Annotated in this window: 77 protein-coding genes (1 of these 77 running past the window's edge); 42 read left to right on the forward strand and 35 right to left on the reverse strand. The window is 68.0% G+C overall.

Translation table 11 applies throughout. From position 1 onward, the window contains the following. Positions 1-1,485: flavin-containing monooxygenase (locus NRB20_RS30425; RefSeq protein WP_153414868.1), on the reverse strand; the 1,485-nt coding region annotated here is incomplete at its 3' end. Positions 1,486-1,844: 359 nt separating this feature from the next. On the opposite strand from NRB20_RS30425, the gene NRB20_RS30430 reads away from it, so the two are divergent. Together NRB20_RS30430 and NRB20_RS30435 are read left to right on the forward strand one after the other, a co-directional pair. After that, the gene (locus NRB20_RS30430; protein ID WP_153414869.1) at positions 1,845-3,479 is read left to right on the forward strand and encodes a long-chain fatty acid--CoA ligase; all 1,635 of its coding nucleotides are present in this window, start codon (positions 1,845-1,847) and stop codon (positions 3,477-3,479) included. A gap of 12 nt (positions 3,480-3,491) precedes the next feature. Continuing rightward, positions 3,492-5,111: an acyl-CoA synthetase gene (locus NRB20_RS30435; protein WP_153414870.1), complete on the forward strand. Its 1,620-nt coding sequence runs from the start codon at positions 3,492-3,494 to the stop codon at positions 5,109-5,111. Positions 5,112-5,219: 108 nt separating this feature from the next. Here NRB20_RS30435 and NRB20_RS30440 read toward each other — a convergent pair whose 3' ends face one another. Both NRB20_RS30440 and NRB20_RS30445 read right to left on the reverse strand, forming a co-directional pair. Further along, positions 5,220-5,612 (reverse strand): SCO5389 family protein, encoded by a 393-nt coding sequence (locus tag NRB20_RS30440; protein WP_153414871.1) that lies wholly within the window; start codon positions 5,610-5,612, stop codon positions 5,220-5,222. 58 nt (positions 5,613-5,670) lie between these two features. After that, positions 5,671-6,714: a nitronate monooxygenase gene (locus NRB20_RS30445; protein ID WP_319945597.1), complete on the reverse strand. Its 1,044-nt coding sequence runs from the start codon at positions 6,712-6,714 to the stop codon at positions 5,671-5,673. A gap of 308 nt (positions 6,715-7,022) precedes the next feature. Here NRB20_RS30445 and NRB20_RS30450 point away from each other — a divergent pair, with 308 nt between their 5' ends. From NRB20_RS30450 to NRB20_RS30500, 6 genes are all read left to right on the forward strand, one after another. Continuing rightward, positions 7,023-7,427 (forward strand): hypothetical protein, encoded by a 405-nt coding sequence (locus NRB20_RS30450; protein WP_153414872.1) that lies wholly within the window; start codon positions 7,023-7,025, stop codon positions 7,425-7,427. A gap of 2 nt (positions 7,428-7,429) precedes the next feature. Further along, positions 7,430-8,458: a helix-turn-helix transcriptional regulator gene (locus tag NRB20_RS30455; RefSeq protein WP_319945598.1), complete on the forward strand. Its 1,029-nt coding sequence runs from the start codon at positions 7,430-7,432 to the stop codon at positions 8,456-8,458. 317 nt (positions 8,459-8,775) lie between these two features. Then, positions 8,776-13,884 carry an AMP-binding protein gene (locus tag NRB20_RS30460; protein WP_153414873.1) on the forward strand — a complete coding sequence of 1,703 codons (5,109 nt, stop codon included), beginning with the start codon at positions 8,776-8,778 and terminating at the stop codon, positions 13,882-13,884. A gap of 230 nt (positions 13,885-14,114) precedes the next feature. Further along, a complete protein-coding gene (locus NRB20_RS38575) occupies positions 14,115-29,171 on the forward strand; it encodes an amino acid adenylation domain-containing protein (protein ID WP_406603898.1) in 15,057 nt (5,018 codons plus the stop codon). Between the two features lie 257 nt (positions 29,172-29,428). Beyond that, positions 29,429-30,424, forward strand: coding sequence for an alpha/beta hydrolase (locus NRB20_RS30495; RefSeq protein ID WP_227834039.1), 996 nt, complete (start codon positions 29,429-29,431; stop codon positions 30,422-30,424). A 271-nt stretch (positions 30,425-30,695) separates the two neighbouring features. Continuing rightward, entirely contained in the window at positions 30,696-31,946 is a 1,251-nt protein-coding gene (locus NRB20_RS30500; RefSeq protein WP_319945600.1) for an Nramp family divalent metal transporter, read from the forward strand. On the opposite strand, the gene NRB20_RS30505 is transcribed toward NRB20_RS30500, so the two are convergent. The 3 genes from NRB20_RS30505 to NRB20_RS30515 all read right to left on the reverse strand — a co-directional run bounded on the left by NRB20_RS30505 (position 31,943) and on the right by NRB20_RS30515 (position 34,667). Beyond that, positions 31,943-32,794, reverse strand: a complete 852-nt coding sequence (locus NRB20_RS30505; protein WP_153414875.1) for an ABC transporter permease — start codon at positions 32,792-32,794, stop codon at positions 31,943-31,945. The genes NRB20_RS30500 and NRB20_RS30505 overlap by 4 nt on opposite strands. Positions 32,795-32,865: 71 nt before the next feature. Further along, entirely contained in the window at positions 32,866-33,678 is an 813-nt protein-coding gene (locus tag NRB20_RS30510; protein WP_319945601.1) for an ABC transporter permease, read from the reverse strand. After that, positions 33,675-34,667 carry an ATP-binding cassette domain-containing protein gene (locus NRB20_RS30515; protein ID WP_153414876.1) on the reverse strand — a complete coding sequence of 331 codons (993 nt, stop codon included), beginning with the start codon at positions 34,665-34,667 and terminating at the stop codon, positions 33,675-33,677. Before NRB20_RS30515 ends, NRB20_RS30510 begins: the two co-directional genes overlap by 4 nt. A 402-nt stretch (positions 34,668-35,069) precedes the next feature. Here NRB20_RS30515 and NRB20_RS30520 point away from each other — a divergent pair, with 402 nt between their 5' ends. Next, positions 35,070-36,584 carry an aldehyde dehydrogenase family protein gene (locus NRB20_RS30520; RefSeq protein WP_153414877.1) on the forward strand — a complete coding sequence of 505 codons (1,515 nt, stop codon included), beginning with the start codon at positions 35,070-35,072 and terminating at the stop codon, positions 36,582-36,584. Between the two features lie 6 nt (positions 36,585-36,590). Here the strand turns inward: NRB20_RS30520 and NRB20_RS30525 are convergent, their stop codons facing one another. Next, the gene (locus tag NRB20_RS30525) at positions 36,591-37,811 is read right to left on the reverse strand and encodes a TetR/AcrR family transcriptional regulator (RefSeq protein WP_153414878.1); all 1,221 of its coding nucleotides are present in this window, start codon (positions 37,809-37,811) and stop codon (positions 36,591-36,593) included. 133 nt (positions 37,812-37,944) lie between these two features. On the opposite strand from NRB20_RS30525, the gene NRB20_RS30530 reads away from it, so the two are divergent. Then, positions 37,945-38,748, forward strand: a complete 804-nt coding sequence (locus tag NRB20_RS30530; RefSeq protein WP_153414879.1) for an enoyl-CoA hydratase-related protein — start codon at positions 37,945-37,947, stop codon at positions 38,746-38,748. Between the two features lie 174 nt (positions 38,749-38,922). Beyond that, positions 38,923-39,951, forward strand: a complete 1,029-nt coding sequence (locus tag NRB20_RS30535) for an SDR family oxidoreductase (protein WP_153414880.1) — start codon at positions 38,923-38,925, stop codon at positions 39,949-39,951. Between the two features lie 17 nt (positions 39,952-39,968). Here the strand turns inward: NRB20_RS30535 and NRB20_RS30540 are convergent, their stop codons facing one another. After that, entirely contained in the window at positions 39,969-41,186 is a 1,218-nt protein-coding gene (locus NRB20_RS30540) for a lycopene cyclase family protein (RefSeq protein ID WP_153414881.1), read from the reverse strand. Between the two features lie 69 nt (positions 41,187-41,255). After that, positions 41,256-41,999, reverse strand: coding sequence for an SDR family NAD(P)-dependent oxidoreductase (locus NRB20_RS30545; protein WP_319945602.1), 744 nt, complete (start codon positions 41,997-41,999; stop codon positions 41,256-41,258). A gap of 463 nt (positions 42,000-42,462) precedes the next feature. Here NRB20_RS30545 and NRB20_RS30550 point away from each other — a divergent pair, with 463 nt between their 5' ends. Further along, positions 42,463-42,951: a hypothetical protein gene (locus NRB20_RS30550; protein ID WP_153414883.1), complete on the forward strand. Its 489-nt coding sequence runs from the start codon at positions 42,463-42,465 to the stop codon at positions 42,949-42,951. A gap of 7 nt (positions 42,952-42,958) precedes the next feature. On the opposite strand, the gene NRB20_RS30555 is transcribed toward NRB20_RS30550, so the two are convergent. Next, on the reverse strand, positions 42,959-43,435 hold the full coding sequence (locus NRB20_RS30555; RefSeq protein WP_153414884.1) for a hotdog fold domain-containing protein: 477 nt from the start codon (positions 43,433-43,435) through the stop codon (positions 42,959-42,961). A gap of 100 nt (positions 43,436-43,535) precedes the next feature. Between NRB20_RS30555 and NRB20_RS30560 the strand changes: the two genes are divergently transcribed. The 17 genes from NRB20_RS30560 to NRB20_RS30640 all read left to right on the forward strand — a co-directional run bounded on the left by NRB20_RS30560 (position 43,536) and on the right by NRB20_RS30640 (position 55,321). Continuing rightward, positions 43,536-43,946, forward strand: a complete 411-nt coding sequence (locus tag NRB20_RS30560) for a hypothetical protein (protein ID WP_153414885.1) — start codon at positions 43,536-43,538, stop codon at positions 43,944-43,946. 109 nt (positions 43,947-44,055) lie between these two features. Next, positions 44,056-45,885 carry a hypothetical protein gene (locus NRB20_RS30565; protein WP_153414886.1) on the forward strand — a complete coding sequence of 610 codons (1,830 nt, stop codon included), beginning with the start codon at positions 44,056-44,058 and terminating at the stop codon, positions 45,883-45,885. Beyond that, on the forward strand, positions 45,882-46,313 hold the full coding sequence (locus NRB20_RS30570) for a FixH family protein (RefSeq protein ID WP_153414887.1): 432 nt from the start codon (positions 45,882-45,884) through the stop codon (positions 46,311-46,313). Before NRB20_RS30565 ends, NRB20_RS30570 begins: the two co-directional genes overlap by 4 nt. A gap of 127 nt (positions 46,314-46,440) precedes the next feature. Continuing rightward, on the forward strand, positions 46,441-47,610 hold the full coding sequence (locus NRB20_RS30575) for a hypothetical protein (protein WP_153414888.1): 1,170 nt from the start codon (positions 46,441-46,443) through the stop codon (positions 47,608-47,610). A 53-nt stretch (positions 47,611-47,663) separates the two neighbouring features. Beyond that, positions 47,664-48,185, forward strand: coding sequence for a hypothetical protein (locus NRB20_RS30580; RefSeq protein WP_406603899.1), 522 nt, complete (start codon positions 47,664-47,666; stop codon positions 48,183-48,185). A 425-nt stretch (positions 48,186-48,610) separates the two neighbouring features. Next, entirely contained in the window at positions 48,611-48,916 is a 306-nt protein-coding gene (rpsJ, locus tag NRB20_RS30585; protein WP_003938093.1) for a 30S ribosomal protein S10, read from the forward strand. A gap of 14 nt (positions 48,917-48,930) precedes the next feature. After that, positions 48,931-49,596: a 50S ribosomal protein L3 gene (rplC, locus tag NRB20_RS30590; RefSeq protein WP_153414889.1), complete on the forward strand. Its 666-nt coding sequence runs from the start codon at positions 48,931-48,933 to the stop codon at positions 49,594-49,596. Further along, the gene (gene rplD / locus NRB20_RS30595; protein ID WP_153414890.1) at positions 49,593-50,279 is read left to right on the forward strand and encodes a 50S ribosomal protein L4; all 687 of its coding nucleotides are present in this window, start codon (positions 49,593-49,595) and stop codon (positions 50,277-50,279) included. Before rplC ends, rplD begins: the two co-directional genes overlap by 4 nt. Next, positions 50,276-50,581 (forward strand): 50S ribosomal protein L23, encoded by a 306-nt coding sequence (gene rplW, locus NRB20_RS30600; protein WP_319945603.1) that lies wholly within the window; start codon positions 50,276-50,278, stop codon positions 50,579-50,581. Before rplD ends, rplW begins: the two co-directional genes overlap by 4 nt. A 33-nt stretch (positions 50,582-50,614) precedes the next feature. Further along, positions 50,615-51,445, forward strand: a complete 831-nt coding sequence (gene rplB, locus NRB20_RS30605) for a 50S ribosomal protein L2 (protein ID WP_153414891.1) — start codon at positions 50,615-50,617, stop codon at positions 51,443-51,445. Positions 51,446-51,459: 14 nt separating this feature from the next. After that, positions 51,460-51,741 (forward strand): 30S ribosomal protein S19, encoded by a 282-nt coding sequence (gene rpsS, locus NRB20_RS30610; RefSeq protein ID WP_025347177.1) that lies wholly within the window; start codon positions 51,460-51,462, stop codon positions 51,739-51,741. Beyond that, positions 51,738-52,148, forward strand: coding sequence for a 50S ribosomal protein L22 (gene rplV, locus NRB20_RS30615; protein ID WP_153414892.1), 411 nt, complete (start codon positions 51,738-51,740; stop codon positions 52,146-52,148). Before rpsS ends, rplV begins: the two co-directional genes overlap by 4 nt. Next, complete coding sequence (rpsC, locus tag NRB20_RS30620) at positions 52,149-52,949, forward strand: 30S ribosomal protein S3 (RefSeq protein ID WP_153414893.1); 801 nt, start codon at positions 52,149-52,151, stop codon at positions 52,947-52,949. It begins immediately after the preceding gene. A gap of 3 nt (positions 52,950-52,952) precedes the next feature. Next, the gene (rplP, locus tag NRB20_RS30625; RefSeq protein ID WP_040818442.1) at positions 52,953-53,369 is read left to right on the forward strand and encodes a 50S ribosomal protein L16; all 417 of its coding nucleotides are present in this window, start codon (positions 52,953-52,955) and stop codon (positions 53,367-53,369) included. Then, positions 53,366-53,605 (forward strand): 50S ribosomal protein L29, encoded by a 240-nt coding sequence (gene rpmC / locus NRB20_RS30630; RefSeq protein WP_040818715.1) that lies wholly within the window; start codon positions 53,366-53,368, stop codon positions 53,603-53,605. Before rplP ends, rpmC begins: the two co-directional genes overlap by 4 nt. Then, complete coding sequence (gene rpsQ, locus NRB20_RS30635) at positions 53,602-53,898, forward strand: 30S ribosomal protein S17 (protein ID WP_153414894.1); 297 nt, start codon at positions 53,602-53,604, stop codon at positions 53,896-53,898. The genes rpmC and rpsQ overlap by 4 nt, the downstream gene beginning before the upstream one ends. Positions 53,899-54,217: 319 nt before the next feature. Then, on the forward strand, positions 54,218-55,321 hold the full coding sequence (locus NRB20_RS30640) for a DUF6585 family protein (RefSeq protein WP_194290064.1): 1,104 nt from the start codon (positions 54,218-54,220) through the stop codon (positions 55,319-55,321). Between the two features lie 46 nt (positions 55,322-55,367). Here NRB20_RS30640 and NRB20_RS30645 read toward each other — a convergent pair whose 3' ends face one another. From NRB20_RS30645 to NRB20_RS30655, 4 genes are all read right to left on the reverse strand, one after another. Then, entirely contained in the window at positions 55,368-56,600 is a 1,233-nt protein-coding gene (locus tag NRB20_RS30645; RefSeq protein WP_153414895.1) for an acyltransferase, read from the reverse strand. 182 nt (positions 56,601-56,782) lie between these two features. Next, entirely contained in the window at positions 56,783-57,463 is a 681-nt protein-coding gene (locus NRB20_RS37740) for an SGNH/GDSL hydrolase family protein (RefSeq protein ID WP_194290065.1), read from the reverse strand. 118 nt (positions 57,464-57,581) lie between these two features. Then, on the reverse strand, positions 57,582-59,678 hold the full coding sequence (locus NRB20_RS37745; RefSeq protein WP_194290066.1) for a hypothetical protein: 2,097 nt from the start codon (positions 59,676-59,678) through the stop codon (positions 57,582-57,584). A gap of 182 nt (positions 59,679-59,860) precedes the next feature. After that, on the reverse strand, positions 59,861-60,640 hold the full coding sequence (locus NRB20_RS30655) for a CPBP family intramembrane glutamic endopeptidase (RefSeq protein WP_153414897.1): 780 nt from the start codon (positions 60,638-60,640) through the stop codon (positions 59,861-59,863). Between the two features lie 230 nt (positions 60,641-60,870). Here NRB20_RS30655 and NRB20_RS30660 point away from each other — a divergent pair, with 230 nt between their 5' ends. Further along, positions 60,871-61,326, forward strand: a complete 456-nt coding sequence (locus NRB20_RS30660) for an EXLDI protein (RefSeq protein ID WP_194290067.1) — start codon at positions 60,871-60,873, stop codon at positions 61,324-61,326. Between the two features lie 10 nt (positions 61,327-61,336). On the opposite strand, the gene NRB20_RS30665 is transcribed toward NRB20_RS30660, so the two are convergent. The 15 genes from NRB20_RS30665 to NRB20_RS30735 form a co-directional block, all read right to left on the reverse strand. Beyond that, the gene (locus NRB20_RS30665; RefSeq protein WP_153414899.1) at positions 61,337-62,296 is read right to left on the reverse strand and encodes a pseudouridine synthase; all 960 of its coding nucleotides are present in this window, start codon (positions 62,294-62,296) and stop codon (positions 61,337-61,339) included. A 36-nt stretch (positions 62,297-62,332) separates the two neighbouring features. Next, entirely contained in the window at positions 62,333-63,289 is a 957-nt protein-coding gene (locus tag NRB20_RS30670) for a TIGR03560 family F420-dependent LLM class oxidoreductase (protein WP_153414900.1), read from the reverse strand. A 50-nt stretch (positions 63,290-63,339) separates the two neighbouring features. Beyond that, entirely contained in the window at positions 63,340-64,707 is a 1,368-nt protein-coding gene (locus tag NRB20_RS30675) for an ABC transporter permease (protein ID WP_264766401.1), read from the reverse strand. A 167-nt stretch (positions 64,708-64,874) separates the two neighbouring features. Continuing rightward, on the reverse strand, positions 64,875-65,669 hold the full coding sequence (locus tag NRB20_RS30680; RefSeq protein ID WP_153414902.1) for an ABC transporter permease: 795 nt from the start codon (positions 65,667-65,669) through the stop codon (positions 64,875-64,877). Beyond that, the gene (locus tag NRB20_RS30685; protein ID WP_153414903.1) at positions 65,666-66,436 is read right to left on the reverse strand and encodes an ABC transporter permease; all 771 of its coding nucleotides are present in this window, start codon (positions 66,434-66,436) and stop codon (positions 65,666-65,668) included. Before NRB20_RS30685 ends, NRB20_RS30680 begins: the two co-directional genes overlap by 4 nt. Next, positions 66,433-67,452 carry an ATP-binding cassette domain-containing protein gene (locus tag NRB20_RS30690; RefSeq protein WP_153414962.1) on the reverse strand — a complete coding sequence of 340 codons (1,020 nt, stop codon included), beginning with the start codon at positions 67,450-67,452 and terminating at the stop codon, positions 66,433-66,435. Before NRB20_RS30690 ends, NRB20_RS30685 begins: the two co-directional genes overlap by 4 nt. Positions 67,453-67,589: 137 nt before the next feature. After that, positions 67,590-73,769: a condensation domain-containing protein gene (locus NRB20_RS30695; RefSeq protein WP_153414904.1), complete on the reverse strand. Its 6,180-nt coding sequence runs from the start codon at positions 73,767-73,769 to the stop codon at positions 67,590-67,592. Beyond that, a complete protein-coding gene (locus NRB20_RS30700) occupies positions 73,766-83,014 on the reverse strand; it encodes a non-ribosomal peptide synthetase/type I polyketide synthase (protein WP_153414905.1) in 9,249 nt (3,082 codons plus the stop codon). Before NRB20_RS30700 ends, NRB20_RS30695 begins: the two co-directional genes overlap by 4 nt. Beyond that, the gene (locus NRB20_RS30705) at positions 83,011-88,425 is read right to left on the reverse strand and encodes a non-ribosomal peptide synthetase (protein WP_153414906.1); all 5,415 of its coding nucleotides are present in this window, start codon (positions 88,423-88,425) and stop codon (positions 83,011-83,013) included. Before NRB20_RS30705 ends, NRB20_RS30700 begins: the two co-directional genes overlap by 4 nt. After that, on the reverse strand, positions 88,422-88,670 hold the full coding sequence (locus tag NRB20_RS30710) for a phosphopantetheine-binding protein (RefSeq protein WP_153414907.1): 249 nt from the start codon (positions 88,668-88,670) through the stop codon (positions 88,422-88,424). Before NRB20_RS30710 ends, NRB20_RS30705 begins: the two co-directional genes overlap by 4 nt. Positions 88,671-88,722: 52 nt before the next feature. Beyond that, the gene (locus NRB20_RS30715) at positions 88,723-89,499 is read right to left on the reverse strand and encodes a YqcI/YcgG family protein (RefSeq protein ID WP_153414908.1); all 777 of its coding nucleotides are present in this window, start codon (positions 89,497-89,499) and stop codon (positions 88,723-88,725) included. Continuing rightward, entirely contained in the window at positions 89,499-90,914 is a 1,416-nt protein-coding gene (locus NRB20_RS30720; RefSeq protein WP_153414909.1) for a cupin domain-containing protein, read from the reverse strand. Before NRB20_RS30720 ends, NRB20_RS30715 begins: the two co-directional genes overlap by 1 nt. A gap of 224 nt (positions 90,915-91,138) precedes the next feature. Then, on the reverse strand, positions 91,139-92,158 hold the full coding sequence (locus NRB20_RS30725) for an ABC transporter substrate-binding protein (RefSeq protein ID WP_153414910.1): 1,020 nt from the start codon (positions 92,156-92,158) through the stop codon (positions 91,139-91,141). A 138-nt stretch (positions 92,159-92,296) separates the two neighbouring features. Beyond that, the gene (locus NRB20_RS30730; protein ID WP_153414911.1) at positions 92,297-94,060 is read right to left on the reverse strand and encodes an ABC transporter ATP-binding protein; all 1,764 of its coding nucleotides are present in this window, start codon (positions 94,058-94,060) and stop codon (positions 92,297-92,299) included. Next, on the reverse strand, positions 94,057-95,871 hold the full coding sequence (locus tag NRB20_RS30735) for an ABC transporter ATP-binding protein (RefSeq protein WP_153414912.1): 1,815 nt from the start codon (positions 95,869-95,871) through the stop codon (positions 94,057-94,059). Before NRB20_RS30735 ends, NRB20_RS30730 begins: the two co-directional genes overlap by 4 nt. Positions 95,872-96,014: 143 nt before the next feature. On the opposite strand from NRB20_RS30735, the gene NRB20_RS30740 reads away from it, so the two are divergent. Then, a complete protein-coding gene (locus tag NRB20_RS30740) occupies positions 96,015-96,710 on the forward strand; it encodes a siderophore-interacting protein (protein WP_153414913.1) in 696 nt (231 codons plus the stop codon). A 224-nt stretch (positions 96,711-96,934) separates the two neighbouring features. Here the strand turns inward: NRB20_RS30740 and NRB20_RS30745 are convergent, their stop codons facing one another. The 3 genes from NRB20_RS30745 to NRB20_RS30755 are packed head-to-tail and all read right to left on the reverse strand — an operon-like array spanning position 96,935 to position 99,899. Then, a complete protein-coding gene (locus NRB20_RS30745; protein WP_319945605.1) occupies positions 96,935-97,756 on the reverse strand; it encodes an ABC transporter ATP-binding protein in 822 nt (273 codons plus the stop codon). Beyond that, a complete protein-coding gene (locus tag NRB20_RS30750; RefSeq protein ID WP_319945606.1) occupies positions 97,753-98,835 on the reverse strand; it encodes a FecCD family ABC transporter permease in 1,083 nt (360 codons plus the stop codon). Before NRB20_RS30750 ends, NRB20_RS30745 begins: the two co-directional genes overlap by 4 nt. Then, positions 98,832-99,899 carry a FecCD family ABC transporter permease gene (locus NRB20_RS30755; RefSeq protein ID WP_319945607.1) on the reverse strand — a complete coding sequence of 356 codons (1,068 nt, stop codon included), beginning with the start codon at positions 99,897-99,899 and terminating at the stop codon, positions 98,832-98,834. The genes NRB20_RS30750 and NRB20_RS30755 overlap by 4 nt, the downstream gene beginning before the upstream one ends. A gap of 121 nt (positions 99,900-100,020) precedes the next feature. Between NRB20_RS30755 and NRB20_RS30760 the strand changes: the two genes are divergently transcribed. From NRB20_RS30760 to secA2, 9 genes are all read left to right on the forward strand, one after another. Then, positions 100,021-100,710 (forward strand): GntR family transcriptional regulator, encoded by a 690-nt coding sequence (locus NRB20_RS30760; protein ID WP_153414914.1) that lies wholly within the window; start codon positions 100,021-100,023, stop codon positions 100,708-100,710. Continuing rightward, entirely contained in the window at positions 100,707-101,492 is a 786-nt protein-coding gene (locus NRB20_RS30765; protein ID WP_153414915.1) for a LamB/YcsF family protein, read from the forward strand. Before NRB20_RS30760 ends, NRB20_RS30765 begins: the two co-directional genes overlap by 4 nt. After that, complete coding sequence (locus tag NRB20_RS30770) at positions 101,489-102,130, forward strand: 5-oxoprolinase subunit B family protein (RefSeq protein ID WP_153414916.1); 642 nt, start codon at positions 101,489-101,491, stop codon at positions 102,128-102,130. Before NRB20_RS30765 ends, NRB20_RS30770 begins: the two co-directional genes overlap by 4 nt. Then, a complete protein-coding gene (locus NRB20_RS30775; protein ID WP_227834032.1) occupies positions 102,130-103,044 on the forward strand; it encodes a 5-oxoprolinase subunit C family protein in 915 nt (304 codons plus the stop codon). Before NRB20_RS30770 ends, NRB20_RS30775 begins: the two co-directional genes overlap by 1 nt. 172 nt (positions 103,045-103,216) lie before the next feature. Continuing rightward, the gene (locus tag NRB20_RS30780) at positions 103,217-104,521 is read left to right on the forward strand and encodes an MFS transporter (RefSeq protein ID WP_153414917.1); all 1,305 of its coding nucleotides are present in this window, start codon (positions 103,217-103,219) and stop codon (positions 104,519-104,521) included. Next, positions 104,518-105,294, forward strand: a complete 777-nt coding sequence (locus NRB20_RS30785) for a D-glutamate cyclase family protein (protein WP_319945608.1) — start codon at positions 104,518-104,520, stop codon at positions 105,292-105,294. Before NRB20_RS30780 ends, NRB20_RS30785 begins: the two co-directional genes overlap by 4 nt. 126 nt (positions 105,295-105,420) lie before the next feature. Then, positions 105,421-105,867: a VOC family protein gene (locus tag NRB20_RS30790; protein WP_153414918.1), complete on the forward strand. Its 447-nt coding sequence runs from the start codon at positions 105,421-105,423 to the stop codon at positions 105,865-105,867. A gap of 5 nt (positions 105,868-105,872) precedes the next feature. Next, a complete protein-coding gene (locus tag NRB20_RS30795; RefSeq protein ID WP_153414919.1) occupies positions 105,873-106,526 on the forward strand; it encodes a helix-turn-helix domain-containing protein in 654 nt (217 codons plus the stop codon). A gap of 208 nt (positions 106,527-106,734) precedes the next feature. Further along, positions 106,735-109,092 (forward strand): accessory Sec system translocase SecA2, encoded by a 2,358-nt coding sequence (gene secA2 / locus NRB20_RS30800; protein ID WP_319945609.1) that lies wholly within the window; start codon positions 106,735-106,737, stop codon positions 109,090-109,092. Here secA2 and NRB20_RS30805 read toward each other — a convergent pair whose 3' ends face one another. Next, positions 109,093-109,791, reverse strand: a complete 699-nt coding sequence (locus NRB20_RS30805) for a siderophore-interacting protein (protein WP_153414921.1) — start codon at positions 109,789-109,791, stop codon at positions 109,093-109,095. A 314-nt stretch (positions 109,792-110,105) separates the two neighbouring features. Between NRB20_RS30805 and NRB20_RS30810 the strand changes: the two genes are divergently transcribed. After that, positions 110,106-112,217 carry an amylo-alpha-1,6-glucosidase gene (locus NRB20_RS30810; protein ID WP_153414922.1) on the forward strand — a complete coding sequence of 704 codons (2,112 nt, stop codon included), beginning with the start codon at positions 110,106-110,108 and terminating at the stop codon, positions 112,215-112,217. Positions 112,218-112,230: 13 nt separating this feature from the next. Here NRB20_RS30810 and NRB20_RS30815 read toward each other — a convergent pair whose 3' ends face one another. Together NRB20_RS30815 and NRB20_RS30820 are read right to left on the reverse strand one after the other, a co-directional pair. Further along, positions 112,231-112,875, reverse strand: coding sequence for a YbaB/EbfC family nucleoid-associated protein (locus tag NRB20_RS30815; protein WP_227834033.1), 645 nt, complete (start codon positions 112,873-112,875; stop codon positions 112,231-112,233). A 17-nt stretch (positions 112,876-112,892) separates the two neighbouring features. After that, complete coding sequence (locus NRB20_RS30820; protein ID WP_153414923.1) at positions 112,893-113,201, reverse strand: WXG100 family type VII secretion target; 309 nt, start codon at positions 113,199-113,201, stop codon at positions 112,893-112,895. Between the two features lie 241 nt (positions 113,202-113,442). Here NRB20_RS30820 and NRB20_RS30825 point away from each other — a divergent pair, with 241 nt between their 5' ends. Continuing rightward, positions 113,443-115,343 carry the 5' portion of a WXG100-like domain-containing protein gene (locus tag NRB20_RS30825; protein WP_153414924.1) on the forward strand. Its footprint extends 3,136 nt past the window's final position, so only the first 1,901 of its 5,037 coding nucleotides appear in the window; it begins with the start codon at positions 113,443-113,445; its stop codon lies beyond the right edge, outside the window.

Here is a 115,343-nt window from a genome sequence, read left to right on the forward strand (position 1 = left end):
GGGGTGTGGGGGGGGGGAGGGGGTGGGGGCGGTGGATTCGGCGTAGTCGTCGGGGGTGAATTTTCTTGTCTTCCAACGGAAGAGGATGGTGGCGCCGGGCCAGTTGTTGGTGATGCGGCCGGAGGCGTTGCGGTACCAGCTGGAGCAGAAGTTCCAGGGGGTGTCCTTCAGGCGGCGTTGGAGCCAGGCGTCCCAGGATTGTTCGACGGTGGGGAGGGCCGAGAGGAAGTGGCCGGGGCGGGGGGAGAGGTATTGGACGACCTGGCGGATGTAGCGGGCCTGGGATTCGAGCATGTAGATGATCGAACCGGCGCCGACGTTGGTGTTCGGGCCGTACATCAGGAACAGGTTGGGGAAGTCGGGGACCGACATGCCCAGGTAGGCGCGGGCGCCCTCGGGGTTCCAGACGTCGGCGAGTTTGCGGCCCGCGCGGCCGTAGATGTTCATGGGGGCGAGGAATTCGGTGCCCTTGAAGCCGGTGCCGTAGATGATGACGTCGACCTCGTGCTCGACGCCGTCGGCGGTGCGGATACCGGTCGGGGTGACCGCCTCGATGGCGGTGGTCTCCACGGTGACGTTGGGCTGGCTCAACGCCGGGAAGTACTCGTTGGAGAACAGGCCGCGCTTACATCCGGCGGCGTAGTCTGGAGTGAGCTTGGCGCGCAGCTCCGGATCCGAAACAGCTTGTGCGCGATGACGATCCGCGATTCCGATCACGGGGCGCTTGATGCCGGGGATATCGGTCAACGCGAGCGCCATCACCTCGAAGAACAACCAGATCGAGAACCGCTCGGCCCACCGGCTCGGCGGAAAATAGCGGAACAGCGCGTGATGGAACGCGGTGTACTCGGTGTCGAACTTCGGCAGCACCCAGGCGGCCGACCGCTGGAACAGCGTCAGGTGCGCGGTCTCGGGCTGAATCGCCGGAATGTATTGGATCGCACTGGCTCCCGTGCCGATGCACGCGATCCGCTTACCTGCGAGATCGACGTCGTGATCCCATTCGGCGGAGTGGAACGCGGCGCCGGTGAAGGTGTCGATGCCCGGAATATTGGGCAGCGCCGGACGCGACAGCTGGCCGACCGCGGGGATCAGCACGTCCGCGGTGAGGGTGTCGCCGTCGGCGGTGCGCACCTGCCAAACACCTTGGTGCTCATCGAATTCCGCGTCGGTGACCTCGGTGCCGAACCGGACCTTCTCGGGCAGACCGTATTTCGTCGCCACTCCGCGCATGTACGCGTGGATGTCGGCCTGGTGCGAAAAGCGCCGGGGCCAATCGGATTTCGGCTCGAACGACCACGAGTACAGCGGCGAGGGCACATCGCAGGCGGCGTTGGGGTAGGTGTTCTCCCGCCACACGCCGCCCAGATCGGCGGCCTTCTCCAGGATCGTGAAATTGTCCAGGCCGTTGCGCTGTAGCTCGAGCGCCATGCCGAGCCCGGCGAATCCGGCTCCGATGATGAGGATGGTCGGCGTGCGGGTCATGACACGAGATTATGTGGTCGGACCGGGTTTCCTAGGGGAACGACGGACATTCGATCAATATTTTCGGCCAATCTTGACGGGGTGGATGCCGCCGATTCACCGAGTGTTGCCCGCCACGCCGGGCTCGGCATCGATCCGGGTGTCAATTCTGAAACCGATCCGGTCGGTATGCGTCGCGTCGCGCGTGGTCCCGGATGCCCGGCCGAGCTGCGGAGTTGATCATGATTCAAGTATTTCCCCTGCTCCAGCGGCGTGTTGCAGGTTGGTCTGGCTTCAGTCGACTCAATAACGATGACGCCCGGTATCAGCTATCCTCGCGGCAGGTGTGACCTCGTTCACGGTTGAAGGAGTGGCGTTCGATGTTGAGCACGATGCAGGACGAGCAGCTATCGCTGGCGACACTGTTGCGGTATGCGCAGAGTTTCCAGGGCGACGCGACGATCTCGACGTGGACGGGTACCGGGCTGCGCACGACCACCTACCGGGAGATGGGCGCCGACGCGGCGCGGCTGGCGCACGCCTTGCGCGCGCTGGGTATCGAGCAGGGCGACCGGGTCGCCACCTTCATGTGGAACAACACCGAGCACATGGTCGTCTACGCGGCCGTCCCGGCGATGGGCGCGGTCCTGCACGCGCTGAACATCCGGCTGTTCCCCGAACAACTGGTCTACGTGGCCAACCACGCCGAGGATCAGGTGGTGATCGTCGACGGCTCGCTGCTGCCGATGTTCGCGAAGTATCTGCCGCAGCTGCGCACGGTCCGGCACGTCATCGTGGTCAACGGCGATCCGGCCGAACTCACCGCACCCGAGGGCGTGCAGGTGCACTCCTGGACCGAACTGCTTGCCGCGCAACCGGATACGTACGACTACCCGATTCTGGACGAGCACGCCCCCGCCGGCATGTGCTACACCTCCGGCACCACCGGCGACCCCAAGGGTGTGGTCTACTCGCACCGCTCCAACTGGCTGCACGCCATGCAGGTGATCTCGCCGAACAGCATGGGCTTCAACGGAAACGACCTGGTACTGGCCATCGTGCCGCTGTTCCACGCCAACGCCTGGGGGATGCCGTACGCGGCCATGATGGTCGGCGCGAGCCTGCTGATGCCCGACCGCTTCCTGCAACCCGGCCCGCTGCTGGAGATGATGGCGGTGGCCAAGCCGACGTTCGCCGCCGCCGTGCCGACCATCTGGGGCGGTGTGCTGGCCGCGCTCGAGGCGCATCCGCAGGACATCTCGCATCTGCACACCTGCGCGGTCGGCGGTTCGGCACTGCCGCCGTCGATGATGCGTGCCTTCCAGGAGAAGCACGGCGTGAAGTTGTTGCACGCCTGGGGAATGACCGAGACCTCACCGCTGGGCAGTATCGCGCATCCGCCGAAAGGCGCTGTGGGAGACGAGGAATGGGCTTATCGCGCCACGCAGGGACGGTTCCCCGCGTCGGTGCGGGCGCGGATCGTCGGCGACGACGGCAGCGTGCTGCCCGACGACGGAAAAGCCGTGGGCGAGTTGGAGGTTCGCGGTCCGTGGATCACCGCGTCGTACTATTCGCCCGACGGCGGCGAGGTCGACGCGAGCAAATTCGACGACGGCTGGTTGCGCACCGGCGACGTCGGGCACATCAGCCCGAACGGCTACCTGACGCTGGTCGACCGCTCCAAGGACGTCATCAAATCCGGTGGCGAATGGATCTCCTCGGTGGATCTGGAGAACGCGATGATGGGTCATCCGGCGGTCGCGGAGGCCTCGGTGATCGGCGTTCCCGACGAGAAATGGGACGAGCGCCCGCTGGTCGCGATCGTGCTCAAGGAGGGCAGCACCGCCGAACCCGCCGAATTGCAGGGCTATCTGGCCGACAAGTTCGCCAAATGGCAACTGCCCGAGCATTGGACGTTCATCGATGAGATTCCCAAGACCAGCGTCGGCAAGTTCGACAAGAAGCGGTTGCGGGCCAGATATGCCGACGGGGATCTGAAAGTTGTCACGCTGTAGGGGATTTCGTCGATGACGCTGGGACTGCTGCGCACCCTGGGAGTGCGGGCCTGGACCGAGCTGGAATATCTGCGACTGTGCGTGGGCAGCGGCGTCGTCGGGATCGATGCACCCGCGACGCTGCTGTCCGCGGGCAACGCGCTGCTCAAATACGGCGTTCTGCCTGCGGCACTGAGCCTTTCGGCGGCGCGCTACGGCGAGCGGAACGCGGTGATCGACGACCTCGGCGCGCTGAGCTACCGCGAGCTCGACGACCGGTCGAACCGGCTGGCCAATCAGTGGCGGGTGCGCGGGTTGCGCGGCGGTGAGGGCGTGGCGATTCTGGCGCGCAATCATCGCGGACTGCTGGACGCGGTGTTCGCCGCCGCCAAGTGCGGGGCGCGAATCATCTTGTTGAACACCGACTTCGGCGGTCCGCAGCTGCGGGATGTGGCGTTGCGCGAGGGTGTGGATCTGCTCGTCTACGACGAGGAGTACGAATCCATCCTGGGGTCGCTGAGTCCGCGTCGCGGGGCGTATCGCGCGTGGTCCGACACCCGCGCCGCCAGTGATCTCGAATCGCTCATCGCCGCGGGATCACCCGACGCGCCGCCCACGCCCGGAACGAATTCGACCATCGTGCTGCTGACCAGCGGCACCACCGGGACGCCCAAGGGTGCGCCGCGTCCGGAAACGCGCTCGCTAGAACCGCTCGGCGCGATCCTGAGCCGGGTGCCGTTCCGCACCCGCGAGGTCACCGAATGTCCTGCGCCGCTGTTCCATACGCTCGGTTTCGCGATGGCGATGTTGGCCGTCGGCTTCGGGTCGACGCTGGTGATCCGGCGACGTTTCGAGGCGGACCGGGTGCTCGAGAGTATGGCCCGGCATCACGCGACCACGTTGATCGCGGTGCCGGTGATGCTGGCCCGGCTGACCGAACTGGATCCGTCGGCGTTCGCGCGAAAAGACCTGTCCGCCTTGCGAATCGTCTTCGTCGCGGGGTCGCAGCTGGGTGCGGATCTGTGCCGCCGGGCGACCGGGATCTTCGGGCCGGTGGTCTACAACCTGTACGGATCCACCGAGGTCGCCTACGCGACCGTCGCCACGCCGCGCGACCTGGCGGCCGAACCCGGATGCGTGGGTAAACCGGTGCTCGGCGCGGTGGTGAAGATCCTCGACGACGCCGGGCGGGAGGTGCCGCGCGGGGAGACCGGACGCATCTTCGTGGGCAACGCGATCCAGTTCGAGGGGTACACCGGCGGTGGCGGCAAGGAACGCGTGCGCGGGTTGATGTCCTCCGGTGACGTCGGCCACTTCGATTGCGCGGGAAGACTTTTCATCGACGGCCGGGACGACGACATGATCATCTCCGGCGGGGAGAACGTCTTCCCGGGCGAGGTGGAGGAACTCCTCAACACGCACGACGCCATTCGGGAGGCCGCGGTGATCGGTGTCCCCGACGACGCGTTCGGCGCGCGGCTCAAGGCGTTCGTGGTGATCGATCCGAAGGCGGAACTCACCGAGGACGAGGTGAAATCCCATGTGCGGGCGAGTCTTGCGCGCTACAAGGTGCCCCGCGAGGTGGTCTTCCTCACGGAGTTGCCGCGCAATCCCACCGGCAAGGTGCTCAAGCGAGTCTTGCAGGAGCTCTGAGGTTTTCGGCACGGCAGCCCGGCGGTGCGGAAAGCCGGTGCGGGCGGAAGGGGTTCGCCCGCACCGGAATCCGATCCGGATCAGCGGTGCCGGATCAACAGCGCCGGATCAGCAGTTGCGCAGCTCGGGGCTCTGATTCAGCAGCTGGGCGCGGGTGGAGATGAACGTGCTGTAGGTGTCGCCCCCGACCGCGGCGATCGGGAATGCCGCGACGCGGTGGCAGTTCTGGAAGGCCAGCTTGACGCCGAAGTGCCGCTCCAGGCCGCCGCGAATGGAATCCGAGGCCATGGCGCGCAGCAGCTGCCCGCGCGCGGTCTCGTCCGGTGGCGGGGTCCGGTTGTCGGCGAATTCCGCTGTGCCGGAACGCAGATCGGCGGCAACTCGGCTGACCACCTCGTAGGCGTAGGGCAGTGAGTTGCGGACACATTCGACGAATTCCTCGTCGGAGACCTCGCCGCGTTCGGCTTGTTCGAGCAGTGCGGTTGGTACGTCGAGTGACATGACGCTCTCCTCCTGGGGTGGCGGATGATGCGCCTACGAGTCTAAACGAAAAAGGTTGTCAATAACACTGGATTCTTCGCGAAAGTGCTTTTTCCAGAGCTGATTTCGTCTCGGCGGACAGGCGGCGCACCAGGTCGGCGGCGGGTTCCCGGCTGGTCAGGGTGTGTGCCTGGCCCGCCCACAGGTTGACGGCGTCGGCGGAGCCCGAGGCGCGGGCCGCGGCGCGCAGTGGGCCGGTGGCGTAATGGATTTCGGGGTAGGCGACCGGTGCGTCGGGGTGCTCGAGCAGGAAGCGGTTGCGCAGGCCGCGGGCGCGGCGGCCGGTGAAGGCGCGGGTGAGCATGGTCGGGATGTCCAGGGCCAGCGCGTCGCGGTGCACCCGCGCGGTACCGGCCTCCGGGCAGTCCAGGAAGGCGGTGCCGAGTTGGGCCGCGGCCGCCCCCGCGGCGAGTGCGGCCGCCACGCCCGCGCCGGTGGCGATGCCGCCCGCGGCGACGATCGGCAGATCCACGGCGGCGGTGAGCAATTGGACCAGTGCCAGGGTGGTGAGCGGGTCGGCGACGTCGTCCTCGGCGCGATCGGCGAAGGTGCCGCGATGCCCGCCCGCCTCGGCGCCCTGGGCCACCAGGACGTCGGCCCCGGCGTCGCGGGCGATGCGGGCCTCCGCGACCGAGGTGATGGTCACCCAGATCTCGGATCCGGCCGCGTGCAGGCGTTCGATCTCCGCGGCGGACGGGCAGCCGAAGGTGAACGAGACCAGCGGGACCGGGTCGGCGGTGAGCCGTTCGAGTTTCGCGGACCAGTCGTCCGGATCGAAGCGGGCCTCGCCGAGCGGGAAGTCGCGGGCGAGTTCGGCCAGATATCCGGCGTAGCGGTCCGCGGGGGTCGCGGCGCCGGGGACGAACAGGTTCACCCCGAACGGTCCGGGGTCCAGGGCGCGGGTGGCGGCGAGGCGTTCGGCGGTGGCGGCGACGGTGAGATATCCGGCGGCCAGTACGCCCAGGCCGCCCGCGCGCGAGACCGCCGCGGTCAGTTCGGGAGTGGACGGCCCACCGGCCATCGGAGCCAGCACGATCGGGGTTCGGAGCTCGTCGATGATCACTCTCACAGTGTGCTCGCAGGGTCGTCGCGTGGGTGGTGATCGCGCTCTCACCTGCGTTTATTCCGAGAAAGGTTGCGAAAAGGTCACGACGGAGTACAGTTTTCGTCACACCGATGCCGAATCGTTACCGAATTGCAGGTTTCGACCCTCGGGAGCTTTCCGGCATCCACAACCGAAGTGAATCGACGCTAGGACGAACCTTGCCGCAGCACCGGGAGACATCCAGTTCCGTATCGGTCAGGGACCTGCTCGGAGATGGCGTCGCGAGTCGCTCGACCCGGCACCGGGCCGAACCGCGCCACGATCGGATGCGGTTGGCGGCCGGTACCGCCGTCGCGACCGGCGCGTTGATCGCCGTCGCCGCACCGCTCGCGCAGGCCGCCCCGATTCCGGGCGTGCACACGGCCAACAGCGCCGACACCATCGCGCTCAAACCGGCCGTCGCGCCGGCCCCCGAGGTCGCGCAGGTGCAGGCGGGCGTTCCACTCGAGGTCGCGCCCACCCCGGCCGCCGCACCGGTTGCCGCGCCCGTCCCCGCGGCCGCGCCCGCGCCGTTCGGGTTGCGGAATCTGCCGCCCGAGGTGGCCGGGCCGCTGTCGCACGCCGAGCTGGTGATCAAGAATTTGCAGCAGCAGGAGGTCATGCCGCAGGCGCCCTACCTGGCCGGTAAAGGTGTCGTGTTACAGACGCAATCGTGGGGGGCGGGGCACTAGCCGTGAGCGCCGCGGGTCGCACGCGGCCACGTCTCGCCGTCGTCGGTGGCGGTCAGGCCGATGTGCACGAACTGTTCGATACCGGATCCCTCTACGGGCGTACCTACGCCACTCTCGTCCAGCATCCGCGCGCCACGCTCACCGAACTGGCCGCGCATCTGGAATGCCCACCGGAACTGGTGCAGGCCACCCTCGATCGGTTGTGCGAGGTGCAGGCCGTGGTCCGGCTCGACGCCGGGGGCCGGGCGGTGTGGGACGCCCACGCGCCCGAGGCCCTGTCCGAGGCCGAGGCGCGTCGCCGACAGCAGGACACCGCGCGGATGCACGCCGCCGCGGCCCGGCTCGGCGAGACCTTCCGATCGGTGCGGCGCTCGGGCCGTGGCGACGGCGTCATCGTGCCGATGTACGAAACCCGGGAGATCATCGCGGAATTCGAGGATCTGCATCGGTGCGCGCGCAAGAACGTGCGGCTGATCGAACGCGGGCCGTATGTCTGCGACGCGGAACGTTCCGAGCGGTTGTTCGAGCTGAAATCCGCGCGGCTGGCCGCCGGGGTTCGTTATCAACTGCTGTATCAGGACACCATCTATCAGGATCCGGACCGGCTGCGGCACGCGCTGGCCGTCACCGCCGCCGGGGCCCAGGCCCGCACCCTGCCCGATCCGCCGCTCAAGCTGATCGTCGCCGACGGTGAGCGGGCCACGATCGTGCTGCACAACGACGAGCGTCGGGGCGACCCGATGGGCCTGCGGATCGGTCCCTCGCCGACCCTGGACCTGATGATGCGCACCTTCGACGTGCTGTGGTCCCTGTCGGCCCCCATCTCGGTGAATCCGAGCGAGCCGCTGGACGAGCGTGATCGCGCGATCCTGACGCTGATGGGGTTGGGCGCTACCGACGACACCATCGCCCGCAGGTTGGGGATGTCGCGCCGCACGGTCGTCCGGCGGACCGCGAGCCTGCTCGAACGTCTCGGTGCGAGTACGCGTTTCCAGGCGGGAGTGCAGGCGATTCGCCGCGGTTGGTTGTGAGCTGTGGTGCCCGTGGCGTTGGATGTCATGCGTCACGGGCGGCACCATGGCCCGCACGGTGGGTATGTCCGGCGCAAGGTCGTGTGGCAGGCAGTTGATTCGGAGCGACCGTGCGGGTGTGCCCGGTGCGTTGGCCGTGGTTCGCCGGGTGGTCGGTGTGCGTGCAGGGGTTTCGGCGCGGTCGATTGTCACCGCGGTGGTTCGGTGCGGGTCGGTCGTGTGATTCGGGACAGGCACGTTCTGCGTCGGTAACGCCGAGATCCGTAGCGGTATATGCTTTCTCGGACCTGCCGACCGCGAGAGGTGACAGCGCTCGAATGCATACAGCTCGTCGTACCGCCCGGGGAAATCGCCGTCGGCGATCGGGTAATCCGCTGTTCGGTCAATTGCTCACCGCGGCAGTGGAATCGGCTGCCGACGCGGTGTCGATCCGGGCGTATGCGAACGGTGCGCCGGATGGTGTGCGGGAGCTGAGTTACCGGGAGTTCGACGAGGAGTCCTCGCGGCTGGCCCGGGAGCTGATCGCGCGCGGCGTCGGGGCCGGGGACGTGGTGGCGGTGGGGATGCACCGCTCGATCGAATCGGTGCTGGCGGTCTGGGCGATCGCCAAGACCGGTGCGGCCTGCGCGCCGGTGGATCCGGGCCGCCCGGCCGACGAACTCGCGCGCGGTCTCGCCGAATCCGGTGCGGCCCTTGGCTTGACGAGCAGCGGATACCGCGCCGACCTCGGCGACGGCATCGAATGGCTGGAACTCGACGATCCGCACACCGATGCGCGGATCGCCGCTTGGGCCGCGCATCCGATCTCCTACACCGACCGGGTGCGCCCGCTCACCGAGCAGCATCCGGCCTATCTCGTGCGGTCCGCGGGCGCGAGCGTCGTGGTCACCCACACCGGCCTGGCCACCGTGGTCAACGCGATGCGCGAACAGCTCGGGGTGGACGGGGAGGCGCGTCTCGCCCAGTTGGGCGCGCCGGATTCGGACCTCGCGGTGCTGGAACTGCTGCTGACCTTCTCCTCGGGCGCGATGCTGGTGCTGGCTCCGCCGGAGCCCTCCGGCGCCGAACTCGCGGATCTGCTGCGGCGCGAACGGATTACGCATCTGCTGATCAGCTCGGCGGTATTCGACGCGGTGGATCCGGCGGGTCTGGACGAACTCGAGGCCGTCGCGGTGATCGGCGCCCGGTTCGATCCGGAGACGATCGGTCGGTGGACCAGCGAGCGGCGCGCGGTGCACACCGCGTACGGGCTGCCCGAGACGACGATGCTGGACACCGTCGGCGGGCCCGTGCAGCCGGGCGAGGACGTGACGATCGGTGCGCCGATCATGGGAATCGGTGCGTTCGTGCTGGATTCGCGGTTGCGGCCGGTGCCCGCCGGTATGGTCGGCGAGCTGTATCTGTCCGGACCGGTGCTCGCGCAAGGGTATTCGGGTCGTCCGGGGACGACCGCGAGCCGGTTCGTGGCCAGCCTGTTCGGGGCGGAGACCGGGCAGCCCGGCCTGCGGCTGTTCCGGACCGGGGATCTGGTGCGGCGCAACGACTCCGACGGTTCCATCGAATTCGTCGCGCATCTGCCCGAACCGGCGTCCGCGTTGCGCGGGCCCATCGCATCGGCGCTGCTGGAGCGAGCCGTCGCGGATACCTTCGGCGCGCTGCTGAGTTCCGCCGACGCCGCACCCCGTCCGATCGAGGCCACCGACGACTTCTTCGAACTGGGCGGCGACGTACCGCTGGCCGGGGTGGCCGCCGCGCGGATCGGCGCCGCGCTGGGGCTGTGGATACCGGGCCGGTTCGTCTTCGAGGCGCGTACGGTCGCCGGTCTGGCCGAGCGGATCGCGCGGCATGTGGACGCGGTGACCGCGCGCGAGTTGCGGCCCATGCCGCGCCCCGAGCGGATCCCGATGTCCTATGTGCAGCAACGGATCTGGTCCCGCAACCGGTTCGATCCGACCAGTCCGACCGACAACATTCCGGTGGCGTTGCGGCTGGGCGGCCGATTGGACATCGACGCGCTGCGGGCCGCGGTCCGGGATCTGGTGGTGCGGCACGAGGTGTTGCGCACCGTGTTTCCCGAATTCCGGGGCACGGGTTATCAACTCGTGCTGCCGACCGCCGATCCCCGTGCCACGCCGGAGGTTCCGGTCGTGCGGGCCGCGGAGGACGAGCTACTCGGCCTGGTGTCCGAAACCGTCGGCGCAGGCTTCGATGTGACGGCCGAATCGCCGATCCGGCTGCGGGTGCTCAGCTCCGGCGACACCGATCACGTGCTGGTGTGTGTGCTGCATCGCATTGCGGCGGACAGCTTTTCGACCGGACCGCTGACCCGCGACCTGATGACCGCCTATCGTGACCGTGCCCGGGGCGCGCAACCGCAGTGGCCGCCGCTCGAGGTCCAGTACGCCGATTACGCACTCTGGCAGCGCGAAGTGCTCGGCGCCGAGGACGATCCGGATTCGATTCCGGCACAGCAGATCGAGTTCTGGCGCACGGAACTGTCCGGGCTGCACGAGCAGGCCGAACTACCCGCGGATCAGCCGCGTCCGCCGATCGCCTCCCAGCGTGGCGCGACACTGGAATTCGAGCTCGACCCGCGGGTGCACGCCGTGCTGAACCGGGTGGCGCACGAGCACGGCGCGACCCTGTTCACCGTTCTGCACGTGATGCTGGCGATCCTGCTGGCCCGCCTGTCCGGTAATCGGGACATCGCGATCGCCGCCCCGGTCACCGGTCGCGGCGCGGTGGCGTTGGACGAGGTCGTCGGTATTTTCGCGAATATCCTTGTGCTGCGGGCGAATATCGCGCCCGGTGCCGGATTCGCCGAACTGCTGACCACGGTGCGGGACGCGGATCTGGCGGCGCTGGCGAACGCCGATGTGCCGTTCGAGCAGCTGGCCGAGGAGTTGGATCCGGTGCGGTCCGCCGCGCGGCATCCGCTGTGCCAGGTCGCGTTGACGTTGCGGAACACTGCCCGGACCCGTCCGGAACTGCCCGGCCTGACCGTCGAGGATATCGAATTCGACACCGCGCGCGCCGAATTCGATCTGCTGCTGACGATGACCGAACGTCTCGACGAATACGGCGTCGCGCAGGGGATGACGGCCCGGTTCACCTATGCCACGGACCTTTTCGACGACGCCACCGTCCGGGACTTCGCGCATCGCTTCGGCCGGGTGATCGACGCCGTCACCGCCGACGACCGCGTGATCGTCGGCGATATCGACGTGCTGATGCCGGGTGAGCGCGAACTCGTACTGCGCGAATGGAATACGGCCGGGGTGACGGTGCCCCCGCTGACGCTGGTGGATCTGATCAGCGAGCGGGCGCGGGAACGTCCGGGCGCGATCGCGGTCCGGGCCGGTGAGGTCGCGGTGGGGTTCGGCGAGTTGATGCGGCGGGCGAACCGGGTGGCGCGCGCGTTGATCGCGCGCGGGGTCGGGCCGGAGTCGCTGGTTGCCGTTGCGGTCGAACGGAATACGGATCTGCCGGTGGCGCTACTGGGGGTGCTGCTGTCCGGGGGCGGGTATGTGTCCATCGATCCGCAACGGTTCGAGGCGGCGCAGATCGGGCCGGACACGCTCGGGCCGGTGCTCGCCGATACCGCGCCGGTATGCCTGCTGACCACCGGTGATGCGCAGAAACTATTGCCGCGCAACGATATTGCCGTCGTACTGTTGGAAGAGACCGAGCGCTTCCCCGACGAGCCGGTGGCCGACGCCGATCGAATCTCCCCGCTGCGGCCGGAGAACACGGCCTATCTGATGCACTCCGCGCACGTGTCCGGGCTCGTGAGCGTCACCCACCGCAACGTGCTCGAGCTGTTCGGCAATGCCCGCCCGCTGTTCGACATCGTCGAAACCGATGTGTGGGCGCTGAGTCATTCCTGCGCGATCGATCTGTCGGTGTGGGAGTTGTGGTGCGCGCTGGCCACCGGTGCGGCGGTCGTGGTGATCGACCAGCCGACGTCGCAGTCTCCGGAGTTGTTCCGGGAGTTGCTGATTCGTGAGCAGGTGACGGTGCTGCAACTGGTGCCGTCCGAATTCGACGGGCTGGTCGAGGCCGATCGCGCGGCCGACGGCAGTGAACTCAGCGGTGCGGCCCGGCTCGCGCTGCGCTACGTGGTGTCGGCGGGGCACGAGTTGGATCCGCGGTCGGTGCGGCGCTGGTACGAGCGGCACACCTCGGAGGCGCCGCAGCTGGTGACCATGTACGGACTCACCGAGACCGCGGCGCACGTGACGTTCCTGATGGTGGACGAACATCTCGCGGACGATCCGGTGAGCGCGATCGGGCGGGCGCTGCCGGGATCGTCCGGTTTCGTACTGGACGAGCGGTTGCATCCGGCCCCGATGGGGGTGGCGGCGGAGATGTATCTCGCGGGCGGGCAGCTGGCCCGTGGCTATGCGGGCCGGCCGGGGCCGACCGCGTCGCGGTTCGTGGCGAATCCGTTCGGGGAACCGGGATCTCGGATGTATCGCACGGGTGACACCGGGCGGTGGATCGGGTTCGGCGGTGAGGCCGTCCTCGAATATGCCGGGCGCAGAGAGCCTTTCGGGGGCAATGCGCAGGTGTTCTCGGTTGTGGACGATGCCATCACCGAATCCGTGCGCAAGGCGGCGACCACAGGTGGGCCCGCGCTGACGCAGGCGCTGGCGGCCGTCGTCGAGGACGATCCGGACGCGCCCGCGCTGGTATCCGGCCCGCACGAGGTGTCCTTCGCCGAACTCGACGCGCGGTCCTCGCGCCTGGCGCGGGTGCTGATCGATCGCGACTGTGGTCCGGGCGTGGGTGTCGCGGTGCGGTTCGAGCGCGGGATCGATGCGGTGGTGGCCGTGTGGGCGGTGCTGAAAGTCGGTGCGGCAGTGGTCTTCACCTCGGACGACGCGCCGGAGCCGGGGGTGACGGTCGGGTTGACCGCGGTGCCGATGTGGGATTCCCGGATCGACTGGGTGGCGCTGGCCGATCCGGATGTGATCGCCGAGGTCGAGAGCCGGTCCGTGCGTCCGGTGACGTATGCCGACCGGACGCGCGCGCTGCGGGGCACCGATCCGGCGTTCGTCACCGCGGACACCATTCTCGGTTACGACGAATTGGCCGCGGCCGTGGACCGATTGCGGGCCGGCACCGAATTGGATATCGAATCGCGCACCTTCCATCTGGGTGTGGCGCAGTCTTCGGCGGCGTTCCTGGAGATCGTCGCGGCGGGGGTGGCGGGTGCGGCGATGGTGTTCACGGAGAACGCGGATGCCGTCGGGCTCGCCGAGGAATGGGTGACGCATCTGTTCACCGATGTGCGCAGGCTCGCATTGCTGGATACGGCGCCGCTGGAGGATGTGCGCGCCGTCGTCCTGGAGCAGGGACCGGTCCCGGCGGGAGGCTTCGGGGCCGGTGTGGCGTTCATGGTGCTCGACGAGTTGATCCGGTGAATTCCGGCCCACCGGGTGACCATCGGGGCTCCGTACTCCACAATGGTCTGGTTCCGCGGGCGGCCACCCTCCGCCCCGGCATATCCGTACGACGGTGAATTCGGCCGCCGTCGTACTCGATCGATCGAGGGTGGCGTCGCGAGCGGCGCATGAGCAGCAACAGGCAGGGTGTGAGGCAACGTGCTTCGGGTGTTCGGACGGCGCAACGTGACCCGGCAAGGGAATCCGGCATGAGTCGCCCAACCCGTCCCCGGCCGTCGCGGAGCCGCAGGACCCGTGTGATCACGTTGCCGCAGCTGATGTCGACCGCGGTGGAGGCCGATCCGGACGGGATCGCGATCGTGCTCGCGGATTCGGACGGCACGCTCGCGGAGTTGACCTATGCCGAGTTGGACGAGCGGTCCACGCGCCTGGCGCGACTGTTGATCGCGCGCGGAATCGGTCCGGAAGACCTGGTCGCCGTGGCGTTTCCGCGTTCGCTCGAAGCGGTGATCGCGCTGTGGGCGGTGGCCAAGTCCGGTGCCGGATTCGTGCCCGTGGATCCGGACGATCCGGCGCAGCGCATCGCGCACATCGTCGTGGATTCCGGGGTGGCGCTGGGGCTGACCGTGGCCGCGATTCGTCCGGCGCTGCCCGGTACGACGCCCTGGCTGACCGTCGACACCGCCGCGGTCGCCGTGGAACTGGAGGAATTCGCCGCCGACCCGGTCACCTACGCGGACCGGTTGCGGCCGTTGCGCGCGGAACATCCCGCGTACGTGGTGTACACGGTCGACGCGATCGGGGCGCCGCACGGCGTCATGGTGACGCAGGCCGGGTTGTCGGTGCTGTCCGAGGCGCAGCGGGCGCGTCATCAGGCCGACGGCGATTCGCGGACACTGGCGTTCGCCGCGCCCTCGGACGACGCGTCGGTGCTGGAACTGCTGCTCGCCGTGGGCGGTGCGGCGACGATGGTGGTGGCCGCGCCGACCGTGCGCGGCGGTGCCGAGCTGGCTCCGCTGCTGCTGCGCGAGGACGTCACGCACGCGTATCTGCCGTCCGAGGTGCTGGAATCGATCGATCCGGCCGAACTGGACGAACTGCGCGTGGTGATCTGCGCGAGCCGGACGTATCCGCCGGAGCTGGTGGATCGGTGGACGCAGCCGATCGGCGCGGGGCCGTTCGGTGCCGGGGTGCGGCGCTTCCTGCACGGGTACGGGGCCGCGGAGACCACCGTGCTGACCAATGTCGGCGCGCCGGATTCGGCGGCCGAGTCCCGGGGTATCGGTGCGCCCAATCCCGGGATCACCGAATACGTTCTGGACGAACGGCTTTCGCCGGTTCCGGACGGGGAAATCGGGGAGCTGTACGTCGCGGGTGCGCAGTTGGCGCGCGGATATCTGCGGCGGCCCGCGCGGACCGCGGCGCATTTCGTGGCGAATCCGTTCCTCGGTGGGCCCGAGGGGGCCGGGTTGTCGGGGGGTGATTCGAGGCTGTTCCGTACCGGGGATCTGGTGCGGCGTGCGGCTGATGGGGGTGTGGAGTATCTCGGGCCTGCTACGCCGGTGGTTTCGGCGGGGGTCATGCCTGGGGTGCGGAGTCAGGTTTTCGGTGGGGGTGGTGCGGAAAGTGTTGCCGCAGAGGTGATTTCCGGGGCGGGATCGGATGCTGCGGCGGTGAGTGGGGTGCCGTCTGCTGGGCCGGGTGCGCGGTTCGAGAGTGCCTCGGGAGCCGAACTGTCTGGTGCTGCGATTGAGCGGTCGTCGGAGGATTCGTCCGTTGGGCGGAGTTCGTTGCCGCGGCGTGGAGGTGTGGTTCGGGATAGTGAGGGGCTTTCTGGTGCGGAGTCGGCCGGGATGCCTTCTGCTGGAGCGGAACGGTCGGCAGCGGGCTCGTCTGTCGGGCGGGATTCGTTGCCGCAGCGGGACGTGGTTCGGGCCGGTGAGGGGCTTTCTGGTGCGGAGTCGGCCGGGATGCCTTCTGCTGGAGCGGAACGGTCGGCGGCGGGCTCGTCTGTCGGGCGGGATTCGTTGCCGCAGCGGCGGAATGTGATTCGGGATGGTGAGAGTGCTTCCGGGGCGGGGGCGGCTGAGCCGTCCGATGGCGTGGTGATGGGGCAGGCTTCGGGGAACGCGGACATCGGGTGGGGGTCGCGGCGTGGGGACGAGGTGCAGGTCGGTGAGGACGCGGGGGTGGGGTCGACTGCGTTGCCGTTCGGTGAGGTGGGGAGCGATCGTGCACTCGCGGTGGAGGATTCGTCTGTCGGTGGGGCTTCCCGGGGGGAGCGGCTGGCGGTGGATCTTGTTTCGGGGGCGGAGTCTGTCGACAGCTCGGTGGGGGAGTCCGGAGTTGCGGTTGTTCCGTTGACGGCCATGGTGCGGCCTGCGGTGACGGTGGCGTTCGAGGATGGGGAGTTCGCGGGGGTGCCGTTGTCGGCGGCGCAGGAGCGGATGTGGGGGATCAATCGGGCGGATGCGGAGACGGTGGCGCACAACGTGTGTTTCGCCGTGCGGATCAGCGGGCAGATGCGGGTGGAGGCGCTGCAGGTCGCGGTGGTGGACGTCATCGAGCGGCACGAGATGTTGCGGACGGTCTATCCGGTGGCGGACGGCGTCGGATATCAGGTGGTGCTGCCGCTGGATCGGGTGCTCGCGGACCTGACGCCCGAACCGCTCGAGGAATCCGAAATCGAGGACTGGCTGGGCGAATACGCGCGCATCGCCTTCGATGTGACCACCGAGATCCCCGCGCGGATCGGTGTCGCCCAGATCGCCGAGGACGAGCACGTCGTCGTGGTGGTGGCGCATCGGATCGCCGCGGACGAGGCCAGCGTGACACCGTTCCTGCGGGATCTCGCGGTGGCGCTGATGGGTCGGCGCAACCGGGCCAAACCGGCGTGGTCGCCGCTGTCGGTGCAGTACGCCGACTACGCGTTGTGGCAGCGGGCGGTGCTCGGCGATGCGGCACAACAGGATTCGGTGGCGTCGCGGGAAATCGCCTACTGGCGAACGGCTCTGGACGGAGTCGTGTCCGGGCCGGACCTGCCGGCGGACCGGCCGCGCCGGGCGCTGCCCTCGGGACGTGGTGCGGCATACGGCTTCTCGGTGGATCGCTCGGTGCACGCCGGACTCGTCGGACTTGCCGAGGCTGCCGGTGGCACGCTGTTCACCGCGCTGCACGCGGCATTCGCGGCGCTGCTCGGACGGCTCTCGGGTGCGAGCGATATCGTCATCGGCACCTCGACCCCCGGCCGTACTGTGCGTGAACTCGACAGTGCGATAGGGCTTTTCGAGAATCCTCTGGTGTTGCGTGCCCGGCTCGATCCGACCGCGTCCTTCACCGATCTGTTGGCGGCGGTCACCCGGGACGATCTGGCCGCATTCGGCCATGCCGAGTTGCCGTTCGGGATGCTGGCCCGGGCGTTGGGAGAATCCGCGCGGGCGTATCCGTCGTGGTTGCGGGTCGCGCTGACGGTCCGGGAACAGCAGCTCGCGCATGTGAGTCTGCCCCGATTGTCCGCTACCGCAGTGGAATTCGACAGCGGGGTCGCCGAATTCGAGCTGCGGCTGAACGTGTTCCCGCGCGAGCGGGACGGTGCGCCCGACGGGTTGTCGGCCACGTTCACCTATGCCACGGATCTGTTCGACGAGATCACCGTCGCCGGATTCGCCGAACGTCTGGTGCTGCTGCTCGAGGCGGTCACGGCCGATCCACGACGTCCGGTCGGGGATGTCGAGCTGTTGCAGCCCGATGAGCGGATGCGAATCCTGGGGGACTGGAACAACACTCGGTACGCGGTCGAACCCGGACTGCTGCTGGACGGGTACCGGCGCGCGGTGCGGGAGCATCCGGACGCGATCGCGGTCTCGGACGCCGAGAGCGAACTGACCTATGCCGAGTTCGATGCGCGGGTGAATCAGCTTGCGCGCCTGCTGATCTCGCGTGGTGTCGAGCCGGAGACCCGGGTGGTGCTGGCGATCGCGCCGACGCTGGATCTGCTGATCGGCATGTACGCGATCGTGACCGCCGGCGGTGCGTACGTGCCGGTCGATCCGGAACATCCGGCCGAGCGGATCGGGTACATCCTCGAGACCGTGCGACCGGTCTGCGTGGTGACCACCGTCGCGGATTCGGTTCCGGTGCCGCACGATACGCAGGTGCTGCGCCTGGACACGATGGATCTGAGCGGATTCGATCCGAGTCCGGTGCGGGCCGAGGAACTGACGCGCCCGCTGCGTCCGGGGCATCCGGCCTACGTCATCTTCACCTCCGGGTCCACCGGGCGGCCCAAGGGGGTCGTGGTCTCGCACGCGGCCATCGATCACCAGCTCGCCTGGATGCTCGCGGCCTATCCGCTGGCGAGCGACGACGTGTATCTCCAGAAGACCCCGCCGACGTACGACGCCTCGCTGTGGGGATACTTCCTGCCGCTGCGGGCCGGGGCGCGGTTGCGGCTGGCCGCGGCGGATCGGTCCGATCCGCTGTATCTCGCGGAATCCATTATCGCGCACGGTGTTACGGTCACCGACTTCGTGCCCTCGCAGCTCGCGGCGTTCGCCGATCGCACCGCGCCGGGGATCTGCCCGACGCTGCGGGAGATCTTCGTGATCGGTGAGGTGCTGCCCGCGCGGACCGTCACGGCGTTCGCGCGGATCAGTGATGCGCGCGTGCACAATCTGTACGGTCCGACCGAGGCCGCAGTCTCGGTGACGTACTGGCCCGCGGGCAGTGCGGACGGGACGAATGTGCCGATCGGGTTGCCGCAGTGGAACACTCGCGTCTACGTGCTGGACGATCGGTTGCGTCCGGTGCCGGTGGGTGTGCCGGGTGAGCTGTATCTGGCGGGGGCGGCGCTGGCGCGCGGCTATGTCGGCCACCCCGGGCTGACCGCGGATCGGTTCGTGGCCGATCCGTTCTCCGAGCGCGATGCCGGCGGCCGGATGTACCGCACCGGCGATCTGGTCGTGTGGCGGGAGAGTTCGGGTGAGTTGCCCGCCCGCCTGGATTTCCTGGGCCGCACCGACTTTCAGATCAATATCGGTGGCCGCCGGATCGAACCAGGCGAGATCGAAGCCGCGCTGCTCGCGCAATCCTCGGTCGGCGACGCGGTGGTGGTGGCGTGCAACGGACGGCTCGTCGCCTATGTCGCGCCGCGCTCCGAGAAGCGGATCGTCACCGAGCGGGTGGCCGCCTCGCTGGCGGAAGTCCTTCCGGAGGAACTCATTCCGGACGTCGTCGTACCGATGGACGCGCTACCGCGCACGGCCGCAGGCAAACTCGATCGCCGCGCACTTCCGGACCCCTCGCTCGGTGTCGAGACATCGTCGTCGCTGAAGGTTGTGCGGGTCGAGTCGCTCGAACCGCCGCGCAAGCCCGAACCTGTTGTGCCCGAACAGATCTCCGCTCAGCCCGAGCCCGACCCCGCGGCGGAGTCCGGGTGGCTGTCCAAGCAGTGGAAGCTCGGGCCGTTGACGGAGGCGTCGGCCGGGAGTGATGCGGTGGAGTCCGCTGTTCGCGCGGAACTTCCGCGACGGGCGCGGGGGGAGTCGCTGGAGCGTTCCGAGGTCGACGAGTCCTCCGCGCAGCCTGACTCCGAAGTGCCAATTGCCTCGGATAGTCCTGCACTGGAAGAGGATTCGAGCACGTCCACGCTGCAATCCGAGTCCGATCACGAGACGAGTTCGCAGGCCGGTTGGTCGCCACGTGTGGTGCCCGCCGCACAGTCCGACACCGACGCCCCTGTGGCAGAGTCGGATTCGCGTTCGGAGTCCGGCCTGCCGCGCCGCGCGACAGGTTGGTCCCCCCGCCTGGTGTCATCGCAGGAATCGGAGACCACCCCTGCGCCCTCCGATTCGCCGCGTCCCGACGCTCTTCGGTTGCCACGTCGTGCCGCCGGTTGGACGCCGCCGCCGACGTCTTCGGAAGGATCCGGGGACACGGGTGGCGTTCCTGCGGTGGCGGATTCGGTGAGTTCCGATTCTGATCGGTCGTCGGCGGCGGTTTCGTCGGTCTCCGGGCTTGTGGGTGATACCCCTGCGGAGGCCGATTCGTTGCGTTCGGATTCCGGGCGGTTGCCTCGTCGGGCCGCTGGTTGGTCGCCGCGGCAGTCCGGGGCTTCCGGTGATGTGTCTTCGGAGTCGGATTCGTCGCGTGCGGACTCTGTTCGCTTGCCACGTCGTGCGGCCGGTTGGTCGCCGCAGGAGGTCGAGGTCGCGAATGATGCTCCTGCGGGGGCTGATTCGCTGAGTTCCGGTTCTGATCGGTCGTCGGATGAGGCTGCGGGGACGGTTTCGTCGGGTGATGTTCTCGCTGAGGCTGATTCGTTGCGTTCGGACTCCGGCCTCTTGCCTCGCAGGGTTACCGATTGGTCGCCGCAGTCCGAGGTTGCGGGTGATGTTGCGGCGGAGTCGGATTCGCTGAGCTCCGCGTCGGGCCGTTTGCCGCGTCGGGGTGGAGGGATGCCACAGGAGTCCGGGACCTCGGGGGATGAGGTTTCCGAATCCGAATCCTCGAGTCTTGAACCTGGTCGTTTGCCGCGTAGGGCTCGACAATCGTCGCTCGAGTCCGGGATCTCAGGGGATGAGGTTTCCGAATCCGATTCGTCGAGTTCTGAACTCGGTCGTTTGCCGCGTCGGGCGGCTGGGCGGTCGGCGCAGGAGTCCGAGGTCGCGGGGGATCGGGCTGCGGAGTTGGATTCGTCGGGGTCCGGGTTCGGGCTGGTAGCGCGTCGTGGGAGTGAGGATGTGCCTGCGGCCGCGGATGATGTTGTGGCGGAGTCTGTTTCGCGTTCGGTGGCCGGGCGGTTGCCGCGTCGGGCGGCCGGGTGGCGGCCGCGGGGGGAGACGTCGGGGAGTGTTGACGGGCGGGGCGAGGCGGATTCGGCGTCGCGTTCGGAGGCTTCGGGGCTGGAATCGAATCCGGTTGAGTCCGTGCGTGGGCAGGAGTCTGTGCCCGAGGTGACGGCTGCGGGGCAGGGCTCGGATGGGTTGCGGTCCGGGTTGTCTTCGTTGCGGGCCGGGTTCGATCGTGGGTTGCGGTCCGGGGGTGGGGTCTCGGTTTCCGGGGACGAGTCTGCGGCGGAGCGGTTCGCGGAGTCGTCGGGGGAGCAGACGGGTCTTCCTGTGCGGGACGGTGGGGCGGCGGAGCCTGCACCGAAGTGGTTGTCGGACAACGACTCTCAGGCCGCGATGGACACGACGCTGTTGCCGCTGCGGTCGGAGCCGTCGGAGTCGGACGTTGTCGGGGAATCGGATACGTTCGACGCCGAGGGACGGGTGGACGCCGAGACGGTGCCGCTGTCGCCCGCGCAGGAGTGGTTGTGGGCGCTGAATCAGGTGGAAGACGGTGCGGGCGGGCATGTTCCGGCTGCGTATCACCTGCCGTTCGCGTTGCGGCTGGCCGGAAGTCTGGACGTGGAGTCGCTGGGGGCGGCGCTCGATGACGTGATCGCTCGGCACGAGGTGCTGCGCACGGTGTATCCGGCTGCGGGAGAGTCGGATTCGGCCGGTTCGGCGGAATCTGTTGCGGTGCAACAGGTGTTGCCCGCCGAGGCGCGACGGGCGTTGACGGCTCGGCGTATCGCCGGTGCCGAGGTCGCGGCGGCGGTGCGGGAGCTGGCTGCCGCACGGTTCGATGTGACCACCGACCTGCCGCTGCGGGCGCAGTTGTTCGAAATCTCCGATCTGGCACCGGGTTCGCGGCGGGAGTACGTGCTCGCCGTGGTCGTGCACCGCATCGCGGCGGACGGCTCCGCGCTCGGCCCGATCGTCGCCGATCTGATGGCGGCGTACGTGGCGCGGACCGCGAACCATTCGCCGCGATGGGCACCGCTGTCGGCGCAATACGCGGATTACGTGCGCTGGCAGCGATCCATGCTCGGCTCGCAGTCCGATCCGGAATCGGTTGCCGCACAGCAGATCAGCTACTGGCGTGACGAACTCGCGGGACTGCCCGAGGTGCTCGAGCTGCCCGGTGGCCGCCCGCGACCGGCCGTGGCGTCGATGGTCGGCGCGTGGACCGGTGTGCACATCGATGCCGCCACCCACACCGCCCTGTTGGAACTCGCGCATACCCATGCGACGACCCTGTTCACCGTCCTGCACACCGCCGTCGCGGCCTTCCTGGCCCGCCTGTCCGACGGCGACGACATCGCGATCGGAACGTCGGTCCCGGGTCGGGCTGCGGGCGAATTCGAGGATCTGATCGGGACATTCGTCAACACGGTCGTCCTGCGCACCCGCCTGGATCCCGCGGAGTCGTTCAGCGACTTGCTGATTCGCCAGCGGGACCGGCACGAGCAGGCGTTCGCACACGCGGACCTGCCGTTCCCGACCCTGGTCGAGGCACTCGGCACCGATCGATCCACGGCCCACAACCCGCTGTTCCAGGTAGGTGTCTCGGTGCAGGCCCCCGCCCGCACCACGGTGGACCTCCCCGGCCTGACGGTCGAGAACATCGACCTCGATCCGGAAACCTCCCCGGTAGACCTGAATTTCACCGCCACCGAAACCTACGACTCCGACGGCACCCCCTCCGGTATCGAAGGCCGAATCACCTACGCCACCGACCTTTTCGCCCCCACCGCAGCCGACACCCTGGTCACCGACCTGACCACTCTCTTGACCACCTTGGTCACCGACCCCACCCACCCCCTCGGCTCCCTCGGCATCGGCACCCCCACCCGTCCGACCGAACCCGGCGACCCGGACGCCGCCGCGAATCCCCCCGAACCTTCTGCTGCCCAGCCGATCTCGGCCGCTCCGGAAGACCTCCCACTGCCCTCGTTGGCTCGACGCCACGAAACCACCACTCCCGCAGCTGAATACGACAACACCGTATGGCAGCCACCCCACACCCCCAGCTCCACCGACCGGAACGATACTTCCGCTCCGCGAGGCATCGTCCCCGCCGACGAACGCACAACGCTGCCCCCCCTACCCGGTCGCCGCGGAACTGCCGCAGCCGGATCCGCCGGTGCCAGCGATGCGCCGGACCCGTCCCGTGATTCCGGACCCGCAGATCCGAGTGATGCCGCGGATCACCGCGACATCGCCGCCGACGATGAGCCCGCGACATTGCCGCCGCTGTCCGCGCGTCGCGGAACTGCCGCTGCCGGATCCGCCGGTGCCAGCGATGCGCCGGACCCGTCGCGTGGTGCCGGACCCGCAGATCTGGATGATGCTGCGGATCGTCGTGACATCGCCGCCGACGATGAGCCCGCGACATTGCCGCCGCTGTCCGCGCGTCGCGGAACTGCCGCTGCCGCAGGTGAATCCGACGATCGAAATGTGTTGCAGTCGTACCGCCCCAACGATCTGGGTGATGTTGCCGATCGTCGCGGCATTGCCGCCGATGAGGTCCCGCCGCTGCCCGCGCGTCGCGGAACCGCTGCGGCCGGTGGATCCGAGGGCGAAAGTGAGTCACTCCGCAACTCCATCCCGACCGACCGGGATGATGCTGCCGGACCCGTTCTGCCGACGTTGCCGTCCCGCCGCCGTGCCCCTGAATCCGACGGCCGCAGCGATGCGTCGGAGTCGGTCCGTGGCTCCGGCTACAGCGATCTGGAAGATGCTGACCGTCGTGGTGTCGTAGCTGGCACTGAGGCTGCTGCGTTGCCGTCGCGTCGCGGAACCGCGGCAGTCGAATCCGGCGGCGACAATGATGTGTCGCAGTCGCTTCGCAGCTTCGGTTCCACCGATCAGAATGATGCGACCGATCACCGTGATACCGATGTGTCGGCGTCCCTTCGTGGCTCCAGCTCCGACGAACCCGATGATGCAGCCGGTCGTCACGGAACTGCCGCAGCCGAATTCGGCGGTGACAGTGATGTGTCGGATTCGCCTTTTGGCTCCGGCCGCGGCGGTTCGGGTGAGGTTGCCGATCAGCGCGGTATAGCCGCGGCTGATGAGATCGGTTCTCTGCCGCAGCTACCCGCGCGTCGTGGAATTGCCGCTGCCGCAGGTGGATCCGATGGCGATAATGATGTGTCGAAGTCGCTTCGCAGCCCCGGTTCCGACCGGAACGATGCTGTCGGTCGGCGCGGACTGTCGTCGTTGCCTTCGCGTCGCGGAACTGCCGCTGGCGCAGGCGGATCCGATGGTGACAGCGAGCTGTCGTCTCGTGGTTCGGGCCTCGGTGGGCTGGGTGATGCTGCGGATCGTCGTGGTGATGAGGCTGGTGCTTTGCCGCTGCTGCCTTCGCGCCGTGGTATCGCCGCTGTCGAGTCCGACGGTGGCAATGGTGTGTTGGAGTCGGTTCGTGGTTCCGGCTATGGCGATCCGGGGGATGGTGATCGTCAGGGTGTTGTTACTGGTGAGGAGGTTGCGTCGCTGCCGCAGCGGCGTGGGATTGCCGGTGGGGCAGGCGGTGACGGCGATGAGGTGCGGTCGGCCTGGAGTGCTGGTGATTCGGGGGTTGGGGAGTTCGGGGATGGGCCGACGTTGGTTTCGGTGCTCGAGGATGCGGTGGCGGCTGGGCCGGAGGCGGTCGGGATCATTGCTTCTGCGGGGGCGGATGGGCTCGGAGCGGAGGTTGCGCTCGGGGAATTGGATGGGTGGGCCAATCGGCTTGCCCGGTATTTGATTTCGTTGGGGGTGGGGCGGGGATCCGTTGTGGCGCTGGCTGTTCGGCGGTCGGTGGATCTCGGTGTGGCCGTGTTCGCGGTGGCCAAGGCCGGGGGTGCGGCGTTGCCCATCGATCCGGAGGGGGAGGCGGAGCGCAATCGGGAGATTCTGGCGGGGGCGGGGCCGGTTTGTGTGCTGGCCGATGCGGAGTATCCGTTCGTGGCGTCGAATCGCCCCGGTGGTGACGGCAGTTTCGATGCGCCGACCGAACTGCTCACTCCGATCGGGCGCACGCCCGCGCATCGGCCCGCCGCGGGCGGACAGCCGATGGTGGTGCGGGTCGACAAGCTGAATCTGGACGGTATCCCGATCCATCAGCTCACCGACGCGGAGCGGATCGAACCGTTGCGCGCGGATCATCCGGCCTGGATCATCCAATCCGCCGGAGCCGATCGCGTGGTCGTCCCGCATGCCGGTGCCGTGGCGCAATTGACCGGCAGCACAACCGAATTCGGCCTGGATGCCGACGATCGGGCACTGCTGGCGACGGCTGCGACATTCGATCTGGCGGCATGGGAATTCTGGACGGTCGCACTGGGCGCCCCGGTCCAACTCGGTGAGCAGGCCGCACGCCCGCGCACGATTCCCGAACTCATGGCCGCCGCGGTGGCCTCGAACCCGAACGGTCCGGCGGTGGTGTTCCGGGGCCGCAGCTTCACCTACACCCAACTCGACCGCGCCTCGTCCAAGCTGGCCCGGCGGCTCGTGCAACTCGGCGCGGGCCCGGAAAAACCGGTGGCCGTGGCGATTCCGCGTTCCCTCGAGGCGCTGGTGACGCTGTGGTCGGTCGCCAAGACCGGCGCGGCGGTGGTACCGGTCGAGCCGAGCCTGCCCGGTGATCGGATCACCGATCTGGTGTCGGATTCCGGTGCGATCCTGGGCGTTACGGTGCGCGCGGTCGTCGCGGGCCTGCCGCAGATCGCAGGCGAATGGCTGGTGCTGGACCACCCGAATTTCGCCGCCCAGGTGGATTCGCAAGCGGGCGAGCCGATTTCGGACGACGAGCGGATCACCGGCCTGCTGCCGGACGACGGCGCCTACGTCCTGTACGGCGCGGCCGACGTCGACCACAGCCAGGGCGTCGTGGTCGCCCACGAGGATCTGGCCGACCTGGCCGAACAGGCGAGTCACTATCGCCTGCACCATGATTCGCGCGTCCTGGCCCTGGCCGCCCCCTCCTCGGACGAGGCGGTGCTGGAACTGGTCCTGGCCCTCGGCGCGGCCGCGGCACTGGTCGTGGCCCCCGCGACCATCGGCGGCGGCCCCGAACTCGCGCGCCTGATCCGCGCCGAACACGTCACGCACGCCTTCCTCCCCGAGGCCGCCCTGCGCACGGTGGACCCGGCATCCCTGGACGGCGTCGAGGTCGTGGTCACCGATCGCCCTGTGGCGGAAGAGTATTCGCCCGTCGCCGACACACCCACGGCCGAAGATCACTGGGACTCCGAACAGTCCGGATATCCGCAGCAACCGGATTACTCCGCTCACTCAGCGCAGACCGGATATTCGGAGCGGTCCGACTACGCCGAGCAGTCGGGCCGACCGGAGTACGCCGAGCAGTCGGGCCGACCGGAGTACGCCGAGCAGTCGGAGTGGTCCGACGATGTCGACCATTCGGAACAGTCCCACTACGCCGAACAGTCCGCTCACGGCGACAGCTTCGACTCTGCCGATCACCTCGACCACCCTGACTACTCGGACCACCCTGACTACTCGGACCAGCCCGATCACCCCGAACAAGACACCCCGTCCGAACGCCGGATGACCCCCGCGGAACGCATCATCGCCGAGGCCCGAGCCAGCGCCCCACCCCCGGAGGAATTCGACAGCCTCACCGCCCTGGCCGCCCCGGTACGCATCTCCACGCGCCAGGTCTCCCCGGACCGAGGCACTCCGGTTCCCGCCCTCCCGCAACGCCGTACACATGCGGCCGACCCCGCCGAACCGGAAGCGCTACCCGCATCGGAATCCGAACCGAGCGAACACAATTCACTCCCGCTCCCACCACGGGCGGTTCGCCAACTGGAGATCGATCCCTCCGGCCGCGAAAGCCGCGCGATCGCCCTGGACATCCCACCCGGGGTGTCCACGGAGAGCATCCGCACCGCCGTCCAGACCGTGCTGAACCGCCACCCGCTGCTCTCGGCCCGTCTCGCGGTCCCCGGCCGCTCCGGTGACGACCCGCTGCGCGCCTGGTCGCCGGTCTTCGCCGGTTCGGCCCGCGACGCCCGTCTGGTACTCGCGCAGACCCCCGCCGACACCTCACCGCGCCGCTTCGTCCACTCCGAGGGCGTCGCGGAGATGGCGGTGCGCACCCTGGCCGTGGAACTGGATCCCGGCCAGGGCCGCAACATCGGCTTCGGCCTGATCGACCCACCGGAATCGATTGACCCGCAAAATGATTCACGCACCTTGGTGATAGCCGCCAACGGCCTGATCGTGGACGACACCTCGTGGCGGATCATCATCGATGAGCTCGCCCGAGCATGGTCGAACGACCCGACACTCGACGACTCCGCCCGAGCCCCCGAGGAACTCGCCCACGCCCTGACCCGCACCGACGACTCCCTCCGCAACGAGGTGTCGTGGTGGCAGCGCGCACTGGCCGACCTCCCCGCCGAAACTCCCCTCGACGGTGTGGATCTCACCGCGCGCGGCCGAGTCTCGCTGGTGATCACCGCCGAGGGCGCGGCAGCGGTCGCCGCCGTGGCGGACGCATACCGCGCGAACGTCGAGGACGTCCTGCTGACGGCATTGGCACTGGCCATGCTCCCGGATACCCACGCGGCGAGAACCCTCGGCCGCGCGGTACAGCTGACCGTGGACGCCAGGACCCTCACCGCAGCCGAATCGGTAAGCGCGGTAGGCGGTTTCACAGCCACCTACCCTTTGGCCCCGAATATCGACGGCATCGATCTGGACCAGGCCCTGAACGGCGGCGCAGCGGCCGGTGCGGCCATCTCCCTGATCAAGGAACAGCGTCGCACGGTGCCCGCGAGCGGCGTGCGATACGGCCTGCTGCGTCATCTCGACCCGTCCACCACCGCCGCGATGTCCGCACTCGCCCAGGGCCGCACCGCATTCCGCTACCGCGACCTGCGCCCCGCGCGCCCCTACCCGGACACTCCGTCCGCGGACCTGCTCCTGGACATCACCGTGGACGCGACCCCGGAAGGCTTCCGCGCCCGATTCGACTACGCGTCAGCGGTTCTGGACGCCGATGAGGTCAAAGAACTTGCCGGACACTGGGTCCGCTCCCTGGGCGGCCTCGCCGAACACGGAACCCACCAGGAGGCAGGCGGTTTCACGCCGTCCGACTTCCCGATGGTGCCGCTGACCCAGGACGATATCGATCGCCTGCACCACGTGCACCCGGATCTCGCCGAGATCTGGCCGGTATCCCCGGGCCAGGCGGGCCTGCTCGCGACCGCGCACACCGCCGGCAGCGGCCAATTCGCCGTCGACCTGCGCGGCGCACTGGACGACCGGCGCCTGCGCCTGTCCGCACAGGCGGTGCTCGACCGGCACGACGGCCTGCGCGTGGCCTTCGGCGAATGGGCCGGCGGCCCGGTCCAGGTGGTGGAGAATCCCGTCGATATTTCCTGGCGGACAGTCGATTTCACCGATCTGGCGACCGCCGAGGCGCGCCTCGAGATGGAGCGCTACCAGACCGCGGACCGGCTCGCGCCGTTCGATCCGAACTACGCCCCGCTGATCCGCATCGCACTGCTGAAATCGTCGGATACCGCGCACCGGGTGCTGCTCACCGCGCATCCGCTGCTGCTCGACGACCGATCGCTGCGACTGGTGATGCGCGACCTGCTGACCGTCTACGCCCGCGGCCCGCGCTCCCGGCAACTGCCCGAGGTGTATCCGCTCAGCGCTTACCCGACGTGGCTGGCCGCGCAGAACGGCCCCGCGGCCCGCGCGGTCTGGCGGGAGGCATTGGCCGGCCATCACGCCCCCGCCCTGCTCGCGCAGACCGACCTCGAAACCTCCTCGGCCACAGCCGAAGTCGCAGTGGACGTGCAGCCCGCCGACGCCGCCGGACTCGGTGCGCTGGCCACCCGCCTAGGCGTCACGGTGCCGATGGTGGTGCAGGCCGCGTGGGGTCTGCTGCTCGCCCGGTTCACCGCTCGCGACGACGTCGTGTTCGGTGTCGCCGCGCCCGGACGTTCGCCGGAGGTGCCGCATATCGACGCCCTGGTGGGCCGGTTCGGCGGCATCGTCCCGATGCGGGTGTACCCGGAAGCGGGGGAGTCGACCGAGGAGTTGCTGCTGCGGATCCGGGCCGACTGGTCCGCGCGACCCGGCTACTACTGCCCGAGCCAGGCCGATATGGCCCGGTCGCTGGGCGTGGATCGGCTGCTGGATTCGGTGGTCGTATTCCGCGACGACGGCGCCGACCTGGCCGAATTGTCCGGCATCGTCGACGGTATCCGCATCGCCGGAGTGGATTCCGCACCTGCGTTCGCCGATCGGGTCGCGGTGGCGGTGGTCTTGAACGGGCCGAACCGGCTGACGCTGCGCTATTCGACCGAAGCAGTCAGCGAATCCGTGGCGAACACGCTGGCCGACGGCCTGACATCGGTGATCCGGCAGATCACGGCAGCGCCGCACGTCCCGATCGTCGATCTGGATCTGCGCATCGAGCCCGCGTCGAGTGATGCGGGAGTCGGCCGGTAATGTCCGGCAACCCGTACGGCCGGGTCGCCGGGGTGAAATCGATTCGGACAGCGGTGATCCGGCATGCTGGGACGGCCGTTCGTCACGTATCGTCGGGCGGGATGTCGCACGGCCCGCGGGGAAGTCGGCGCACCGGTTTCGGCCGGACTGCTGGAAAACCAACCGATAGTGAAGGTGTGCAAGTGATTCGTCGACGCTTCCGGCGGGGCCTGCGAGCCGCGTCCGTTCTGGCGGCAACAGGAATTCTCGCGGGTGTCCTGACCGGGGTCGGTGCGACCACCGCCTCGGCCGACGATCCGATCATCGCGTCCAAGGCGCTGCTGGCCGATCCGAAGGCCCCCGACGGTTCTCACATCACCCGGGCGACCTACACCGACAACCGCAACATCCGCCTGTACGTGTATTCGGCGGCGATGGACGAGACCTATCCGGTGGACGTGCAGCGCCCCGCCGACGCCTCCAAGGCGCGCCCGACGCTGTACCTGCTCAATGGTGCCGGTGGCGGTGAGGACGACGCGTCGTGGGTGAAGAAGACCGACATCGTCAAGGGCTTCCTGAACGACAAGAACGTCAACGTGGTGCAGCCCATCGGCGGTAAGTGGAGCTATTACACCGACTGGATCAAGGACGATCCGGTATTGGGCCGCAACAAGTGGAAGACGTTCTTCACGCAGGAACTGCCGCCGCTGATCAATGCCGCGCTGGGCACCAATGGCGTGAATGCCATTGCGGGCCTGTCGACTTCGGGCACCAGCGTGCTGAATCTGGCGATCGCCAAGCCGGGCCTGTACAAGTCCGTCGCGGCGTACTCCGGGTGCGCGCAGACCGCCGATCCGGTCGGCCGGGAATTCGTGAAGCTCACCGTCAACGTGTGGGGCGGCGGCGACGTGCAGAACATGTACGGCCCCGACGGCGCACCGGCCTGGGCCGCGAACGACCCCTATCTGCACGCCGACAAGCTGCGCGGGATGAACCTCTACATCTCCTCGGGCAACGGCCTGCCGGGCGTGTACGACACCATGAACAACAAGTACGCCCTGCCCGGCGCGTACGGCCTGGCCAACCAGCTGCTGATCGGCGGCGTCATCGAGGCGGGCGTCAACTACTGCTCGCACAACCTGCAGGCCAAGCTGAACTCCCTGCACATCCCCGCCACCTACAACTTCCGCAACTCCGGCACCCACTCCTGGGGCTACTGGCACGACGATTTCCTGAGCTCCTGGCCGGTTCTGGCCAAGGGCCTCGGGCTGTAATCTCGTCCGCTGCAACATATTTCGGAATGGCCGGGGTCTTCGTGACCTCGGCCCTTTCCGTTCCCGAAGCTCCGTCCGAGCGGGATGCCGACGCCCAGGCGCCGAATCGGAGCGAGCGTTGTTCGCATTCGAGACCGAGAGGCTCCCGGAGTCGGACGTAGGCGTGAATGGGAAGATCCGGTGAACCGGTGTGTTCGGCCGATGGCAGTTCGGATGGTCACATTTTCGGCTGACCTATGGACGAAAGTTCGGGTACCCATAAACTGAGAGTGTGAGCATCGCCATCGTCACTCCGGCTGCCGCGCTCCGCCGAGCCCGGTCGGCATCCGTGCTGCTCGGACCCGCATTCGTCGCGGCGATCGCGTACGTGGACCCCGGGAACGTGGCCGCCAACGTCAGCGCGGGCGCGCAGTACGGATATCTGCTGGTCTGGGTGGTCGTGCTGGCCAACGTGATGGCCGCGCTCGTGCAGTACCTGTCCGCGAAACTCGGTGTCGTCACCGGACGTTCGCTACCGGAACTGGTGCGCGCCACGGCCGGCCCGCGGGTCCGCATCGGCTACTGGGCGCAGGCCGAATTGGCCGCCATGGCAACCGATCTCGCGGAGGTCGTCGGCGGCGCGATCGCGCTGCAACTGCTGTTCGGACTGCCGCTGCTGGTCGGTGGGCTGATCACCGGTGTGGTCTCGATGCTGCTGCTGACGGTGCAGAACCGCCACGGTCAGCAGCGTTTCGAACGGTTGATCATCGGCCTGCTGGCGATCATCTCGATCGGATTCGTGGCCAGTCTGGTGATCTCGCCGCCATCGGCCGCCCAGACCGCGGCCGGGCTGCTGCCGCGTTTCCACGACACGCACAGTGTGCTGCTGGCCGCGGCGATGATCGGTGCGACGGTGATGCCGCACGTGATCTACCTGCATTCGGGAATGTCGCGGGATCGGCACGGGCGCACCGACCCCGGCCCGGTCCGCACCCGGTTGCTGCGTGCGAACCGTTGGGACGTCGGCATCGCGATGTTGATCGCGGGCGTGGTGAATCTGTCGATGCTGCTGGTGGCCGCGCACACGTTCGCCGGGCACGGCGAGGTGTCGACCATCCAGGACGCCTACCACGCGGTCCACCACGCGCTCGGCCCGATCGCGGCGCTGCTGCTGGCGATCGGCCTGCTGGCCTCGGGTCTGGCCTCGACCTCGGTCGGCGCCTACGCGGGTGCGATGATCATGGACGGTCTGCTGCGTCGCCGCGTCTCACTGCTGTTGCGCCGCATCGTGACCCTGATCCCCGCGCTGGTGATCCTGGCCGCCGGATTCGACCCGACGCGCGCGCTGATCGTCTCGCAGGTGGTGCTGTCGTTCGGCATCCCGTTCGCACTCGTACCGCTGGTGCGTTTCACCGCGAACCGCACGTTGATGGGCGTCGATGTGAACCATCGCGTCACCACGGCGCTGGCCTGGCTGGTCGCGATCCTGATCACCGCGCTGAACGTATTCCTGATCTACCTGACGATCGCCGGGGGAGCCTAGCCGCTGGACTCCGCGGCCCGCCGGTAGCCCCGAATCGCCGGATACGCGAAGACGACGATCGCGCCGATCGTCCAGGCGAGGGTCTTCAGCAGCGGGGCGGTCACCGCGCCGTCCCAGCTCAGCCCGCGCATGGCGTCGATGGCCGTACTCATCGGCTGATTCGCCACGGTCGACTGCAACCAGGTGGGATAGACCGTGGTGGGCACGAAACCGGAGTTGAAGAACATCAGCAGCGTGTTGAAGATGGCGACGATGTTCACCAGCATCACCCCGCCCGACACCGTGGCCAGCGCGGTCACCAGCACCGCGAACGCCACCCCGAACAGCACCGGAATCGCGATCATCGCCAGCGCGGCCAACGGCCCGTTCCAGAACCTGAACCCGATGCACACCCCGACCACGATCACGAACAACGTGGTGACCAGCACCCGGATCGCCTCGGCCAGCAGCCGCCCGGACAGCCCCGCGGCCCGATGCACCGGCATCGTCCACAGGCGGCCCAGCAGTCCGGTGTACTGCTCGTTCTTGAAGCCCAGCGCGCTGACCACCGCACCCGACATCGCCGCGACCAGCGTGATCATCGGGACGGTCCCGTATTCGCTGGGCATGCCGGTGGCGCGGGTGATCGAATCGCCCAGCACCACGCGCAACATCAGCAGCGTCAACGCGGGATAGATCAGCGTCTGAATGGTCGTCGCCGGATCGCGCGCCCACACCAGCAGCAGCCGCTTGCACTGGATCAGACTGTGCCGCACCCATGCCGAGAGCGCACGCTCGGATTGCGGCGGCACCACCGGCAGTGGAGCCTGCCTCCCGGACGTAGCCACCGACTCGACAACAACGCTCATGCCGTTTCCATGGGGCATGAGCGCGGGGCCTGCGTGGTTACGCTCCGCTGCCGCCTTCGGCCCTGACCCGCTCATGCCCGCCTCACACTCGCCCAGACCGCCAGCGGCACGAAGCAGACCGCGAGCCCGCCCAACCACACCAGCGGCACCCACAGCACATGCCAGCTCACCCCGCTCGCGGCCATATCCCGCAGCGCGAAGGAGAACTGCGAAATCGGCTGATTACGCACGAACGGCCGAATCCACACCGGAAAACCCGTCTCCGGGACGAATCCGCAGGAGAGCATGCCGAAGATCAGCGTGGGCAGCGTCAGCGCCTGACTCAACGATTCCGGACTCTTGGTCAGACAGCCCAGCGCGTCGGCCCCGATGGCCAGCACCGTGCCCACACCGAGCGAGAACACGCAGAACAGCAGCGTCTGCCAGGCGCTCGCATGCAGCCGGAAGCCGATCGCGTAACCGAACACCAGCGCCGCGAGCAGCGAGGTCACCGAGCGGACCAGTCCGGCCGAGAGCCGCGACAGCAGCGGGACCATCCGCCCCACCGGCATCGTCTGCATGCGGGTGTTGAGCCCGCTGGCCGTTTCGAACGCCGCGATCTGCGCATTCGACATCATCGTGAACGACATGGTCTGCAACACGATGATCGGCATCACGAACTGCTGGTAGTCGATTCCGCCCACCCGCATCACGTAGCGCAGCGGCAGATAGAACCCGAACGTGAACACCAGCGGCGTGATCACCGCGACGATCAGTTCCCCCTTGGTGGCCATGGTGCGCACGATCCGCCCGGTCAACGCCCGCCACTGCGCGAACGCGGACGGGCGCACCTCGGTCACCCCGGCGAACAGCGCACTGCCGGATACGGTGAGTTGTTCGGTCACTCGTGCCCGCCCGAATGGCCGGTGATGGACAGGAACACGTCGTCCAGGGAGGGGCGGCGCAGGCCGATGTCGGCGAGTTCGACCCCGCCCGCGTCCAGGCGACGCAGCGCCTCGGACAGGGTGGCCGCGCCCTCGGGTGCGGGGACCGAGATCCGGTCGATCCCGACGGGCTGTTCGGCGAATTCCTTCGCGACCGATTCGGGGACCAGATCGCCCAGCGCCTCGATGGCCGTGACCACCCGGTTCGGATCCAGCGGCACGATCTCGCAGTAGCTGCCGCCGGTCTTCTCCTTGAGTTCGTCGGCGGTTCCCTCGGCGATGACGGTGCCGCGGTCGATGACGATGATGTTGTCGCTGAGCACGTCGGCCTCTTCGAGGTACTGCGTGGTCAGCAGGACCGTGATGCCCTGGTTCTTCAGCGCGATGACCAGATCCCAGACGCCCTGGCGGCTGCGCGGGTCCAGGCCGGTGGTGGGTTCGTCGAGGAAGACCACCTCGGGCCGCACGACCAGCCCGCAGGCGATGTCGACCCGTCGGCGCATACCGCCGGAGTAGCCGCGCACGGCGCGTTTGCCCGCGCTGACCAGGTCGAATTCCTCGAGCAGGGTATCGGCGCGCGCCCGGGCGGCCTTCTTGCCCAGCCCCATCAGCCGACCGAACAGTTCGAGGTTCTCGCGCCCGGACAGGTTCTCGTCCAACGCCGCGTACTGACCGGTCATCATGATGGACCGCCGCACCCCGGCCGGATCGCTGAGCACGTCGTGCCCGGCGACCTGCGCGGCGCCCGAATCGGGTCGCAGCAGGGTGGACAGGATCTTGACGGTGGTGGTCTTCCCCGCGCCGTTGGGCCCCAGGATGCCCAGCACCGAGCCGCGCGCGGCGGAGAAACTGACGCCCTGCAACGCGTGCACGTCGCCGAAGGACTTGCGCACGTCGGCGACCAGGACCGCGGTTTCGGGCGGCGACTCTGCGTTGTCCAAGCTGGGCATCAACTCTCCACTATGGCCGGGGCGGCAATCGGATTGTCCGGATCGCCGTGTTACTGCGTCCCGGTTGGGTGATCCCTTCCACCGGGGGCGATGTTACTGGTACGGAACGACAGCGATGCGGAGCCGCGGGAATATCGCACGGGTGGGCGGCGATGCGGAGTGTGCCATTAACTGTGGCGTTACTCACAGTTTGGGAAACCGTCCGGTTTGCGGTTTGGATCGTCGCAGGTCCGGGGACGAACCGGCCGGTACGGCGAGTGCGACGGAACCTTGTCGCGTGGGCCCGGCCACCCATACTCTTGCCGCAAGGGGAAGAGACGGACACTCATCTGTCTGCGGTGACCACGTCCGGCGAGCAGGACGCCCGGTCGCCGTGGGCTCACGTCGGCGAGAGGGTGACCGATGGCAGAGTCTGCCCGCGGTGTGCATGGCGGGTCCCTGGCCCGCTCGCGAGTTCTGACGTCCTTCGATCCGCGTACCGGCGAAACCGTCGGTGATTACGCGGTGTTGGACCAGGCCGATCTGACGCGCGCGGTGCGCGTCGCGCGGTCCTCCGAGAAATGGTGGGCGGCACTGGGATTCGCGGGACGCAAACGCTGGTTACTGGACTGGAAGCGGGTCATCGTCCGGCGCGCGGGCGAACTGGTGGATCTGATCAGCGCCGAGACCGGCAAACCCGAAGCCGACGCGGCCATCGAGGTGATGCAGGCGGTCGAGAATCTGGACTGGGCCGCGCGCAATGCCGAACGCGCCCTGGGCCGTCGGCGGCTGGGCAGCAGCTGGTTCACCCGCAACGAACGCGCCTCGGTCGGCTATCTGCCGCTCGGTGTGGTGGGCGTGCTCGGCTCGTGGGCCAGCCCGCTCTACACGCCGATGGGTTCGATCGCCTACGCCATGGCCGCCGGTAACGCCGTGATCTTCAAACCCAGCGAACTCACCCCGGGCGTCGGGGTGTGGCTGGCCGAGAGCTGGGCCCGGCTCGCGCCGAATCAGCCTGTGCTGCAAGTGGTCACCGGCGACAGCTCGACCGGCGCGGCGCTGTGTCGCGCGCGGGTGGACAAGATCGCCTACGCGGGTTCGGATGCCGGTGCGCGCGAAGTGATCTCGCTGTGCGCGCAGACCATGACACCGGTGGTGGTGGAGCGTTTCGGCAAGGGGGCCATGGTCGTTCAGGTCGACGCGAAACTCGACGACGCCGCCGAGGCCGCGGTGTTCGGCGCGATGTCCAACGCCGGGCAGAGTCCGGCCGGAATCCAGCGCGCCTACGTCGCGGAATCGGTGTACGAACCGTTCCTGGAGCGGGTCGCCGCGCGCGCGGGCAAGCTGCGGCCCGGCGGCGATCGGCGCGCCTCCTACGGTCCGATGATCCTGGAATCGCAGGTGGAGGTGGTGCGGCGGCAGGTCAAGGACGCCGTCGCGCAGGGCGGGCGGCTGGTCGTCGGCGGTCTGGACTCGATCCGCGAGCCCTACGTCGAGCCGATCGTGCTGGCCGATGTGCCCGAGGATTCCCAGGCCATCACGGGCGAGGCGGCCGGTCCGGTGCTGATCGTGAATCCGGTGGCGAGTATGGACGAGGCCGTCGAGCGGATCAACGCCGCCGAACACGGCCTCGCGGTCGCGGTGTTCACCCGCGACGTCCGGATGGTCCCGGAGTTCGCCGAACGCATCAGAACCGGTGTGGTGACGATCAATTCATCGATGGCGTACGCCGGAATCCCGGCCATGCCCTTCGGCGGCGTCGGCGAGTACGGCCAGGGTCACGCGCACGGCGAGGCGGGCCTGCGCGAATTCACCCGCACCCTGTCCATCGCGCAGAAGCGTTATCGCGGGATGGCGGATCTGGCCACGTTCGACCGGCATCCGCGCACGCTGCGCATGGCCAAGGCCGTTTTCCGGATGCGGCACGGGCAGGGCTGAGCGGGCTCAGTCCTCCGGGCCCAGCAGCACCGCGCGCATGAGTTCGTTGACGCGCGCGAGGCTTTCGGGACGCCGGTCGAACCGGATGCGACGCCCGACGTCGACCACCAGCGCGATCGCGGCGTGCACCCGGAAGCGTGCCTCGGCCGGATCGCCGTCGAGCAGGTTCGCCCACTCCAGGACGTTCTGGCGTTGGATCGCGCGCAGCCGGTGCTGTTCGGCCGCAGGCAGATTCGAGAATTCGGCGAAGTAGACCGGCAGAATCTCGGGCATCGCGAAGGTGAGCCGGGCGAAGCGGTCGGCGATGCGCAGGGCGGCGTCGGCCCGGCTGCTCGCCTCGGCCAGCGCCTCGGCGTTCGCGATCGCGACGCGCTCGCCGGTGCGATGGAACGCCGCGGCCAGCAGATCCGATTTGCTCGGGAAGTAGCGGTACACGCTGGAGGCGTTGATCCCGACGGCCGCGCCGATCTCCTCGATGCTGGCCTCGTGATAGCCCTGGCGGCCGAAGATCCGGATCGCCTCGGTCAGCAACTGCTCGCGTTTGGAACTCAGCGGCAGGCCGCGTGCGGGTAGTTCGGGCGCGGGTTCGGTTGGGGCGGGGGTCAATTCGGCGCGCAGGATCGACCAGCAGATGTCCTGGAGCAGATCGGTCAGCCGCGCGGTGGACAGCGTGGTGCGGTGCAGGGTGATGCTGCCGATCGCGCCCAGCATGCCGGTGCCGAGCACGTTGATGTCGGCCGCGTTGTCCTCGGGACGCAGTGCGGCGATGGCGGATTCGACCCGCGCGTGCAGTTCGTCGTAGATCTTGCGGATGCGGCGACGGTCCTCGGTTTCCAGGTACCGGCGCTCCCACCGGTACAGCCCGCCCTCGCGGCGCACCTCGATGGTGTGTTCGGCCAGGGCGCGGATCTGTGCGGTGAGCCGGGCCTCGGGTTCGAGTGTGGGGTCGTCGGCGGCCTGCGCGGCGTCCAGGAGTATTTGCGCTCCGCCCTCGGCCGCGGCCACCAGCAGTGCGTACTTGTTCCGGAAGTGCCGGTACAGCGCGGGGCCGGAGATGCCGACCTCGGCCGCGATCTCGTCGACACCGACCGGGTGATAGCCGCGTTCGCTGAACGCCTGGGCCGCGACGCGCACGATTTGTGCTTTCCTGTTCTTCGGCCGCCGCCGGACCGTCGTGCCGTCTGCTCGCGCGGAAGCGAGTCCGGACTCGCTGGGATCCGCGACCATGCACCTCTCCTTCTCTCGCACCGCCGCCTGGTTGACAGCGCCGCACAACTCAACCTAAGTTAACCACAATTCGCAATGTTAACCGTCATTCTCGCGCCGCCGCACGCAACGACGGCCTACCTGGGAGTTGTCAATGAGCAACGTCGAGCAGACCACCACTCCGCCGGGCCTGAGTGTCGTCCACGACGGCCGGGTGCTGCGGGTCACCATCGCCAATCCCAAGCGCAAGAACGCGATCAACTACGACGCGATGGTCGCGCTCGGCGACGCGTTCGAGGCCGTCGTCGAGGATCGCACGGTTCGCGCGATCGTGCTGACCGGTGAGGGCTCGGACTTCTGCACCGGCGCGGATCTGTCCGGCGTGGTCTCCGAGGCACAGCGCGGCATCACCCCCGAGATGACCATGGATGCGGCGAACCGGCTGGTCAAGGCCATTGTCGACGCACCGGTCCCGGTGATCGCGCGGATTCGCGGCGCGGCTGCGGGCGTCGGCGTCGCGCTGGCCCTGGCCGCCGACCTGACCTACGCCAGCGATGACGCCTACCTGCTGCTCGCGTTCATCAACATCGGCCTGATGCCCGACGGCGGCGCCGCGGCCATGATCGCCGCCGCGGCCGGTCGCCCGCTCGCCGCCGAGATGGCGCTGCTCGGCGAGCGTCTGCCGATCGCCGACGCGCTCCGCCACGGCCTGGTCACCGGCGTGCTGTCCGCCGAGGAACTCGACGCCAAGGTCGAGGCCGCCGCCGCCAAACTCGCCGCCGGCCCGCGCCGCGCCCTCGAACTCACCAAGAGCGCCCTCAACAACGCCGCCCTGACCTCCCTGGACGCCGCCCTGGCCGCGGAGAAGACCGGCCAGGCCGAACTCCTCCAGTCCCCGGACTTCATGGAGGGCGCCACCGCCATGCTCACCAAGCGCAAGGCCGTTTTCGCGGAGTAGGGCGGTACATCCGCCGTCGCGGGGCCGTCGTCGGCTCCGCGACGGTCGTCCCGCTCCGGTCGTTTCGGGACCGGAGCGGGTTCAGCGTCGCGGGGGCCGGGTTTGCCGGGTGTGGGCGAATGGTGTGCAACATGCGGATGAAGGGTCTCGGCGGGGTGGGGCTACTGTTACCGCATGAATTACCTGGTTATCGGGGCAACTGGGTGTATCGGTCGGTATCTCGTCCCAGAGTTGCTGAAGCGTAGCGGTGATATTCATGTGATGGTGCGGCCCGGCGGTGATCCGGCGTACCGGTTCGATCGGTGTGCGCGGGAGTGGGGTGGGGGTGAGCGAGTGTGGCGGGTGCGTGGGGATCTCGGCGCGCCCGGACTCGGGATCGATGCGGATTGGGTTGTGGCGCATCGTGGTTCGATCGATCATGTGATTCACCTGGGGGTCGGGTACGACGCGGCGGGGCTGGGCGCGGGGACCGCGCATGTCGTGGAACTCGCCGAGCGGCTGGAAGCCGGTGCGCTGCACCACATGTCGAGTGTGGAGGTGGCCGGGTCGGCGGAAGGGCTGTTCGGCGAGGACATGTTCGACGTCGGGCAGGTGCTGCCGACGCCGCAGCAGCGTGCCGCGTTCGAGGCCGAGCGGATCGTGCGCGAACGGGCGGCGGTGCCGTGGCAGATCTATCGGCCCTCGATCGTGGTCGGTCACTCCCGCACCGGCGAGATCGATCGGATCACCGGGCCGTACTACTTCTTCCGGCTGCTGCGGATGGCCGCCCAGCTGCCGCGAATCCTGCCGATCCTGGTGCCTAAGCTGGGCGAAACCAATATGGTGCCGGTGGATTTCGTCGTCCGGGCGCTGGGGCACATCGTGCATCGACCGGTCGTCGGCAGGACCACCTACCATCTGGTCGACCCGCGTCGGCAGAGCGCCGCCGAGGTGCTCAACCTGTTCGCCGACGAGGCGGGCGCGCCGCGTCTGATGGAGGTCATGCCGCGTCAGACCGTGGATATGATGCTGCGGGTCCCGGGCGTCGGCGCGATCCTGCCGCATCTGGGCGTGCCACGAGAAGTGTTGGAGCAGAACGAGTTCGGCTGCTGGTTCGACTGCCGCAACACGACCGCCGCGTTGGCTGGTACCGATATTCGCGTGCCGCCGATGGCGGGGTACGCGCCGGTCATCTGGAAATACTGGATCGAGAACTGGGTGTGAGGCGGCGGGGTCCGGCGCTATCGGATCTCGTCGAACGCCGCCTCGGCGCGGTCCCTGGCGGGCGCGTATTCGTAACCCACCCAACGGTTTCGGTTGGTCCAGCCGACCAGGTCGTAACGCCAGCGGAACGGCCAGGTACGGGCGACGGTCATGAACAGGACCTTGGCCAAGGGGGCGTAGTCGGCGTGCGCGGACAGCAGTGCGTGTTGCTCTCGCGGCGAGGCGGTGAAGAACGCCTCGAACATCGAAATCGATTGGGCGGTAGTCAATCTGCCGAGACCGTAGACCCCGCGCATGCGCATCCAGTAGACCAGTCGTGCCTCCCACGGCCACAGCTCCTGGGCCGGATCGCGGCCCGCGCGCAATGCGTCGATCGCGGTGTCCACCAGGGCGAGTGAATCGGCCACGCTGTATCCGGTGCACGGGTGCATCATCCCGCCCCGGGAGCCGAACGGGACGGCGTCCGTCGCGCGGGCGGCGGCGCGCATCGCGGGCGGCGGCTGATCCAGCGGATAGTGCGCGGCCTCGCTCGGTTCGTCGCCGCGCAACGTGATCCCATGTGCGGCAAGGCGATTGAGTGTTCGTCGCCGCAACTCCCGCTGCGGCATCCCACCGCGCAACCCCAGGCTGGTCTCCTCGAAGATCACCGTGCCGTCACCCAACGGCACCGAGTACAGGAACGACGGCGGCTCATCCGGACCGGCCCCGTTCTCATCGCGCCAATCCAGCAGCAGCCCTTCGCCATCGGCGACCATCGGTGCGGCGCGCTCGGCGTCGACGAAGATGCCGTGCGCGCTCGCGGTCCGGCGCGCGCCCGGTGAAGGTAGTCCTCGGGTATCGAAAACCGTTGCGGCCGTGACGATCGTGCCGTCGTCGAGTTCGACCCGGTGCGCACCCACCGACGTCGCCCGGCCGGTCAGCACCGTCGCGTCGTCGAGCGGAAGTGCCTCGCGCAGACCGGGTTTCGACAACACGCAGTACGGCCGCTCGATCCGGTGCGCGGTCTTCGTCCACACCGTCGGCGCCTCGATCCGCTGCGCGATCGTGCTGTGCGGCAACCACTGCGGCAATTCGTCGATCCAGCACGAGAATGTCGGCGGCCATAGCCGCTCGGGTCGCGGATCCACCGCCACCACCCGCATCCCCGCCCGCACCGCCCGATGCGCCAGCCCCCGCCCGGTGGGCCCCAACCCCACCACGCAGAGATCCGCCTCCCCGACACGCTGACCACTCATATCTCTCATTGAATCAGCTGTGCCGGGGCGGGCGGTATCCGCGTGGCGGCCCACCGGAGATCGCGCGGCTCAGAGCTGCATCTCGCCGCCGTCGATGTAGAGGTTCGAACCCACGACGAAACTGCTGTCCGCCGAGGCGAGGAACATGACGGCCCCGGCGACCTCCGCCGGGGTGCCGATCCGGCCGATCGGAACGTTCGCCGCGAAACCGGCTCTGACCGCGGCGGCGTCCTGCGGACCCCCGATCGCGGCGAGCGCGGCGGTGTCGATGGTGCCCGGGGCGATCGCGTTGACCCGGATGCCGCGCCCCTCGAGTTCGCTGGCCCAGGTGCGGGTGAAGGAGCGCAGCGCGGCCTTGGAAGCGGCGTACGCGCCGAATGCCGCCATCCCGTCGTCGGCGCGGACGGACGTGTTCACGATGACGGTCGCGCCGTCGTTGAGCAGCGGCAATGCCTTGCGTACGGTCTGGAGCGTGCCCCACACGTTGGTTTCGAAGATCGTGTCGAAGTGTTCGCGGGTGGTCTGTTCGAGCGTCGCGAAGGCTCCCGTTCCGGCGTTGGCGAACAGCGTGTCCAGCCCTTTCCCGCGCGCCGCGACGGCCTCGTAGAGCCGATCGAGGTCGGCCGGATTCGCGATGTCGCCCGGTACGGCGGTGGCCGATCCGAGCGTCTCGACCGTCGCGTTCAGCTCGTCCACCCGTCGCCCGGTGACGAATACGTGCGCCCCCTCCGCCGCGAAGCGTTCCGCGGCGGCCCGGCCGATACCGCTGCTGCCGCCGGTCACGACCGCCGTCCTGCCGTCCAGTTGTCCCACGATTGCCCACCTTCCGTATATCTGTACTAATCGGTACTGATGGAACGTTAGCAGATCGGTACCGATCGGTGCAGAATTGGTGTGATCGGCGACGGTGGTCGTGACAAAGCGCAGCGGCTTGCGGAACCGGCCGTCGGCTGCGAGGGGCTCATCGTCGGGGTGCGCATCGGCCGTCGGTGGCTGCTCGGTGGGCCGGTTTCGTTGTCGGGGCGTGCCCGGCTGCTCGGATGTGCTCCGGAAATTCGACTGCGTCTGAAAAATTTATTCCAGTACGGATGAATCCGCTTCGGAACGAATTCATGAGGCGTTCTGCTTTATGTGCACTTGGGTGGCATTTCGGGTTACTAATCAAGTGCTCATCGGTTCAAATGGAACGATGCGTATTGGAACGTGGGGAACGATATGTTTCGAGCTGTGAAAAGCTCGGGTGAATTTGTCGGTTCGTGGGCGTACCTTGTGTCGCGTGACTGATGAGCGATGTGATTCGGATGGTGGCCGGGATGTCGAGGACGAATTATGTGCCGTGGATGATCTCGGCGATTTGTGGGATCTGGACGAGGAGCAATTCGGTGAGTTGGAGGACGGGCTGAACGATCTCGAAGACGGGCGGTTCCGTGAACTCGTTGCGGCGCTGTGTCCCGATCCGGTCGAGCGGGAGCATTGGTTGATCGCGATGTCGCCCGAATTCATGCCGCTGCTCGCGGTCCTGGTCGGACCGGTGGCGAAGGCTGTTATCGCGAAGGGCGCGATAACGACGCTCGCGGAGATCTACGAAGCGCGCGGTGAGGTGCGGGGCCGGGCGGCGGCGCTGCTCGAGCTGCTGACCGACAGGTTCGGCGCGGCGGCTGTCGGCTCGGTCGAGGAGGCGGTCCGCGCGGCCGATATCGACCGGTTGACCCTGTGGAATCGGCGCGTGCCGAGCGCGGACAGCCTCGAAGCGGTGCTGGTCTGAGCGGCGCTTATTTGGGGGTGACCCAGGTGGTGATGTCGGCGTGGACCACCTCGACGCCCTGCTTGTCGTAGATCGAGACCGGGACGACGAGGTCTCGGCCCTCGGTGATCGCGCCGAAATCGGGAACCTCGGGGAGTTGCGCGACCGCGCGCAGGCCCGATTCGGCCTTGGCCAGGTATTGCACGTTCATGGCCTTGGGGATCCAGCGGTGCGTGGTCGGCACGGTGGCCTCGCTGAGCATGCCCATCGCGACCTCGGCGAGATTGCAGGCCGCGATCGCGTGGAAGGTGCCGATGTGATTGTGGATGCCGAACCACTTCGGCGCGGTGACCTCGCAGACGCCCGGTTCGAGCCGCACGACGTTCGGCGCCACGGTCCCGAAGTACGGCACCCGCGCGATCATGCCCAGGGAGAACAGCGCATGCCCGATGCGGTTGTCGGGCAGCTTCTTCCAGCCGCGGAAGGTGGCGGTCTCGTTCGTCATGCCCCGTATCTTACTCGAAAGTAAGTTAGTGGCGGGCGGGGCTTGGGCATACTCCTGGATCATGTCGCAGGAGGGGAGCAGGGACACCTGGCTGTCTCGGTTGCGTTTTCTCGCCGTGGTCGCGTTGTGCGGGGCGTGTTTTCTGGTGCCGGGCACATACGGGCAGGCTGCGGTCTATCTGACCGGGGAACGGGTGTCTGCCACGATCGATCACTGTGCGCTGATGGGGGAGAAGCGCCACTTCGGCTATCACTGTGCGGCCACGTGGCGCTATCGCGATGCTGTTCGTTCGGGTGATATCCACGGAATTCGCGACGACAGGCGGCCGGGGGCGGCGGTGGCCGTGCGTGCCGACGCCGATACCGCTGTGACGGACAGTCCGGGCTGGCTCGTCTGGTTCTCGATCGGCGTTTCGGCCGCGCTCGTGCTGGTCGTGTTGATCGTTCGTTTGTTCCTCCGGCTGATCCGGGCGACCGCTCCCGAGTCTCCTTCGGGCACGACCCGGAGCTGAACGGCTCGGGGGATACTCGTGGATTCCTCGGGGGCATCACCCGTGTGGGGGAGGGGGTATCAGCTTGTGAGGGGATGGAATTGGGGGTGAGCGTTTCTACGATGAGCTGATGATGGCGGTCGGATGGGGAGTGCTGCGGCGGCTCGGGCTGTTGGTGGGGGTGGTGCTGTTGGTGGGGGTGGCGGCTGGTGGGGGTGCGGGGGCCGATTCGCCTTCTTCGGGTGGGGATGTGGCTGTCGCGCAGACGCTGGGGGATCGGGAGCTGACTGTCGTGTTGCGGCGGGTTACCTCGGTGCCGGGGCCGTTGCAGGTCGAGGTGGTTACTCATGCGGGGAGCGCGGGTGGGCGGCTGACGTTGGGGTTGACGCCGGTGGGGGCGTCTTCGAAGGGTGAGTTGCCTGCGCCGGGGGCGCCGACCGATCGCGGGGTTGTGCAACTGCGGGATGCGGCGGGGATGTATTCCACGACGTTGCGGGTGGATCGGGCGGGGCCTTGGGAATTGGCCGTGGGGGATGGGCGGGAGGTGGCGCGGATTCCGTTCGTGGTGTCGAAGCAGGTGACCACGCCGCCGGAACGATTCGTGTACGGGGGATTCCTGGCTGCCGGTGTGCTGCTGCCGGTTTCGATCGTGGTGGCGGTTCGGGCTCGGCGCAGTGCGTGGGCGCTGGTGCCCGCCGGGGGGATGGTGGCGGGGTTGGCGGTGGCGATCACGGCGGCGGTGCTGTCGGCCTCGTTGCCGCTGCCGCCGCAGCCGGGGGTGCAGTTGGATCCCGACGTGGACAATGTCAGCAACCCGTATGCCCTTGGGCGGCCGTTGATTTCGGACTTCTCCCGGCCGCCGGCACTGCTCACGCTGTCCGGTGCGCCGTTGACCGCGGGGCAGGCCGGTGACCTGGATCTGAATCTGACCGATGCCGCCACCGGCGCGCCCGTCGACGATCTGGTCATCGAGGACAGCGCGCTCATCCATCTGCTGATCGTCGGCCCCGGCGGTCAACTCTGGCATCTGCATCCGATCCGAATTGCCCCGGGCCACTTCAGGATTCACCTCACCCCGCCCGAGGGTGGACGCTACGCGCTGTCCGCCGAACTGGCGCGGCGCGGTGGAGGTGTGCAAATGGTCCGCGCCGCAAGCGGTTTCACGGTCGCGGCGGGACAGAATGCGAGTACTCCGTTGCCGCACACCGCGAATCCGGTACACCTGGGTGCAGGTGTCATGACCGTGTCGACCGCTGTCGACACCACCCCGATCGCCGTGACCACCACCGCCGCAACCGCCGGCACACCCGTGACCCTCACCGCGACCGTCGGCAGCACCTCCGATCTGCAACCCTGGCTCGGCATGGTCGGCCACATGATCGTGGCCGGACCACTGCCCGATTCGGACACCGACATCGGCGCCGCGGTCCAGAGCGCCCCGATCTGGGGTCACGCACATTCCATGGGCGGCATGTCGATGCCGGGTATGAACAGCCAATCCAGCGGCGGTGCAACAACTTCCGAGATGCCACCGCTGTCGGACATGCCAGGAATGAACAACAGTTCCGGCACGAGCACCCCGCCGATGCCGGATATGCCCGGCATGAACGGTGATTCCGGAACGGGCAACGGCACGAGTACTTCCTCGGCATCGAATCCTCCTGGTGCGCAAGGAACTTCAGGAACATCCGCACCGGTAATGCCGGGCATGAACGGACCCGTCACGAGCAGTTCGATGCCGGGGACGAACAGTGCGAGCCCCGGCGGCGCGATGCTGATGCTCCCGGTGAACGGTGACAGCGCACCCGACGAAACCGTCGCCGCCTACGGCCCGCAAGTCCCGTTCACCTACACCTTCGCGACCCCCGGCCACTACCGGATCTGGATCCAGGTCGAACGGAACTACACCGTGCTCACCATCCCGATCGTTCTCGATGTCGCCGCGGGAGGTGCGCGATGACCGAAACGACCTCTCGTGCCCGAACGCTACGGGTGACGGTGATCCTCGCGGCGGTGGTCGCGCTGGTCGCCGTGGTCGGGTGGTTGATGTGGCCGAGTCCGCCGGGGCATCTCGTAATGCACACCGGCACAGCGGATCACATCGTCACTGTGACATTGGACAGTGCGCGGATGGGGGATACCGGGATCGATATCGAACTCACCGATCGGTCGGGGCGAGCGGTGCGCGACGCGGTCGTCCGGGTGCAGGCGTTGGAACCCCGGATGGGGTATTCGGATGCGCCGGTTACGGCTTCGGCCGGTGGCGCGGGGCGATATCGGGTCGCGGATATGGCGTTCATGATGACCGGGCCGTGGGAGTTGCGACTGTCCATCGGGACAGGTGCGACGACCGAGCAACTGTCCGTGCCGTTGTGGATCAGTGGATGAACAGCAGTGGTGCGACGGCACCGGAAGGGAGGCTCGGGATGAGTACGCACGATCGGAAATCTGTCGTACCCCTGATGCATACTCGGGACAGGACAACCGGATCGCAGGAGAAGGTGGGGGAGCGGCTATGAGTACCTCGATTCCGTTCGACGCGGCACAGGGTGGGGAGCGGCCGGTCACGGCCGATCGGATAACCGTCGCCGACAGCACCGGGGCGGCGGCCCGCGCGGGAGCCTGGGTGGTGCTGCTCGGCATCGTGGTCACCACGGTCGGCACCAGCTGGGATATCCAGTGGCACGACGAAGTCGGTCCGGACACCTTCTTCACGCTGCCGCACCTGTTCCTCTATTCCGGCAGCGCGATCTCCGGATTCGCCAGTCTCGCCCTGGTCGTCCTGATGACCTCGGCGCAGCGCGCGGGCCGGGCGGCGCCGCGGGCGGGCGGCACCCCGATCCGGGTCTTCGGCGGCACCCTCACCGCCCCGATCGGCTATATGGTCTCCGGCGCGGGTGCGGCATTGTTCCTGCTCTACGGCCTGTTCGACCTGGAGTGGCATGCGATCTACGGATTCGACGCGGTGCTGAACACCCCGTCGCACGTGGCGCTGTTCCTCTCCATCTCGACGACCATGATCGGCAGCGTCATCGTGTTCTCCGCGCACCGCGACGAACTCTGGGGTCGCATCGGGCTGATCTTCGCGATCGTCCTGCTGATCTCCTACGCCCCGATCCCCGCCGACGGGCTGAACAATCTGCCGCTGCCCGTCGACGCGATCGTCGCGGCCACCGTCCTGTTCGCGCCGATGCTGCTCATCATGGGCGCACTCGTCCTCGAACGCGCGGGTTCGGCCCTGGCCATCGGTGTCGCGATGAGCCTCGTGCAGGGGCTGCTGTGGTGGTTCTCCCCGTGGGCCGCGCACGTGTACGCCTCGGCGGTGGGCCTGCCGCTGCGCGACGGGCTGCTACCGCTGCCGCCCGCGTTCCCGAGCATCATGCCGATGTTCCTGATCGTCGCCGCGGTGGCCGTGGAAGGCATGTTCGCCCTGGCCCGCGCCCGGAATCTGGGGCCGCAGCGCACGCTGCTGGCGACCGGCGTGGTCACGGGCGTGATCCTCGGCATCGGCCTGCCGCTCCAGGCGGTCCTGACCGATCCCGTCGCGCACATCGCCGCGTCGATGTTCGTCGTCATCGGCCTCCTCGGAGTTCCGTTCGGGCTGGTGGCCGGATACTTCGGTGGACGTTTCGCCGCCATGCTGCGCACCCTCGCGCCGCTGTCGACCGCGCGGGAGACGTTGTGAGCCAACGACTTACCGCGCGCCGCACACCTGTGCTCACGCTGCGTCGGCTGGGGGTGCTCCTGCTGACGGTCGCCACCCTGGGCCTGCTCACCGCGGGCCCGGCCGCGGCCTATCAACCGGTGAACATCGTGCACACCGAGCGCGTCCAGGTCGGCCCGTACGGCGTCACCGTCGGCTTCACCACCTGGCCGATCCGCGCCATGCAGTCGCTGGACTTCACCTTCCTGCCCGACGGCGGCATCGCCGGAAAATCCGGCACGCTGAAGATCAACGGCCCCGATCGCCGCGCCACCCGCCGCATCCAGCCGCTCGTGCGGCACCCGCGCAAACGCGACTCCTGGGGCCTGGACGTCAGGGCGCTCGACGCGCCCGGCGGTTACAGCTTCACATTCACGATCGACGGCCCACAGGGGCATGGCGAGGGCACATTGCCGGGTGTGCAGGTCCTCGATCAGCCCGGTCCGCCGCTGCCGTTGAGTTGGACCCTCGGCCTGCTACCGCTGGCCGGACTGGTGGTCTTCCTCCTCGTCGTCTGGCGCCGACTACGCCCCGGGAAGCTGCCGTTGACCATCTGACGCGGCTATAACGCGGGGTCACCGGACTCACAGCACCCCGATTTGATGTCCGCGCCGGGGCTCGTGCATACTTGTCGGGTTGCCTTCACCGGGTGGCCTGTGTCTGTATCGGTGAAGGCGGGCAGTACCCAATCAGTATTCGCGGCGAGTCCGGCGCGAATACGTCCGGGACAGCGTTCTACCGGCCCAATGAAGAGTTGCTCAGGGCCGAAGAATGAGCGGTAAGGCGACACGCCCGACCGCGTGTACCGGAAGAACCATGACAGATGAACAGCGGCGATGGATCGGGCACGTCTTCACGACGAGATTCCGGTCGGGGCAAGTACTGACGCGTCTGCTGTCTTCGTAGGTTCGGGCATGCAAATGAGGGTGCTTCGGGAGGCGACTCCCGGATCACGACGAAAGCGGAGAAAAGGACACTCAGCGTGGCGGGACAGAAGATCCGCATCAGGCTCAAGGCCTACGACCATGAGGCGATCGACGCGTCTGCGCGCAAGATCGTCGAGACGGTGACCCGCACCGGTGCCCGCGTCGTCGGGCCGGTGCCGTTGCCGACCGAGAAGAACGTGTACTGCGTCATCCGTTCGCCGCACAAGTACAAGGACTCGCGCGAGCACTTCGAGATGCGTACGCACAAGCGGCTGATCGACATCCTCGACCCGACGCCGAAGACGGTGGACGCGCTCATGCGCATCGACCTCCCGGCCAGCGTCGACGTCAACATTCAGTGACGGGGACTTCGAATATGACTGACAACAAGAGCCGTCCGGCCGCGGGCATCCTGGGCACCAAGCTCGGCATGACCCAGGTCTTCGACGACAAGAACCGCGTCGTTCCCGTGACCGTCGTCAAGGCGGGCCCGAACGTCGTTACCCAGATCCGCACCGTGGAGCGCGACGGCTACTCCGCCGTTCAGGTCGCGTTCGGCGCGATCGACCCGCGCAAGGTGAACAAGCCGGAGTCCGGCCAGTTCACCAAGGCCGGTGTCACCCCGCGCCGCCACGTCGCCGAGATCCGCGTGGCCGACGCCTCGACCTTCGAGGTGGGCCAGGAGATCAACGCCGAGGTGTTCGAAGAGGGCGCCTACGTCGACGTGACCGGAACCAGCAAGGGTAAGGGCTTCGCCGGCACCATGAAGCGTCACGGCTTCAAGGGCCAGGGCGCCTCGCACGGTGCGCAGGCCGTGCACCGCCGCCCGGGTTCGATCGGTGGCTGCTCCACTCCCGGCCGCGTGTTCAAGGGCATGCGGATGTCGGGCCGGATGGGTAGCGACCGCGTCACCACGCAGAACCTCTCGGTCCACAAGGTGGACGCCGAGAACGGCCTGCTGCTGATCAAGGGTGCGATCCCGGGCCGCAAGGGCGGCGTCGTGATCGTCAAGAGTGCAGTGAAGGGTGGTGCCCGGGCATGAGCACCGAGACAGCGACCGCTGAAAAGAAGACCAACCTGACGCTTCCGGTCAAAGAGCCGGGCGGCAAGACCAACGGCACCGTCGAGCTCCCCGCGGAGATCTTCGACGTCACCGCCAACGTCGCGCTGATGCACCAGGTGGTCGTGGCCCAGCAGGCCGCGGCTCGCCAGGGCACGCACGCGACCAAGACCCGCGGCGAGGTCCGCGGTGGTGGCAAGAAGCCGTACCGGCAGAAGGGCACCGGCCGCGCCCGTCAGGGTTCGACCCGCGCGCCGCAGTTCACCGGCGGTGGCACCGTGCACGGCCCGCAGCCGCGTGACTACTCGCAGCGTCTGCCCAAGAAGATGAAGGCCGCCGCCCTGCGTGGCGCGCTGTCGGACCGGGCGCGGAACGAGCGGATCCACGTGATCACCGAACTCGTTGCGGGACAGACGCCTTCGACCAAGACCGCCAAGAACTTCCTGGCCGAACTGTCGGAGCGCAAGAACATCCTGGTCGTCGTCGGCCGCGAGGATGCCACCGCGTGGAAGAGCGTGGCGAACCTGCAGGGCGTGCACCCCATCGCTCCCGACCAGCTGAACACCTACGACGTCCTCAAGAGCGACGACGTGATCTTCTCGGTCGAGGCGCTCAACGCCTTCGTGCACGGCCCCGCCGAAGCTGCACAGGAGGAGAGCAAGTGACCACCATCGCCGACCCCCGCGACATTCTGCTCGCGCCGGTGATCTCCGAGAAGTCCTACGGACTGATCGAGGAAGGCACCTACACCTTCCTGGTGCACCCGGACTCGAACAAGACGCAGATCAAGATCGCCGTCGAGAAGGTTTTCGGCGTCAAGGTGACCAGCGTCAACACCGCCAACCGTCAGGGCAAGCGCAAGCGGACCCGCTTCGGTTACGGCCAGCGCAAGAGCACCAAGCGCGCGCTCGTGACCATCTCGGCCGACAGCAAGCCCATCGAGATCTTCGGAGGCTCTGTCGCGTAAGCGGCGGAGAATCCAGAAAGCAGAGAAGAACTCATGGCAATCCGTAAATACAAGCCGACGACGCCGGGCCGTCGTGGCGCGAGCGTCTCGGACTTCGCCGAGATCACTCGCTCCACCCCGGAGAAGTCGCTGCTGCGTCCGCTGAGCAAGTCCGGCGGTCGTAACGCGCACGGCCGGATCACCACCCGGCACCGCGGCGGCGGCCACAAGCGCGCCTACCGTCTGATCGACTTCCGTCGACTGGACAAGGACGGCGTGCCGGCCAAGGTCGCGCACATCGAGTACGACCCGAACCGCACCGCCAACATCGCGCTGCTGCACTACGCGGACGGCGAGAAGCGCTACATCATCGCGCCCAAGGGTGTCACCCAGGGCACGAAGATCGAGTCGGGCGCCGGCGCTGACATCAAGCCGGGCAACAACCTGCCGCTGCGCTCGATCCCGACCGGTACCACCGTGCACGCGGTGGAGCTGCGTCCCGGCGGCGGCGCCAAGCTGGCCCGCTCGGCCGGTATGAGCATCCAGCTGCTGGGTAAGGAAGGCGCCTACGCCGTCCTGCGTATGCCCTCCGGCGAGATCCGCCGCGTCGATGTGCGCTGCCGCGCCACCATCGGCGAGGTCGGCAACGCCGAGCAGTCGAACATCAACTGGGGCAAGGCCGGCCGCATGCGGTGGAAAGGCAAGCGCCCCACGGTCCGAGGCGTCGTGATGAACCCCGTCGACCACCCGCACGGTGGTGGTGAGGGCAAGACCTCCGGTGGTCGCCACCCGGTCTCGCCCTGGGGTCAGCCGGAAGGCCGTACTCGTAAACCCAACCGTCCGAGCGACAAGCTCATCGTCCGCCGTCGCGGCAAGAAGCGCTAAGAGGAGGTTAAGACATGCCACGCAGCCTGAAGAAGGGCCCGTTCGTCGACGAACACCTCCTCAAGAAGGTGGACGTCCAGAACGAGAAGAACACCAAACAGGTCATCAAGACCTGGTCGCGGCGTTCGACCATCATCCCCGATTTCATCGGCCACACGTTCTCGGTCCACGACGGCCGCAAGCACGTGCCGGTGTTCGTGTCGGAGAACATGGTCGGGCACAAGCTCGGTGAGTTCGCGCCGACCCGCACGTTCCGGAGCCACGTCAAGGAAGATCGGAAGAGCAAGCGGCGATGAGCGAATCGAACACAGCAACGGTTCAGAATCCGACCGCACGCGCGACCGCCAAGCACGTCCGCGTGACGCCGATGAAGGCGCGCCGGGTCGTGGACATGGTTCGCGGTCAGCGGGTCGAGGACGCGCTGAACATCCTGAAGTTCGCGCCGCAGGCGGCGAGCGAGCCGGTCGCCAAGGTCGTGGCCTCGGCCGCGGCCAACGCCGAGAACAACCTGGGCCTGAACCCGGCGACGCTGGTCATCTCGACCGCGTACGTCGACGAGGGCGCGACCATGAAGCGCTTCCAGCCGCGGGCCCAGGGCCGTGCGTTCCGGATCCGTAAGCGCACCAGCCACATCACCATCGAGGTCGAGAGCGTGCCCACTGCCGCCCCGGCTCGTAGCCGCCGGAAGGGAGGGGCCAAGTAAATGGGACAGAAAATCAACCCCCATGGCTTCCGACTCGGTATCACCACCGACTGGAAGTCGCGTTGGTACGCGGACAAGCAGTACGCGGACTACGTGAAGGAAGACGTCGCGATCCGCAAGCTGCTCGCCACGGGCATGGAGCGGGCCGGCATCTCGAAGGTCGAGATCGAGCGCACTCGTGATCGCGTCCGGGTGGACATCCACACCGCGCGTCCGGGCATCGTGATCGGCCGTCGTGGCGCGGAGGCCGACCGCATCCGCGCCGAGCTGGAGAAGCTCACCAAGAAGCAGGTTCAGCTGAACATCCTCGAGGTCAAGAACCCCGAGTCGGATGCGCAGCTGGTCGCTCAGGGTGTGGCCGAGCAGCTCTCGAACCGTGTGGCGTTCCGTCGCGCGATGCGCAAGGCCATCCAGTCGGCCATGCGTTCGCCGAACGTCAAGGGCATCCGGGTGCAGTGCTCGGGTCGCCTCGGCGGCGCGGAAATGTCGCGTTCGGAGTTCTACCGCGAGGGTCGCGTTCCGTTGCACACGCTGCGTGCGGACGTCGACTACGGCCTGTACGAGGCTCGGACCACCTTCGGCCGGATCGGCGTGAAGGTCTGGATCTACAAGGGCGACATCGTCGGCGGCAAGCGTGAGGTCACGGCCAGCGCTGCTCCGTCCGGTGAGCGTCGCGAGCGTCGGGAGCGGCCGAACCGTCCGCGGCGGTCCGGGTCGTCCGGTACCACCGCGACCAGCACCGAGGCCGGGCGCGCCGCCACCGCGGCGGACGCTCCGGCGCAGACATCCCAGGAGGGCTGACCCATGCTGATGCCTCGCAAGGTCAAGCACCGCAAGCAGCACCACCCGGGCCGCTCCGGCATGGCCAAGGGCGGCACGGCGGTGACGTTCGGCGAGTACGGCATCCAGGCTCTGGAGCCCGCCTACGTCACCAACCGGCAGATCGAGTCGGCGCGTATCGCGATGACCCGCCACATCAAGCGTGGCGGCAAGATCTGGATCAACATCTACCCGGATCGCCCGCTCACCAAGAAGCCCGCCGAGACCCGCATGGGTTCCGGTAAGGGTTCTCCCGAGTGGTGGATCGCGAACGTGAAGCCCGGCCGGGTGATGTTCGAGATGAGTTATCCGAACGAGGAGACCGCTCGTGAGGCCCTGCGCCGCGCGATGCACAAGCTCCCGATGAAGTGCAGGATCGTGACGAGGGAGGAGCAGTTCTGATGAGCGGAACACCGGCCGCAGAGCTGCGGGACAAGGATCAGGACGAGCTCGTCGCCGCACTGCGTGAGGCGAAGGAAGAGCTGTTCAACCTGCGCTTCCAGATGGCGACGGGTCAGATGACGAACAACCGTCGGCTGCGTGTGGTCCGCCACGAGATCGCGCGCATCTACACGGTCATGCGCGAGCGTGAGCTCGGTCTGGCCACCGGTCCCAAGACTGAGGGAGACGCCGCATGAGCGACGCGAAAGGCCCGGCCAAGACGTCGGCCAAGGAGACGGAGCGTGGCAGCCGCAAGGTTCGCGTCGGCTACGTCGTCTCGGACAAGATGAACAAGACGATCGTCGTCGAGCTGGAAGACCGTCACCGGCACTCGCTCTACGGCAAGATCATTCGCACCACCTCCAAGGTGAAGGCGCACGACGAGAACGAGACCGCCGGTGTCGGCGACCGCGTTCAGCTGATGGAGACCCGTCCGCTGTCGGCCACCAAGCGCTGGCGTCTGGTCGAGGTCCTGGAGCGGGCCAAGTAAACCCCCTCCTCGCCTGAGTCGAAACCCGAAGGCCCGCTTCCCGTTCCGGGAGGCGGGCCTTCGGCATATCGATGGTGTGCGACGCCGGTGGCCATTCGTCGTTCGGTTGGGGTCGGCGGGTTCGGGGGCGTAGCGGGTGGGTTGCGAGTTCGGGGGTGGGATGGGGCTACTGGTGGAAAGATTCGGGTTGGTGGAATACGCTTCGCGCGGAGAAAACCGCGTATGGAGGGATGATGTGACCACCCCGAGCACGGTCCGACAGGGGGCCGGGGGAACTGGCGAGCGGCCTATGGTGCCACTGACGAAGCTGGTTCATTTGATGGCCGAATACCAGAAGTTGGGTGCGCATCGGCAGACGTTTCTGCCTGCGTCGATGAGTGAGGACACCTTCGTGCGGGCCTGCGGGCTGATCGCGGGTGGGCTGGCGATCGTCGCGGGGATCTGCGCGACGGCTTCGTGGTGGACCGGCACGATCGTATTCGCGATCATCGCGTTGATTCCGCTGGTGGCGGCCTGGTTGCGGGGCAGTCTCACCGGGGCGGTGCGGACGGCGCGGATGGATCTGTTCGACCACGGGCTGACCGTGTACCGGTCGGGGCAGGAGATCGCCGCATTCCGTTGGGACACAGCCGAAGTGCGGCAGTCGGTGATCCCCTCGCGCGGGGCGGCGGCCGCGGCGAGCACCGAGTATTCGATGACGCTCGACGGGCCGGACGGATCGCACGAATCCTTCGACGAACGGCAGTTCGACGGTGCGCACGAGTGGGGTCCGGCGATCCAATCCGCTGTGACCGCAACGCAACTCCCGCGCGCGGTGGCCGCGATCGATTCCGGACAACAGGTGTCGTTCGGCGAAATCGCCGTGGACCTGGGCGAATTGACGTTCGCGGGCGTGAACTACCCGTGGGAGCAGGTCGATACGATCGACGCCCAGGGTGGTCTGATCCGATTCAAATCCGGTAGTCGCTGGGTTACGTTGCCGCCCATCGAGGACATTCCGAACTTCTACATCTTCAACGAGGTCGCCGAACGGTTGCGCATCGCCGCCGCGACTGAGTTGGCCGAGGTCGCCGGGAATCGGTCCGAGACGGTCGAGTCCGAAACCGTTGGTACGGCTCCGGATCCGGCGCACGCCGTTGTCGAGACTCCGGAGGCGGAAACGCCGCGTGACGAGTCGCACGATATCGAGACGCCAGGTGACCACTCGCACGACGCCGAGATGTCGTCTCGGGTCGAGACATCGAGCGATGAGTCGCACGAAGCCGAAATTCCGGGCGACGAGTCTCACGACGTCGAGGTACCGCTTCAGGTTGAGACATCGGGGGATGAGTCGCACGACGCCGAACTGCCGGGCGACCGGTTACGCGACGCCGAGGCGCCGAGCGAATTGTCACATCAGGTCGTGACTCGTTCCGAGGTGTGACTCGCTGGGAAGATTCGGCAAGGGGGAAGATCCCCTGCCGGAGCCTTCAGCGGGTCGCCGTGTAACTCAGATCGTCCGCGGATTCGGAGTGGGCGCGCCGCAGCCGTGTGGCGACCGCACGCGGATCGGTGTGCAGCATCGGCCGTCCGGTCAACCACAGACTGCCGGGGATGCGCCGCGCCACCTCGGTGATGCCGATCGCCATCGCGACGACGGTCAGGTACAGCACCGTGGTGCCCCAGAGCAGACCCAGATGGTTCTGCAGTGCGGGGATGACCGGTGCGAGCACCTGCAGGGCGATCGGGTGCGACAGGAAGATACCGAAGGATCGGTCCGAGCCGTAGCGCACGGCCCGGGAGAACAGGTCGTGTTCGCGGCGATGCCCGGCCCACCAACTGCTGATCGTGTACACCGCGAAGATGATCAGGATGTAGCAGGGCAGCAGGTGCGGCATGAAGACGTTGTTGGCCTGCCAGGCGGGCATCTGCCCGGTCTGCCACAGGAAGAACAGCTCGGCCAGTGCCAGACCCACGATCGCGGCGGCCACGAACACCGGGCCGAGGCGGCGCACCGTGCGGGTCACCGCGTCGATGTGCCAGGCCGCGATCGCGCCGAGCAGGATGTAGAACTGGTACGGGATGACCGTGGCGTACAGGTGGTTCCAGATGCCGAGCGGTCGTCCGGTGAGCGTCGGTGGACGCACCAGGAACCACAGGATGACCAGTTGGACGCTCGCGCTCGCCGCGAGTATCCAGCGATGCCTGCCCTCGGTGGCGCGCAGCATGCGCAGGATCAGCGGGAACAACAGATATGCCTGCATGGTGACCAGCAGGAAGTACAGCTGATACCAGGCCCCGCCGGTCGCGGTCTCGAACACCAGCCGCCACAGCGCGCTGCGTATCGACTCCCCGGGATGCAGTCCGGCCAGCACCGAATAACCCCAGTAGATCACCGACCAGGCCAGGTACGGGATGCCGACCAGCGGGAAACGCTTTCGCCAGAACGCGCGGGTGTCCAGGGACTTGCCGCGGTACTGGTAGATCAGCACGAATCCGGTCAGCGCGAAGAACGCGTCCCGGGTGAAGTGCAGCGGCATGACCACACCGTTGGCGGCGGTATTGCTCGCGTCGATGGAGTTGCCGACCACGTGCGCGCCGATGACGCAGGCGAAGGTGATGATGCGGAACAGATCGATCTGATGCAGGTGCGGTCGTTTGCGGCGCGGGGCGGAGGTTCCGGACTGCGCTGCGACGGCGGGGGGTGCGATGCCGATACTCATCAAGCCACCGCAACCTCGGCGAACATCGTCGCCACCTCCGTCTCGACCCCCTGGTCTTCGATCTGCCTCATACACTTCCCTCGGTAGGCCCTGTACACAATCGTTCCCACCGACCCTGTGATCCGACTGATCGATTCCTCCGAATCGACTGTGCCGTCACCGGCGACCGTCGCCGCCCGACGTCAGTGGGTCAGGCCGTAGTGCCGGAAATCCGAGGCGATCCGGTTGGCGATCCACTGATGACCGGCTGCGGTGGGATGTAGCCGATCTGCCACTGTAGGGAATACCCAATGCGACGTCAGCGGATCGAAGACATATACCTTCGGATAAGCCGCCTTGGCGGCCTCCACGATGATTTTGTCGGTCGCCCAGGCGGCCGGTGAGGGCTGGCCCTTCGGGAAGACCGTGAGCACACCTACCGCGGCATCGGGGGCCTGGGTGCGGATCTGGTCGATGACCTTGTGCACATTGGCGGTCAGCTCAGCCGGAGGCGTGTTGATGTCATTGTATCCCGCCTGCACGATGACGACGGTCGGGTGCTCGGAGGCGAGCTGCAATTTGCCCAGCAGACGTTCCATCGGGCCGAGCTTGTGCCGACCCGGGTTGACGTAGCCCGCGCCGGGATCGGCGCTGACCGTGGAACGCCAGCCGAGTTGGTGGGCCAGCAGGACGGGCCAGCCCTTCTGCGGGGAGCCCGCGCCGACGCCGTCGCTGATGGATGCTCCGACCACTGCCAGTGTCGGACGGTCCTGCGCTGCTTCTGGTCCGGTGGCCCCCGCATGACCGTGCTGGGTACCCAGTCCGACTACGGCCGCCGCCGTCGCAACAGTGGCGTAGATGCCGAATTTCGAAACGCGCTTCACGCAGCCAGTGTTATCAGGTTGCAACACGTGGTCAAGCCGTACGGTGTGGTGAGCTGTGCCACCAGGGGTTATGCCGGGGCCGGTGTAGTGCGGCAAAGGTCCGATTCCCGATTTTCGATCAACTGCCGACCGCGTACGGGCGGGCCAGCCGTCGCGCGGCCTCGAGGATGCCCAGCACCCGCGAACCCGGCAGTCCGATCGAGGCGCCGATGGCGGCCGGGGTCCAGGATTCGTCGGCGAGGGTGAGGACCTCGGCGAGCTGTTCGACGGGAAGTTTGGACAGGCGTCGCGCGGAGATCTCGCGGGCGACGGCCCACACTCCGGTCTCGTCGCTGTCCGGGTCGATCTCGTCGCCGTCGTCCCAGCCGTCGTGCGCCTCGGTGACGTCGCGGTGGTTCGCAGGGGGCTCGGGTTCCGGGACGGGCACGATCCGGGGGCGTGGGCGGCGGGTGGGGGTCGCGGCGGTCGGCTGCTCGTCGAGGGCGAGCTGGGTGCCCTGCTCGGCTCGTGCGGCCGGGCGGGGGGAGTCGGTGGGCTCGCTCATCGCCGCCGCGCGTTGGGCGGGATGCTGGGCCGGTCTGTTGGCGGGGCGTGCGTCGGCGGGGGTGGTCTTCGGGGAGTCGTTCGCCGGTGTCGCATCGGACGGGGTGTCCGCGGGCGGCTGGATTGCGCGCTCGGCGGATTGTTCGGTGCTGTCCGAGGAATCGGTGCCCTCGGCGGATTCGGGAGTGCTGACGGGCGGCGTGGCGGGCCGGGAGGGCTGCGCGGTGTTGTCGGTGGGAGCCTCGGTGACGAGGGTGCTCGGAGCGCGGCCGGGGGCGTTCACCGGAACCGTGGCGTGGGCGACCGGCGCGGGCTCGGCGGTGTCGGCGATCATGCCGCGCGAGTTCGAAGTCGGTTCGGCACCTGTCGCGGGTCGCTCGGCGGAGAGGGTGGCCGCGGCGACATCGCGAACGTTCGACGTCGCTTCGGCACCTGTCGCGGGCCGCTCGGCAGTGAGGGTGGCCGCGGCGGCATCGTGAACGTTCGCAGTGGCATCGGCGATCGTGTCGCGGGCGATCGGGGCCGGTGCCGGTGCTTGCTGCGGTATTGCGGAGGGGGCCGAAACACTGCCCGGGGCGGGCTGCGGAACCGGAGCGGCCACACCCTGCGCGGACGACGGCATCGCGACGTTGGGTTGTGCGGGTTCGGTATTCATCTCGGACGCCGCGAAAAAGCCTGCGGCCGGGTCGAAGTCGGTGAGAAAGGTGTCGGGGCGGGCGGTGTGGCCGACGGGCAGGGCCACCGAATCGGTTGGGTCGGGGGCGAATTCGGGAAACGTGGCGGGGCGGGGTGCGCCGAATTCGACGGTGGTGTGGCTGCGGCGGGGCGGCTGGTCGTCGGTGGTGTCGGATTCGACGGGGATGGCATCGATGAGCTGGGCGTAGCGGGCCGAGACCCAGGAGTGCAGCCAGATCACGACGCCGACCATGACGGGTGCGACCGCGGATTCGGCGGAGCGGGCCAGTTCGCCCGCGACCAGGTGCGGGCCCGCGTTCAGGGCGATGGTGACGCCCAGCAGCGCCACCTCGAGGAAGACGACCTTGCCGCGGGCGATCTCGCGACCCCAGCGGGCGGCGGTGGTGGCCACCACCATGATCGTGATGATCGGGATCGAGATCATCGCCTCGAAGCCGTAGCTGAGCCAGTACAGCGGGTCGGACATGTCGCCGCTGGGTACGAGGTTGTGCTGCACGTTGACCCCGGCCCACAGCATGCCCAGGACGACGACGCCGATCAGCGCCCGCGAGGACCATTCGGCGCGGCGGTACAGCTGGGCCAGGCGCGCGTCGGGGTTGGACACCCGGCGGCGGGCGGCGAGGGCGCGGCGGTGCCAGCGGGCGTCGGCGTCGTCGGCGCGGCGCACCGACAGCGCGACGCGGCGATCGCGTTTCTCCGAGGCCAGTTCGGCGCTCACGGCCCGGCGGCGCTGCTGCCGCCGCTGCTTGCGCATCCACTCCGCGAGATCGCGTTCGGCGGAGATCTCGGCCTCGGACAGTTCGGCGAACAGCGCCGGATCCGATTGCAGCGGCAGCTTTCCGCGGGCGGCGGCGACCCGATCGGCCAGGGCGGCGATCGCGGCGTCGGATGCCGAAACGGCCTGGTCCGCGTGCGAAGCGGCGGCCGTGGTCGGTGCGGAGGGTTCGGAATTGCCGGTCGACCGGTTGTCGAGCATGGCGCGCCTTCCCGGGAGCGGATGCGGTTCCGGCCGGGGCCGAACCGATTACTCGAACGTATGTGTGACCGCAGTGAGAGTAATGCCCGGCCTATCCGAGGTCAATGCTTCCACCGAACATTCGTTCGGGTGGTTCGCGAAAAAACGCACCCACCAGCAACTTTCGAGAAACCGGCGAAGGGTCAGTGCAGGGCGGTGTGCCAGACCAGAGCCGCGGCGAGCGCGCCGGCCCCGTTGAGCGACCAGTGCAGCGCGATCGGTGCGAGCAGGCTGCCGCTGCGCCGCCGCAACCAGGTGAAGACCGCGCCCGCCGCGCCGGTCGCCAGCACCGCCAGCGCGATACCCGCGATCTGCGCCGCCGGACCGCTGCCGAGGATGCCGCTCAGCCCGCGATTGCCGCTGGTGAGACCGAGTGAGGAGGCGATGTGCCAGAGCCCGAAAAGCAGTGAGCCCGCGGCGAATACGCCGCGTACGCCGTAGGCGCGGTCGAGTGCGCCGTGCAGGACGCCGCGGAAGGCGAGTTCCTCGGGGATGACGGTCTGCAATGGGATCACGATCATCGAGGCGATCAGCGCGCCGGAGATGGTCGCATAGCGATCGGCCAGGAAGAACGGCCGCGTGATCGGCAGTATCGCGCCGATCAGCACCGCGCTCAGCACGATGCCGACCGCGGCCAGCGCGTAGAGCGTGCCGCGTCGCCACTGTCGCGGGGACAGGCCGAGTTCGGACCAGCCGAGGCCGCGTCGGCGCATCAGCAGCACCAGCGCCACCGCGGCCACCGGGACCGTCGCGATATTGGCCCAGGCCGAGGTGAAGTGGGCGATCAGGTTGGTGCCCGCCAGGGTGAGGACGACCACGGCGACGTCCACGTAGGCGTGGATTCGGCGGGCCGGTCCGGCGGTCGCGGGCGGTTCGGCGGTGGTGCTCGTGCCGGACGCGCCGTCGTTATCGTTTCGAGACATCGCGGCCAGTCTACGTTCGTTTGCTGAGAGTTCGCGCAACTCGTTCGGGTGTGAGTTTCAAGCGGGCCTTGCGCTATATGTATACGTCTACGTATAGTGGTGACGAGGCAAGGCGATGGGTAGCCCTCGACGTTGCGGGCGGTCGCCGAAGCCTTGATTGCACGGTTCCCCGTGTAATCGAATGAATCGCTTGATGCGCATCCATGCATCAGTTCGGGAAGGTGACACCCATGTCCATTGATTCGCAGCAGCTCGTTCCGGCCGACGCGGCAGCCGGGACCGAGACCGAATTCACGACCGTCGAACTCGCCGACGGTCCCGCCGGGGCGCGCACCAAACGCTTCGAGGGCCGCTTCGTGGTCCAGGGGCGCGAGTTCGGCAAGCGCGAGGTCGAGGTGACCAAGATCTACCAGGGGCGCTCGGGCAAATTCGTGGTGCAGCGGCAGCGGTTCGACTGGGCGGAGATGGCCTCGCGCGCCAACTTCCAGGGCAACTGGAAGAACTGGCTGGGCATGCTGGGTGGTGGCGGCTTCGGTGCGGATCTGGCGGACGAGCCGAGCTGGGGCGACTACGAGGTCCGGGTGGTGGACACCCTCGACGGTCTGGGAGCGGTGCTCTCGCCGAAGCTGCACCGTCGCGTGACCGCCGTGGTCGAGCAGCCGCGCGTCGAGGACCTCGATCTCTGAACGCTCGAAATCAGTTGTCGCGGTGCGGTTCCGGGGACGGTCCGGCCGCCCATCCGGCCGGGTCGGTCCACGCCTGCAAGGTTCGGGTGGTGTCGAAGCGGCGGTCGGCCCCGGTGACCGGATCGGTGAATTCCAGTGTGGCGGCGAGTAATTGCAGTGGCCGGGTGAAATCCTCGATGGGGCGTTCGGTGAGTTCGGGGAAGAAATCGTCGCCGAGGATCGGGATGCCCAGGCCGTTCATGTGGATGCGGAGTTGGTGGGTGCGGCCGGTGTGTGGGCGCAGGCGGTAGCGGCCCAGTCCATCGCGGTGGTCGAGCAGCTCCACATGTGTTTCGGCATTCGGCTCGCCGGGGGTTTCGAAGGCGCGAATGATGTTGCGTTCCTTGATGATCCGGCTGTTGATGGTGCGTGGCAGGGTCAGTTCGGGGCGGTACGGCGCGATCGCCTCATACTCCTTGCGCACGCGACGCTCACCGAACAGTTTCTGATACGCGCCGCGCCGGGCGGGGGTGATCACGAACAGCACCAGTCCGGCGGTGGCCCGGTCGAGGCGGTGTGCCGGAACGAGATCCGGGAGATCCAGGTCGCGCCGCAGCCGCACCAGCGCCGTCTGCAGGATGTGGCTGCCGCGCGGGATGGTGGACAGGAAGTGCGGTTTGTCGACCACGAGCAGATCCTCGTCGCGGTGCACGACGGTGATCTCGAACGGCACCTCGGTCTCGGTCGGCAGATCGCGGTGGAACCACACCGCCCCGCCCGGCGCATAGGGTGCGTCGGGGGCGATCGGACCGTCCATATCCACGATCCCGCCCGCGGCGAGCAGTTCATCGATGCGTTCGGGCGCGACCCTGGGCAACCGCTCCACGAGATGATCGCGGATGGTCGCCCAGGATCCCTCCTCCGGCAGCCGCAGCCGCGCCGGGTCCAGGCCGTGCCGCTTCGGCAACGGCGGCTTCTGCCTGCGTCTCATCGGGAACGAGCCTATCGGCCGGGCGTGTCGGGCGGATCAGGTGCTGGCGACCAGTGGGGCGAGGGTGTGGCCGGCCAGTGTGATGACGTCCGGATCGCGGCCTGCGGCAAAGAGATTCACCATCAGGCGGTCGACGCCGTGCGCGAGGACCTTCTCGCCGAGTTGTGCGGTGACCTCGGCGGGGGTGCCGAAGAAGAAGATCTCCGATGCCGTCGCGGGGTCCATCCCGAACTCGCGCAGGATCTGTTCCACCTGCTCGCGGGCCTTCGCACCGTCCTCGTTGATCACCATCGGCGTGGCGAAGCTGACTTCCAGGGTGCCCGGATCGCGGTCCGCTTCCGCGCAGCGGGCCTCGAGCGCGCGTAGTTTGGCGGGCAATTGTGTTGGGAGACAAGTGATGTTGAGGTGGTCGGCGTAGCGGGCCGCGCAGGCGAAGGTGCGTCGTTCGCCGCCACCGCCGACCATGACGGGCAGGTCGTCGCGGACGCGCGGTTCGTTGATGGCCTCGTGGACGCGGTACCAGCGGCCGTCCAGCGTCGGGCGTTCGCCGCGCAGCATCGGCGCCAGGATGCGCAGCGCCTCCTCGAATCTGTCCAATCGCTCTGTTACCGTGGGGAATTCGAGTCCGTAGCCGTCGTGTTCGGGTTCGAACCAGCCCGCGCCGACGCCCAGTACGGCCCGGCCGCCGCTGATCACGTCGAGGGTGGTGACCATCTTGGCCAGCAGGGCCGGATTGCGGAAGGTGTTGCTGGTGACCATGGCCGAGAGCTGGATCGAGCTCGTGCGGCTCGCCAGCGCGGCGAGCGTGGTGTAGACCTCCATGGTCGGTTCGTCGGGTGCGCCCGGGGTGGCGTAGAGATGGTCGCCGAGGGTGACGACGTCGAATCCGGCGCGTTCGGCGGCGAGTGCCTGATCGAGGACGGCGGTGAACATATCGGTGGGTGCGGTAGTGGAATCGAAAGTCGAAATATTGCAACCGAGTTTGAGACCCATGAGTGGCGATGCTATCGGCGGTCGATTATTCCCGTCAATGGGAAAGATATTCATCGGACGGGTATTTCCGGTACCGCGGTTCGGTAACTTCCGGCGGCTATCGTGCCGAATATCACCGCAAATCCCAGCGACCACGCGGCGGTGGCCAACAGCGGTGTCAGAACCGGTCCGCTGTATATCAGCCCGCGCATGGCATCGACCGCGGTGCTCATCGGTTGCACCCGCACGATGAATTGCAGGGGACCCGGATAGTGTTCGGCCGGAACGAATCCGGTATTGAAGAATCCGCCCAGCAGAATCAGCAAACCGGATAATTCCACCGCACTTCTGCCGAGATGCGTCACGGCCAGCCCGATCACCATCGTCGCCAGGCCGATGAGCAGCAGTACCGGCACACATATCGCGGCCGTGGCGGCGAACCATCCGCGGTGGAATCGCAGTCCGAGCGCGACGCCGATCGCCAGCAACAGCACAGCGGTGAGCAGGGCTCGCACACATTCCGCCAGCAGTCCGCCCACCGGCACGGCCGCGCGGTTGCCCGGCAGCACCCACCAGCGCCAGAGCAGTCCGGTTTCGCGCTCGCGGAGCAACGACCCGCCGGTGGCGATCGCGCCGAGCAACGCGCCCATGACCATGACCAGCGGGACGAATCGGTAGATGCTGTCGTGGCCCGAGGTCACGGTGAACAATTTGCCGAATACGACTTGGTACATGAGCAATAGCGCCGACACGGCGGCGAAGACCCCGGTCAGCGCGACCGACCAGACCATCGCGTGCCACAGCGCGGGTGTGTACCGGCCGACGCCCAGATCACGCAGCGCGTCGGCCTGTGCCGAGACCGGTTGATTACGCACGAACGGCTGCAACCAGCCCGGGAACCATTCGGTGGGCACGAATCCGGTCGAGGCCATGATCAGCAACAACTGCGGCAACACCAGTACCTGCGCGCCGATCTTGGGGATGGCGGTGGCGTTGCCCAGCGCGTCGGCGCCCAGCACCAGCGCCGCGCCGAACAGCAGCGCGACGGCCACGAAAACCAGTGCGGCGAGCCCGTTGTGGAATCGGAAACCGAACACCGTGCCGACCAGCACCGCCCCGGCGATCGCGACCGAGCCGCGGATCAGATCGGCCCACATCCGGGCGGCCAGGACCACCCACGGTTCGATCGGCAAGGTGCTCAACCGGGTTCGCACACCGCTCGCGGCGTCGCGCGCCGCGCGGTCGGCCGCCGACATGGCGGTGAAGAACATTCCCTGCACCACGATCACCGGCAGGAAATACTGTGCGTAGTCGTAGCCGACGACCCGCATCGAATATCGCAGCGGTAAATAGAAACAGGCGAAGAACAACATCGGTGCGAGGAATCCGAATGCCAGATCTCGTTCCCGCGCAGCGCCGCGTACCGCGCGTCCGCTCAATGCGCTCCATTGGCGGAGTCGAACGGCAGTCGGGTCGTTGGTCATCGGTTCACGCCTCCCCTTGTTTCGGACGCACTGCCTCATATGAACTACCGCATGTGAACGGAAAGGGCCCCGGGTGGCGGAGTCGAATCCAGCATCCCGGGGCCATATTGCTTCGCCTGCCGCTACCTGCGGAAGCTGCGGATGATCCGGCCGCCGAATACGAGCGTCAGACCCACCGACCACAATGCGGTGTACAGCACCGGCACGGCCACCGAGCCGCCGGAGATGAGACCGCGCATGGCATCGATCGCCACGCTCATCGGCTGGAAGCGGACCACCGGTTGCAGGAAACCCGGATATTGGTCCACCGGAACGAATCCCGAATTGAAGAACATGCCCAGCAGGATCAGGATCGAGGACAGCTCGACGATCTTCGCGCCCGCGCGGCTCATCGCCAGCGCCATCACCATCGTCGCGAAACCGATCACCAGCAGGATCGGCACCAGCAGCGCGCCGAGGACGGACAGCACGCCGGTGTGCCAGCGCAGTCCGAGCACCACCCCGACCAGGAGCAGCAGCACCGTCGCGCCGAATGTGCGGACGCATTCGGCGAGCAGGCGGCCCGCGGGGATCGCCGCCCGATAGCCGGGCATCGCGCGCCAGCGGTCCAGCAGTCCGTTCTCGGCCTCGGCGTGCAGGGAGGTGCCGGTCGCCATCGCGCCGAACATCGTCGCCGTCACCGCGACCAGCGGGACGAAGCCCTCGATACTGGCCTTACCCGAGGACGCGGACAGGAATTTGCTGAGCACCAGCTGGTACATCAGCAGGAGCGCGGTGGGGAAGATCAGGGACTGCACCATGATCTCGGGTTCGCGCGTCCAGCGGCGCACCAGGCGGCCCGCGTGGATCAGACTCTGCCCGGCCAGCGACGCGTGCGTTCTGGCCGTGCCGGTCTGCGGCTGTGTCAGCGTGGTCATCGTGCCCGCCTTCCGATTCGTGCCGACACCGCGGCGAACACCACGATCAACGCGATCGACCAGACCAGCGCCGCGCCCACCGAGTCGTACCGGCCCGAGGACAACGCGCGCAGCGCGTCGCTGCACACCGAGACCGGCTGCCAGCGCACGAACGGCTGGATCCAGCCCGGAAAGCCTTCCACCGGAACGAATCCCGTCGATGCCATGATCAACAGCAGCTGCGGGAGCAGCAGGATCTGTGCGCCGATCTCGGGATTGCCGGTCGCGGTGCCGACCACATCTGCCCCGATCACCAGGCCGACTGCGAAAAGCATTGCCAGTAGCACGAATACGATCGCGGTGCCGAGGTCGTGGAAGCGGAATCCGAAGATCGAACCGATCACCACCGCACCGGCGATCGCGACCACCGCGCGCGAGGCGTTGGCCGACATCCGGGCGGCCATCGGAATCCAGGGCAGCACCGGCATCGAACGCAGCCGAGTGCCCATGCCGCTCGCGGTGTCCAGGGCGGCGCGGTCGGCGGCCGACATGGCGGTGAAGAACATGCCCTGCAGGATGATCACCGGCAGCAGGTACTGCGCGTAGTTCATCCCGGTCCGCTCCATCGAATGTCGCAGCGGCACATAGAAACACAGGAAGAAGATCATCGGTGCGAGGAAGCCGAAGACCAGGTCGCCCTCGCGGATCGCGGCGCGCACGGTGCGTCCGCTCAGCGCGCGCCACTGCAAGCCCGGCGGTGGCAGCGCGATGGTGGACTGTTCGCTCATGCCTGTGCTCCGGCGTCGGCGGTCTCGGGGGTCTCGGCCTTCGCGTCGGACCTGGTCAGCTTGACGAACACCTCGTCCAGCGACGGACGGCGAAGGGCGATGTCCACCAACTCGATTCCGGCCGTCGAGATGCGCTCGAGCGCCGCGGTCAACGTGGTGGCGCCGTCGGGCGCGGGCACCGAGACGCGGTCACCGGTGTCGGCGATGGTGACCTCGCCCAGACCGGCCAGCGCGGTGGCCACGGCCGGGATGTCCGAGGACTCCACCGGGACGACCTCGCAGTAGCTGGGCCCCGAACGCGCCTTCAGATCGTTGGCCGTGCCCTCCGCGATGACGCGGCCCTTGTCGATGACGATGATGTTGTCGCTCAACACATCCGCCTCTTCGAGGTACTGGGTGGTGAGCAGCACCGTGACGCCCTCGTGCCGCAGATCGCGCACCAGCGACCAGACCGCCTGGCGGCTCACCGGATCCAGGCCGGTGGTGGGCTCATCGAGGAACACCACCTTGGGCAGCCGGACCAGACCGCACGCGATATCGATACGCCGGCGCATACCGCCGGAGTACTGGCCGACGCGGCGGTCGGCGGCCTCCTCCAGATCGAACTGGGTCAGCAGTTCACCGGCGCGCTGCTTGCTCTCCTTCTTGCCCATGCCCAGCAGGCGGCCGAACAGGACCAGGTTCTCCCGGCCCGTCAGCAGGTCGTCCAACGCCGCGTACTGCCCGGTCAGCATGATCGACGCGCGGACCGAGGCGGCGTCGCGCACCACGTCGAATCCGGCGACCCTCGCGCGCCCCGCGTCCGGGCGGACGAGGGTGGACAGCACCGATACCGTCGTCGTCTTGCCCGCCCCGTTCGGTCCGAGCATACCCAGGACGCTGCCCACCGGCGCGGTGAAGCTGACTCCCTGGAGGGCGTGCACGCTGCCGAAACTCTTCTCGACGCCTTCGACGACCACGGCATCGGCGTTTGCCTGCGTTGGAACCGCAGCCACAGGATCCTCCCAACTCTCCATCATGAACTCACCGCCATCGGTCCGAAGACCCACAGCCGGAGTCGATCTCGGGTCGAACGGGGTTCGACTCGCATTTGTAAGGTTAGCCTAACCATAACAAAATACTCGATGGTCGGTAAGGGGTACGGGGTTTCGGATCAGCGGGATGCGGCGCGGGCGGCGCGACGCCGCTGCGCCCGGCTCGCGACGCGCTGGGCGGCGGTGACCACCCGGACCGGGCGCAGGGTGTGAGCCAGCCGGTACGGGGTTGGGCTCCGATAGAGCTCGGCGAGTGAGAAGTGTTGTCCCAGACGGTCTTCCAACAGGGCGTGGGCCCGGATCGCGCTGATCGAGGTGCCGCCCTGATCGAAGAAGCTGTCGTGGATGCCGAAGTCACCGACGCGCAGTGCCGCGCCGAAGACCGAGGCGATCGTGGCATCCAGACCGCCTGTGTCCGAGGCATTCTCGCCGGGGGCGTCGGTGGTGGCGGCCTCGATGCGGATGGGTATTCCGAAGCGGTCTCGCACCGTGCCGAGGGTGCCGAGGACCTGGTCGCGGGAGGCCGCGTCGAGGCGCAGCACCAGATCGGCGGCCGGTGTCTCGGGTTCGGTGAGCAGTCCGGCGATGCGTGCGCCGCGCGGGTCGAGTCCGACCAGCGGGTTCGGTGTGTCGCGGCGCAGGCACAGGTCCAGGGAGGCCAGGGCCTCGGCCGGGTCCAGGGCGCGGTAGCCGTTGGCGCGGCCCAGATCGCTGAGCGTGCTGGTGCGGTTCAGCCCGACGCCGTGCCAGGTGGACCAGGCGATGGACTGGGCGCGATGGCCCCGGGCGCGGAATTGTCCGGTGCGGGCGTCGAGATGGGCGTTGGCCGCCGCGTACGCGCCCGCGTGGGCCGCGCCGAAGACCGCGTTGACCGAGGAGAAACCGATCCAGCGCAGGTCGGGGCGTGAATCACCCAGGCGCATCAGGGATTCGGCGACCGATATCTTGGCGGTGAGGGCGGCGTCGAAGTCCTCGACCGTGGATTCGGCCAGCGGGTGTTCGGCGAAATGCCCGGCGAGGTGGATCACGCCGTCGAGGGTGCGGCCGAAGTCCCGCTCCGCTGATTCGACGCATTGCCGCAGGGCTGCTTCGTCTTTCGGATCCAGTTGTGCGTGGCGGATCGCGTCCGAGTCGGCGGGGGCCGGGGAGCGGCCGATGACCAGCAGGCGCAGGCCGTAGCGGCGGCGGAGGTGGGCGGTGACGAGGGTGCCGACACCACCTCGGCCGCCGCTGACGAGATAGAAATCGCCCGGTGCGGGTGGTTCGGAATCCGGTGGCGTCGTGGTGCGGCGTAGGCGGGGGACGAATCTGGCATCGCGTAGTGCGACGACCGGATCGCCTGTGCTGCTGGCGATCTCGTGGGCCAGTTGTGCGGGGGTGATCGAGGGCGTGGTGTCGATGTGGCGGATGTGGGATTGTTCGAGTTCGGCTCGTGCGGTTTCGATCAGGGCGGCGCAGGCCGCGTGCAGGGGGTCGGCGGGGGCGTCGACCGCGAATGCCTGACTGGTCACCACGGTTACCGTTGTGCCGGAGGGGGATTCGGACAGTGCTGTTGCCAGTGCTGTCAGAACCTGTGCGGGAGTGGCGGTGTCGTCCAGTGCGGATGCCTCGGGGGGTGCGCCCTCGAGGGTGCCGATGGTGATGACCGTGCCCGGGTCCGCCGGTGTGTCGGCCTCGAGCTGTCTGCGGGCCCAGGTCAGATCGAAGAAGTGGTCGGCGACGGTGCCCGCGTCGCCCGACGCGACTCCCGAGACGGCGAGATCGGCTGCCAGGGAAGCGAATTCGCCGCGTTCGTAACGCTCGCGCAGCGATGAGCGCTGGATCTTGCCGATTTCGGTCTTGGTGATCGCGCCCCCGGGGAGCGGCAGCACCACGGCGGGCGAAACCCCTACTGTTGCAACGACTGCGGCTCGGATCGCCGAGACCGCCGACGCCGCGTCCGCGGATTCGGCGAGACGGAAGAACACGATCAGCTGTTCACCGTCGCCCTGCTGGACCGCGCACGCGGCCGACCAGGAGGTCAGCGTGCAATCCAGGCGATCGACCGCGGCCTCGATCTCATGGCACGGATAGTTGACGCCGTTGATGATGACGACATCCTTGGCGCGGCCGGTGATCTGGAGGCTGCCGAGCTCGTCGATACGGCCCAGGTCGCCGGTGTCGAACCAGCCTTCCGCGTCGAAGGACGCCGAATTCTGCTGTGGCAGACTGCGATAGCCGCGCGTGACGGTGGCTCCGGAAACCTGGAGTCGGCCGACCTCGCCGGTGGCCAGCAGTCGATCCGCGTCGTCCACGATGCGGATGCGGCAGCCGGGAATCGGTCCGCCCAGATGGGCGAAGGTATCGGCACGCGAGGTGGAGCTGCGGAAACGCGGGGAATACACCACGCCGGAACAGGTTTCGGACATCCCCCAGACCGGGACCATGGTGTCGGCGGCCAGGCCGTGCGGGGTGAGGGCGTCCAGGAACGCGGCGGCGACGGCGGGGGCGATGGCCTCACCGGCGTTCAGCGTCATGCGCAGGGCGGACAGCTCCCAGCTGCGGTCGGGCGCAGCGACGACGGCCTCGCTGACCAGGCCGAATGCGAAGTTCGGGGCCCAGGTGCTGGTCACCCGGAAGCGGTCCATGGTGTCCAGCCAGCGCAGCGGGTCGGCGAGAATCCAGTCCGTGGGGGCGTGGATCTGGTCGACGCCGTGGTAGACATCGCGCAGATGCCACATGACCACGCCGCCGACGTGATCCAGCGGCATCCAGTTGAACGAGACGTAGTCGCCGCTGAAATCCTCTACGGTGCGCAGGGATTCGCCGCGACGCAGGATATTGCCGTGGGTGAGTTCCACTCCCTTGGGGGCTCCGGTGCTGCCGGAGGTGAACATGAGCAGCGCGACGTCGTCGGGGCCGAGTTCGGGGAGCGGGGTCGCGGTGGTCGTCGTCCCGGGGCGGGAGGATGCGCCGATTCCGATGGCGCGCACCGGATCTCCGTCCGGGGTGTGCCAGGTGCTCAGCGTGTCGTACTCGTCGCGTCCGGCCAGGACGATCGGCTGTTCCAGGTTCTGCCAGATGCGCAGGAAGCGGTCGCGGGCCGGGCTCGGCGCGGTGTAGTCCACCGGTGCGGCGACGGGGGCGGCGACCAGACCGGCCAGCAGGCAGGCCCAGACGCCGATGAGGAAGTCCTCGGTGTCGCGGGATTGCAGGATGAGGGGGTCGCCGGTGCGGCTGCCGTCGGCGAGCAGGGCGGTGGCCAAAGTGGTTGCGCGGGCGAGTAGCTCGGCGTAGGTCGAGACGGATTCGTCGTCGGTCGCGCGGAGGTGGCGGATGGTGCCGGGGCCGGTGGCGGCGGCGGTCAGTGCGGGGCCGAGGGCGCGCCAGTGCGGTTCGGGTTGCGGGCCGCCATCGGAGAGTGCCGGGCCGGTTCCGGGGACGCCCTCGCCGGTTGCGGTCGGTGCCGTGGTCGGGACGGCCAGGCGGTGCAGGGGTGGTGCGGTCGGTTTGCCGGTGGTCGCCGTGGCCGCGCCTGCCGTGGTAGCGGCAGTGGTGAGGCGTTCGGTTTCCATGGCGTCGAGTACTGGAATGCGTTGCAGTGCCTGGGTATCGATGCGGCCGGTGGTGTCCAGTGGGAGCGCGCCGGGGAGGGTGACGACGGCGCTCGGGACGAGGGCGCGCGGGACGTCTTCGTCTAGTAGGCGCAGGACCGCGCGTCCATCGATGGCAGTGTTCCGCGAGACGTAGGCGATGGTTTCGCGCTGGCCGTCGGTGTTCGTGCGGTCCAGGACGGCGGCTTCACGCAACTGCGGCAGCGTCAGCAGGGCGTCGCGTACGCGGGCGGCGAGGATCGGGCCGCGGCCGGTCCAGACCGTGTTGTCGGTGCGCTCGAGGTCGATACGCAGTCGTTCGCCGGTGAGGGTGCCGCGCAATCCGGTCGGCTGCGCATCGAGGTGGATCGTGCCTCGGAAGCCGTGTGGGACAACGGTATCGAAGTGGTCCCTAACGGTCAGCTCGCCGAAGCTGTGGGCGGTTGCGTCGGCGTCGATGCGCAGGTACCAGCCGTGGGCCTCGTCGCCGTAGACGGTGTGGGTGTGAGTGGGGGACGCTACCGATTCGCCGACGGCGATCGTGGTGCCTTCGAAGCCGGAGAGTTCCGCGCCGGAGCCCAGTGCTACGTCGGCGTCGGCGGAAGTTGTGCTGAATCTTCCGAATTCGATTGCTGCCCAGAGGATATCGGCTGCATGAGCCGCGTCGCCGAGCCAGATCGAACGGGTTCCGTTGCCGGGGAACCACTCTCGCATCGTTCGGACCTGGGCGGCCACGGTCGCGCGATCCAGCAGTTCGAGGCCGGTCGGGGTGGTTACCAGGATTGCGGGGAGGTCGGGGGTCTGGTCGACGGGCGGCAGAGTGGTGGTTGTCGCGGATTCACCACTGCCCGGTGCGTTCAATGGGTGGACGCCTGGTGTGCGGAAGCCGACGGCGAACCAGTTCTGCGGCCGGTAGTGGCGATCGGCGGCGGAGATCTCCTGTGCCAGTGCGACATCCGAGTCGCGCGGGTCCAGTGGCAGCCACACTCCACCCCGGCGCAGGGTGGCGAGTGCGGCGGTCAGCACCTCGCTCGAATGCAGGTGGCCGGATGTCGCGACCACGTCACCGGGGCGCATGCCTGCCTCGTGCAGCACGGCTTCGTACCGCTCGACCGATGCGGGATCGGGGGTGAAAGATTTCGACGATCTGCTTCCGGGCGAGGACAGTATCGCTTCGATGATCGACGTGAGTTGATCAGGTGCGGCGCTTGGGCCGGAAGAATCGTCTGCCGAAGAGTTCCGTGCTGATCCCGCTGGCGAGGTGGGACCGTTATCGGATGCGGTACTGCCGCCCACCTGCACGTCGGCCTGGCGATCGGAGTCGAGCCTGGATCCGGTTGCTGCGGCGATACGGAGAGGATCGCTGTCACGTCGCAGTACGGACTCGGCCGGGAGCACCAGCTTGGAGAACTCCAGATCTGGTGCCGCACAACAGCTTCGCAGCATCGTGGTGAAGGTCTGCCCGAGACGCTCGACGGTCTGCGCGTCGAACAGATCGGTGCTGTAGACCAGCGCGGCGCGCAGCCGGTCCGGGTGTTCCCAGATGTGCAGTTCCAGCTCGAAGCGGGTGGAACGTTCGTCCTCGTCGATCCGGACCACATCGAGATCGGCGAAGCGGACGCGAGCGTCGGCGAAGTTCTGCAACGCGAACAACAGCGGGAAGGTGACCTCGCTGGTGTCCTGGGTGCGGCGCAACGCGGGCACGATCTGCTCGACGGGGGCGTCCTGATGGGCGAACACGTCCATGGTCGCGGCGCGCACGCGGGAGAGCAGGGCGCGGAAACTCGGCTGCCCGGTCAGGTCCACCGGGATGGGCAGCGTATTGACGAACAAGCCGATCAGGTCGACGATCTGCGGATTGTCACGATTGGCCAGAAGCGTTGCGGCGGTGACATTCTCGCTCCCGCCGCTGGCCCGGGACACGGTCGCGGCCCAGGCGGACAGCAACACCATGTACAGCGTCGCACCGTCACCCCGGGCCAGCGCACGTGCGGCGTCGGCGACCGTGGCGTCGATATCGAATTCGTGCCGGGCCCCGCTCGACGTGCGGGTGGCCGCGCGGGGACGGTCGGTCGGTACGGTCGACTCGGCGAGTCCCTGCGGGAACAGCTCACGCCAGTGCGCGATCTCCGCGTCGAGTGCGGCCTGATCCGCCTTGCCGTGCTGCCATTCGGAGTAATCGGCGTAGTGAATATCCAAGTCGGGCAACGCAACCGGGACATTCGCCACGCGCGCCTGATAGAACGCGTCCAACTCGCCCAGCAGGATCTTCAGCGAGAAACCGTCGACCACGATGTGGTGCACCACGATCGCCAACAGCCGATCCTCGCCGCCGAGGTCGAGCAGCGCCGCCCGCAACGCACCGGGTTCGCCCAGATCGAAAGGGGCGTCGATGAGTTCGTGCAGGATCGCGGCGACGGCGGGCCGGTCGACGAGCTCGGCATCGGCCGCATCGCTAGCCTCCACACGATGCCGCGCCAGCTCGAACCGCCCACGCGGATGGATCCGCTGCTGGAGTTCGCCGTCCACATCGGCGAACGAGGTGCGCAGCTGCTCCTGACGCTCGATCACGTCGGCGAACGCACCGGCCAGCGCATCGGCATCGAGCCTGCCACGCATCCGCAGCAGCAGTGGCACGTGATACGACGGGTCCGCGGGGTCGAGCCGATGCAGGAACCACATCCGCTGCTGCGCGAAAGACGCTGGGAAACCGAGTATTTCGCTCATGACCGCACCACACGCCGAGTGCTGCGGACGATCACATCGGCGGCCGGGCCCGAATTGCTTTCCGAGCGAGCGAGTTCCACCAGTTCGGCGAGGCCGGTGACGGTCAGGTTGCCCGAGGAGAAGAACTGCTTGACCGACAGGCTCACGCCCAACTCCTTGCGCAGGCTGGTGACCAGCTGCATGGCCAGCAGCGATTCACCGCCGAGGTCGAAGAAGTCGTCGTCGGCGCCGACCTTGTCGATACCGAGGACCGCCTGCCACGCCTCGGCGATCCGGCTCTGGAGCGGGCCGTCGGGTTCGCGGTAGGGGACCGACAGGTTGGGGCGGGCGTTGAATGCCGAACCGCCACCGAATATTCCGCGACCGGCGGGGGCGGGCTGTTCGGATGTCTCGGCGGCGGTGGTGGTGAGGGCGCGGGAGCCGATGATCAGCGCGTGGTCGACCGGGATCGGACCCTCGTGGGTGTCCATATCGCCCTGGACGTGCACGTCGGCGAATCCGGCGCCGCGCAGCAATTCGGCCCACTGCTTCGGCGAGACCAGCGGCGAATGGGTGCGCAGCGAGTCGGTGAAGTACCACCAGCCCTCGAACAGACCCGCGGTGAGCATCGAAACCCGGCGCTGCTGAGCGGATTCCAGCAGCAGCAGGCTGCCGCCGGGGGCGAGCAGGGAGTGCACCTTGGAGACGGTGGTGGCCAGTTCGGGGGTCGCGTGCAGCACGTTGAACGCGAGGATCACGTCGAACGGTTCGCTGAAACCCTGCGCCTCGGCGTCCGTGGTGACGTCCAGCACCCCGAAACGCATCCAGTCGTAGCCCTCCTCCTGGGCCTTGCGCTGGGCGGCGACCACGAAGGAGCGTCCGAGGTCGGTGAAGGTGTATTCGACCGGCGTGCCGTGCACCGCCTCGGCGACCACCCAGGTCAGATAGCCTTGTCCCGCACCGACTTCCAGGATGCGCAGCGGGCGGTCGCGACCGGCGGCGAGTTCGCGCAGGGTCGAGCCGACCAGCCGGGTGTAGATCGCGACGTCGCTGTGCGCGAGGCGCTTGTCGACGACCTCGGTGGAGCGATCGTCGGACCCGTTGGCGAACATCACCTCGGTACCGGCGATCTCGCCCGTGCACACCTGGCGGTAGCGAGCCGAGCAGTAGTCGAGGAAGGCCAGTTCCTCTTCCGAATCGGGGTACTGCGTGAGCAGCGCGGCCCGTTCACGCTCGAGTTCGCCTTCATCACAAGGCTTCTCGGTGAAGCGCAGCAGCTCGCCCTCGCGAACCGCGTATCCGTCGGCGAGCAGCAGGGACAGCAGCGCGTCGAAGAATCGCTCGTAGGGTGCGACGAACTTCTGTTCGGCGGCAATCGCCTTCGGGTCCACAACCGCGCCCGGCGCTGTGTCGCAACCGATTTCACGCAGGAAGCGGCCGACGTAGAGCGCGCACAGTGCTTCGAGCCGGGAATCCAGCCCCTGTTCCACGTGCTCGACCGGAATCTGTTGACGCAGTTCGCTTTCGCGCCGACCCAGGTAGCCGAACAGGTCGAACCGGCGGGTCGCGCTGCGGGCGGGCGGATCGATCCAGAACCGGCGACGCTGGTAGGCGTAGCCGGGCAGGGTGACCTTGCGGGCGTCCGGGGAACCGGTGAGCGCCAGGTCGACAGCGCCGCCACCGGCCCAGATGCCGCCGAGCGCGGTGAGCAGGACGGTCCGGTCCTCGGTCTCGTCGCGACGATGCCGCATGGCCGGGGGTGCGACCGATTCCTTACCGGCTTGCAGTTCGATCAGCCGGGTCAGGCCGCGGCCGGGTCCGGCCTCCACGAACAGCGGCGCGTGTTCCTTGACGAGGGTGTCGATACCGTCGGCGAAACGCACGGTCTGGCGGGTGTGCCGCAGCCAGTAGTCCGGATCGGTGGCCTCGGCGGTGGTCAGCCAGGTGCCGGAAACGTTGGAGATCACCGGGATTCGTGGCGCGTTCAGCGTGACGGTCGCGAGAACCTTTGCCAGCGCGGGCAATTCGGGATCCAGCAAGGCGGAATGCACCGCGGGCAGCGGCAGCCGGTTGACGTCGACGCCCTTGGCCTCCAGAACGGTTTCCAGCGCGGCGATTTCGTCTTCGGGCCCGGATACCGTGGTGTGCAGCGGGCCGTTCACCGTCGCGATGCCGAGGTTCGCGGTGAGGTATTCGGCGAGTTCGTCGGTGCCGAGCAGCACGCTGGTCGCGGCGCCACCGGCCCGGTCCAGCAGGCGGGCGCGCTCGATCACCACCTCGATGGTGTCCTCGAGGCTCATCACCCCCGCGATGCAGGCCGCGGCGTATTCGCCCAGGCTGTGACCGATGAGTGCGGTGGGGGTGACGCCGTAGCGGGCCAGGGTCGCGGCCAGGCCGATCTCGGTGGCGACGATGCCCGCGAAGGCGACCGCCGAATCGCCGCCGTCGGCGAAGCCTTCCGGATCGCGCAGGTGATCGACCAGATTCACGCCGGTCAGCGGTTCGGCGGCCGCGGCTGCCGCGTCGATGACGTCGCGGAAGGCAGGCTCGGAGGTGTAGAGCCCCAGGCCCATCCGGGTGTAGGCGGTGCCGCCGCCGGGCAGTACGAACACGACCGCGCGGTCGTCGGTGGCGTGCACCGGCGTCGCGGCGGACAGCGCGTCGCGGGCCTCCTCGATGCCGGAAGCCGCTACGGCCGTGCGGAATTCGTACTCCTCGCGGGCGACGCGCAACGTGTGGGCGACGTCGGCCAGGTCGAGTTGCGGGTTGGCCGCCAGATGCGCCGCGAGTTGCTCGGCAGCCGCGCCGACCGCTTCGGGGGTGCGGGCGGAGAGCGCGAGAACCTCAGGGGCACTGGTCTTTTCGCGAGCATCTTCGCGCCGCGGCGCGCGTGCCAGGATGACGTGGGCGTTCGTACCGCCGATACCGAAGGAACTGACCGCGGCCAACTCCGGCAGCGAATCGTTCCACTCGGTCACCCCGGTCGCCACCCGGAACGGGCTGGCGTCCAGATCGAACAGCGGATTCGGCGCGGTGTAGTGCAGGCTCGGCGGGATGGCCCGATTCTCCAGGGCCAGTACGGTTTTGATGAATCCGGCGACACCGGCCGCGGCGTCCAGATGGCCGAGGTTGGTCTTCACCGAGCCGAGCAGGCAGTACCCCGTGCGGTCGGTGCCGGTGCGGAAGGCGTCGTCCAGGGCCCGCAGTTCGATCGGATCGCCGACCGGGGTGCCGGTGCCGTGCGCCTCGACGTAGCCGATGTCCTCGGGCGTCGTCCCGGCCGCGGCCTGCGCGGCGAGGATGACCTCCACCTGACCGGGCGCGCTTGGCGCGCCGTAACCGGCCTTGCGGTTGCCGTCGTTGTTGACCGCGGAACCCTTGATCACCGCGCGGATCGGATCGCCGTCGGCCAGCGCGTCGGACAGGCGCTTGAGCACGACCACGCCGACGCCGTCACCGGGGAACATGCCGTTCGCACCCGCGTCGAACGCGCGGCACCGGCCGTCCGGGGACAGCGGGCCGTCCGCGATCGCCATATACCCCTGGTGCGGATTGGGATTCAGCGACGCGCCACCCGCCAGCGCCACATCGCACTGGTAGCTCAGCAGATCCTGGCAGGCCACGTGAATGGCGACCAGCGAGGTGGAACACGCGGTCTGCACGCTCATCGCGGGACCGGTGAGGCCGAGTTTGTAGGCGACCCGGGTGGCGATGCCGCCGGGGGAACTGCCCGAGGTCGCGGGCAGTGACGCCATCGAATTCGCCTGGTCCATGACGTGCGGGTACACGTTCTCCAGGAAGTAGCGGCTCTGGCTGCTGCCCGCGTAGACGCCGATCCGGCCGTCGAACCGATCCGGCACGTGCCCGGACTGCTGGAGTGCCTGGTGGCAGCATTCCAGGAACAGGCGTTGCTGCGGGTCGATCAGCTCGGCCTCGGACGGGCGGTAGCCGAAGAAATCTGCGTCGAACCGGTCGATGCCATCGACCGTCGAGGCCACCCGGACCAGCGCGGGATCGGCGAATTCGGCTTCTGTCCCGCCCCCGGCGAGGAACTGTTCGAGCGTGAATTCCCTTGCGCCCTCGTGACTTTCGAGCAGATTGCGCCAGAACGTCGGCACGTCCGGCGCGCCCGGGAACCTGCCGTCCATACCGATCACCGCGATCGCGTCCGCCTCGGCGTCCTCGGCGAGGTCCTCGAATTCGTTGGTGTCGGTCATCTGAACTTCCTTCCGAGCGGTGGAGCCGGGCTGGCAGACCGAGGTGGCCTGCGGAGTCGGGGTGGGGGAACACAGGCCGAGCAGGGCGGCGTGGAATGCGTCGAGCAGGGCGGCGGTGTCCTCGGCGCGGTGGCGGTCGCGGTCCGCGACGATGCCGAGCTGGAGCCCGCCGTCGTGCTCGACCGATTCCAGGACCAGGTCGAATCGCGCGGTGCCCAGGTCGACCGGGGTGAGGGTGGTGCGCACGCCGTCCAGGGCGAGTCCGCCCGCGAGTTCGCCGCGTGCGGAGAACACCGCGTCGAACAGCGGGCCGACGGCGCCGGGTCGGGCCGCGCGTTGATCGGCGACCACGACGTCGAACGGAACCCGTTGGTGCGCATAGGCTTCGATGCTCTTGGCGGCGACCTCGGTGAGTGGATCGGCCGCGGTGAGGTCGATGTCGACCAGGACGAGATTGCCGAAGTTGCCGAGTACCGCGTCCGCGCCCGGTGCGCTGCGGTCGATCACCGGGACGGCCAGGACGGTGGTGTCGCGGCCGGTGCGTTGCGCGATGGTCATCGCGGCGGCGGTCATGACGACCGTGGTTTCCGAAATACCGTGTGCGCGTGCGGTATCGGTGACTGCTTCGAGATCCTGATCGGTCAGTTCCCGGAATGTCCTGCGGCCCGCGCGCGGGGGGAGGGTCGAACCCGGGCGGGGCGGCAGTGGCCGGGAACGCCAGTAGTCGCGGGCGGTGGTGTAGTCGATGCTGTGGGCTTGATCGTCCTCTGCCAGTGCGTAATCCAGATAGCGGCCCGCCGGAGTCCGCGCGCGGATCTCGCCGTTCCGCCGGGCGCGGTAGGCCGCGGAGAGGTCGCCGAACAGGATGTCCCAGCAGTTGTTGTCGAATGCGATGTGGTGCAACGCGATCCACAACACCCAGCCTTCGGATTCGTCCCGGGTCAGGCCCGCCCGGATCGGCAGATCGGTGCTCAGGTCGAACGGGCGGATGGCCTCGGCGTGCGCGTGGGCGATCGGGTCGGGATGGCTTATTCGAGTGACTTCGAAATGGCGGACCGCGTCGGCCTGAGGGGGTGCCACACCGGCCGCATCGGTCGGGCGATGCGCGGCACGGTCAGGATTGCTGTTGTGCGTCGCCTCCGGTGACCACTGCGTATCGGTGTCGGCGATCGAGGCGCGATCGCCGACGCCTACCGCATCGCCGACACCTACCGCATCGCCGGGAGATGTCGCATCGGCGTGGGTTCCGGCCGGGGCGGTGTCTCGGTTGCGTGCCGAATCGGATGGCGGGGCCGTTTCGCCGTGTTCCGGATCCGGTGGCAATTCCAGGATGTGTTGTGTGGGAAGGCCGTTTGCGTCGGTGCGGTAGACCGTGCGCAGGATGGAGTGGCGGGCCACGACATCCGACAGGGCCGCGCACAGGGCGTCCGGGTCGAGGGTGTCGTCGAGGTGGATGGTCACGGCCAGATGGTTGGCGGCGCGGCCGGGGGCCAGGCGTTCGGCGAACCACATGCGGCGTTGGGCCGAGGAGAGGGGGCCGCTGTCCGGGGCGGGGCCGGTGAATGTGGTGCGGGTGGTGGGTTCGGGGGCCGGGCCGGTATCGAGGGTGTGTCGGGCGGCCTGTTCGATGGCCGGGCCCGCGTGGGCGAGGAGTTCCCGGGCGCAGGTCGCGACGTCGATACCGGCCAGGACAGCGCGGGCGGAGACCTCGCATCCGGCCAGTTCGCGGCGGAGGCGGGCCAGAATTCTGGTGGCGGACAACGAATCTCCGCCGAGGGCGAAGAAGTTCTCGTGCGGGCCGACCCGGTCCAGACCGAGCACGTCGGCCCAGGCGGCGGCGATCACCGTGCTCAGCGCCGAATCGGTGGCGTGGCCGGAATCCGTTGTCGGGGAATCGTTCAGGGCCGCCTGGCCGCTTGCCGTCAGCTGTTTGCGGTCTACCTTGCCGCCCGGGGTGAGCGGCAGGGCCTCGAGGATCAGGATCCGGCTGGGGACCAGGTATCCCGCGATGCGGTCGAGCAGGTGTGCGCGCAGGGTCGGCTCGTCGGCGTCGGCCACGACGTGGGCGATCAGGGCGCGATGTCCGGGGCCGGACAGCTGCGGGACCGCCGTGACCACGGCGTGCTGCACATCCGGGTGGCTGCGCAGGGCGGCCTCCACGGCCGAGGGTTCGACGCGGCGGCCCCGCAATTGGACCTGGGAATCGCTGCGGCCGATGAATTCCAGCGTGCCGTCCGGACGACGACGCCCCAGATCCCCGGTGCGGTAGAGCCTTTCGCCGGTGACCGGATGCCGGATGAAGCGCCGGGCGGTGAGTTCGGGATCGCCCCGGTACTCGCGGGCCACACCGATTCCGCTGCAACACATTTCGCCGACCACCCAGTCCGGGCATTCGAATCCGCGTTCGTCGAGCAGGTGGTAGCGCGCGCCGGGAATGGGTCTGCCGTAGGGCACGCTGATCCAGTCCGGATAGTCGGCCGGATCGCCGACGCGGTGCCAGATGTTCCACAGGGTCGTCTCGGTGGGACCGCCCACGCTGACGAGTTCGGCGGTGCCGAAGACCGCGCGATAGTCGGCGGCCAGTTCGAGTGGGAACCAGTCCCCGCCGAGGAAGGCCAGCCGCAGGGGCAGTTCGCCGAGATCGCCCGAGGCGTTCTCGCGGTGGTAGTCCAGCAGCATCCGCATCATCGCCGGGACCGAATTCCACAGGGTGACACCGTGTTCGGACATCAACGTCAGCCAATGCTCGGGATCGGTGCGTCGCGCGGCATCGGGCGCCACGACGCAACCGCCCGCACCCAGCACGCCGAACACGTCGAACAGCGACATGTCGTGGTGCAGCGCGGTGACCGCCAGCGAACGATCCTGCGGCCCGATGCCGAACGCGTGAGCGGTGGCGCGCAGACAGTTGACGACGCCACCGTGCTCGACCGCGACCAGCTTGGGCTCACCGGTCGACCCGGACGTCGGCAGCAGATACGCCAAACTGCTTGCGGTAGTGATCGTTTCCGGAAGGCCCCGGTTCGACGGCACTACCTGATCGACAGCCAGCGTGGGTGGTGTCCCCTCCGGCAACACCTGCTCGGTCGCGCTATCGGTCAGCACCGCAACCGGCCGCGCCCGCTCCAACAGCGCCGCGATCGATGACGTCGGCAACTCGGGATCGATGGGCAGATAAGCCATTCCGGCCCCCAACGCCCCGATCGCCGCCGCGATCTGCCGAGGCGACTTACCCATGACGATCGCGACAATCGGTTCGGCCGCACCGGATTCCGGCGACACCTCGCGCAACCACCACGCGATCGCCGACACCTCGGCGAACAACTGCGCGTAGGTGAATTCACGCCCATCCGCCCCACGCAGCGCCGGAGCGTCGGGTCGCAAAGTCACTTGCTCCAGAAAGTCGCTGTGCGCCAGCGAATTCTCATCGGTGAGTGCTGAAATATCCTTGTACGCTTCGCTATCCAGCGCCCCGCTCCCCAGGCTGCCAGGGGCTGCCGCACCCGGGGTCGTGCTGTTGGTAACCGACGCATCGCGGCCGGTGAGACGAGCGCCGCGTCGGGCCCGCTCACCGTTCGAAGTTGCGCTGCCGCCGCCGAAATCGAGCCCACGCCGCAGGTGTCCGCCGGTCGAGTACACCGCGTCGGGGCCTGTGGGATCGGCACCGTGCTGTGTCCGATCGCCTATTGCGCGCGCGGCGTCGAAGCCGATCGGATCCGTGCTGCTCCAACAGGTTTCGTCGTTCGCCAGGTTGCGCAGTAGGGTCGACCAGGCGGTGAACATCGCCTCGATGACGCCGGGCCGCAGCACATCTCGCACGTAGTCCCAGTTGATGTACAGCTCGCCGAGCCGCTCCTCGAGCTGGACGTCGAGGTACACCTGGGGGGTCGAGGTGATGTGGTAGACCGGCTCCAGGGCGCGCACGAGTGCGGAATCGCCCTTGGAGAAGGCCAGTGTGCTGGTCAGGACTACGGGCATCAGGACGGGCCCGTGTTCGGTGCCGTGTAGTTCGCCGAGTCGGCGCAGCAGTTCGGTGCCGCTGATCACCCCGTACTCGAGCGCCTCCCACATGCGGTGCTGGGCACGGAAGGCGAAGTCGGCGAACGGTTCTCGCGCGCTCGCGTCGATGTCGAGCAGGGTGAAAGTCGCGAATTCACCGGCGACGTCCTGCACACCGTCCAGCAGTTCGTTGCGGCCCATGCGCGGGACGTTCAGCGTGAACCGGGGTGTGGCACTCCAGTGCGCGACGACCTGAGCGAACGCCGCGATCATCAAACCGCTTGCGGTGAGCCCGTGTTCGGTGGCGACGGCCTGCAAGCGAGCCCAGGTCGACGCGTCGAGCACGTCGTCGAGACGATCGAATCGCGGGTGGGTCACCGACTCCGGTTCGCGTCGCAGCGGAAGTTGCGGCGGGCCCGGCAGATTCGGCAGGACGGTATCCCAGTACTCGTTCGCCTCGGTGATGTCCTCCGGATCGGTGAGTTCCCCGGCGGCGAGGACGTAGTCCCGGAACGAGCAGGTCAGCGCGGGCAGTTCGGCCTCGGGGTCGTCGTAGTAGAGCGACAGATCCCGAAGCAGCACATGCCAACTCGCGTAATCCAGCGTCAAACCATCGACGCCGACGTGCAACCGGGCCCGCACCGCATCGGCCCGATCGGTATCTCCCACCAGCGACAACGCCATACCGAAGATCGGATACCGATCGCACGCGCGCACCTCGTGCGCCATCGCGTCACGCACCACGGCCAGTTCCGCCGCGACGGCGGATTCGTCCAGCCCGCGCAGATCCCGAAGTACCAGACCGGAATCGGGCACCTCGGTCAGGATCCGCTGCGTGGCGGTCCTCGCGTCCACCACCGCGCGCAACATGTCGTGCCGATCCACCACGCGCGCCCAGGCCGCCGTGAAACGCTCCGGATCGATCACACCGCGATATTCGAGATACGCATGCGTGGAAACGTTTCCGAGCGGGTAGAAGTCACCGCGCCCGATGAGGTAGGCCCGCTGCGTATCGGTCAGCGGAAAGGGTTCGTGGCGTTCGGTTGTCATCGTTTGTTCCTCCGGCGCGCGGCGGCCGCCCGTTGCGCGGATTTGGCCGCCTCGGCACGTCGCTTGGCCGCCGCGACCGCATCGCCGTCGACCCGCGTCTCCGTGCTCGGCTCACCGGTCCGCTGCTTGTCCAGGTGGGTGGCGAGTTGCCCGATCGTGGTGTGCTCGAACAACTCCAGCAGCGCGATCTCGACCCCGAATTCGGCATCGATCAGGTTCTGCACCCGCACCATGGCCATGGAGTGGCCGCCGAGTTCGAAGAAGTTGCGGTTCGAACCGACCGATTCGACACCGAGCACCTCACACCAGATCCGGGCCAGCCGCACCTCGGTGTCACCGCTGGGCGCGATGCGATCGGGCGCCTCGTCCGGCACCGGAACGGCCAACGCGGCCAACCCTTTTCGATCGACCTTGCCCGCGGTGGTCAGCGGAATGCTGTCCAGCACGGTGATGCCGCGCGGCACCATGAAGGTCGGAACCCAGCGGGTGAACCACTGCCGCAACAGGTTCGCGTCGCACCGGGCGTCCTCCTCGGGCTGGCAGAACGCCGCCAGTTCCCCCTCGGAGTCCAGCACGACCGCGGCGCGGCGCACCGCCGGATGGCGCATCGCCACGGCCTCGAGTTCGGGCAGTTCCACCCGGTGCCCGTGCACCTTGACCTGATGATCGACGCGGCCGCAGAATTGCAGTTCGCCGGTCACGGTGAACTTCGCCAGATCGCCGGTCCGGTAGAGCCGGGTGCCGGGCAGTCCGGAAACCACATCGGCGACAAAGGATTCCGCACTTCGACCGGGCGCGTTGACGTAGCCGCGTCCCAGCGGCAACCCGCCGATGTACAACTCACCGACCGCGCCGACGGGAACGGGACGCAGTCGCCGATCCAGAACATATACGCGCGCACCGGGATTCGGCGTCCCCATGGTGACCGCGGTACTCGCACCGCCCGACGGAACGTACTTGCGGCACGCCACCCCGATGGTCGCCTCGGCCGGACCGTACCCGTGGAACATGGTCGCCTCGGAGAAGGCCGCCGCGAACCGCCCGTACAGCTCATCGGTCAAAGCCTCACCGCCACACCAGACATAGCGCAGCGAACGCGCCCGCGTGGTGCTGTCACGACGATCCAGGATGAGATCCAGCATCGAGGCCACGACGTAGAAGAAGGTGACCTGGTCGCGTTCGATCACCTCGAGCAGATGCCCGATATCGGCCTCCCGCTCGGGCGCGACGATGGCCAACCGGCCGCCGACCGCGAGCGGCAGGAAGATCTCGTTGATCGAAATATCGAAGCCCAGTGGCGCTTTGAACAACACCGCGTCGGATGGCCCGAAGTCCAGCAGGCCCTGCTGCCAGCGCAGCCGGTAGCCGATCGCGCCGTGCCGGATCATCACGCCCTTGGGCGTTCCGGTCGAGCCGGAGGTGAACATGACGTACGCGAGTTGTTCGGGATCGACCGTCGGTAGCGTGTGCTGGCCGGGTTCGTCGTCCGACCGCACATCGAGCATCGAAATACCCTGTGGCACTTCGGACACCGCAGTGGGATCGGCGATCATCAGCGAGACGCCCGCCTGTGCGAGCACCTGACTGCGGCGTTCGGGCGGCCAGGTCGTATCGACGGGCACGAAGGCCGCACCCGCCCGCATCACACCCAGCAGCGACACCACGTAGTCGATGCCGCGCGGCAGCGACACCGCGACGATCTGCTCCCGCACCACACCCGCATCCAGCAGCCTGCGCGCCAAACGCGCTGTGGCCGCGTCCAATTCACCGTAGGTGAGCGATGCCGAATCGGTCGTGATGGCGACCGCCGCGGGATCCCGCCGCGCCGCCTCGAGGACGAGTTCGGGCACCGCGGGTGGTCGAGCGCCGCGCGGAATCCCGGTACTCGACACATCGGCCGAATCCGGATGCCCGGCACCGGTCCACCCCGTGTACAGCAGCTCACGCTGCGCGGACGGGACGATCGAAACCTCCGCCAGTGCCGAATCCGGCTCGGCGGCAAGATATTCCAGCGCGGCGGTGATGGACTCGGCGATCCGAGCGATGGTCTCGACGGCGAAGATGTCCAGCGCCCCGGTCACCGCACCTCGGATCTGCCCGTCCTCCTCCCAGACGTTGCACACCAGATCGAACCGCGCGGTGTCGACCCGATCGATGATCGCCTCGCCGACGGCCCCACCCATCCGCAGCGGCTGCACCGGCTGCTGCCCGATCACCATGGCCTGCGGAATCGGCGTCCGGTTGGCGGTCGCGTCCCAGCCCAGCTCCGCGATGAGCTCGTCGAAGGCCACCGACTGATGGGCCAGCGCCTCGCCGATGGTGTCCCGCACCTGGTCGAGCAGGGTGCTGAACGGCAGGTCGGGGGAGATGCGCTCGCGCAGCAGCACGGTATCGGCGAAGGAGCCGACCGCGTCCCGCTCGGCGGCATCGAGGCGGCCGTGCGTGACGGTGCCGGTCAGGATGTCGGTCTGCCCGGTGAGCCGATGCAGCACGGTGATGAATGCCGCGGTGACCAGCGCGAAGGTACTCGCGTGATGACGTTGCCCGAGCGCGCGCAACTCGGCCGACGGAGCCGCGTCGACATCGAAGGTGTGCGCGTGCCCGGCGAAGGTCGGCGTATCCGGCCGCGGCCGGTCCGCGGGCAGTTCCAGCGCGGCGGGCTCACCCGCCAGACGCTCACGCCAATAGTCCAGCGCCACAAGCTGTTCGGCCTTGCTCGCCGGATCCTCGCGACGCAGCATGAGATCGGGGAACTGCGCGACTCTCGCGGGCAGCTGCGGCACCCGCGATTCGAGCTCGGCCGCGTACAACTCGGCCAGTTCGGAGTGCAGCACCGCGACGCTCATCCCGTCGGCGATGCTGTGATGCGCGCACAGCAGCATCAGATGCGGACCATCGGGAGCGCTGCCGGGCGCGAACGCCAGCCGAACCAGCGGCCCGGTACCGAGATCGAAAGGTGCGGAATCGATTTCGCTGATCCACTGCTCGGCGGTACGACCGTTGCTCTCGCGTACAGTTAGAATGTCCACACCGTCGTCCGCCTCGTCGACGACGGCGAACGGCATGTTCTCGTGCACCACGAACCGCGTCCGCAGCGCCGCATGCCGAGCCAGCAGCCGCTTGCTCGCCCGCCGCAGCGCCTCCACATCGACACTGCCGCGCAACCGCATCGGAAATCCGATGTTGTAGGCACTCGACGTCGGGTACAGCTGCATGAACAACCACATCCGACGCTGCGCCGCACTCAAGGGAATCCGCATACCCGGCTGCCAGCTGTGCGTCTCCACGACGGTCGAAACCCGTTCGCGCGCATTGATCAACGTCGCCAACTGCGCGGGAGTCGTTGCCTCGGACAGCAATTCGCGAATGGACAGATCCACCGCACACGCCTCGCGCATCCGATCCACGATCCGCGCCGCCAGCAGCGAATGCCCACCCAGATCGAAGAAATCGTCGTGCACCCCGACCTGCTCGAATCCGAACTCCGCGGCCCAGATTCGCGTCACCGTGGTCTCGGTGGCAGAACTCGGCGCGACATACGGCGGCAGGGTGATCGGCCGCGGATGCACCGACTCGGCCTGCTCAGCGACGACATGCTGCACCTGCTGCGGCGGCTCGGGAGCCCAACACCGTTGGCGCAGATAGGGATGCCCCGGCAGCGCGAGCCGAACCGGAGTGTGCGCACCACGCAACACACCCGGATCGATATCGCCCTGATCCTCGAGCCACGCCCGCCCGACCGTCCGCAACGTCGCGAGATACTGCTCATCGTCGAGCCCGTCGACATCGGTGCCGGGCACGACCCCCGCGTCGGCGATCGACACCGAGAAATTCGAGGACTCCTGCGAATCGTCCCGCAGCACACGTTCGGCCTCGGCGATATCGGTCACGATGAACGCCGCCCGCACCGCATGACACTGCCGCCCCGACTGCAACGTCCACGCGAACGCCCGCAGATCCGTATCCCGATGCGCGGCAAGATGATCCGCCAGCTCCTTGCGCATATCCCGCAACTGGACGGTACTGCGCGCCGACAACGTCAGCAGCTCCGCGACCCGCCCCGGCGCGGGCAGATCCCGTCGCGGAGCCTGCGCGAGCACCGCATGCGCATTGGTGCCCCCCAACCCGAACACATGCACACCCGCCCGCCGAATCCGCCCCGACGCATGCTCCGGCCAGGCCAGCAGCTCGGGATTCACCGCGAACGGCGTGCCGTCGAAGTCGATGCGCGGATTGAGCGGCGAACAGTTGATACTCGGCGGCAACTCGTCGTGCGTGAGCGACAGCAGCACCTTGGCCACCCCGAGCGCGCCCGCGGCGGCCCAGGTGTCGCCGATGTTGGGTTTGTGCGTGCCGATCAGCACCCGGTGCTCGCGGTCGCGCAGCAGCCCCTCGAACCCCTCGCTCAGCGCCGCGATCTCGATCTCGTCGCCGAGAGCCGTTCCGGTGCCGTGGGTTTCGAGGTAATCCAGTTCGTCGGCCTCGATGCCCGCGACGCCCAGCGCCTCGGCGACCGCCTCGGCCTGCGCCCCGGCATCGGGTGCGGCGAATCCGGCCTTGCCCGCGCCGTCGTTGTTCACGGCCGTGGCCTCCAGGACGCCCAGAATGGGGTCGCCGTCGGCGATCGCGTCGGCGAGCCGCCGCAACGCCAGCACCGCGACGCCGTCACCGGGCGTGGTGCCGTCGGCGTGCGCGGAGAACGCGCGGCAGTGCCCGTCGGGGGAGTTGATCCCGCCCTCGCGGTAGCGGTAGCCGGTGTACTGCGGCACGTAGACCGTCGCCCCACCGGCCAGGGCCAGATCGGATTCGCCCGCGAGCAGGCTCTGCGCGGCCAGATGCACCGCGACCAGCGAGGTCGCGCATCCGGCCTGCACATTCACCGCCGGACCGCGCAGGCCCAGCGACCAGGCGATGCGGGCGGCGAGGAAATCCTTGCTGTTGCCGAGCAGATGATCCATGCGCGCGGCCGGATCGTGCCGCTCGAGCGGCAGCAGATGATGCTGATAGTACGAATCCGGGCCGGAGCCGGCGAACACGCTGATCGCGCCGTCGAACCGGGCCGGGTCGATGGCCGCGGATTCCAGTGTCTCACTGGCACATTCGAGCAGCAGCCGCAATTGCGGGTCGGTGGTTTCGGCTTCCCGGGGGGTGAGGCCGAAACGCCCCGGATCGAACTGTTCGATACCGTCCAGCACCGGACGGGTGCGGACCAGCGCCGGATCGGCGATCTCGGCGTCGCTGAGCCCGGATCGGCGCAGTTGCTCGTCGGTGAAGGTGGTCAGCGCCTCGTGGCCCTCGCGCAGCAACGCCCAGAACTGCTCGGGCGTCTGCGCGCCGGCGGTGCGCAGCGCCAGGCCGACCACGGCGATGGCGTTCTCGTCGACCGAGTGCTCGCCCGTCGATGCGGTCATGACGCGTCCGATGCGGTGGTTCCGGTGAGGCGCAGCCAGGCGCCGAGCGTGGGCTCGGACATCATCTCGGCGAACCGCAACCGGATTCCCTCGCGCTTGAGCAGACCCGAAATCTTCATCACCCGAACCGAATCCAGGCCCAGGGCCATCAGATTGGCTTCGGAATCCAGCGCTCCGGCGTCGGCCCCCATCGCTTCCCCGACCAGTCTGCGCAGCAGATCGTCGGGATTCGGCCTATCGGACATTCGTATTTCTTCTTCCGTCGAGATTACTGCGGTAGTCGATCCGATGAGCCGCTCAATCGGACGGTGGTTGCGCCTGCCGGTGCAGGAACGGGCAGCCGCCGGTGGGCACGTCCGATTCGTTGTCGTCGGGCAGGAAGTACTGCCGCCATTCCCGGTTGTCCGCGTCGCCGTAGTTGCCCAGCACCGAGGACGGTTCCAGGCCGTCGTCGAAGGCGACGAGTCGTTTGCGAATTCGCTTGCGCGCCAACTGACCCGCGCGGGTGTCGGGTTTGATGTGCTCGAACACCCACTGCGGTTGGAAGGTGATGTAGAAGATCGGGCTGTACCGGCTGCGGCGCCGCACGTGCGCCGGATTGCTGCACACCACGAACATCGGCGTACCGTCGAAGACGTACTCCCACATGGGATGATCGGTTTCCGGCGGGATGTCCTCGGGCCACGGCACCGCATCGCCGTCGTGCAGGTCCTGCAGGATGTCCCAGAACGTCCGGTAGTAACCGGCCAGCGTGTCGTCGGGTTCCCTGGTCTGGAAGAAGACGATCAGCGAGGTCTCCCGCGAAATCGTCTGGTACATCGCGAGATAACGCCGCAGTATGCCGCGCAGTTCGTCACGCGCGCCGGGATCGTAGAGTTCGTCGATGAAGCCGAAGCGCAATCCCTCGGTCAACGCCCCGCGCACCGCGAAGGTGCACGGAAAACCGTTCTCGGGCAGGCCGATCAGATCCAGCAATTCGGTGCCGTGCTTGATCCCCCATTCGGGCAACTGCCCGAAGGTCATTCGGCGCAGCGCATCGGATTCATCAGGGCCGGAATTACTTTCGATCTCCATCAGATGATCTTTTTCAGTAAGTCATCGGGGATGATCGGCTGGTGGTAGGTGCACACGCCGGACAGCACGGTGGAGCCGTGCAGCCGCGACACCGGAATGAGAATCTTGTCGCCGGTGAACAATTCGATCTTGTGGGTGGCGTTGTTCCAGAAGTGCATCTGCCCCTCCTCGATCATCACCAACCGGTGTTCGTTGTGCACGTGGGTGGTCGAGGTCTCCTCCTCGCTCTCCACGAACGTGTCCAGATCCACGACGATGTTGTTGTCGTCCAGGTAGCGGCTGACCTTGTCCGCGTACTCCTGATGCAGTTCGATCTGATCGGCCCAGCTCAGCTGTGCGGCCAGATCCTCGTGCCACAGTCCGTGCAGGCGTTGTGCGGCAACGAATCCGCGGCGGAAGCCCTGCGGAGCGTCGGTGCCGTAGGAGGTCACCAGGGCGTCGAGGACCTCGGGCAGGAAGGTCTCGAGGTCGACGGTCCAGCCGATCCCCAGATCGAATCCGGCGAAGTTCGTCTCCGCGCCGAGGCCGCGTTCCAGGATCGGCCGCAGCGCGTCGGTGTCGCGCTGTCCGGCCAGGTGCGAAAACGCCGCAGCGCCGACGAGTTCGGGCAGACGTCCCGGATCGGCGGCCAGCGAGAGCAGATGATTGCCGCGCGCGAGCGAGGTGCCCAGCAGCAGCTGCCACTGCCCGCCCGGGGTCTGCGACAGGTTCCCAGCGTTGAGCAGGTCGCGGTACGCCGAACGCAGCGAGATCCAGTGCTGGTACGAACCCAGCAGCGCGGCCTGCACACCGTCCAGGTGGCGCGGGAATTCGCCGATTCCGGTGCGGCCCAACGCCTCCCGCACGGCCGGGACGAAGCCGTGGTACTGCATGGTCACGAAGACGGCGGCTTCTCTTGTGCCGCTGAGCTTTTCGACGAGCTTGGCAGCCTCGGGCGAGCTCTCCGAGAGGCTCCGCGCGGTGGTCCGGACCAGCTCCAGCGCATCCGCTGTGGAAGTCGCGGGCGCCGCGTCGCCTTCGTCCAGGAAATCGAACAGGTGACGTTCGAGCACCGGACGCGCCAGCGCGGACCGGACGCGGTTGTCCCGGCTGTAGAAATCGGCGCGATCCTGATCGACCGTGTCGACCCCGGCGGCGGGCGCGACGAGGGTGGACTCGAGGTCGTAGATGTTGCGCAGCATGCGATGTCCGAGCAGCGCGCTCAGGCGCAGCGCCTTCTCCGGCAGCATCGTGTTGTGGTACTTGACCCAGGCCAGATCGTCGGGTCGCACCGGGCGGCGATACGGGTTGCCGGGCGTGGTGAGTTCGCTCCACTCCGCGGCGCGGAATGCCGGATTCGAGGCGAACGCGACGACGATGGCGTTCGGGTCGGTGGTGTCTGGGAGGTCCGGCAGCGGCCGGTGGACAGTGCCCACGTTGTATCTATCCCTTCGATCACAGGAACCCAGTACGGATCGAACCGTCTAAGGTAATCCTTAGTGAGGCAAGGCTACATTAACAATTTGAAACGTCGGCGTCGAGTCCTTGTGCGGTGTAACCGGGGTAACCTGTTGTGCCGCAGGTGAATAGCCATCCGGTTCTCGGCGCGCATCGGTAGCGCCGCGACGAGAACCGCCGCGGCGCTACCGATGTGGTGAGATCAGAGCTTTCCGAACGCCCCGTCGAACTTGGTCAGCAACCAGGCCGTGGTCCGCGCGGTCGGAAGGCGCAGTGCCGAACTGACATCCGCGTCGGTGGCCAGATAGGTGCCGTGTTGGACGGCGGGCAGCTGTTTGAACAGCGGCTGATCCTCGAGCTGCGCGGCCGCGCCGGGCGTCATGTAACCGACCGAGAGCAGATCCGAACTCAGCAGATCCAGCTTCTCCATGCTGATCTTGCCGTTCAGGCCGCCGAGGCCGCCGGACAGGCCGTGCAGCGCGTCGGGCAGCTTCATGCCCAGGGACTGGAAGAACTTGTTGGCGTTGTCATCCGGGTTGGTGATGACCTCGATATTCGTCGCGTCCACGAAAAGGCTTACGGCGAAGGTCTTTCCGGCCAGCTTCGGATACTTGGCCTTGGCGTCGGCCAGGGCCTTGTCGGTGGCCGCGACGACCGGCTTCGCATCGGCCTCACGTCCCAGCAGCTTGCCGACCAGAGTGGTGTCGTCCTGCCAGGAGTCCAGCGCCCCGGCCTTCAGTGACGGAATGGTCGGCGCGAGCTTGCTGAGCTTGTCGTACTCGTCCTTGGACAGGATCAGGCCGCCGCCCAGGATCAGATCCGGTTGCAGCGCCGCGATCTTCTCCTCCGGCACGGTTCCGCCCGGGCCCAGCGGCAGCTTGGTCACCCCTGCGAGATTCGAATTGCCCTGGTCCCAGGCGTAATCCGCATTCGTCATGGGGTTGGGCAGATAGCCCGCGGGCTTGGTGTCCAGGGCGACCAGCGCGTCGGTGAAGGTCGGGGACAGCGACACGATGCGGGTCGGCTTGTGGGACACCACGGTCTGCCCGAAGGCGTGATCGACGGTGACGGCCTGGTAGGCGGCCGTGCTGGAGGTCGCGGAGTCCGAATCGGCGCTGCCGCACCCCGCGGCGAATGCGATCGCGCCCAGGGCGAGGGTGGTCGCGGCCGCGCGCCGGAAGAGCGAGTGCGTCCGCGGGCGCGGTGTAGTCGGTGAAGCCATGGAGTGCAGTACCTCTCGAGAAAAATCTTACTTAGGTAAGGCAATCCTATAATGGTCACTCGTTCAGGTAAAGATCGTCGAAGCGGGATGGGCTGTCCCGGTGGATTGCCCATCCCGCCTCGGTCGTGCGCGATCCGGTCAGATCGACGGTTCGCTGGCGCGCTCGCGCAACCGCCAGGACCGCGCCCGCTGCTGTTCCCGCCAGAACCGGGCGTATTCGCCGTCGGCGGCGAAAAGCTCGGTGTGCGAACCGGATTCGATCACCCGGCCGCCGCGCAGATACACCACGTGGTCGGCGTCGGCGATGGTGGAGAGCTGGTGCGCGATGATCAGCAGGGTGCGGCCGCGGCCCAATTCGCCCAGGGCCGCGGCGATCGCGGCCTCGTTGCGGGCGTCCAGCGCCGAGGACGCCTCGTCCAGCAGCACGATCGGCGCGTCCTTGAGCAGTGCGCGCGCGATCGAAACCCGTTGCCGCTCACCGCCGGACAGAATGCTGCCGCCCGCGCCGACCGGATGCTGCCACCCCTGCGGCAGCCGTTCGACGATGGAATCGACCTGGGCCAGGCTCGCGGCCCGGCGGACCTCCTCCTCGGTGGCGTCCGGTTTGCCGACGCGGATGTTCGCCTCGAGCGTGTCGTCGAAGAGGTAGACATCCTGCGGTACCAACGCGATTCGGTCCATCAGGTCCTCGCCGCGCAGATCCCGCACGTCCACGCCGTCGATCCGCACGCTGCCCGAATTCGCGTCCCAGAACCGGGCCACCAGGTTCACGATGGTGGTCTTACCCGAGCCGGACGGGCCGACCAGCGCGGTGGTGCTGCCCGCGGGCACGGTGATGTTCACCTCGGAGAGCACGTCGATACCCTCGCGGTAGCCGAAGCGCACGTCGCGCAGTTCGATGGCGTTGCCGGTGCTGTTGGCCTTCGCCGAGGAATCCGGTTCGACCAGTTCGGGATGCGACAGCAGCGCGTCGATGCGACCCAGTCCGGCGGCGGTGCCGCCGAGCATCAGCAGTGCGGTGGAGATCTTGCCGATCGGGCGCAGCGCCCAGATGCCGAAGACCGCCGCGGTGATCAGTCGCGCGAGCTCGCTCGGGCCCAGATGCCAAGCGCCACTGCCGATCACGACCGTCACCGCGAGCACGATGACGAAGCCGAGCTGCACGCTCAGCTCGCCGACATTGAGTCCGGCGGTGGCCCGCAGGATCTGCTTGTTGGTGCTCGCGTGCCGGTGGCGCAATGCCGCGGACAACTCGCCCAGGCCCCGATCCTCGCGGCCGCTGGCGCGCAGCACGGGCTGGGTCTGGGAGAACTCGATCAGCCGGGCGTTGGCGTCGGCGACCGCCGCGGCCTCCTCGGCGTCCGCCCGCGCGATCGGCCCGGTGGTCGCGCGTTGCAGCGCCCACAGCAGCGGCACCACGATCAGCACCGCGATCGCGATCGGCCAGTCCAGGAACAGCACGACCACCAGCACGATCACCGGCGGAATGACCGTCTCGGCAATGGCTTTCAGCGCCATGACCACGCCCAGGGGCGCCTGGCTGCCGCCGGTGACCAGCGCGGTCACCGAACCCGCGCTGGTGGAGTCGAACCAGCCCAGCGGCAGCGCGATGATCTTGTCGGCCAGCCGGGCGAACAGCTCCCGGCGCAGCGTCGCGGCCACGTGCGTGCCGAGGTGTTCCATGACCGCGTTGACCACCCAGTAGCCCGCGACCACCACCGCGAGCGGGATCAGCCACAGCCCGGCCGCGCCGGTGTCGCGGCGCAGCAGCGCCAGCAGCACCGGAATGCACAGTGCCACAGCTATTCCCTCGAGTACCGCGTTCCCGGCGCTCGCGGCGATGAGCAGCCGGATGCGTCGGCGTGCGGCCGCGCTGAAGATCTTGTCGAGAAGGGCGATCATGCGCGCGCTCCGATCGTGGTGGTCTGCAACTGCCAGAGCTTGGCGTATTCGCCTGCGGCGTCGAGTAATTCCTGATGGGTGCCGCGTTCGGTGACCGCGCCGTCCACCAGTACCGCGATCTGATCGGCGTGCACGACCGTGTGCAGGCGGTGCGCGATGACCAGCAGGGTGCGGCCGCGGGCCAGCTCGGAGAGCGCATCTTGCACTGCCGCTTCGGATTCCGGGTCGGCGTAGGCGGTGGCCTCGTCCAGCACCAGGATCGGGGTGTCGGCCAGCAGGGTGCGGGCGATGCTGAGGCGTTGGCGTTCGCCGCCGGACAGGGCCGCGTCCTCGCCCAGGACGGTGTCGTAGCCGTCGGGCAGGGCCAGGATCCGGTCGTGGATCTGGGCGGCACGGGCTACGCGTTCGATATCGTCCCGGGTCGCGTCGGGGCGGGCCAGGGCGATGTTGTCGCGCACGGTGGCGCGCAGCAGGGAAACATCCTGGAAGACGAATCCGACTGTGCCGTAGAGGCTCTGGGCGTCCAGAGTGGAGATCGGCACACCGTCGATCTCGATACTGCCGTCGGTCGGGTCGTAGAAGCGGGCGAGCAGTTGGCCGATGGTCGACTTGCCCGCACCCGACGGGCCGACCAGCGCGGTCATGGTGCCCGGTGCGAGTTCCAGGTCCAAACCCTGCAGGACCGTGCGCTGCCCGTCGTAGGAGAAGCTCACGTTCTTCATCGAAACCCGCCGTGCGCCTTCGGTTTCCGGGAGCGTCGCGGGCGTCGTGGGCTCGGCCATCTGCGGCACGTCCAGGATCTGGCCGATGCGGTCGGCCATCGCCTGCGCCTTGTCCGGCATCGGGATGCCGATGCGCAGCTTGGGCAGGATCAGGTTCAGATACAGGGGAGTGGTGACGTCGAACAGCGTCAGGCCCAGCAGCAGGAACGCGATGATGTTGACCGGCTTGGCATCCCAGGTGGCCAGCAGCAGCGTGGCCAGCGCCAGCACGATCAGCGCGACCGTGCCCGGGGCGACCGTGGCGCGGGTGCAGGCGCGCAGGGTGGAGATGTTGTCGGTCAAGTTCTCGTCGGCGTCGGCGTATTCGGCGGCCGCGCGGCGGAACCGGGCGTGCGCGCCGTAGGCGGTGTCCGGGGTGGGGTCACCGTCCTCGTCGGCGCGATGGAACACCTTGGAGACGGTGATGCCCTGCACGAGTTCGACCGCCGCGGAACCCATCTGCGCCGACGCGCCCGCCACCGCGCCGTAGGCGGGAATGATCTTGCGGGTCAGGAAGTTTCGGATCAGCTGTGCGACGGTGACCAGTGCGACCACGGCCAGTGCGAGCCGCCAGTCCAGCACGAACAGGTAGACGACCACGACGAGTCCGGCCACCACCGAACCGGCGAGTTCGGGTTTGCGGTGCGCGACCTCCTCGTGCAGGCCCGCCACGTCGTCCTGGACGACGGCCTTGGTCTTACCGGCCGCGTCCGAGGAGTACCAGCCCAGCGGGAGACGGGCCAGATGGCCGGCCAGCCGCATCCGCAGCGACAGGCCCAGATCGGCGTCGGCGCGGTGCGCGACGATCGAGGAGGCGATACCGCACAGCGCGCCCAGCACCAGTGCGACCGCCGCGACCAGCACCCAGGTCCACAGGTGTGCGCGCGAGGCGGGGCCGTCCAGGATCAGCCCGGCGATGCTCACCGTGGCGATGACCGGGACGACCGCGAGCGCCGCGGACAGCGACTCGGCGACCGCCGCGACCGTGACGGGCCCGCGTACCTGTGCTGTCAACGTTTCGACGCGGTGTCGAGCGTCGTTGGGTACCATTGGAACTCCCTTGTGGTCACGACGTTGCTGCGCCTCGGGAACGCAATGCGCGGAGCCGTGGAACCGTTTGCGATCTTTGGTTAGGCTAAGCTTAACTCAAACGTCGCGGCGTGGAGCGACGCCCGCTCACCAGGAGGAATCCCGTGCCGTCGATGCCCGGATTACTGGCCACCCTCACCGAGAAATCCTTCGGCCATCGCGCGAATGTCGCCGCGATCGAGCAGGTCTCGCCCAATTTCCGCCGCATGGAGCTGCGGGTCGAGCCGCTCAAATCGGGCTGGAAAGCGGGCCAGGACGTGCAGTTCCGGATCGATGACAACACCTTCCGCCACTATTCGGTGATGAGTGTGGATGATTCGGGCACGACGATCTCGGTGCTGTTCCATCTCGGCGTCGACGGCCCCGGCAGCCGTTGGGCCGCGGCCCGCGCCACCGGCGACGAGATGATCGTCCTCGGCATGAACACCCCCGAACCCAAACGCCCGGCCGCCGAACACCTCTACCTCGGTGACGGTTCCGCCGTCGGCACCGTCCACGGCCTCGCCGCGAAACAGAACGTCGGCGGGACGGCCTCGGGCGCGGTCGAGGTCCCCGCCGAGGACCTCGAAGCCCTCACCCCCCTCCTCCCCGGCATCGACGTCCTGCCCGCCGCCCCCATCCCCGGCGACGCGATCGCCACCTGGCTCGAAGCATCCACCCCCTGCTGCGCCGCCGCCTCCCTCTTCGGCCACGCCCAATCCATCCAACGCCAACGCCGAATCCTCTTGGACCACAACACTTTGCCCCGCAAGGCAATCGCCACGAAGCCCTACTGGGCAACTGGCAAAGTCGGCTTGTAGACATCCGGCCGCCATCAACCGCGTGGCTCATTTGTTCGTGGACCCTGTGTGGGCGGCTGTATTGCGGAGTCGGCAAGCGGGATCGACCGCTTGTCTTCGGTGCGTGTTGGATGAATGGCTCTGGGGCGCATTCGGTGGCTGTGCCGCCCGCGCGGACCACCGGATCGGCGTGACCACCGAATGTGGACCGGAGTCAGATGAATTATGTTGTTGGACTGTGTGATTCAGCTGGCGGGGAGTGGTGCGGTCGGGGCGTCGGCGCGGCGGCGGCCGATCGGGACGATCAAGGGGCGGCCTGAGATGGGGTCCTCTATCAGGTGGGATTCCAGGTGGAAGACGTTGCGCAGCAAGGCGGTATCGATGATTTCCTGCGGGGGGCCGGAGGCGGCGATGCGGCCGTCGGTCATGACGACCAGGCGGTCGCTGTAGCGGACGGCGAGGTTGAGGTCGTGCAGGACCATCACGATGGTGCGGCCGAGTTCGGTGGAGAGGTCCTGGACCAGATCGAGGACCTCGACGGCGTGGGCGAGGTCGAGGTAGGTGGTGGGTTCGTCCAGGAGCAGGATGTCGGTGCCCTGGGCCAGGGCCATGGAGATCCAGGCGCGTTGGCGTTGTCCGCCGGAGAGTTGTTCGACGGGGCGGTCGGCCAGGTCGGCGATGCCGGTTCGGTCCAGGGCCGCGGCTACTTCGGCCTGGTCGTCGGCGGACCACTGGCGTAGCCACGACTGGTGCGGGTGGCGGCCGCGGGCGACCAGATCGGCGACGGTCAGGCCGTCCGGGGCCAGGGGAGTCTGCGGGAGCATCGCGATGGTGCGGGCCACGTCTCGGGGGCGCATGTCGGCAATGGGCTTGTCGTTCAGCAGGATTCGGCCCGCCGATGGGGTCAGCAGGCGGCCCAGGGCACGCAGCAGCGTGGATTTTCCGCAGCCGTTGGGGCCGATGATCGTGGTCACCCGACCGGGCGGGATGTCCAGGCTCAGGCCGTCGAGGACGGTGTGGTCGCCGTAGCCGAGGGTGATCTCCCGGGCGGAGAGTTGCGCGGTCACACCGATGCCTTTCGATTGCTGCGGACGAGCGAATACAACAGGTAGCAGCCGCCGAATCCGGCGGTCACGACGCCGACCGGCAGATCCTGGGGCAGGATCGCGCGGGCGAGCAGATCGCTGCCGGTGACCAGCACGCTGCCGGTCAGGGCCGAGCCGAACAGCGGTTCGCCCGCGGTCCGGGTGATCCGGCGCGCGATCTGCGGTGTGGCCAGTGCGACGAAGGCGACCGGACCGCAGGCCGAGGTCGCCAGGGCGGCGAGCGCGGCCGCGGCGGTCAGCAGCAGGCCCTGATTCCACTGCACCCGCACACCGAGCGACCGCGCGATCTCCGGACCGAAGCGCAGCGCCGCCAGCGACCGCGCCGCGCTCAGGGTGATCGCCAGCACGATCACGAAAGCCGCTGCGGTGGGCCAGAATCGGGTCCAGCTGGTGTCGTCGAGCGAGCCGTTGAGCCAGACCTGGGCCCGGCCGATGTCCTGGATCTGCGCCGAGACCAGCAGCCAGCCGACGCCCGCGACCAGGATCGCGTTGACGCCGATGCCGATGAGTACCAGGCGAAATCCCGCGACTTCACCGCCCCGCCAGGCGAACAGGTAGATCGCGGCCGCGGTGAGCAGACCGCCGCCCAGCGCGGCCAGCGGGACGCCGAACACGCTGGCGGCGAACGCGCCACCGGCGACCGTCGTGGCGGTGGCGGCCAGGCTCGCGCCCGCGGTGATGCCGAGCAGATCCGGTGCGGCCAGCGGGTTACGCAGGATCGATTGGGTGATCGCGCCCGCCAGACCCAGTGCGGCGCCGACGATCGGCGCGGTCGCGGTGCGCGGCATCCGCAGTTCCCAGACGATGAACCGCAGTGCGCCGTTACCGCCGCCGGACAGCGCATTCAGCAACTGCGGCAACGGAATCGGGTCGCCGCCGAGCCAGACGTCCAGGACCGCCAGGACGACCAACAGCACCGCGAGCGCCAGGAACGCGGTCAGCACGCCCGGTCGGCGCACCACCGAGATCGGGCCGATCCGGACCGCGGGACGTTGTCGGAGAACGGGTTTCGCGTCGGAGGCGACGCCCGAGTCGCTCACAGCGTCACCAACTTCCGCCGCCGCACCAGCGCGATGAACACCGGCGCTCCGCAGATCGCGAGCGTGATGCCGACCTGAACCTCGCCGGGCCGGGCGATCAGCCGCCCGACCGTGTCGGCGAGGACCAGCAGAATCGCGCCGAGCAGTCCCGAATACGGCAGCAGCCAGCGCTGATCCGGTCCGGTGACCGACCGGGCGAGGTGCGGGACGACCAGTCCCACGAAGGCGATCGGCCCGCAGGCCGCGGTCGCCGCGCCCGACAGCAGCACGACCGCGAGCAGCCCCGAACCCTTGGCGAGCCCGACCTTCACCCCGAGTGCGCGCGCCACATCCTCGCCGAGACTCAACGCGTTCAGTCCCCGTCCCGCGAACAGCGCGATGACCACGCCGACCACCAGGAACGGCAGCACATCCCGGAACACGTCGAATCCGCGTCCGGCCGCCGACCCGACCACCCAGAACCGGTAGGTGTCCAGCGTCGCGGTATCGGTCAGGACCAGGGCGTTGGTCAGCGCCTGGAGCAGGAACGTCACCGCCGCACCGGCCAGTGCCAGACTCAGCGGACTCGCCGTCCCCGACCGCGTCCCCAGCGCCGCGACCGCGAACACCGCGACCCCCGCGAGCGCCGACCCGGCCAGCGCGAACCACACATAACCACTCGGCGTCCCCACCCCGAACACGTGAATCCCCAGCACCGCCAGGAACGCCGCCCCCGAATTCAGTCCGAGCAGCCCCGGATCGGCGAGCGGATTACGCGTGAACCCCTGGATCAACGCCCCCGCCAACCCGAGCGCCATCCCGACCGTCAACCCCAGCACGGTCCGCGGAATCCGCAGCGACCGAACGATTTCCGCATCCACCCCACCCCCCGACCCGACCACCGCACCCCATACGTCCCCCGGCGAAACGGTCCGCGCCCCCAACGCCACACTCGCCACCACAACCACCCCCAACACCACAACCAACACGCCCAACCCGACAATCCGCCGCCGCCGAACGCGCCCCGCCAACGCCCTCGCCCGCCCCGACGCATCCGGCGGCGTCGTATCCAGTGCCCCGGTCACGTCAACTCCTCACGAGTCCAATCTTGGTAAGCCTAACCTTATATCAGCCACCCTATTCCTTGATTGCTCACCCGTGAGGCCACTCTTCCGTCGAGGACTGTATTCAGTGTATACAGAGTATATGTCACCTGCGTCACGCAAGTCCGGTTCGAAGGACGATGTTGCCAGTCAGTTGCGTGTTGCGATTGTCGAAGGGGTTTATCCGCCTGGGCATCGGTTGGTTCAGGAGGAGTTGGCGGATCGGTTCGGGGTTTCGCGAATTCCGTTGCGGGAGGCCATTCGTACGCTCGAGGGGGAGGGGCTGCTGCGGTCCGAGCCGGGGCGCGGCACCTATGTGACCGCGTTGGACATCGAGGAGATCGACGAGATCTACGATCTGCGGCGGCTGATCGAACCGAGTTTCGCGGGGCATGTGACCGAGCGGGTGTCGCGGCGGGACGTGACGCGGTTCGAGGCGATGGCGACGCAGATGGACGGTGTCGCGGAGATCGGCGCGGCCGCCTGGTCGCGCACGAATCTGGCCTTCCACCTGGACATGTACCGGCTGTCGGGGCTGCCGCTGCGGTACGAGTTCATCTCGCAGATGTACCACCGGCTCGAGCCCTACTCGCGTTTCTACGTGCACGGCACCTGCGCGTACGACCGGGTGCAGGACGAGCACAAGGCGATGGTGCGGGCGCTGGCCGACGGTGACGCCGACGCGCTGGCCGCACAGATCCTCGCGCACATCGACGGCGGTCAGACCGGACTGCATCACGCGTGGGAGCACTCCGCGGACGAGATGCGGCTGTATTGGAGGAGCAACGTATGAGCGTGCGAGTGTACCTGGACACCGATATCGGTGAGGGGTTCGGTGTCTGGGGCAACGACGACGAATCCGAGTTGATGGGGCTGGTCTCGGCGGCGAACATCGCGTGCGGATTCCACGCCGGTGATCCGGATATCCTGCGCCGCACCACAACTCTGGCCGCCGAGCGCGGTGTGTCGGTGGGCGCGCAGGTGTCGTATCGGGATCTGGTCGGGTTCGGCCGCCGGTTCATCGACGTGGCCCGCGAGACGCTGGTCAACGACATCGTCTATCAGATCGGCGCATTGCAGGCGTTCGCCCGGATCGCGGGGACCGAGGTGACCTATGTGAAGGCGCACGGTGCGCTGTACAACGTCGCTGCGGACAATGTGGAACAGGCCGCGGCGATCGTCGAGGCGGTCGAAATCGTCGATCCCGCAATGCCGTTGCTGTGTCAGTACGACACCGAGGTGTGGAATCGCGCTCTGGAACGCGGAATCACCCCGATCGCAGAGGTTTTCGTAGATCGCGGCTATACGTCCCAGGGGCGCTTGGTATCTCGGAAGCATACCGACGCATTGCTGACCGATGTCGAGGCCGCCGCGCGTCGTGCGGTATCGATGGTTGTCGAGCGGACCGTGATCTCGGTCGACGGTGAGCGCGCACCGGTCGCCCCGGCCGATGCCCCTGCCCTGGCGCTGTGCGTGCACAGCGATACCCCCGGCGCGGTGGCCATGGCTCGCGCCACCAGAGAGGCATTGTCGGAGAACGGCTTTCGGCTCGAGCCGATCGGCTTCTCCCGATGAACTCGGCATTCGCCCCGGCAGTGCACCGGGCGGGCGATCGCGGCTGGCTCGTCGACGTCCCGCCCGAGCGCATCGCCGCCCTGGTACCGGAGTTCCGGCGTCGCGAATGGTTCTGCGCCGTACAGGATCTCGTGCCCGCGGCCGCCTCGATCCTGGTAGTCGCGCATTCGGCAGGGGAGATGCCCGGACTCCGCGCCCACATCGACACGCTGCTGGGTGAATTCGACGCGACGACAGCCGCTACCCGCGACGACGGTGCGGCACTGGTGGTTCCGGTCGTCTACGACGGCGAGGATCTCGACTACGTGGCCGAGTCGCTGGGCCTGGATCACGAGCGAATCGTGCGCGCGCACACCGACGCCACCCACCGGGTCGGATTCTTCGGCTTCGCACCGGGATTCGCGTACATCGACGGCACCGCGACCCAGCTGTCGTTGCCGCGCAGGTCCTCGCCACGTCCCCGGGTCGCCGCGGGCGCGGTCGCCATCGCGGGCACGCAGACCGTCGTCTACCCGGGCGGTACGCCGGGCGGCTGGCACATCATCGGGCACACCGAGGAACTGCTCTGGAATATCGAGTGGGACAACCCGAGTCGGCTCGCGGTCGGTGACCGGATCACCTTTCGGGCGGTGGCGTGATGACCGCGATGCTGCACACCCGGACGCGCCCGGATACCGCCGAGACCACCGCCCGACTGCACATCATCGCCGCCGGCATGTACACGACCATTCAGGACTCCGGCCGTCCGGGCCTGGCGCACTTGGGAATCGGCGCGTGCGGTCCGGCCGATCGCGGCGCGGCGGCACTGGCGAACCGGCTGGTCGGCAATCCCGAAGGCACGGCCGTGCTGGAGAATCTGCTCGGCGGTCTGAGCTTCACCGCGACGGTTCCCCGGTACGTATCGGTGACCGGTGCGGCGGCCGAGGTTCGGGTCGACGGGCGAATCGTCGCGGAGCCGCAACGTCTGTATCTTCGTGCGGGACAACGTATATCCGTCGCTCGTCCAACCCTGGGCCTGCGCGTCTGTGTCGCGGTGGCCGGGGGAGTCGCCGGTGCGCGGGTCTTCTCCTCCTGCGCTACCGATTCGCTGTCCGGCCTGGGCCCCGCACCCGTGCGTGCCGGAGACACCCTCGAACTCGGTGTGCCCGTGGCGGATCCGCCGTACGCCCGACTCGAGCTGATCGGCCGATCGCTGCCGACCGGTGTGATCGACCTCGGATTCCACTGGGGACCAAGGCATTACATGTTCACCGAGGCGGACACCCGGGCACTGATCTCGACCGTCTGGTCGGTGGGGGTGGACAGCAATCGCGTCGGCGTCCGGCTCTCCGGCCCACCCCTGTACATCGGCGCGGTGCACATGCCCAGTGAAGGCATGCCGCTCGGCGCGATCCAGGTCCCGCCTTCGGGAGAACCGATCGTCTTCCTGGCGGATCATCCCGTGACCGGCGGTTATCCGGTCATCGGAGTCGTCACCGAAAGCGACCTCGATCTACTCGCCCAAGCGCCACCCGGCTCACGGGTGTCGTTCTCGCCGCTGGCCGGAACCTGACCCACGGCAACGCATGTCGGACCTCGAAGAGAGTAAGGAGCCCCCTCGCCGCCCGACCACGGGCCCGGCGAAGACCTCACACGTCAATCGGCAACGTGGCGAACGCATCCTGCCCCGGACACTCGACCACGGTGCGCCTCTCGACATCACCACTATCCACGGAGAAGCTACCATGACCACCTCAGTCGCCGCCGCACCGCCGGACGCGCGGACCCCGAATCGCTTGCACCCCAGGCGAGCCGCGCTCGCGGCCACCGCCGGGACCGCGGTCGAATACTACGAATTCGGCGTCTACGGCTATCTCGCGGTCATCATCGGCCCGCGATTCTTTCCCAGTGACAATCCGACGGCCTCGCTGCTGTCCACGCTGGCGGTCTTCGGCAGCGCCTTCCTGATGCGTCCGCTGGGCGGAATAGTGCTGGGGCGCTTGGGCGATCGGATCGGCCGCAAACCCGTGCTGATCACCACGGTCGTGGGGATGGGCTCGGCGACGGCCATCGTGGGCCTGCTGCCGACCGCCGCGAGCATCGGCATCTTCGCGCCGCTCGCACTGCTGATCGTGCGTCTGGCGCAGGGCTTCTTCGCGGGAGGTGAGGTAACCGGTTCGGCCACTTACCTTTCCGAGTCCGCGCCCGCCGGACGCCGCGGCTTCTTCGGCGCCTTCACCCCGGTCGGCGTCGCCATCGGCGGTGGCGCAGCGGCATTGGTGGCCGGACTCACCTCGACGCTGCTCACCGAGGACCAGTTGCGCGAGTTCGGCTGGCGAATTCCCTTCGTGCTCGCGCTGCCGCTGATCGCGGTGACCCTGCTCGCGCGGCGCAAACTGGAGGACTCGCACGCCTTCGTCGCCGAATCCGGGAATCCTGCCAAAGCGCCACTGCGCGAGGCGATCACCGAGCACACCGGTGCGCTGGTGCGGGTCATCTTCCTGTCGATCGGCTCGAATACCGGTTACTGGGTCGGCCTGGTCTTCATGAACATCTACCTGACCACGTACCTGGGGTATTCCAAGTCGAACACGTTCTGGATCATGGGCGCGATCAACCTGTTCGTCGCGGTGCTGATGCCGATCTTCGGCGCGCTGTCCGATCGGGTCGGCCGCAAACGCGTCATCGCGATCGGCTTCCTCGGTTACGCGATCCTGGTGCTGCCCACCATGATCGCGATGGATCAGGGCAGTTTCGCGCTGGCCGTGGGCGCGATGGTGGTGTTGGCGCTGCCGATGCCGATCGTGCAGTCCGTCACCTATCCGACCTACGCCGAACAGTTCCCGACCCGGGTGCGGTACACCGGCCTGTCGCTGTCGTTCAATATCGGCACGATCGTGGGCGGCGGTCTGACGCCGTATCTGGCGACGTATCTGATCGATCGCGCCGGCAGCCTGCTGACTCCCGGTTTCCTGCTCATCATCGCGGTGGTGCTCGCGCTGATCGCGCTGGTGAGCGTTCGCGACTCGTCGAAAGGGAAGGCGCAGTGACGAATTCGGCGCCCGTGGTTCCCGAGAGTCCCGCGCGGTTGCGCCGGTCCATCGCCGACGGCATCTGGACCGGCCCGACCGCGGGCATCCTGGACGGATATCAGCAGGCGAACCTTGTCGTCGTACCCGCCTCGGCCGCAACGGAATTCGCCGAATACTGCGCGGCCAATCCGTCGGTGTGCCCGCTGCTGGCCGCGTCCGAACCGGGTGATCCGGAGCTCACCTACGACGGCTGCACCGTCGACGTGCGGACCATGGTGCCGCGCTATCGGGTGTGGGAGAACGGCGAACTCGCCGACGAGCCGTCGGATCTGACCCCTTGGTGGCGTACGGATTCGGTGGCCTTCGCGCTCGGTTGCAGCCATACGCTGGACGGGCCGTTGCGGCGCGTGGGTATCCCCGTCGCGGTCACCGCGCCGCCGGTGTATATCACCAGCCGCACGACCGTCGGTTCGACACGGTTCGACGGTCCCGTGGCGGTCAGTATGCGCCCCGTCGACAACGCGCTGATCGATACCGCGATCGAGGTCACCGCGGCACTGCCCACCGGACACGGCGCGCCGGTGCACGTCGGCGATCCGGCCGCGATCGGCCTGACCGACCTCGCCTCGCCCGATTTCGGGGTGTTCCCCGGCATCGCGCCGAATCGGACGCCGGTGTTCTGGAATTGCGGTGTCACACCGCAACTCGCGCTCGCCGGGGCCGGGCTGGCGTACGCGGCGACGCACTATCCGGGGCACATGCTCGTCCTGGACACGGTGGTCGCGTCGTGACATCCATCCGATCGAACATGTCGACCCTGTCGTGGTCACATTGACGGATCAACTATGGCATCGGACCAGCGCAAATCCAGTGGTGAGCATTTGACTGCGCATGTAGAGAGAACTAAACTGCACACTATGACCGCTGTCGAGGAAACCAACACCCTGCCCCCCTTCCATCTCGCGATCCCGGTCGTGGACATCGAGGCCGCCCGCGAGTTCTACGGCAACGTCCTGGGCTTCCCGCGCGGCCGCTCCGACGAGAAGTGGACCGACTGGAACGTGCGCGGCCACCAGGTCGTCACCCACGAGGTCGGCGGCGATCCCGATGCGGCCGTGCGCGGCACCAATCCCGTTGACGGACATCAGGTTCCGGTGCCGCACTTCGGTCTCGTGCTCTCGGTGGAGGAATTCGGGGAGCTCGCCGATCGGCTACGCGCGGTCGACACGAAGTTCGTCATCGAGCCCTATGTGCGGTTCAAGGGTGAGCCGGGGGAGCAGTGGACCATGTTCTTCCTGGATCCGTCCGGAAACGCGTTGGAGTTCAAGGCGTTCCGCAATATCGACCAGCTGTTCGCCGTCTGAGTCCGATGGCCGACATCGACGAGGTCGCGGGCGGGGACGACACCACCGGCGACGGTGTGCTCGCCCGCGACTTCCTGCTCCGGGTCGGTGAGCGCATCCGCGGCACTCGGATCGAGCGCGGTCTGACCGTGCAGCACCTGGCCGATCTGTCCGGCGTCAGCCGCCGCCTGCTCACCCAGATCGAACACGGCCAGGCGAACCCCAGCCTGGTGGCCGTGACCCGCATCGCCCGCAGCCTCGGCACCGAATTCACCGAACTGATCGGCGACGCCGGTCCCGCCGAGAGTGCTGTGGAACGCGTTCCGCCGGAAAGGTATTCGCTGGTCTGGACCTCCCCCGCGGGTAGCTCGGCCCACCTGCTGGTCTCCACTACCGGCGTCCGCACGGCCGACCTCTGGTCCTGGATCCTGGCCCCCGGCGACACCTACCGCGGCCTGCCCGACCCGCCCGGCTCCTTCGAACTCTTCCACATCACCCAGGGCCACCTCACCGTCCGCGCCGACGGCGCCGAAGTGACCATGGCCGCAGGCGAATCCGCCCGCCTCCGCAGCGACCGCCCCTACAGCTACCACAACCCCGCCCCCACCCCTGTAACCTTCCTGCGCACCGTAGCCCTCGCGGGCAACCCCCGAACCCCACGCCCCAAACCCGGCGACTGAAACCCCTTCTCTCCGCACAGAACAGCGAACCAACCCTGATCGCGTGCCGGATAGCAATTCTGCTCGGCTTGCTCCGCGACCAGCTGAGGTGCCGACGGCCGCCTCCGGACGCGATCCAGGGGGTACCGAACCTATGCGTCCGCGGCCGGTTGTCGGTGGGTGTGAGTACTGTCGATCGGGCGGGGACGAGACTACGGAGGTATGGGCGGTGGGCGAGCGCGGTGGTGGGTGGTTCCGGGGGATCGGTGATCGGGTGCGGCGGATCATCGAGCGGCCCGGTAGTGCGGATCTGCTGCGGTATCGGCCGGTGGTCGATGCGGCGGGGGAGTTCGAGGACGAGTTCCGGGAATTGTCGCCGGAGGGCTTGATCGAGGCGGCCGAGCAGGTGCGGGCAGAGCCGGATCGGCCGTTCGAGGCCGATGAGCTCGCGCGGATCTGTGCGCTCGGGCGCGAGGCCGCGCGCCGGGCGCTGGACGAGCGCCCGTTCGACACCCAGTTGCTCGGTGTGGTCGGGCTGCTGCGCGGTTATGTCGTGGAAATGGCCACCGGCGAGGGCAAGACACTGGTCGGCGCGCTGGCCGCGGCCGGATTCGCGCTGCGCGGCCGCCGGGTGCACGTGGTCTCGGTGAACGACTATCTGGCCCGCCGCGACGCGGAATGGATGGGTGAGCTGTACGAGCTGCTGGGCGTGCGCGTCGGTTTCGTGGATCAGCACACCGAGCCGGAACAGCGCCGCGAGGCATACGCCTGCGATGTCACCTACGTACCGGTCAGCGAGGTCGGCTTCGACGTCCTGCGCGACCGGATGCGCACCGACCCCGACGAGATCCTGCTGCCCGAGCCGGACGTGGTCATCGTCGACGAGGCCGATTCGGTGATGATCGACGAGGCCACCGTGCCGCTGGTGCTCGCGGGCGCGATCGACCACGGCCACGACGACGTCGACGTCGCACATCTGGTGCGCGACCTGGCCGAATCGGTGCACTACGAGGTCGACGGCGATCGCCGCAACGTCTTCCTCACCGACACCGGTATCGACCACGTCCAGGAGTTGCTCGGCGGCGTCGACCTCTACACCGTCGAACAGGCCGATCAACTGACCCGCATCCAACTCGCCCTGCACGCGCACGCGCTGCTGCACCGCGATGTGGACTACCTCGTCCGCGACGGCCGGGTCGAGTTGATCAACGCCGCCCGCGGCCGCGTCGCGCGCCTGCAACGCTGGCCCGACGGACTGCACGCCGCGGTCGAGGCCAAGGAGGGCCTGGACACCACGCCGACCGGCACGATCCTGGATTCGATTCTGGTGCAGGCGTTGATCGGTCGTTACCGCACCGTCTGCGGGATGAGCGGTACGGCCGTCGCGGTGGCCGATCAGCTCGCGGAGTTCTATCGGCTGGAAACCGGCGCGATCCCCACCAATGTGCCCTGCGTGCGCACCGACGAACCCGATCGCCTCTACCTCACCGAGGACGCCAAATTCGACGCCATCGTCGAATACGTGCGCACGGTGCACGAGGAGGGTCGCCCGGTGCTGTTGGGCACCGCGAGCGTGGCCGAATCCGAGCGGATCGCGCGCACCCTGGTCGAGGCCGAGATCGGCGGGGTCGTGCTCAATGCCAAGAACGATGCCGAGGAGGCCGGAATCATCGCGCGCGCGGGCGAATTCGGCCGCGTGACGATCTCGACCCAGATGGCCGGTCGCGGCACCGACATCCGGCTGGGCTCGACCGACGGCGAGGACGACGGCCGCGTCACCGAACTCGGTGGCCTGTGCGTGGTCGGCGCGGGCCGCTACCACACCGGGCGGCTGGACGATCAGCTGCGCGGCCGGGCCGGTCGGCAGGGCGATCCGGGCAGTTCGGTGTTCTTCACCAGCCTCGAGGATCAGGTGCTGGTAGATCGGGTCCGCCCGGTGCAGGCCCGCAAGGTCGACGAGGACGGCCGCGTGCACGACACCGAGGCGCAGCGGTCCATGGATCACGCCCAGCGGGTCGCGGAGGGCGAACATCTGGCGATGCACCGCAACACCTGGCGCTACCACCAGTTGATCACCATCCAGCGCGACAATGTGCTCCAGCATCGCGACGACGTGTTGCGAAACGATCTGGCCGCCAAGCGAATGCGGTACATGTGCGCCGAGCACTACGAGAGTTGCGAGGCCGAGGCGGGCGAGGCCGTCACGGCCGAGGCCGCCCGGCTGATCGTGCTGCATCAGCTCGATCGGCGCTGGAGTGAGCACATGTCCTATCTGGCCGACGTGCGCGAGGGCATCCACCTGCGCGCTCTGGGCCGAGAAACGCCGATCGACGAATTCCACCGCATCGCCGTCGAGGAGTTCGGCACCTTCCTGACCACGGTGTACGACCGGGCCGCGGACACCTTCGAGCGCGCCGAGATCACCGCCGACGGGGTGGATCTCGAGGCGATCGGCGCCCAGGGGCCGTCGTCCACCTGGACGTATCTGATCAACGACAACCCGTTCGGCACCCACGGCGAGCGCCTCGCGGAGTACGTGGGCGGCAAGGTGCGCCAGGGCGCGGTGAAACTGGGGCTGCGGGACTGACTACTTCCAGTACGCGCGCCCGGCGACATTCTCCTTGGGCAGACGGGATTTCAACGCCTTGAGGATCGCCCGCGTCGTCGCCGCATCGCAGGCCGCCCAGCCGAACGCGTCGGGTGCGCAGGTCAGCGATTCGGCGACCTGACGCAGCGCCTGCCCGTCGCCCGCCCGCTCGACCCAGCTCACCTCGGTCTTCGGTCCGGTGCGCACGGGCAGCTCGCGATCGGATTCGTGCTGCCATTCGAGCCAGACCCGGGCGGGTGTCTCGCCGATGGCCTCGAGCAGCGAGTTGATCGCGGGCAGCGAGGCGGTATCGCCGAAGATCACGAATTCCGGCGGAACAGGCTGGGGGACAGCGAATTTCGAGCCCATCACGGTCGCGTCGACGACATCCCCCACCGCGGCGTCGCGCGCCCACTGCGAGGCCGGGCCCGCGTGCAACGCGAATTCGATATCGAACGCGTCGCCCGCGGGATCCGGATCGACCAGCGTGTATCCGCGCTGCACCAGATTCTCGCCGCCGTCGGGGAACCAGATGCGGATCCACTGGGTCGGATGCACCGGATGCGCGGCCAGCAGGCCGCCCCCGGTGAAGCTCAGCCGCAGATAGTGGTCACTGATCTGCCGCGTGCCGGTGACGGTGAGCCGGTAGTCGTCGGCCCGCAGTGCCTTGAGGACGAATCCGTTGAACCCTTTTCCCATGGCATTAGGTTAGCCAAACCATATCTCGGAGTCACGCCCTTGATTTGCCGGTCCACCGCCCACGCGCGAGCCGGGCGCAGGTGTCGAGGATCGACGTATCCGCGCCGCCGCGAACCGCTACGCTTGATCACCTGAGCCGGTCCGGCCGCAGCGCGACCACCTGGTCCGATATGGCCCGCCGGAGCTGATTGTCCGAAGCACGATGCCCAGCTGTTCCCGGTGCAATGGGAGGAACCGTTCGGAATGGTGACGATCGAGGCAATGGGGTACGAGCCGGTGACGAGATCACCGCGCATGGCGACGGGTCCGCGCGGATGACCCCGCTCAACGCCGGAGAACCGGCCACGCTCGGTGGGGCGGGGGGTGCGATAACGCTGGTGGAGGGCAGCACATTCTGTCTGTCCGACCGCGTCGGCGATGTCGAACTCGGTACCTCGCACGGGCTGTTCTATCGCGACGCGCGGGTGGTGTCGCGCTGGGAGCTGCGGGTGGACGGGCATCGGCCCGAACCGCTGTCGGTGCTCAGCCCGGAGGCGTTCACCGCGCGATTCGTGCTGCGCCGCCCGCCGCGCCCCGGTGCGGCCGACAGCACCCTGCTCGTGGTGCGTGATCGCCTGGTCGCCGACGGCCTGCGCGAGACGGTCACCTTGGAGAATCTCGGCCGCGAACCCACCGCCGTGGTCCTCGAGCTGCACGCCGAGGGCGATTTCGTGGATCTGTTCGCGGTCAAGGAGGGGCGCGGGGGTCACGGTCGCGCGGAGGTCCTGGTCACCGACAACGAACTGCTGTTCACCGACCGCTCCGATCGGGCCCGGGGCCTGGCGGTCACCTCCTCGGAACTGCCGCAGGTGCTGCCCGGTTCGCTGTCCTGGCGGGTGGTGGTGCCGCCCGGCGGGCGCTGGCGGACCGAGATCCTGGCCCAGCCGACCATGGCCAATCAGCGGGCCCGGGTGCCGGTGCGTCCGGGCGAGCACTACGGGGCCAGCGAACCCGGCCGCAAGATCGAGGCGTGGCGCGATACCGCGACCAAACTCACCTCGGGCGATCCGCTGCTCACCGCGGTACTGCAACGCACCGAGAGCGATCTTGGCGCGCTGCGCATCCACGACGACACCCGCGAGGGCCGCACCTTCGTCGCCGCGGGCGCGCCCTGGTTCATGACGCTGTTCGGCCGGGACAGCCTGCTCACGGCGTGGATGGCGCTGCCGCTGGACGTCGGCCTGGCACTGGGCACCATGCAGCAGCTGGCCGAGATGCAGGGCCAGCGGGTGGATCCGCTGACCGAGGAGGAACCGGGCCGGATCATGCACGAGATCCGGCGCGGGCCCGCCAGCGGTCAGGTGCTCGGCGGTGAGGTGTATTACGGAACCGTCGATGCCACACCGCTTTTCGTGATGTTGCTGGCGCAGGTGCGGCGCTGGGGCGCGGATATCGAGGCGGTGCGGGCGCTGCTGCCCGCCGCCGATGCCGCGCTGGAGTGGATCGAGCGTTTCGGCGATCGCGACGGCGACGGCTTCGTCGAATATCAGCGCGCCACCGATCGCGGCCTGGCCAATCAGGGCTGGAAGGACAGTTTCGACGGGATCAACGACAGCACAGGGCATTTGGCGGAAGCGCCGATCGCGCTGTGTGAGGTGCAGGGGTACGTCTACGCCGCGTTGACCGCGCGGGCGGAGCTGGCCGAGGAATTCGGTGAGTCCGCGCTCGCGATCCGGTTGCGCGATCGGGCCGCGGAACTGCGCAGCAAATTCGCCGAGGCGTTCTGGATACCCGAAAAGGGTTGGTACGCAATAGCTCTGGACCGAAGAAAACAGCGCGTCGATGCGCTCACCAGCAATATCGGGCACTGCCTGTGGTCCGGCATCGTATCCGACGAACATGCCGCGCGGATCGTGGAGAACCTGTCCACGCCGCAGATGGACAGCGGATTCGGTTTGCGCACACTGGCTTCGGATATGGGCGCGTTCAATCCGATGAGTTACCACAATGGTTCGGTCTGGCCGCACGACACCGCGGTCGCCGTCGCCGGGCTGCTGCGCTACCGGCACATTCCCGGCGCGATCGAGCTGGCCACCCGACTGTCGGACGGATTGCTGGACGCGGCAGCGGCTTTCGGGGGTCGGCTGCCCGAATTGTTCTGTGGTTTCCCGAGATCCAGATTCCCGGCCCCGGTCCCGTACCCGACCTCCTGCTCGCCGCAGGCATGGGCCAGCGCGGCCCCGCTGCTGCTGGTGCGCTCGTTCCTCGGTCTGGAACCCGATGTGCCGCACCGCACTTTGACGGTGCTGCCGCATCTGCCCGAACGCTGGGGGCGGGTCGAACTCACCGATCTGCGCCTGGGCGGCACGGTGCTGGACTTGGTGGTCGACGGCGTGCAGGTGGGTTCGTCGAATCTGCCGGACGACTGGAAACTCATCACCCACTGAGCGGGCGACGGGGTCACCACCCGGTTTCGGTGACCCCGCGGCCCTGCTCGTGCACGATCTCCTCCTGCTCGACGAAACCCGACGACGATGTCCCGCCCGTGGGTCCCGGTGCCGGGGGAGTCGATGTGGGCTCGGGCGCAACGCTTTTCGCCGGGGACCAGCCGGTCTCGGTGACGCCGCCGCCGCGCTGCGGGGGCAACTGCTCCGCATGTTCGAAGGGGGCGGCGGCGGTCTCGGTGTTCCGGCGCTCCGGCGAATTCGGCGGCGCGAGCGACACTTCGGGCACCACCGGACGCTGCGAGGTCAGATCGGGCATCCCCTCGACGATCTCGTGCACCTTCGGGAAACGGCCGCGCATTTCCTGCAGCGGCGCCATGAGTTCGCGACTCTTGCGGGCCAATTCCGCCGCGGCCTCCTGTGCCGCCGTGGTCACCGCGCGGGCGAGTTCGGCATTGGTGAGATCGGAGATGCTGCCGTTGAATTTGGTTTCGATCACGGTGCCGTCGGCATTCACCGTGACGGTCACCCGCTTACCGCGCGAGGTGCCCGTCGCGGTGAGTTGGGTGCGGCGCAACTGCAAATCGGCGATCAACGCCATCTGATCCTGGAAAGCCGCCCTGACATCCGCCAGTTGCGCCATTGCGAATTCGTTCGCCATTGTCTAACCGCTGCGGGCTATTTGAAGCCGTCGGAGTTGCCGTCATCGGTATCGGTGAGGTATTTCGACGAAGTCTGCTGACCGTCGGCGTGGCTGCTGGAATGGCCCGCCAGCCCGTCGGTGATGGTGTGCAACTGCGTCTGCGCATCCAGATACCCGTTCTCCACGGCGAATTTGTATCCGTACACGTCCTCGCCCCAGGGCGAGCCCAGGCCGTCGGCCTGGGACTGCAACGTGGTGAGCGCGTTGGAGATTCGATCGCTGACGTGCCGTGTCTTCTCCGCGGCCTGACGGAGCAGTTCCGGATCCACCTGAACTTTACCCATGGCTGGCCCCTCCGACCGGTGTACTCGAACGTCGTTCGCACATGGCGTCTTCCGATCAAAGATAGCGGTATCACCGAACCGGTGGCAACCGGATTCGAAAGGCCGTATAGTCCAAGGGTTTTGGGGGCTTGCGATCGCGCCCGCGGTATGTCACGGTGACGAAAGCAGTGCGGTAGAGTTTTTCGCACCGGGAAGTCCGGACCGTCGGATGGGGTGGGTGGTCGCCATAGCTGGTGGTGGGATGGACAAGCCGTCCGGCCTGGAGTACCTGCTCAACTGGCTGGGGCTGGATTGGCCCGAGGGCGACGAGTTCAAGATGTGGGACCTCGCCGACGATTGGCACAACGCGGCGAAATCGCTCTCGGATATCGATGGCGATATCGACGCGGCCATCGCGGCGGTGCGCGCCGCCTATCCGGACGGTTCCGGTGGCGAGGCGATGATCCAGCAGTTGCAGCAGATGCGCTCGGGTCCGCAGGCCATCGATCAGCTGGTCGCCTGGTTCAACCACGTCGGAGACAGTGCCGAGGCGTCCGGCGACTCCATTCAGGGCGGGAAGATCCAGTTCGAAACGTTGCTGCTGACAACGGCAGCCGCGCTACTGGCCGAGGAGGCATTTCCGCCGACCGCGCCCGCGGAGCAGGCGGCCACCATCGCCATTTCCAGGGTCGGCGCGCGAATGGCGATGCGGCAATTGCTCAAGCAGATCGCCGAGAACGGGCTCAAGGACGTTCTGCTGACCACCCTGAAAAATCAGTGGAAGCGACTGCTGCTGCATCTGGTCCTGGACGCCACCATTCCCGCCGGGGTGAATCTGGCCAATCAGGAGGCGAAGGTACTCAGCGGCCATCAGGACGGCATCAACTGGGGTGAGGTCGGACAGACCGCCGTCGTGGGCCTGGCGGGCGGCCTCACCGGTGGTTTCGCCGGTGGGCTCATGCAGGGGTGGATGCGGAACCTGAGCAGCGGGATGTTCCGGGGTCTGGTGTCCGGAATCACCGGCGGCGTGACCGGGACGCTGGCCAGCGGACTGGCCGACATGGCGTACACAGGCGAATGGTCGATGGATCCGAGCGCGCTGGTGGCAGGGGCATTCTGGGGAGCGCACGGATCGCTGGGCGGGCATCACGGTCCGGTCGAGGACGGTACCGCGCCGCATACGCGGGTGACTGTTTCGGACGAGGGTGCCGTGCCCACCGAGCGGGTTTCGATTCCGGGGGAGGACGGCTCGACGCACGTCGAACCGGCCGGTTATTCGCCCGGCGATCATGCCTCGGTGTCGGATTCGGGTCCCGGCCAGCACGTCACCGAGCACTCCGAGACGACGCATTCGAGTCAGACGAGCCACAGCTCGGAAGTGACTCGGACGCAGGATAATTCGATGATCACCCGGGAACGTCCGGTGGATTCGCAGTCCGGGACCGGGATACCCACCGAGACGCATTCGACCACGTCGCATACTGTCGAATTGCATTCCGAGACAACGAATTCAACCTTAACCGACCATTCGGGAGCGCGGGCGGACGCCACGTCCCGGCCCGAATCGCCGGTCGCGGCGCGTTCGACGAGTTCGGCGGGCGAGGGTGTGCGGGCCTCGAGTACCCGTCCGGCCTCGACCGGGGACGGCTCGAGTTCCCATCGAACCGCCAAACCCGAAACCCTCACGCCGCGAGAGGAATCCAAGCCGCCGACCGAGCGTCCGATGGCGGGCGATGTGGAGTCGCCCGGCACGCGGGAGGGCTTGGAGTTGCCGACCTCGGATCCGGTGCACGCGGACAAGCCGTTCAGTGCCGCGTTCGATCATCCGGTTTCGGAGACTCCACACGTCGAGGATGTTCCGTTCTCGGGGTCGCGTTCCGGCGAAAACGCAGAAGTCGTTGTGCCTAACGATATTTCGACCATCCACGACACTCCTGCCCCGCCGGAACCCGCGACCCGGGCGGGTTTGGCCGAGGGGACCACGCATCCCGGTGGTCCGGAACGGCCCGGGGGTCGCGTGGGTGACCGGCCCGGGTCCTCCCCGATCCGGGCCCGCAGTACGGGCGAGGAACGCGTGCCGGGCGAATCTCATTCTCGCCCAGTCGAATCCGGTTCGGAGCGGCCTCGCGAACTCGCCGGCGCCCGCTCCCGCGGTGACGACGA

Source organism: Nocardia macrotermitis, assembly GCF_009604405.1.
GTDB lineage: Bacteria > Actinomycetota > Actinomycetes > Mycobacteriales > Mycobacteriaceae > Nocardia > Nocardia macrotermitis.

Bases quoted from the DNA above. Each gene is read 5' to 3' on its own strand.
- NRB20_RS30770 (WP_153414916.1), top strand. From the start codon at position 101,489: ATGAACTCGGCATTCGCCCCGGCAGTGCACCGGGCGGGCGATCGCGGC.
- rpsS (WP_025347177.1), top strand. From the start codon at position 51,460: ATGCCACGCAGCCTGAAGAAGGGCCCGTTCGTCGACGAACACCTCCTC.
- rplP (WP_040818442.1), top strand. From the start codon at position 52,953: ATGCTGATGCCTCGCAAGGTCAAGCACCGCAAGCAGCACCACCCGGGC.
- NRB20_RS30795 (WP_153414919.1), top strand. From the start codon at position 105,873: ATGGCCGACATCGACGAGGTCGCGGGCGGGGACGACACCACCGGCGAC.
- NRB20_RS30460 (WP_153414873.1), top strand. From the start codon at position 8,776: ATGCATACAGCTCGTCGTACCGCCCGGGGAAATCGCCGTCGGCGATCG.
- NRB20_RS30645 (WP_153414895.1), bottom strand. From the start codon at position 56,600: ATGAGTATCGGCATCGCACCCCCCGCCGTCGCAGCGCAGTCCGGAACC.
- NRB20_RS30685 (WP_153414903.1), bottom strand. From the start codon at position 66,436: ATGAGCGAACAGTCCACCATCGCGCTGCCACCGCCGGGCTTGCAGTGG.
- NRB20_RS30775 (WP_227834032.1), top strand. From the start codon at position 102,130: ATGACCGCGATGCTGCACACCCGGACGCGCCCGGATACCGCCGAGACC.
- NRB20_RS30525 (WP_153414878.1), bottom strand. From the start codon at position 37,811: ATGGTCGCGGATCCCAGCGAGTCCGGACTCGCTTCCGCGCGAGCAGAC.
- NRB20_RS30660 (WP_194290067.1), top strand. From the start codon at position 60,871: ATGTCCATTGATTCGCAGCAGCTCGTTCCGGCCGACGCGGCAGCCGGG.
- NRB20_RS30765 (WP_153414915.1), top strand. From the start codon at position 100,707: ATGAGCGTGCGAGTGTACCTGGACACCGATATCGGTGAGGGGTTCGGT.
- NRB20_RS30565 (WP_153414886.1), top strand. From the start codon at position 44,056: ATGATGGCGGTCGGATGGGGAGTGCTGCGGCGGCTCGGGCTGTTGGTG.
- NRB20_RS30805 (WP_153414921.1), bottom strand. From the start codon at position 109,791: ATGGGAAAAGGGTTCAACGGATTCGTCCTCAAGGCACTGCGGGCCGAC.
- NRB20_RS30540 (WP_153414881.1), bottom strand. From the start codon at position 41,186: ATGAGTGGTCAGCGTGTCGGGGAGGCGGATCTCTGCGTGGTGGGGTTG.
- NRB20_RS30520 (WP_153414877.1), top strand. From the start codon at position 35,070: ATGGCAGAGTCTGCCCGCGGTGTGCATGGCGGGTCCCTGGCCCGCTCG.
- NRB20_RS30575 (WP_153414888.1), top strand. From the start codon at position 46,441: ATGAGTACCTCGATTCCGTTCGACGCGGCACAGGGTGGGGAGCGGCCG.
- NRB20_RS30700 (WP_153414905.1), bottom strand. From the start codon at position 83,014: ATGACAACCGAACGCCACGAACCCTTTCCGCTGACCGATACGCAGCGG.
- NRB20_RS30705 (WP_153414906.1), bottom strand. From the start codon at position 88,425: ATGACCGCATCGACGGGCGAGCACTCGGTCGACGAGAACGCCATCGCC.
- NRB20_RS30680 (WP_153414902.1), bottom strand. From the start codon at position 65,669: ATGACCACGCTGACACAGCCGCAGACCGGCACGGCCAGAACGCACGCG.
- NRB20_RS30790 (WP_153414918.1), top strand. From the start codon at position 105,421: ATGACCGCTGTCGAGGAAACCAACACCCTGCCCCCCTTCCATCTCGCG.
- NRB20_RS30430 (WP_153414869.1), top strand. From the start codon at position 1,845: ATGTTGAGCACGATGCAGGACGAGCAGCTATCGCTGGCGACACTGTTG.
- NRB20_RS30730 (WP_153414911.1), bottom strand. From the start codon at position 94,060: ATGATCGCCCTTCTCGACAAGATCTTCAGCGCGGCCGCACGCCGACGC.
- NRB20_RS30665 (WP_153414899.1), bottom strand. From the start codon at position 62,296: ATGAGACGCAGGCAGAAGCCGCCGTTGCCGAAGCGGCACGGCCTGGAC.
- NRB20_RS30725 (WP_153414910.1), bottom strand. From the start codon at position 92,158: ATGGCTTCACCGACTACACCGCGCCCGCGGACGCACTCGCTCTTCCGG.
- rpsC (WP_153414893.1), top strand. From the start codon at position 52,149: ATGGGACAGAAAATCAACCCCCATGGCTTCCGACTCGGTATCACCACC.
- NRB20_RS30695 (WP_153414904.1), bottom strand. From the start codon at position 73,769: ATGAGCGAAATACTCGGTTTCCCAGCGTCTTTCGCGCAGCAGCGGATG.
- NRB20_RS30780 (WP_153414917.1), top strand. From the start codon at position 103,217: ATGACCACCTCAGTCGCCGCCGCACCGCCGGACGCGCGGACCCCGAAT.
- NRB20_RS30555 (WP_153414884.1), bottom strand. From the start codon at position 43,435: ATGACGAACGAGACCGCCACCTTCCGCGGCTGGAAGAAGCTGCCCGAC.
- NRB20_RS30535 (WP_153414880.1), top strand. From the start codon at position 38,923: ATGAATTACCTGGTTATCGGGGCAACTGGGTGTATCGGTCGGTATCTC.
- NRB20_RS30530 (WP_153414879.1), top strand. From the start codon at position 37,945: ATGAGCAACGTCGAGCAGACCACCACTCCGCCGGGCCTGAGTGTCGTC.
- rplV (WP_153414892.1), top strand. From the start codon at position 51,738: ATGAGCGAATCGAACACAGCAACGGTTCAGAATCCGACCGCACGCGCG.
- NRB20_RS30440 (WP_153414871.1), bottom strand. From the start codon at position 5,612: ATGTCACTCGACGTACCAACCGCACTGCTCGAACAAGCCGAACGCGGC.
- NRB20_RS30815 (WP_227834033.1), bottom strand. From the start codon at position 112,875: ATGGCGAACGAATTCGCAATGGCGCAACTGGCGGATGTCAGGGCGGCT.
- NRB20_RS30435 (WP_153414870.1), top strand. From the start codon at position 3,492: ATGACGCTGGGACTGCTGCGCACCCTGGGAGTGCGGGCCTGGACCGAG.
- NRB20_RS30735 (WP_153414912.1), bottom strand. From the start codon at position 95,871: ATGGTACCCAACGACGCTCGACACCGCGTCGAAACGTTGACAGCACAG.
- NRB20_RS30670 (WP_153414900.1), bottom strand. From the start codon at position 63,289: ATGGGTCTCAAACTCGGTTGCAATATTTCGACTTTCGATTCCACTACC.
- NRB20_RS30640 (WP_194290064.1), top strand. From the start codon at position 54,218: ATGGCCGAATACCAGAAGTTGGGTGCGCATCGGCAGACGTTTCTGCCT.
- NRB20_RS30655 (WP_153414897.1), bottom strand. From the start codon at position 60,640: ATGTCTCGAAACGATAACGACGGCGCGTCCGGCACGAGCACCACCGCC.
- NRB20_RS30710 (WP_153414907.1), bottom strand. From the start codon at position 88,670: ATGTCCGATAGGCCGAATCCCGACGATCTGCTGCGCAGACTGGTCGGG.
- NRB20_RS30760 (WP_153414914.1), top strand. From the start codon at position 100,021: ATGTCACCTGCGTCACGCAAGTCCGGTTCGAAGGACGATGTTGCCAGT.
- rpsQ (WP_153414894.1), top strand. From the start codon at position 53,602: ATGAGCGACGCGAAAGGCCCGGCCAAGACGTCGGCCAAGGAGACGGAG.
- rplB (WP_153414891.1), top strand. From the start codon at position 50,615: ATGGCAATCCGTAAATACAAGCCGACGACGCCGGGCCGTCGTGGCGCG.
- NRB20_RS30570 (WP_153414887.1), top strand. From the start codon at position 45,882: ATGACCGAAACGACCTCTCGTGCCCGAACGCTACGGGTGACGGTGATC.
- rplD (WP_153414890.1), top strand. From the start codon at position 49,593: ATGAGCACCGAGACAGCGACCGCTGAAAAGAAGACCAACCTGACGCTT.
- NRB20_RS30505 (WP_153414875.1), bottom strand. From the start codon at position 32,794: ATGAGCGTTGTTGTCGAGTCGGTGGCTACGTCCGGGAGGCAGGCTCCA.
- NRB20_RS30715 (WP_153414908.1), bottom strand. From the start codon at position 89,499: ATGGAGATCGAAAGTAATTCCGGCCCTGATGAATCCGATGCGCTGCGC.
- NRB20_RS30450 (WP_153414872.1), top strand. From the start codon at position 7,023: ATGCGGTTGGCGGCCGGTACCGCCGTCGCGACCGGCGCGTTGATCGCC.
- NRB20_RS30820 (WP_153414923.1), bottom strand. From the start codon at position 113,201: ATGGGTAAAGTTCAGGTGGATCCGGAACTGCTCCGTCAGGCCGCGGAG.
- NRB20_RS30810 (WP_153414922.1), top strand. From the start codon at position 110,106: ATGACCCCGCTCAACGCCGGAGAACCGGCCACGCTCGGTGGGGCGGGG.
- rplC (WP_153414889.1), top strand. From the start codon at position 48,931: ATGACTGACAACAAGAGCCGTCCGGCCGCGGGCATCCTGGGCACCAAG.
- NRB20_RS38575 (WP_406603898.1), top strand. From the start codon at position 14,115: ATGAGTCGCCCAACCCGTCCCCGGCCGTCGCGGAGCCGCAGGACCCGT.
- NRB20_RS30515 (WP_153414876.1), bottom strand. From the start codon at position 34,667: ATGCCCAGCTTGGACAACGCAGAGTCGCCGCCCGAAACCGCGGTCCTG.
- NRB20_RS37745 (WP_194290066.1), bottom strand. From the start codon at position 59,678: ATGCTCGACAACCGGTCGACCGGCAATTCCGAACCCTCCGCACCGACC.
- NRB20_RS30690 (WP_153414962.1), bottom strand. From the start codon at position 67,452: ATGGAGAGTTGGGAGGATCCTGTGGCTGCGGTTCCAACGCAGGCAAAC.